The organism is Vibrio penaeicida (assembly GCF_030689305.1).
GTDB lineage: Bacteria > Pseudomonadota > Gammaproteobacteria > Enterobacterales > Vibrionaceae > Vibrio > Vibrio penaeicida_B.
The window spans coordinates 1-106939 of sequence record NZ_JAUYVM010000018.1; the positions used below are offsets into that span (position 1 = coordinate 1).

Below are 106939 nucleotides of genomic sequence, written 5' to 3' on the forward strand. Positions count from 1 at the left end.
AAAGCGTTCCCGTGTCAGCGAGGGGCATTATAGAGATCGACATCACATTGGCAAGCCCTTTTTGACGTTTTTTTCAATTTCTAAGTTGTTTGCGTGTTTTTTATTCAAAAGGTGGTATTTTCACTATTCTTCTTTCACTTTTTACCCTTTAATCGCCCTAAATTAAGGAGAAATCATGAGCTCAATTCGAAGTTATAAAGGTATTTGCCCTGAAATTGGTGAAGGTGTCTATATAGATAGCAGCTCTATCTTAGTGGGTGACATTAAAATAGGTAAAGATTCTAGCGTTTGGCCACTTGTTGCAGCCAGAGGTGATGTTAATCATATTCATATTGGCGAGCGTACCAATATTCAAGACGGTTCCGTTTTGCACGTTACTCATAAAAATGCGGAAAACCCTGAAGGCTACCCGCTTATCATTGGTAATGAAGTGACTATCGGTCATAAGGTCATGCTTCATGGGTGTACGGTAGGCGATCGTGTATTAGTAGGTATGGGTGCCATCGTCTTAGACGGAGCGCACATAAAAGATGAAGTTATGATTGGTGCGGGCAGTTTGGTCCCTCCCAATAAAGTATTGGAGAGTGGTTATCTCTATGTAGGGAGCCCAGTAAAACAGGCTCGCCCATTAAGTGACAAAGAAATCGCTTTTTTACGCAAGTCCGCAGATAACTACGTCAATACTAAAAATGAGTACAGAACTATAGTAGAGCCAGTTACTTTCGAATAACAACTTGCCCGTTGTCGTCGAAATCTTCCTCTTCTATCAAAGATTCAGCAAGCTCTTCCATATCAAAACGGTATTGTGAGAATAAAGAGAGAGCTTGCTGCTCTTCCTCTATTTTCTCTCCGCTCACTTGTTCAATGGCAGCCACTAAAGCAAGACATTCGATCAACATGCCTGATTGCTGTGCTGGGAAACGTACCGCGTTATGTTCTTCATCCCAAGTTTGGATATCAGGAAAGAGTATTGATTGATTCATGTCAGGCTACCCTTCCAAGTTTTTTCTGAGTTCTCGAAGAACTTGCTTTGCGCCAGGCCTTAACCCTCTCCATACAAGGAAGCTTTCTGCTGCCTGCCCGACCAACATACCTAGACCATCGTAAGCATTTACAACTTGGTTATCTTTAGCCCACTGATTAAATGCTGTAAGACCCTGCCCATACATCATGTCATAGCTAACGGTTGTTGAAGTGAATATCGAAGAGCTAATCGTGGGTAGGTCACCACTCAAACTAGCAGATGTGGAATTGATCACCACATCAAAGGAAGTATTGATGTCTTCCATAGGAACAGCACGAATATCACCAAATTCGTTAAACATCTCCTCAAGCTTTTTCGCTTTAGCAAATGTACGGTTGGTAACCACTATGCTTTTTGGGGATTGGTCCAAAAGTGGTTTTATCACGCCGCGTGCTGCGCCACCTGCACCAATAACCAAAATACGGGCACCTTCTAACGGTACTTGGTATTGCAATAAATCTTGAACTAAACCTTCGCCATCGGTGTTATCACCAATGATTTCTCCATCATCGAGTTTTTTTAGTGTATTCACCGCCCCCGCCAATTGCGCTCTTTCGGTCAGGCGATCAGCAAATTGAAAGGCGTCTTCTTTAAATGGCACAGTCACATTACAGCCTTTCCCACCTTGCGAGAAAAACTCTGTTGCCGATTCTACGAAACCACCTATGGGCGCTTGGCGCGTTACATAGGATAAAGACTGATTGGTTTGTCGAGCAAAGAGGGTGTGTATAAAAGGGGATTTACTGTGTCCGATAGGGTTACCAAACACGACGTACTGATCGATAGGTTGCGCCATTTCCTTGCCTGCAAAATTAAATAGGGTCGTTTGTACAGACCCTATCATCATACCCAAATTGCCTCAAGCGACTGGATTCTGAGCGTTATAGCTGGAAATCACCATTCTCTAGGTTTTAGGTAATTTTGGTACAGGTCATCTTCCGGTGTCCCAGGCTCAACCTGATAGTCGTATTCCCATCGTGCTAAAGGAGGCATCGACATTAAGATTGATTCAGTACGCCCACCACTTTGTAGCCCAAATAAAGTGCCTCTGTCGTAGACTAAGTTGAATTCGACGTAGCGACCACGGCGGTATAACTGAAATTGGCGCTCTTTTTCACCATATTCAGTCTCTTTTCTTCGATCAATGATTGGTACAAGCGCATCGGTATAGCCTTTCCCAACAGCTTGAATGTATTCAAAGCTTTTCTCGAAACCCCATTCATTGAGGTCATCAAAAAATAAACCACCGACACCACGAGTTTCATTACGATGCGGAAGGAAGAAATATTCATCGCACCACTTTTTATGCTCTGAATACACATTATCACCAAACGGTGCGCAGACTTCTTTTGCCGTATTGTGCCAATACAAGCAATCTTCTTCGAAAGGATAAAACGGGGTTAAATCGAAACCACCACCAAACCACCAGATGGGATCATGCCCTTCTTTTTCGGCAATAAAGAAACGCACATTGGCATGAGAAGTGGGTACATAAGGGTTGTGCGGGTGCATCACTAACGACACGCCCATCGCCTCAAATTTTCGACCAGCAAGTTCAGGGCGATGAGCCGTAGCTGATGCGGGCATCTCTCGACCGGAAACGTGTGAAAAGTTCACTCCGCCTTGTTCAAAGACATTGCCGCCACTCATGACTCGAGTTCGACCTCCGCCGCCTAGGCGTTCCGTCGATTCACGATGCCAAATATCTTCTTCAAATACAGCCTTACCGTCCACCTCTTCAAGCTGCTGGCATATGCTGTCCTGAAGTTCTAACAAAAAGTACTTTACTGCATCTTTATCGATATCTGACATTGCTTATTCCTATATTCGCAGGTTATCCCTGTCTTAATATGGTAGACGTTAAAGCGTCGCGTATTTCACTCGGTTTATCGCGACCACCGGTTTCACCTTCTAAAATTGCGACCAAGTACTCACCTAGCTGCGCATGTACCTCCTGAAAAGTCATACACGGTGGCTCACCCGTAAGGTTGGCGCTGGTCGAGGTTAGCGGTTTACCAAACGACTCGCAAAGTTTTTGTACCAATGGATGATCAGTCACCCTTACCGCAATGGAATCAAATTGACCTGAAAGTAGGTTTGATAACCCAGGTTTTGCAGGCATTACCCAGGTAACTGGTCCAGGCCAAGTGTCGAACACCGCTTGGCGAGCTTCATCCGTTAATTGAGATTCATCGATGTATGGCTTGAGTTGCTCAAAATTGGCGGCGATGAGAATTAACCCTTTTTCTACTGGTCTTTTCTTAAGTTCAAGTAGCTTTTGAATAGCGTCTGCGTTATCAGGGTCACAGCCGACTCCAAATACACCTTCCGTTGGGTAAGCAATGACTTCCCCATCATGGAGCGCCTGAACTGTGTTTTCAAAATTGGTCAATTTGAACCCCTTATCTTTAACATTTGAGCAGTAGTGTACAAAGAGTTTACCCCTCAGCCCAAAAGTAATTTATCAGTAAACTGTATCAAACCTTAAAACGATTTCGCGCAAACGTTTTCCTTACCGAAAATTCTACGTATAATGCGCGCAAAATATCCGCTCACCCAATGAAAGCGCTGAAGGAGTTTTGAGATGCAAGTCGGTATTATTATGGGTTCTAAATCAGATTGGCCAACCATGAAACTAGCAGCAGAAATGCTGGATCGCTTTGGTGTGTCCTATGAAACGAAAGTGGTTTCTGCCCACCGTACGCCACAATTATTGGCAGACTACGCCAATAGCGCGAAAGACCGCGGCATCAAGGTAATCATTGCTGGCGCAGGTGGTGCCGCACACTTACCTGGTATGGCGGCGGCCTTTACAAGCTTGCCGGTTCTGGGCGTTCCTGTTCAATCTCGTGCATTAAAAGGCATGGACTCCCTACTTTCAATTGTACAAATGCCTAAAGGTATAGCCGTGGGCACTTTGGCTATTGGAGAAGCTGGTGCAGCCAATTCCGGTATTTTGGCCGCTCAGATCATTGGTACTCACAATGAAGAAGTAATGGCAAAAGTTGAAGCTTTCCGCCAAGAACAAACTGAGACGGTTTTAGCTAACCCGAACCCAGCAGAGGATTGATCCCCATGCACGTTCTTGTCTTAGGCGCAGGTCAACTGGCTCGAATGATGTCTTTGGCTGGTGCGCCATTGAACATTCATATTTCTGCCTTCGATGTAGGCACAGAAAACATTGTTCACCCACTCACCCAGCAAGTGATTGGAAATGGCTTGGCTACGGCTATTGAACAAGCGGATGTCATAACGGCCGAGTTCGAACACATTCCACACGATGTGCTTGATGAGTGTGAAAAAAGCGGTAAGTTTTTTCCGACTACCGACGCCATCAAAGCTGGCGGTGATCGTCGCATAGAGAAATCGCTACTCGATAATGCCAAGGTAAGAAATGCCAAGTACTTCGTGATCAATACACAAGAAGATTTTGAGAATGCCATCCAGCATGTTGGCATTCCGATGGTGCTGAAAAGCACTCTTGGTGGTTACGATGGAAAAGGGCAGTGGCGTTTAAAAGACAAAGTACAAGCCAATGCTATTTGGCAGGAAATGTCTGAGTGCATCGCTGAAACACCAAACCAAGCGATTGTGGCAGAAGAGTTTGTGCCGTTTCAGCGTGAAGTGTCTTTGGTTGGTGCTCGAAATGCAGCGGGTGAAATCGCCATCTACCCACTAGCAGAGAACGTTCATACTGATGGGGTTTTAACGCTATCGACAGCCATTGCAGATGAAACACTTCAGGCACAAGCCAATATCGCGTTTACGGCGGTAGCGGAGTCTTTGAACTATGTGGGTGTTTTGGCGCTCGAATTCTTTGATGTGAATGGCGAGTTACTGGTAAACGAAATCGCGCCTCGCGTCCATAATTCTGGTCATTGGACTCAACAAGGTGCTGAGACTTGCCAATTCGAGAACCACTTACGCGCTGTATGTGGGTTACCATTAGGCAGCACTGAGCTGGTGCGCCCAACCTCTATGGTAAATATCTTGGGTGAAGACCAAGTGCCAGAGAGCGTTTTGGCAATGCCAGAGTGCCATGTGCATTGGTATGGTAAGGAAAAGCGTGCAGGTCGTAAAATGGGTCACATCAATGTGTGTGCAAGCAACGATGAGGCGTTAAAAGCCGCTCTGGTTAAACTTGCAAATATTTTGGATGCAGATGCTTTTCCTGCATTAAAGGAAAGCGCCCAAGCGCTGTAAGGCGCACCTATCTGTAAAAAGCAGTTACCTATAAAAAGCAGCATTACCTGTAAAAACGGCACTCTAGTGAGTGCCGTTTTTTATTGGATTTGTTCTTTCTGACACTTCCGATTAGCGCACAATACTTTAACGCCAGATGCCAGTTTCTTCTCAATCAGTAGTGAGTAATCACACTCAGTGCACGAACCGATGATGGGTTTATGGTTCACCGCAAACTTGCATTTCGGGTAGCTATTGCAGGCATAAAAAGTTTTGCCATAGCGGGATTTTCTTTCAACCAAATGACCCGTTTTGCACTCAGGACAGGCAATCTCTTCTTCCTTTTTCTGCTCCTCTTTAGGGACATCCAAGGACTCAATATGATGGCAGTCTGGGTATGCACTGCAACCGATAAACATGCCATAACGACCTTGCCTCAGTACCAATTCATTAGCACACTCGGGACAAGGGACACCTAACTCTTTAACAATATGACCATCGTTTTGACCAATCGTACGAATGTAGTCACAAGATGGGTACTGATTGCACCCTAGGAAAGGACCATGTTTACCATGACGTAAAGACAATTCTCCACCGCATTGAGGGCACGGTTCTTTTTCCAGTGCGTGCTCATGGGCAGAGAATAATTGCGAATCAATTTTACCGCTCATTCACCCAAAACCATTAATGAAGAATACCACTCTCGGTAGTATACAAGAGCTCCTCCATTTGGGTGTAGGCGTTTTCATTCCCCGGCACATTAAACAGTACCATCAATACTATCCACTTTAGATCGTCCAGCTGAAAGTCACTGGTTTCCAAGCCCATAACTCGATCAATGATCATTTCACGAGTTTCGGCGGTCAACACTTCAACTTGCTCCAAAAACAGCAAGAATCCACGACATTCTATATCTAAACGTGTCATTTCAGTGCGCGTGTAAATACGTACCGACGTAGCTGCACTGGTTCTCATGGCGGATTGTGCATCGCTTTGTTGTAGCGCTGCCAAGTCCTCTAACCAATTCAGGGCTTTGTAAATTTCTTTTTGGTGGAATCCAGCTCTGAGAAGCTCATCTTCCAACTCATCTTGATCGACCATCAATTCCGCATCACTGTGGATATAGGTCTCGAACAAATACATCAGTATGTCCATCATAGTTAGCCCCTCCCCTTTCGAATATAGCCACCAGGTACTGCAACAACATACCCTGAAAGCTCAAGCTCCAGTAGTTGCATCATGACTTCATGCACAGGTATATGGGTCCGCTCTGCAAGAATATCAACGGGTGTTGCTTCTAACCCTACGTTAGCCATTAGTTCAGGAAATGGCAATTCTTCTTGCGAGGCTTCTTCACTAAATATAGATGTTTGTTGGGAAAACGACCAAGAAACTAAATTTTCTACTTCTTGGAGAATATCTTCGGACGATTGGACCAGGCAGGCACCAGACTTAATGAGTGCATTACCCCCTCTGGAATTGGGGTTGTGAATTGAGCCGGGCAGAGCAAAAACATCTCGACCTTGCTCTGCCGCGTATCGCGCCGTTATCAACGACCCACTGCGTTCGGCAGCTTCGACAACAAAAACGCCAACCGACAATCCACTAATAATACGATTGCGGCGCGGGAAGTGCTCTGGTCTGGGTTTTGTGTTGGGTCTAAATTCTGAAACGAGCGCGCCTTGCTCTATAATCCTTTGTGCTAGCTTTCTGTGCCGAGCTGGATAAATGCAGTCGAGTCCCGAGCCCAACACAGCAACAGTTTGACCGCCTCCCTCCAACGCACCATCGTGAGCGTGCCCATCCACACCCAGCGCCAAACCACTGGTGACCACTAACCCATTTGCGGATAAATCTTTGGCAAACGCCCTTGCTGTTTGTAGCCCTTCTATACTGGCGTTTCGACTGCCGACCATGGCTATCTGTGGGGCGCTCAAAGATCGAGTGTCCCCTTTAACAAACAATGTAGTTGGTGGAGAAGAGACTTCTTTGAGTAATGGCGGGTACGCACAATCGAGTAGAGTAACAATATGGTGGTTTGACGCCAGCTGCCACTCTAGACATTCATCGACCTCTGGATGTGAACTGGCTTTAAGGAATTGAATTTGTTTCGGCTTAAGCCCTATGGCTTGCCATCGCTCTTCACTGGACGAAAGTAAATTGACGGGAGAATCAATAGTGAGTAGTCGAGTCAGAGACTGACCACCCAATTGAGGCGTAAAACTCAATGTCAGCCAAGCTCTCAACTCATTTTCTGTCATTTAACTGTCTTCGTCCTTAGTTTCCAGTGCGTCATTTTGTGGCTCTTTCAATAATGGAGAAAGCCCCATGGTTTGGGTGTGAATCGGCGCTTTGCTTCGGGTAATTAATGCAATGCTGAAAGAGGCGTACGGACGAATAACGATCATTTCCCCGACAGAAACATCCGGAAGATTTTCGCTAAGCCACCCATCATCCACAATGTAGTTGCCTCGGCTTCCAGAGACACCTAACCCTTCTTCCCAAAGGTCAAACATGGTGCCTTGTTCCACTTTATCGTTAAGCCCACGATCAATAATGACGACCTGATTACGCCCAATAAACTTACTTCCTTCCAAAGACCCAAGAATAGACGCTGAGACATGTTTAGGCGCGGGTTCTGGATAAAATGTATTGGAGAATGACAACTCTTCATGATACTGATGCGGTAACGCAAAGTCATTGGATAGGATTTCTTGATTCTGGGATTCCACTCTCAAAGAACTCAGCTTTTCCTCTGATTTTACTAACGTTGCCGTCGCAACCATTTTCAGAGAAAAGACTTCTTCACCACTGTCACTGCGCTGATATTCGGCTACAGAACGGTAGATACCCCAATGTTTCTCTGTGGTTTTGCCATCAATGAACAATTGGTCATGCTGGCTCAAGAAACGTCTTCCATCTTGTGTCCCGATCACTCGCATTGCACTATCTAACGCCTCCTTAGTGACGAGCCGATCGGAATTGATGTATGGCAAAACCAGCCCTTCAGGCAAGGTTGGTACCGCATCTTTATCCAGAATTCGAGCTTTGGGAGAAAGCGTAAGAAGAGGTTTTCGGCTCAACATGGGTTGCCCATTTCGCCATACCAAAGTCAGCTTGTCGCCAGGGTAGATAAGGTGAGGATCATTGATGTCTGGGTTAATCTGCCAGAGTCGTGGCCAAAGCCATGGGCTGTCGAGGTAAAGCGCCGAAATATCCCATAGGGTATCCCCTTTTTTCACTTCGTACGTTTTCGGTGCGTTTTCTTTAACCGATAAAACATCACTTTTTGCAAGGACACTATGTGTGACAACACATGTTATTATAGCTAAAGAGGTACGACCTAACTTGGCTATTATTCCTTTCATAACCTCAATTTCCCTATCCAATATTGGCTAGGATGCTGTCATTTAGGTTATAAAATGTCTAGAATTGAGCCAGCTAGGTTTTAGCTGTTTCGGCACAGTTCAATATTTAGAGTGTATATGTCTGTATTACAAGTATTAACTTTCCCTGATGATCGCCTTCGCACAGTGGCTAAGCCCGTCGAAGCAGTGACACCAGAGATTCAAAAAATCGTCGACGATATGTTAGAAACCATGTACGACGAAGAAGGCATCGGCCTTGCTGCAACGCAAGTCGATATTCATCAGCGCATCGTTGTTATCGATGTTTCTGATACTCGCGATCAGCCAATGGTACTGATTAACCCTGAGATCACCGAAAAACGCGGTGAAGATGGCATCGAAGAAGGTTGTCTGTCTATCCCAGGTGCTCGTGCTTTGGTGCCTCGTGCGGCAGAAGTTTCTGTTACAGCGAAGAATCGCGAAGGTGAGGAATACTCATTTGAAGCCGATGAGCTTTTGGCCATTTGCGTTCAACATGAATTGGATCACCTCGAAGGCAAGTTGTTTGTTGATTACCTTTCGCCACTGAAGCGTAAGCGCATTCAGGACAAGATGTTGAAGCTTAAGCGTTTCAATGAGAAGCAAGCGAAAAACGCCTAATCCAAACCACCTTCATCCATAAAGGAACCTTACCTTGAGTCAGTCTTTAAGAATTGTCTTTGCAGGTACTCCGGACTTCGCCGCCCTTCACTTGGCGGCGTTATTGTCTTCGGAGCACGAAGTTATTGCGGTTTACACCAATCCAGACCGCCCAGCAGGCCGTGGTAAAAAACTTACCCCTACCCCAGTTAAAAGCTTGGCGCTGGAACACGATATTCCTGTTTACCAACCCGAAAACTTCAAATCTGATGAAGCGAAGCAAACGTTGGTGGATCTAAATACCGATATCATGATTGTTGTCGCGTATGGCATGTTACTACCACAAGCCATATTGGATACCCCTCGTTTAGGGTGCGTCAACGTTCATGGTTCGATTTTACCGCGCTGGCGTGGTGCTGCACCGATTCAACGTTCGGTATGGGCGGGGGATGCTGAAGCTGGCGTCACCATCATGCAGATGGACATTGGCTTGGATACGGGTGATATGTTGAAAATTGCTTCTCTTCCAATTGAGGCAACCGACACCAGTGCGTCGATGTACGACAAACTAGCCGTTCTTGGCCCGGAAGCACTTGTCGACTGCCTAGCGGATATTTCGAATGGCAACGCGCAACCCGTCAAGCAAGATGACGAGCAAGCCACTTACGCGAAGAAGCTCAGCAAAGAAGAAGCCCGTATCAATTGGAATGACGATGCCGCTCACTTAGAGCGCAGTGTTCGCGCCTTCAATCCATGGCCCATCAGCCATTTTGAAGCTGCAGATAACACCATCAAAGTTTGGCAGAGTCGCACAGAGAGCCAAACCACCGACAAAGCGGCTGGTACCATTCTTCAAGCGGACAAAACCGGTATCTACGTTGCGACAGGTGACGGAGTACTTGTACTCGAAAAGCTGCAGGTTCCGGGTAAAAAAGCGATGCCAGTTCAAGACATATTGAACTCAAGAGCATCTTGGTTTGAAGTGGGCACGCAGCTCGTTTAAATCAGAAACAACCTGATTTCAGGATAAATAGCCAATATCAATGATTGATTGAATTGCTATATTGACGAAGTGAAGACTCACTTCAATACGTACTTTTTGAGGGCAGAGATGCCCTCCTTTGCTTTAAGGTATTCATCATGAATGTTCGCGCTGAAGCTGCCAACGTTTTGTATCTCGTTGTCGATAAAGGGCAATCACTTTCTACCGCCCTTCCTGCCGCACAACAAAATATCCGCCCGCGAGACCACGCTCTATTGCAAGAAATTTGCTACGGCGCACTACGCTACCTCCCTCGCCTAGAAACCATTGCCAATCATTTAATGGATAAACCATTAAAGGGCAAGCAACGCGTGTTTCATCATCTTATTCTGGTGGGCATTTACCAACTGAGTTTTATGCGAATTCCTGCACACGCAGCGGTTGGGGAAACGGTTGAAGGCACCAAAACACTCAAAGGTCCTCGGCTTCGCGGTTTGATCAATGCGGTACTTCGTAACTACCAAAGAAACCAAGAAGAATTGGATCAAGTTGCCGTTAGCCACAACGCGGGCAAATATGGCCACCCAAGTTGGCTACTAAAATTGTTGCAAGCTGCTTACCCAGAGCAATGGGAAAGTATTGTTGAAGCAAACAACCAAAAAGCACCGATGTGGCTTCGCGTGAACCACCAGCATCACAGTCGCGACGAGTACCTTGAGTTACTCAAAAGTGCAAACATTGATAGCAGCGCACACAGTGAAGCACTAGACGCCATAAAATTGGATGCGCCGATCGATGTACATGCCTTGCCTGGTTTTGAAAAAGGTTGGGTATCGGTACAAGATGCCGCCGCTCAGCTGTCGCTGAATTACCTGACCCCTCAAGATGGCGAATTGATTTTGGATTGCTGCGCAGCTCCAGGTGGCAAAACAGCGCACATTCTTGAGCGCACCCAAAACAGCGACGTTGTTGCAATAGATTGCGACGAAAACCGCCTCAAGCGAGTTCATGAAAACCTGAAGCGCCTCAACCTTCAGGCGAAAGTTATTTGCGGTGATGCTAGGAATCCTCAAGAATGGTGGCAAGGTGAACAATTTGACCGCATTTTGCTTGATGCGCCATGTTCTGCGACAGGGGTTATCCGTCGTCATCCAGACATTAAATGGCTGCGCCGAGCCGATGACATCGAAGCCTTAGCCGAACTGCAAAGTGAGATTCTCGATGCGATGTGGCAACAGCTTAAACCGGGTGGCACGCTTGTCTACGCGACATGTTCGATCACCCCGCAGGAAAATCGCGATCAAGTGGTTAAATTTCTGAATCGCACATCGGATGCAACGTTAGATGGGTCAGACATCGAAAACCCGGGCAGACAAATTCTTCCGGGAGAAGACGACATGGACGGCTTCTATTACGCTGTATTGAGAAAGCAGGCGTAAGCAATAAAACAACCATACTCAATACGTGTCGCCAAAAGGCGCAACAGTAGTAAGCGGATAGATAAGCAGAATAGGTAGGCGATGAAAATCATCATACTCGGTGCCGGACAAGTAGGCGGCACCCTTGCAGAAAACTTAGTGGGTGAGAACAACGACATCACGGTAGTAGACCGGAATGGAGACCGACTGCGTGAATTGCAGGATAAGTATGACTTGCGGGTGGTCAATGGGTTTGCCAGCCACCCGGGCACCTTACGTGAAGCAGGTGCTCAAGATGCCGACATGCTGGTTGCGGTGACCAATACCGATGAAACCAATATGGCGGCATGTCAGGTTGCCTTTACGTTGTTCAATACCCCTAACCGAATTGCCCGTATTCGCTCGCCAGAGTATTTGACAGAAAAAGACGCATTGTTCCAATCTGGTGCGATTCCCGTCGACCACCTTATCGCACCAGAAGAATTGGTTACCAGCTATATCGAACGCTTGATCCAATACCCTGGAGCACTCCAAGTGGTCAGTTTCGCTGAGCGTAAAGTCAGCTTGGTTGCGGTTAAGGCCTACTATGGCGGTCCACTAGTTGGGAACGCGCTTTCTGCACTGCGTGATCACATGCCTCACATTGACACTCGTGTAGCAGCCATATTTCGTCAAGGCAGGCCCATTCGCCCGCAAGGTACCACCGTCATTGAAGCGGATGATGAAGTGTTCTTCGTCGCAGCGAGTAACCACATTCGCTCTATCATGAGTGAACTCCAACGTCTTGAGAAACCTTACCGCCGCATCATGATAGTCGGAGGAGGGAACATTGGGGCAAGCTTGGCAAAACGCTTGGAAAAAGAGTACAGCGTCAAACTGATTGAACGCGGTTATCAGCGAGCAGAAAGGCTGTCTGAACAGCTTGAAAATACGATTGTATTCTGTGGCGACGCGGCCGATCAGGAACTGCTCGCAGAAGAAAACATCGACCAAGTGGATGTCTTCATCGCTCTAACCAATGAAGACGAAACCAATATCATGTCCGCCATGCTGGCAAAACGTATGGGCGCAAAAAAGGTCATGGTGCTGATTCAACGCGGTGCTTACGTCGATTTGGTGCAAGGCGGTACCATTGACGTGGCGATATCACCACAGCAAGCCACAATTTCTGCACTCCTGACACACGTTCGACGCGCAGATATCGTCAACGTATCATCTTTACGCCGTGGGGCGGCTGAAGCCATCGAAGCCATTGCACATGGGGATGAAACCACGTCTAAAGTTGTTGGTCGTGCGGTAGGTGATATCAAACTTCCACCAGGTACCACTATTGGTGCCATTGTTCGCGGTGAAGAAGTGTTGATCGCTCACGACCGAACGGTGATTGAACAAGACGACCATGTGGTGATGTTCTTGGTCGATAAAAAATACGTGCCCGACGTGGAGCGCTTGTTCCAACCAAGCCCATTTTTCCTATAGAGTCAGTGTTGGCGCTCTGTGTTTGGGGCGTCGCTCAAACCGTGGTAATAAGTCGATATGGTCCATCTACGCCCGATCTTATTTGTCATTGGACTGGTGCTCTCTAAGCTAGCCCTATTTATGTACGCCCCTACTGCCGTTGCCTTTTTCACTGGCACACCTGGGCTTATCGAATTTGGTCAGTCCGTACTGATTTTGCACGGCGTGGCATTCGTTTGTTTAACCATTGGGCGAACCGCAGAATTCCGTCTTGGGGTTCGAGACCTCTTTTTGATAACGTCACTTGTTTGGACTATCGCCAGCGCATTCGCCGCCCTGCCCTTCGTATTCATTAACCACATCAGCTTTACCGACGCGTATTTTGAAACCATGTCGGGGATTACCACCACGGGTTCAACGGTCCTCAGCGGACTCGATGATATGGCACCGAGTATTCTCCTTTGGCGCTCTATCTTGCAATGGTTAGGAGGAATCGGTTTCATTGTAATGGGGGTAGCTATCTTACCCATGCTGAATGTTGGCGGCATGCGGTTGTTCCAAACCGAAAGCTCTGACTGGTCCGACAAAAGTGCACCGCGAACAAAAATTGTCGCGATTCATATCGTGTACGTGTACCTCACATTGACGGCGCTGTGCGTGATTGGCTATTTGCTCACGGGAATGTCAGGCTTTGATGCGATAAATCATGCATTCACCACCCTCTCTACTGGTGGTTACTCCACATCAGATAGCTCCATGAACCACTTTTCCAACGGAGCACATTGGGTGGGCATTCTTTTTATGTTTCTTGGCGGGCTTCCCTTCTTGCTGTTTGTTACTGCACTGAAAAAGCGCGAACTCAATTCCTTCTGGCAAGATGCGCAAGTAAGAGGGTTCGCCTACTTGGTCGTGTTTACCTCTTTGGTTGTCGCTGGTTGGTTATGGCTCCATCAGCACTACCAGTTGTCCGACGCCATTCGTGTTTCCCTGTTTAATATCATCTCGGTAACAACCACGACAGGATTTGGTTTGGAAGACTTTACAGCTTGGGGCGCATTACCTGCCGTTATTTTTGCATTCATGATGATGGCAGGGGCTTGCTCTGGATCCACATCAGGCGGTATTAAAGTCTTTCGATTCCAAATAGCGCTTACCCTGCTGCACAAGCAAATGATGCGCTTAATTCACCCGTCAGGTGTTTTTGTCCAAAAGTACAACCATCGCCCCGTCAACGACGACATCGTTCGCTCGTTGGTCGCATTTGGGCTGATGTTCTTTATCACCATTATCGTGATTGCCGCGGCGTTAGGGGCTATGGGGTTAGACCCAGTCACCGCCATATCAGGAGCGGTCACCGCAGTGGCGAATGTTGGTCCGGGCATGGGCCATGTTATCGGTCCGACGGGGAATTTTGCCCCGCTTCCTGATGCTGCGAAATGGTTACTGAGTATTGGTATGTTAATGGGTAGGCTGGAAATACTGACACTACTGGTGCTGTTCTTCCCTGCTTTTTGGAAGCGTTAAGATTTAAAGTTAACCCTATTCAGTCTGACCATAACGTACTTGCCGACCCAATCAGATTGGGTCAACAAAGAAATAGATCGCAAAGAAATGGCACGCGGCCCCACCCAGAACAAACCCGTGCCAGATGGCGTGGTTAAAGGGAATACGTTTACTCACGTAAAAAATAACCCCCAAGGAATACACCACTCCACCAATAGCGAGTAAAACCAAACCACCCACATCGAGCGTAATAGCTAGTTGGTAAATCACAACAAGTGACAGCCACCCCATGCCGAGATACGTATACAGCGACAGTTTTTTAAATCGGTACACGAAGGCTATTTTGGCAATGATGCCAATCAGTGCGATCGACCAAATAATGATCATCAAACCAATGGCCAATGGGGTTCGCAAGCTGACCAATAAGAAAGGTGTATAACTGCCCGCAATAAGCAGATAAATGGCGCAATGATCCAGCGTTTTTAACCAGCGTTTCGCTTTGCGATAAGGCACGGCGTGATAAACCGTCGAAGCCAGAAACAGCAGAATAAGGCTACCGCCGTATACGCTCATACTGGTGATGGTTAGCGTATCTGCATGATTATCTACCGCTTTGATCAGCAAGAACACTAACCCTACAATGCCACAAATCATACCTAGCGCATGTGTGATGCTATTGGCTATCTCTTCACTTACGCTGTACTCAGTTGTTGTAGGACGTGTCATACGCCCCTCCTTCAATTTAGAGCGAATACTCAACAGAAGAGAAGTATGACACACTCAGCGTACACTTGTAAGCTTAAATTTTAGCTAGACAGACCGATTAAGATCAACAGATCTGTTTAGAGTCAAATGACTATGTTTTCTGGACTGACTAGGTTTACTGGGCTGACTAAGTCGAACTTTCCAGAAACGCCAATACTTGCTGCCCTGCATCTTCACCGGACGTACTGGATGGAAGAACCAAATGACGTTTTAATTCGTTACCGCCAAGTAACCCAGCCAACATGCCACCGATGCCTTTCTTGCGGCGATCCACTTCAAACCACAGCTTTAATTCACCTTCGTCACGATACGCTACGATTTCCAGCTCTCGCCAGCGCCCATGGTAAGGTCCCGTGGTCGGAACAAATTCAAACTCTTGCACAAATGGAAGGTCAAACCCTTTGGCTTCTTCACACTCAACCTGACGAATGCGCAAACCCTGTTCTTCTAATGCCGTAAATATGCCATCCATTAATGGATCTGGGCGAACGGTCAATACATCTTTGTCTGTTGGATCAATTGCCATAGATATATCCAATCCGGTTTCCAACCACACTTTGGCATCACCGATGGTTACAGGAGTATTCCATGGAATAGGCAGCTCCACATCAAACGTGCGTTCTTCACCGGGTTCAATAGTAAAAGCATAAGGCAACTGCCATGAAGCCAATGCGTATTTCACGTTTTGCTTCTTGGTTTGCATCCCTTCTTGCACGTGGCTTTTGTCGTTGTCTGCGGGTACTTCACGTACGTATCGACAACAAAGCTTCAAATCGATGTTATCGATCTCTTGCGCAGAAGAACCACCATACACGTGGATTTTAATGCTGACATTCTGCCCCGGAATCAGCACTTCCTGCTGAAGAATAGAATCTACTTTGGCACTACCGATACCAAAGCTGGCTAAGGTTTTCTTTAAAAAAGACATGAACAACTCCTCTGGTTAGGTTCTTCCTTTGCTTTATACTCAAGTGACCTCAAGATGTAGGGTTCAGAGCTTCATATACTGTTTCAGTTCAAGGATAAGAATGCAGTGGAATGACGAGTCCTTTCCAAATTCTTTGACAAAGAAATGAGACAGTATATGAGCTCCCAAGGGCGAGTTTAACTGGCTTTCATCCTGCGTTACCGATTATCGATTTAGAACCACTAGATCTTCAAATCGGTGCCTTGTCTAAAAGCCAGTTAATTCTCGCTGAACCTAGCACCTTGATGTCACTTGAGTATATAAGGTGATGATTAGCAGAAGAAAGTTCCGACTATTTTCTATACATATCCTGTACGGCGGGTTTGTGCAACATTCATACGAGAGACTCACTAAAAAATGAGCAAAAAACCAGCATTTTGTTCGCACATATTTTGAATAAATGCTAATCTTTGAGCCGGATATGACTTCATATCTATACTCCTGATTTTCTATAGGATTGGCGCTCGCCAGAAGAGATTTTTCTCATAGTGAATCAGGCCATATGATTGGCAAAGGATGTGCCTGACTGTTAGGTAAACGAATGCGCCCAACACCTGTCAGGTTTTCGCACACACATCGTAGTGCGTCTCGACGTCGTTCAGGTTTCGCTTCAGCTCCAGTCTGCAGCAAACCAGCTCCACAGGTAAACTTAGTTGTTAAAACGGCTCTTGAGAGCCAGAAAGACAAGAAAGTAACCCAAGCGGCTTAATAAAAAGCGCGGTCTCAGACTGCGCTTTTTTATTTCAACAGATTTTGTTAACGTACAAAAAATATCACTATGAAATTTGTGGAGAAAGATATGAAATGTCATCGCATCAATGAGTTAATCGAACTCATGCATCCAGAATGGCAAAAAGAGTCAGACCTCAACTTAATGGCATTCATCCAAAAGTTATCTCAAGAAGCAGGATATGAAGGCAAACTTGAAGATTTGACCGATGATGTGCTGATCTACCATTTAAAAATGCGAAACAGTCAAAAAGAAGACATGATTCCAGGGTTGGCTAAAGATCAAGAAGACGATTTCAAGACAGCACTTCTAAAAGCTCGCGGCATTCTTTAATTCCAACCGTAATTCAATTCTCTTTCCTTAAAGCGGTGTTTCTGCCGCTTTTGTGTATGCCTATTTTTTTGCTCAACTGTTACTAAGAAAGTTATTAAACCTTGATACCCATAAAAAAATAAATGTTTTATAAACAGTATAATCCTTAGGCAATTCGAGCTGTGTCTTGCTCTTTGTGTGTGTAGTTAAACAGAGTGTCGTGCTCTCTTCACGTACGCAAACCTTCTTACGTTCGACTTCCTCGTGTGAGATCTGGCAAGACAACTAGAATAAAAAAAGCAATGTCGAAGAGTGAAGGCAAAAGAACCTTCACCTCAAAACGCCCAAGAAGGACACCTGTATGAGTCAGGACAAAATCGAAGTTAAAGATGTGACTCCGAAAACCTATAACCCTAAAACACATAAGGGTAAAGGAGACCGTTTTAACCCGAACAACCAAATCTATGTGCGAGAAAGTAAAGGAACCTACCAAAAACTCCGTCGATATGGTGGTTGGTTTTTATTGTTGGTATTTGGTCTAACACCTTGGATACCCTACGGCGATCGTCAGGCGATACTGCTGGATTTAGGGAATCAGCAATTTAATTTCTTCGGCACAACCTTGTTCCCACAAGATCTCACGCTCCTTGCCTTGCTGTTTATGATCGCCGCCTTTGGGCTGTTCTTCCTCACCACATTTTTAGGACGAGTTTGGTGTGGTTACCTTTGCCCTCAAACCGTTTGGACATTCATGTACATATGGTTTGAAGAGAAGTTAGAAGGCGCCGCCAATAAGCGGCGAAAGCAAGACAGTGGAAAAATGAACTCGAACCTTCTGCTTCGCAAAACCCTTAAGCACATAGCGTGGTGGTTTATTGCCCTCGTTACCGGCTTTACCTTTGTCGGGTATTTTGTGCCCGTCAAAGATTTGGTTATCGACTTTTTCACCTTTAACGCCAGCTTTTGGCCTGTGTTTTGGGTCGTATTTTTCGCTGCTTGTACCTATGGTAATGCAGGATGGATGCGTTCAATCATGTGTATACATATGTGCCCTTACTCTCGCTTCCAATCTGCCATGTTCGATAAAGATACCTACATAGTGGGTTACGACACCGAAAGAGGGGAAACACGTGGCGGTCGCTCTCGAAAAGCCGACCCGAAACAGCTGGGGTTGGGGGATTGCATTGATTGCGACTTGTGTGTTCAGGTTTGCCCGGCTGGTATCGATATCCGTGATGGCTTGCAATACGAATGCATAAATTGTGGTGCTTGTATTGACGCGTGCGACAAAACCATGGACCGCATGGGGTATGACAAAGGGCTCATCAGTTACACAACCGAACATCGCTTATCAGGCAAGCACACCAACATCATGCGACCGAAATTACTGGGCTATGGCGTAGTCATGCTACTCATGACGGGTCTTTTCCTATTCCAAGTGGTGAGTGTTGAGCCTATGGGGCTATCGGTCCTACGAGATAGAAACCAGCTGTTCAGAATGAATAATGAAGGGCTCGTAGAAAACACATACACCCTTAAAATCATCAACAAAACTCAAGAGCGGCAGGAATACCACCTCAACGTGAGCGGGATTAGTGATGTTACTTGGTATGGTGCTCAAACCGTGCAGGTTAGCCCGGGTGAAGTGCTTAACTTTCCTTTGAGCCTTGGTGCTGATCCTGACAAACTTCGCTCTCCCATCTCAAAGATTCAGTTTATACTCACCGACAGTGACCAATTTACTGTCGAAGTCGAAAGCCGATTTATTAAGAAGCTATAGACTTTTCTCAAGATGGAATAAGGCGCAGTAATGCGCCTTTTTTAATGTATGTCTGATAATGCCTTTAACTTTGAAGCTCTGACTCCCGACTTCATGTGGTACGCGCTGGAAAGCATTGGAGTCCGCGCTGAATCGGGGTTACTTGCCCTAAACAGCTATGAAAACCGAGTCTATCAATTCGCAGACGAAGACAAACGACGCTATGTGGTTAAGTTCTACAGACCATCGCGCTGGAGCAAGGCTCAAATCCAAGAAGAACATGATTTTGCTTTAGAATTACTGGAACAAGACATACCGCTTGCCCCTCCTTTGGTGATCAATGGCCAAACATTGCATGAGTATAATGGCTATCTATTCACGCTTTTTGATAGCGTAGGCGGGCGTCAATTCGAAGTCGATAACGACGAACAGTTGGAGTGGGTGGGCCGTTTTATGGGTCGAATTCACAAAGTTGCTCAAAGTAAGACATTTCAACATCGTCCTACTTTAGGCTTTGAAGAATACCTCTATCAACCTCGTGCACTATTGCAACAATCCGACCTGATACCCATGCATTTGGAAAAGAGTTTTTTCAAAGACTTAGACATGCTTATTGAGCGAATTGAGTCGCATTGGGTTTCTGGTGCAGCCATACAGCGGTTGCATGGAGACTGCCATCCAGGGAACATTCTTTGGCGAGATGGGCCGATGTTTGTCGACTTAGATGATGCGCGAAATGGTCCTGCCGTTCAGGACTTATGGATGCTACTCAATGGTGAACGCCACGATAAATTGGCTCAATTGGATATCATTCTTGAGGGTTATGAAGAATTCTGTAACTTTAATCACAATGAATTGAAACTAATTGAGCCATTGCGCGGTCTACGAATGGTACATTACATGGCTTGGTTAGCTAAGCGATGGCAAGATCCCGCCTTTCCCGTTGCATTCCCTTGGTTTAGCGACGCAAAGTACTGGGAAGGTCAAGTGCTTGCATTCAAGGAACAATTGGCGGCTTTAGAAGAAGCCCCGCTGACACTCACGCCTCAATGGTAAGTTGTGCTGTGTCCAACACGGTTTTACACGGAGAATAACTACATGAAAAAACTTTTTGCACTGATTGCAACTGTGCTTATCAGCGTTTCAGCCCATGCAGCAAAATTCAGTGAAGGTGAACACTACAAAGTACTGGATCTTCCTGCGTCTTCTTCCCCAACAGTAACAGAGTTTTTCTCGTTCTACTGTCCGCACTGTAATTCATTCGAACCCGTTGTTCAGCAACTTAAAAAGCAACTGCCAGACAACGCGAAACTGGTTAAAGTGCACGTTTCTTTCATGGGCGGTAACATGGGCGTGCCAATGAGTAAAGCCTATGCGGCAATGGTGGCACTGAAAGCAGAAGATAAAATGGTTCCGGTTATGTTCAATCGCATCCACAACCTGCAAAAGGCACCAAAGAACGAAGAAGAATTGCGTCAAATCTTCCTAGATGAAGGCATTGATGCCAAGGCATTCGATTCTGCTTACAAAGGTTTTGCTGTGGACTCTATGGTTCGTCGATTCGATAAGCAATTCCAAAACAGCGGTCTACGCGGTGTTCCAGCCATTGTTGTGAACAACAAATACCTCGTGCAAGCACCATCAATTAAATCAATGGATGAGTACTTCGAGCTGGTCAATTTCCTATTGAAGCTCAAGTAAATCACAATGAACAATCATTAAAAAAGGAGCCTTTGGCTCCTTTTTTTGTTCTTAATCCGTTTGTTAGAGTTCAGCCAACTAGCTTCAACCTATTTACCGTGATAAATATTCTTCAGCACTTCATCTTTATCTCGCCAAATATCCCCAAGCCATTGCTGGAACTGCCTCTTATAAGGCTTGTCGTTAAAGTAGTCGCCTTTCACCTCTTCTGTCATCGGTATCAAACGAATACGCACCTCAATTCGCTTCATTTTTCCCATTAGCATATCTTTAAACGGGGTATCTACATTGTCTGGGTACGCCAACGTAACATCAATTATATGATCAAATTGTTCGCCCATCGCCGCTAGGGTATAAGCAATCCCCCCCGATTTTGGGGATAATAAATGCTGATAAGGCGCGCTGGATTTTTTCTGTTTCTCAGAAGTATAACGCGTGCCTTCGACATAATTTACGACTGTGGTGGGCAGGTGTCTGAATTTTTCGCATGAGCGGCGCGTTGTTGCCAAGTCCTGTCCACGCTTTTCAGGGTGCCTAATTAAGTACTCCCTTGAATAACGACGCATAAATGGCATATCCAGCGCCCAACAAGCCATACCAACGAAAGGGACGTATAAAAGTTGCTGTTTTAGAAAAAATTTAGGCATGGGTATACGGTCTTTAAAAACAGAACAAAGAACAACGATATCTGTCCAACTGAGATGATTACTAATCATCAAGTACCAGCCCTCTTTTTTTAACCCTTCTCCCCCTTCAATGCGCCACTCTATTCGGTTAGAGATAACCAAAATGAGCCCATTAAGGGTGGCCCAAAGCCACATAAAAAAGTTGGCACCACGAGTAACATGCGTTTTTAGTTTTTGTCCCGGAACAAGAAACTTAACCAATGCGAGTAAGACGATTGGAATGGAGCACAAAGCAGAAGTCAGGATGACGAGTGTGACGTTGAGAATAAGAAGAAAATAACCAAACATAGCGTTATAAATATTGAAGATAAGCCCACGTTAAAAATGGTGCATTATTGTACTGCGCTGTCATCTTAATGTAATCCATTTATTTAATGGTCTGATTTGTCGAGTTTTTCGTATAACCACGTGGAATAGTGGATTAAGTACCACTTAATATGACATTCTGTACTCTCGCTCAAAATCAGTATTCGGATAAAGGGATTATCATGGAACGAAAATCGTTAAGTGTTTTACTGTCTGCTTTGGTTGCTTCCTATGGTGCTCAGGCAGAGCTCAGCGATAAGAATGGATTCAGTGGCGAAGTCGCTATCAACGTTGGCTATACCAGTCAAACATCAAATATGAATACCGAAGCCAGTGCTCAGCGTACAAAGGGGGAAACCCCAACTGTAAGTAATGTCTTAATTGCGCCGTTAGGGAATCTTCAATACACGTTCGGCTCAAATAAACAGCATCAGGTATTTTTTGGTACGTCTCGCGCCGATATTGCTATCGGTACTTTAGCGCTTGAGTTAGGCTACAAAAATGAGTTGTCTTCTGGCATGACTTGGAGCCTTGCGGCACTGCCGAGTGTCCTTCAATCCGAGGTATGGCAAGACCCTTATCAGCTCAATGGTAACCGTGCAGAAACCAAAGAATTTGGTACGGCTTATCGTCTTCAATTGGAAAAGACGCCGCTATTCGGTCTCAACTTTGATCTCGCCTATGGGCAAATTAATATTGAGAAAGAAACATCGGGATCAGAATTGGCGTCGGGTGCCGATAAACTGAATCGAAATGGCAAGGTACTGTATTCCAAGGTCAAAAAATTTGTGCCATTAAGCCGCACCACCTTTTTACTGCCTTCGCTCAAATACATCCAACGCGACGCCGATGGTTCTGCTATGCAAAACACTGGAATTGGTGCAGACTTAACTGTGATCATGGTGCGCGGTCAGCATCAATTCGTCACCACCATTTCTTATCTCAACCGCAGCTTTGACGACACAAACCCTGTCTTCGATAAAACCCGAGATGATAATCAACTCAAGCTGTTCTTAGCTTATGAATACGTGAACTTCATGGGTTGGGAAAACACGTCTTTGGTTGCTTTTGGTGGTTACGACTCCATCACTTCAAACATTGATTTCTACGACAGCAGTAACTGGATTGTTGCTACTGGCTTGAACTACAGTTTTTAAACAGCGTAAGCAACCCAATAACATATCGTCCATCAATGCCAGCTCTTCGCTGGCATTTTTTATACCGCTTGCGCGGTAAGCTGCTTCATAAGCCTATCCATGGCGCGATATCCCAAGGCTTCGGCAATATGAGGGCGCTCTATACTCCGGCTCCCCGACAAATCGGCAATGGTACGAGCCACTTTGATAATCCGGTGGTACGCTCGAATAGATAAACCAAGCTGGTGCAGCGCATTTTCAAGAAACTCTGCATCTTGTTTTTGCAATGGGCAATATTTATCGATTTCACGCGTCCCTAGCAATGCGTTTACTTTCCCATTGCGCGATTGCATCCTCTCACGCGCAAAATTCACTCTTTGTTTTACTACCTGAGTAGGTTCGCCACGATCACCACCTTCAGAAAGCGTACCTTTTGGCAGCGCAGGGATTTCTAAAGACATATCGAACCTATCGAGCAGTGGTCCAGATAGGCGACCTAAATACCGGAGTATAGCTTGCGGATTCACACGAGCTTGGTTTCCTTCGTAATACCCTGTCGGACTTGGATTAAGTGCCCCAACTAGCTGGAAGCGAGCAGGAAAACGCGTTTTACCAGCTGCACGCGAGATGATGATTTCTCCTGACTCTAGAGGTTCGCGTAATGAATCCAGCACCTTTCGTTCAAACTCTGGCATTTCATCAAGAAATAGGAGCCCATTATGCGCTAATGAGATCTCACCAGGTCTAGGAATCGAGCCTCCGCCAACCAGAGCCGCCATAGAACTCGAATGGTGAGGAGAACGAAAAGGTCGTTTTTTCCAGTTGTATTGATTGATTTCCTGCTGAGTAAGGGATGCAACCGACGCCGTTTCCATCGCTTCTTGTTCATCCATATCGGGCAACAAATCACGCAATCGAGACGCAAGCATGGTTTTTCCTGTTCCCGGAGGGCCAAGGAACAACAGGTTATGATTACCTGCAGCGGCTATCTCTAGCGCACGCTTACCTTGCTGCTGCCCAATAATGTCTTGCAAACAACGAGATGACTCTTGGGTAACCGTGAGTTCAGGAGTCTGGAATAAAGAAAGGGGTTTTTGACCACATAAATCGGCGCATACGTCCAGCAAGTTGGCTGCCGATTTATGTGTATTTGCCCCAACCAATGCGGCTTGATCGCCATTGGTGTCAGGTACGACTAAACAGCGGTTACTCTTATTAGCCGCTAGCGCTGCTGGTAACACGCCTTTAACTGCTCTCAATTCACCAGATAGAGCAAGTTCGCCAATAAACTCTATTTGCCCCAGCTTAGTGATGGCGATTTGTTCTGATGCTGCCAATATCCCGAGCGCAATAGGCAAATCAAAGCGACCACCTTCTTTTGGCAAATCCGCAGGGGCTAAGTTCACCGTTATACGCTTGGCTGGAAATTCGAAGCCAGAGTTGATAATGGCGCTGCGCACTCTATCACGCGACTCTTTCACCGTTGTTTCAGGCAAGCCCACCAAAGTAAAACCGGGCATACCATTGCTGATGTGCACTTCAACCGTCACCTCTGGAGCTTCCACTCCTACACACGCGCGGCTGTGAATAATTGCTAAAGCCATGTTGCATCCTTGCCTATTATTTACACACAATGATAGATTTATAACTATCTAATTTTTAAATAATTATTCACTTTATAGCTTTTTTCCGTACGCGATAAATGTGAAAAAAGTCTTACTTTTCCCTTGTCATGTAACCAAAGAGTGTGTTACCACTAGAAACGCAAACAATTTCACAACTTTTGAATAATTAGAATTAATGAATTTAACTACTCGCATTAACGCACTCGTTGCCCTGATTATCGTGGTCATTATTAGGACCGCGCGGGGGATTGTGGGTAGGAAGTAACCACAGAATAGCAAAAACCCCCGCGCTGAGAAGCTCGGGGGTTTTTTTATAACTTAAGACATGATTAACCGAATACAATTAGGTTAATACAGGAAGAAATGGGAGCACACGATGTGCAATGGCAATAAGGGGATGAAGCCGTTTCATCCCTCGCAAATCGCAGGAGAGCAACTATGACAGGTGCTGAATTAGTTGTTGCGGCTTTGCAGCAAGAAGGTATTAAGACAATATTTGGCTACCCTGGTGGGGCAATCATGCCAATATATGATGCATTGTATGATGGTGGTGTGGAGCACATCCTATGTCGCCATGAACAAGGCGCTGCGATGGCAGCCATTGGTATGGCTCGTTCAACTCAAGATGTCGCTGTCTGTATGGCAACATCAGGACCAGGCGCAACCAACCTAGTCACTGGACTCGCAGATGCATTTCTAGATTCCGTTCCATTGGTTGCCATCACAGGTCAGGTTGCCAGCTCTCACATCGGTACTGATGCCTTCCAAGAAATGGACGTCATTGGTATGTCTTTAGCATGTACTAAGCACAGCTACCTCGTTACTGACATCAACGATCTCGCTCCCACTCTTGCTGAAGCTTTTGAAGTGGCGAAAAGTGGTCGTCCGGGTCCAGTCATTGTCGACATAGCTAAAGATGTGCAGTTAGCTCAAGCACCAACAGAAATACTGCCTCATTTTGAACCACCAGCCATTCCAGTCGCCAGCAAAGAATCCATATCACAAGCTCAAGAATTGCTTTCACAAGCAACGCGCCCAGTGTTGTATGTGGGTGGCGGTGTTCAACTTGCCAATGCTACCGAATCGGTACGTGAGTTTTTAAGAATTAACCCAATGCCTTCTGTTAGTACACTGAAAGGTTTGGGTACCGTTGATCGCCATGACCCTCATTACCTAGGTATGCTAGGGATGCACGGTACGAAAGCGGCAAATTTAGTGGTTCAAGAATCTGACCTACTGATCGTTGTAGGTGCTCGCTTTGATGACCGTGTGACGGGAAAACTCGATACTTTTGCCCCGCACGCCAAAGTCATTCACATTGACATCGATGCCGCTGAGTTCAATAAGCTGAGAACGGCAAACGCCTCAATACGCTGTGACATCAACGTGATACTTCCTCAATTAGAGCTTTCGCAAGATATTTCCCCTTGGGTTCATCACAGCGAAAGCCTAAGAAGTGGCTTTAAGTGGCGTTACGACCATCCGGGTGACCCTATTTTTGCGCCGCTATTGCTGAAGCAACTGTCTGACATGATGCCGGATTCATCGATTGTTTCTACGGATGTCGGTCAGCACCAAATGTGGGCGGCACAGCACATTCAACCTCGTGAACCTCAGAACTTCATCAGTTCTGCTGGTCTAGGCACCATGGGCTTTGGTTTACCTGCGGCAATGGGCGCGGCGGTTGCACGTCCTAACGACCAATCTATCCTTATATCAGGAGATGGTTCGTTCATGATGAATGTACAGGAACTGGGGACACTAAAGCGCCGCCAGATTCCAGTTAAAATGGTTCTGCTCGACAACCAGCGTTTGGGCATGGTTCGTCAATGGCAGTCTTTGTTCTTTGACGGCAGGCACAGTGAAACCATTTTAGATGACAACCCAGATTTCATTATGCTGGCACAAGCGTTTGGTATTCCGGGTAAACAAATCACGCGTAAGGAAGAGGTTGAGCCTGCGCTGAAAGAAATGCTAGAGAGCAAAACGTCGTACCTGCTTCATGTATTGATTGATGAAGAGCAAAACGTGTGGCCATTAGTTCCACCAGGTGCTTCGAACAATGACATGCTGGAGAACACCTAATGCAACGCTATTTATTAGATATCAAAGCCGACGATAAACCAGTGTTGCTGGAACGTGTTCTTCGCGTTGTACGCCATCGTGGTTTCATTATTCGCCAAGTCGCCGCCACTCAAAACCATGAAAGTAAAGTGGCCAGTGTTGAGATCATCGTTGACAGTGATCGCCCCATTTCTATGTTGGTCAGCCAGATCGAAAAATTGTGGGACATTCGCTCTGTCGATGTCACTGAGATCGAAACGAACGAACTCCCCAATAATAACTTACAACAAAAAGTGTGTGCATAAGGAAGGAACGCGAACATGACAGCAAGAACAGCCGATTACATCTGGTTTAATGGTGAAATGGTTCCATGGGGTGAAGCGAACGTTCACGTTTTGACCCACGCTATGCACTACGGTACGTCAGTATTTGAAGGGGTACGTTGCTACAACACCCCGAAAGGTCCTATCGTATTCCGTCACTTAGAGCACGCTAAACGCTTAAAAGATTCTGCCAAAATCTATCGCTTCCCTATTCCATATACTGTCGAAGAAATCATGGAAGCCACCCGAGAGACATTACGTCAAAACAAATTGGACAACGCGTATATCCGCCCATTAGGTTTTGTTGGAAATGTCGGTTTAGGGGTATGTCCGCCTGAAGGGACAGAAATGGAAGTGATCATTGCAGCATTCCCTTGGGGTTCTTACTTAGGTGAAGAAGCGTTAGAAAGTGGCGTTGATGCGATGATTTCAAGCTGGAATCGTGCTGCACCAAACACAATTCCGACAGCGGCTAAAGCTGGGGGCAACTATTTATCTTCTCTCCTCGTTGGCGGAGAAGCTCGTCGCCACGGTTACGACGAAGGTATTGCTCTAAGCGTTGACGGGTATCTATCGGAAGGTGCTGGTGAAAATATCTTTGTCATTAAAGACGGTGTTCTAATAACTCCACCAGCCACTAGCGCCATTCTACCGGGTATCACTCGCGACTCTATCATGACTCTAGCCAGAGACCGAGGCTACGAAGTACGCGAAACCAATATTGCCCGTGAAGCCTTGTATCTAGCCGATGAAGTTTTCATGACAGGCACAGCAGCAGAAATCGTTCCTGTTGCAACCATTGATAAAATTGAAGTGGGCAACGGCAAACGCGGCCCTATCACAAAAGTACTGCAAGACGCCTATTTTGGCTTGTTTAATGGCACCACAGAGGACAAGTGGGGCTGGTTAGATTACGTGTATCCTCAAGATGCAGAATCAACACAAAGTGCACCAGCGAAGTAAGGAATAAAACAATGCCAATATACAGATCAGCAACAACAACACACGGTAGAAACATGGCTGGTGCTCGCGCTTTATGGCGTGCAACAGGCGTAAAAGAAGAAGATTTCGGTAAGCCAATTATTGCTGTAGTGAACTCATTCACACAGTTTGTACCTGGACACGTTCACCTAAAGGACATGGGTCAATTGGTGGCTGGAGAAATCGAAAAAGCGGGCGGTATCGCTAAGGAATTTAACACCATCGCCGTTGATGATGGTATCGCAATGGGTCACGGCGGCATGCTGTATTCACTGCCTTCTCGTGAATTGATCGCCGATTCTGTTGAGTACATGGTAAACGCGCACTGTGCGGATGCGATGGTATGTATCTCTAACTGTGACAAAATCACACCGGGAATGTTGATGGCGTCCATGCGTCTAAACATTCCAGTGATCTTCGTTTCCGGTGGACCAATGGAAGCAGGTAAAACCAAGCTTTCAGATCAGTTGATCAAACTCGACCTAGTTGATGCGATGATCCAAGGTGCCGATCCAACGGTATCCGATGAACAAAGCCAGCAAGTAGAGCGTTCTGCGTGTCCAACTTGCGGTTCATGTTCCGGTATGTTCACCGCGAACTCGATGAACTGTCTAACAGAAGCACTTGGTCTTTCTCAACCAGGTAATGGTTCCATGCTAGCCACTCACGCCGATCGTGAGGAACTGTTCATCAATGCAGGAAAGCGAGTTGTTGAGCTTACTCGTCGTTACTACGAAAAAGACGACGAGACGGCGCTTCCGAGAAACATCGCAAACCGCGCCGCGTTTGAAAATGCCATGGCACTGGATATTGCGATGGGTGGTTCAAGTAATACTGTATTGCACCTATTGGCTGCGGCTCAAGAAGGCGAAATTGATTTTGACATGAAAGACATCGATGAAATGTCTCGACGTGTCCCACACCTATGTAAAGTGGCACCATCCACGCCAAAATATCACATGGAAGATGTTCACCGTGCTGGTGGTGTGATGGCCATTCTTGGTGAACTCGATCGCGCAGGATTACTAAACAGCGATACTCGTACCGTTCTGGGTTTATCTATGCAAGAACAGCTTGCAGAATACGACATCATCCAAACAGACAATGAAGATGTTCTAAAATTCTTCCGCGCTGGACCTGCTGGTATTCGTACCACAAAAGCGTTTTCTCAAGATTGTCGTTGGGATCGCTTGGATGATGACCGTGAAAACGGCTGTATCCGAACTAAAGAAAATGCCTTTAGCCAAGAAGGTGGATTGGCGGTACTTTCAGGCAATATCGCTGAAGATGGCTGTATAGTCAAAACAGCGGGCGTTGACGAAGATAATCTGAAATTCCAAGGACCAGCTGTCGTATTTGAAAGCCAAGATACCGCAGTAGAAGGTATTTTGGGTGGAAAAGTAAAAGCAGGTGAAGTCGTGGTTATTCGTTATGAAGGACCAAAAGGCGGACCTGGTATGCAGGAAATGCTTTACCCAACTACCTACTTGAAGTCGATGGGCTTAGGCAAATCTTGTGCACTTCTAACGGATGGTCGCTTCTCTGGTGGTACGTCTGGTTTATCCATCGGTCACACATCACCAGAAGCAGCCAGTGGCGGCACCATTGGTTTGGTTCAAAATGGCGACATCATTACCATTGATATCCCAAGCCGCTCTATCACCCTAGACGTATCTGAAGACGAATTGGCTACGCGCCGTGCGAAACAAGATGAACTAGGTTGGAAACCGGCGAACCGCCAACGTGAAGTATCTTTCGCTCTTAAAGCTTACGGCAGCATGGCGACCAGTGCAGACAAAGGTGCAGTCCGTGACAAATCGATGTTAGAGGACTAGCCGATGACACTGACCACTCAAACCGGCGCAGAATATCTGCGCCAAATCTTGCGCGCTCCTGTTTATGAAGTGGCAATGGTGTCTCCCTTTCAAGAGATGCCTCGGCTCTCTGCGCGCATTGGTAATCAAATTCAAATAAAGCGAGAAGATCGCCAGCCTGTTCATTCATTTAAGCTACGCGGCGCTTACAACATGGTCGCGAGCCTAACTGATCAGCAAAAAGCATCGGGCGTCATTGCGGCTTCTGCCGGGAATCACGCTCAAGGCATGGCACTGTCAGGCTCCAAATTAGGCATTCAAACTACCATCGTTATGCCCAAAACCACACCAGACATCAAAGTCGATGCGGTTCGAGGGTTTGGTGGAAATGTGGTACTTCACGGCAATAACTTTGATGAAGCCAAAGCCGAAGCAGAAAGATTGTCTGCTGAACATGGTTATACCTTCGTGCCACCCTTTGATCACCCTATGGTGATTGCAGGTCAAGGCACGATTGGTATGGAGATGCTGCAGCAAAATGGCCACCTAGATTACATCTTTGTCCCTGTTGGCGGAGGCGGTTTAGCTGCTGGCGTAGCGGTATTGGTCAAACAATTGATGCCAGAAATCAAAGTCATCGCTGTCGAGCCTGAAGAATCGGCGTGCCTAAAAGCAGCATTGGATGCGGGTGAGCCTGTGGTTCTGGATCAGGTGAGTATGTTTGCGGATGGTGTTGCGGTGAAGCGTATCGGCGAGGAAACTTTCCGGCTTTGCCAACAATACATCGACGGTCACATCAGTGTTTCCAGTGACGAAATCTGTTCTGCCGTGAAAGACATTTTTGAAGATACTCGTGCTATCGCTGAACCCTCAGGTGCTTTGGCTCTGGCAGGGTTGAAAAAGTTTGCCGAACAAAATGAGTTGAAAGACAAACAACTGGGTACCGTGCTATCTGGCGCAAACACCAACTTTCATGGTTTGCGTTATGTCTCTGAGCGTTGCGAACTTGGTGAAAAGCGAGAGGGTTTACTCGCGGTGACAATACCTGAGCGCCAAGGTGCTTTCTTCGAGTTTTGTAACTTGATTGGCGGCAGAGCCGTGACCGAATTTAATTACCGTTACAACGACGATCAACTTGCCAATATCTTTGTCGGTTTGCGCTTACAAGATGGTCAGCAAGAGTTGGATAGCGTCATACAAGATTTACGCGACGGCGGATACCCTGTTGTCGATTTATCTGATGATGAAATGGCGAAATTGCACGTCCGCTATATGATTGGTGGCAAGCCGTCAAAACCATTGAAAGAGCGATTGTACAGTTTTGAGTTCCCAGAATATCCGGGCGCACTTGTGAAATTCTTAAGTACGCTAGGCACCCACTGGAACATCAGCCTATTCAATTACCGAAACCAAGGCGCGGATTACGGTCGCGTACTTTGTGGGTTTGAATTGGAGGAGTCGGATCTGACTCGTTTCTCTGCTCACCTTCGAGAATTGGGTTATCAGTGCAAGGATGAGTCGGATAATCCGTCGTATCAGTTCTTTTTATCGTAATTCAAACGGGGCTTTCGCCCCGTTTTTCTAGCCGCTTGCAATCCAGTCTTGGTGCAGTTTTTCTGAAGCACCTAGATAATTAATCATCCAGTCACGTAATCGGTGCTCTTCACCCTGACGCCAAACCATACAACAAGCACTCATTGGTCTGTGTTCTACCGACAGCAGTTCTCTTGAGTAAAGCTCCCCGCGCTCCAAGTACCCTTGTGCGATGTGTTTAGGCATATACCCTACCCCAACACCATTTTTTAAACACTCTATGGCGCTGAACCAATTAGGCAGTAATATGCGCCGTTGCTCTTTGTAATGCCAGTTGTGCCGCTTAGGTAGTGTTATGGACGTATCATCGAGACAAATCGCAGGGTATGGACTTACGGTATCTTCATTTAGGACGGGTTCTAAAACGCAAGGGTGCGCTGGCGACATAACGAAGACCCACTCTAAATCCCCCATAGAGCGAATACCAAAATCGCCTCCAACGGGCACCGCAGCCGTAGCACCAAGTACGATATCTGTCCGCTCTTGCGAAATCGCTTCCCAAGATCCGTTAAACACTTCCATGTTGATTTGTAATTCAGCAAAATCGAAAGTCTGGTAAAAGTCTTCAATCATCGGCTTTAATTTGTCGAGTTTGACCACGTTATCGAGGGTAACTTTCAATGTTTGATGCCACCCCAATGCCGCACGACGCGTTTGGGCTCGGACCTCTTCCATTTCTCGTAGCATCTGCCTTGCGTGCTGAATAAACGTTTCTCCTGCTGGGGTCAGTTCTACTTTTCTGGGCAATCGACGAAACAGCAGCACACCCAAATCTTGCTCGATTTGCCTGACGCCATAACTCACCGCAGATGGCACTTTATGTAGACGCGCTGCCGCCGCGGTAAAGCTGCCCATTCTTGCAACCGTATCCAACATTTCTAAAGATTGTTTTGAGAACATTTGCTTTCAAAATTTTTGATTGATAACCACAAAATATAGCGCTTATCGTTTCCTATATCCAAAAATAGAATGATTTCATCAAAGAAGCTGACCATTAGATCGCTTTTAAACCATCAAAAAATTTAAACGGAAAATTGATGAACATAACTAAATATCAACTCTTTTATCTTGCGTGCTTATCGATGCTCGGTTTTATTGCTACCGATATGTACCTACCCGCATTCAAGGCAATGGAGCAAGATCTAACAACAGGTCCCGAATCCATCGCTCTTTCTTTATCTATATTCCTAGGTGGCTTGGCTGTCGGTCAGCTAGTTTGGGGATTAGCCAGCGATAAATTTGGCCACAGGAAAACACTGGCTGTCGGGCTACTGATTTTTTCTGCCGCGTCGATGGGACTCGTTTTTACTAAAGAAATTTGGCAATTGCTATGCCTTAGATTTATTCAAGCGATTGGAGTTTGTGCGCCAGCGGTCATTTGGCAAGCCATAGTCATTAGTCAAAATTCAAAGAAAGTAAGCCAACAAATTTTTTCAACCATTATGCCCTTGGTCGCGCTATCACCGGCTTTAGCACCACAGCTTGGTGTCTTGCTACTGAATAACATAGGATGGCGCAGTATCTTTGTTGCACTAACGCTAATGGGTGTCGTATTAGCATTCATGACACTCGCACAAAAAGAGTCTAACGCCCCACATAAGTCCACCAGCGTAAAAGCCGACATTTCTGCTCTCATGCACTCTCGGGTTTACCTAGGTAATGTGATGATGTTTGCCACTGCTTCAGCGGCTTTTTTTGCCTACCTAACGGGCATGCCCGAAATAATGGCAAAACTTGGCTACGATGCGAAAGATATTGGCATGAGTTTCATCCCTCAAACCATCGCATTTATGTTGGGTGGGTATTTGGGGAAACGCTTTGTGGGTCTATATGGTGATGAGCGAGTGTTAAAACAGCTACTGGCTTTGTTCAGCGTATCCTCCATGCTGGTGTTTGCCGCAACACAATGGGCTCTGACGACCATCTACCCGCTACTGATTCCCTTTTGTTTTATCGCCGTAGCGAATGGCGCTCTTTACCCAATCGTTGTAAACCGAGCGTTATCAAGTGCGAAACAAAGCCCAGCAACCGCTGCGGGGTTACAAAATAGCTTACAAATTTGCATCAGTGGATTAGCCAGTGCCTTGGTTGCATGGCTTGCAAGCGATGCGTTAAAGGTTACGGGAATAGCCATCATCATTTGTTTGGTAGGACTTTGGTTAGGCTATTTTGTCTCGCATGAAAAAGCCGCTAGGCATTTCACACTGCCTGACAATTCGCGAGTTGCGAGAGAAGATTAAGGTAAAAAGAAAGGAGCATAGCGCTCCTTTCATTCCATTTTAATTATCGAGTTCGTCGATCAAAGGCTTTTCAGCCCCCATTTTTCAGCTGTTTGCTTAAAGAAGCCCTGAGTTTTCTTCAATTCTACCCAGTGATTCACGTAGTTGATCCATACTTGGTCATCTTGCGGTAGCAACATAGAAATAGGAGTTGGACGGCGAGGTTTTTCAACGGGCACTATCGCGAGCTGCTTAAACTTCTCAACCAGGGTCGCCGCTTCTACATTGGAAGTAACAGACACATCTGCACGGCGAGCCAGTAATTCTTGGAAATCACGAGCGGGTGCTTCGATGACGACATGCTTTGCATCAGGGAAGAAATCTTTCACCATCTTTTCCTGAACAGTGCCTAGTGTCGCAGCAACTCGGATATCCGATTGATTGAAATCGCTCCAATCAGAAAATTTAGCTAAATCTTTTTTCTGAACCACAGGGACAAAAGCTAGATAAAAGTACGGTTGACTGTACCCAGCCACTTTAGCACGCGACATATTAAGTGACGCACTGCCTGTAATATCGTATTTATTCGCGGTTACACCATTAACCAATGTTTTCCAATCGGTTGCGACGTATTCCACTTTCACGCCCAGATCTTTCGCCAGTTCTGTAGTGACATCGATATCAAAGCCTCTGTAACTGTTATCTGCTGGATTTTTCATCGTCATGGGATTCCAATCTCCAGTAGTACCCACACGAAGCACGCCTGCATCCAGTATTTCATGCAAGCGGCTAGCCGCCTGAGCTTGCGCCAATCCCAACAGCAATACACTAAAACCAATTAACCACTTTTTCATTTTAATTCCTTTTTAATGTTCGAAAAAACAACGTTTTCTCACGACAACACTGATAACATAGCAATATCTTTAAACAAATTTTAGCGTTTGGTTATAAATATTGTGCGTTTGTCTTCGCTTTTTGTTGCTTTGTCTGTATTCCTCCTATCAGGGTGCAGCGATTATCAATGGGGTTGGTACGTATTAGATCCCACGACCGAGCAAGGTCTTATCAATCTAAAATTCTTAATAGCCGGCTTTGAAGATACGATATACATCTCTTTAATCAGCATGCTGCTCGCGATGTTATTGGGTTTAATCGTAGCGTTGCCAGCTTTGAGTGAACGTAAATCGCTTCGAGCAGTGAATCGAATATACGTTGAAAGTATCCGTTCCATCCCTGTTTTAGTGTTGTTGCTCTGGGTTTATTACGGTTTGCCGACACTTATGGATGTCTCGCTCGACTATTTTGCAGCAGGAGTGATAGCACTGACTATCGCTGAAAGTGCCTTTATGGCAGAGGTATTTCGTGGTGGTATTCAAGCCATTGCGCGAGGTCAGCATGAAGCAGCAGAATCGCTGGGGCTAAATTACTGGCAGAAAATGAGACTGGTCATATTGCCACAAGCCTTAAGACAAATACTCCCTCCGTTGGGTAACCAATTTGTCTATATTTTGAAAATGTCGTCCTTGGTCAGTGTCATTGGTTTAAGTGACTTAACTCGGCGAGCTAACGAACTGGTCGTCAACGAATACTTACCATTAGAGATTTATACCTTTTTAGTACTTGAGTACTTAATACTCATCCTATTTGTTTCTCAATGTGTTAGATGGCTAGAAAAACGCATTGCCATTCCGAGCAACTAGCTCTTTTAGGGCTTAATACAGATACAAAAAAGGCTGACATCACCATCAGCCTTTTCATAAGATCTATTCGATTAAAACGCTATCACGCTTATTTGATTTTAACTGGTCGCTGCCAGTCAGCGATCTTGCGCTCTTTCGCGCGAGTGATGACTAACTCACCTTCATCGACATCTTTCGTTAATGTTGTTCCTGCACCAATCGTTGCACCATTCGCCACCGTTACAGGTGCGATGAGCTGACTGTCTGACCCAACAAATACGTCATCACCAATGATGGTTTTGAATTTATTTGCACCGTCATAGTTACAAGTAATCGCACCAGCACCAATATTGGTACGTTGACCAATTTCAGCATCACCCAAATACGTAAGGTGATTTGCTTTAGAACCTTCACCCAAGCGCGCATTTTTCACTTCAACAAAGTTGCCAACATGAGCGTCGTTACGAAGCTCTGCGCCAGGTCGTAAGCGAGTGAATGGTCCGACGGTACACTCTTCGCCCACAGTCGCACCTTCAATGACGCTGTAAGGGCGAACGATAGTGTTGTCATCGATCTCGCAGTCTTTCAGCACACAACCTGTACCGATGACCACATTGTCACCTAAGCTAACATTACCTTCGATAATCACGTTGGTATCAATCTCGACGTCCATTCCACACTGGAGCGCTCCACGAAGATCAAATCGCTCAGGGTCACGTAACATCACGCCTTGCTCAAGCAAAGTTTGCGCATTCATACGCTGGTATGCACGCTCAAGCTTGGCTAATTGAGCGCGATCATTCACACCCTCTACTTCAATAGGGTTCGCGGGATGAACCGCTTCTACAGCACGACCTTCACTATGTGCTGCTGCAATTACGTCCGTTAGGTAATACTCGCCTTGCGCATTTTCGTTCTTAAGATTCGCTAACCAGCGCTTCAGATCACCGCCCGTAGCCACCATAACGCCGGTATTGATTTCTTTGATCAGCTTTTGTTCTTCTGTCGCGTCCTTTTGCTCCACAATCGCCACAACCGGACCATTTTTACGAACAATACGCCCGTAGCCCATCGGGTTGTCTAGCACCACGGTTAACAAGGCAATACCACCGTGAGGCTGTGCTTCTAATAGGTTTTCAACCGTTTGAGAAGAAATAAGTGGAACGTCTCCGTACAACACCAGTATTTTCTCGTCATCGGCAAACTCAGATGACGCTTGATTGACCGCATGCCCTGTCCCTAGCTGCTCGGCTTGTAGCACCCAATTGACTGGCTCTTGCGACAACGACGCTTTCATTTGATCACCACCATGCCCATAAACAAGGTGAATATTTTGAGCACCCAGTCCATTACAGGTATCAATAACGTGTTTTGCCATAGGCTTGCCTGCAAGTGTATGAAGCACTTTAGGCTTATTAGAATACATGCGGGTGCCTTTACCCGCAGCGAGGATAACCGCGCTGAATTTCATAAATAGTGGTTCCTAAAAGACGTTGTCGTTTAAGTGATAGATTTTAGCTTGAATTACACGAAGAGTTAAAGATTCGGAGTGGTTTTCGTGCCAAATGATGACTTGGTTTAACAAAAATAGGACAACAGGCTGAAGGTAATGATGAGATAGGTTGAACTAATCAGAAATTAAAGCAAAAAAACAAAGGCGACCCTAAGGTCGCCTTAATCGCTGCGCTAATGATTAGCGTACTTTTTTGGTCAGTTCGATTACTCGAAGCTGAGCAATGGCTTTAGCCAGCTCACTGGCCGCTTGTGCAAAGTCCATGTCGCCATGCTGATTATGGATATTCTCCTCAGCCTTGCGCTTGGCTTCTTCTGCCTTAGCTGCGTCTAGATCTTCACCACGGATAGCTGTGTCAGCCAATACAGTCGCTGTACCAGGCTGAACTTCCATCATGCCACCAGAGATGTAAATCACCTCTTCGTGACCGTGTTGCTTCACAATACGCACCATTCCAGGCGTAATAGCGGTCAGCAGCGGTGTATGCCCAGGATAAATTCCTAGCTCACCTTCGCTACCGGTCACCTGAAATGTCTCAACAAGTCCTGAGAAAAGTCTTTTCTCTGCACTTACAACATCCAAGTGAAAGGTCATTGCTGCCATATCGCCTCCTAAATAGCCTTATAGCTTCTTCGCATTCTCGATAGCATCATCGATAGTACCGCAGTACATGAACGATTGCTCTGGAATGTCATCGTATTCACCAGATAGCAGACCTTTGAAACCACGTAGGGTTTCTTTCAGAGGTACGTATACACCTGGGTCGCCTGTAAATACTTCAGCTACGTGGTAAGGCTGAGTTAGGAAACGCTCAATCTTACGTGCACGAGATACGATTTGCTTATCTTGTTCAGAAAGCTCATCCATACCTAGGATAGCGATGATGTCTTTCAGCTCTTTATAGCGCTGAAGTGTCGACTGAACGCCACGAGCGATGTCGTAGTGCTCTTGACCAACAACCAATGGATCAAGCTGACGTGACGTCGAATCCAGTGGGTCGATCGCAGGGTATAGACCCATAGCTGCGATGTTACGGTTAAGTACAACCGTTGCATCCAAGTGAGCAAACGTTGTTGCTGGAGATGGGTCAGTCAAGTCATCCGCAGGTACGTATACCGCCTGAACAGAGGTGATAGAACCTGCTTTCGTTGACGTGATACGCTCCTGTAGAACACCCATTTCTTCTGCAAGTGTTGGCTGGTAACCTACCGCAGATGGCATACGACCTAGAAGTGCTGATACTTCAGTACCTGCTAGTGTATAACGGTAGATGTTATCAACGAACAACAGTACGTCACGACCTTCGTCACGGAAACGCTCTGCCATTGTTAGACCAGTCAGTGCAACACGCAGACGGTTACCTGGTGGCTCGTTCATCTGACCGTAAACCATTGCTACCTTAGATTCTTCAGGATTCTCAACGTTTACAACGCCCGCTTCCTGCATCTCGTGGTAGAAGTCGTTACCTTCACGAGTACGCTCACCTACACCAGCAAATACTGATAGACCAGAGTGTTGAAGTGCGATGTTGTTGATAAGTTCCATCATGTTAACGGTCTTACCTACACCTGCACCACCAAACAGACCGATTTTACCACCCTTAGCGAATGGACAAACCAAGTCGATTACTTTAACACCTGTCTCTAGTAGAGCAGTTTCGTTAGATTGCTCTTCGTAACTTGGTGCTTGGCGGTGAATTGCATAGTGCTCTTCTGCACCGATTTCACCACACTCATCAATCGCGTCACCTAGAACGTTCATGATACGACCAAGAGTCTTAGTACCTACTGGTACTGAGATTGGAGCGCCAGTGTTTTCCACTGTCAGTCCACGACGTAAACCATCAGAGCTACCCATAACGATTGCGCGAATTACGCCACCGCCTAGCTGCTGTTGAACTTCAAGAACGAGACGCTCTTTTGCTTCAACAACGTTCAGAGCATCATATACACTTGGTACTTCGCTCTGTGGGAACTCTACGTCGACTACCGCACCGATGATCTGTACGATCTTACCTGTAGCCATCGTTAATCCTCTAACTTATTAGTTTTACCTATGCTTAAACCGCGGCAGCACCACCAACGATTTCCGACAGTTCTTGTGTGATAGCCGCTTGACGCGCCTTGTTGTACACAAGCTCTAGGTCTTCAATCAGGTTGGTTGCGTTGTCAGTTGCAGCTTTCATTGCGATCATTCGAGCCGCTTGCTCACAAGCAAGGTTCTCGACCACGCCTTGGTACACTTGTGATTCAACGTAGCGAATCAGTAGAGTATCTAGAAGTGGTTTTGGCTCAGGCTCATAAATGTAGTCCCAAGCATGTTCGCGCTGCATCTCTTCGCTGTCCGATTTTGGCAGAGGCAGTAATTGATCGATCGTTGGTTCTTGTACCATAGTGTTTACAAAGTGGTTGTACACTACATACAGACGATCCAACTCGCCTTCATCATACTTCTTCAACATCACGCTTACTGAACCGATCAAGTCTTCAAGACTTGGGCTATCGCCCAGACCAGAAACTTGAGCTGCTACTTTTGCGCCACTGTTGTTAAAGAACGCTGTCGCTTTAGAACCAACAATAGCCAGTTCAACGTCTGCGCCTTTATCCGACCATTCTTTCATGTCTAATGTCGCTTTCTTGAACAAGTTAATGTTCAAACCACCACACAGACCACGGTCGGTAGAAACGATGATGTAACCAACACGTTTGGCTTCACGTTCCTCAAGATAAGGATGCTTATACTCAAGGCTACCGTTCGCCACATGACCGATCACTTTACGCATTGTTTCAGCATATGGACGAGAAGCTTGACGCGCGTCTTGTGAACGTCGCATCTTAGAAGCCGCTACCATTTCCATCGCTTTCGTAATTTTCTGCGTGCTTTTAACACTACCGATTTTATTACGTATCTCTTTTGCGCCGGCCATCGTATTACTCTCCGTTTATGGTAATAGGTGACCTTACGGCCACCGACCAATTACCAAGTCTGGGTTGCCTTGAAATCGTCAGCTAGCTTTTTAAGCTGCGCTTCGATGTCATTGTTGTAAGCACCCGTTGCATCGATCTCTTTTACAAGATCAGCGTATTGACTGCGAGCATACGACAGTAGAGCTGATTCAAAATCAGCAAGCTTATCAAGATCTATATCTTCAAGATAACCGCGCTCTGCCGCGAAGATAACTAGTGCTTGGTCAAATACAGACATAGGAGCGTATTGCTTCTGCTTCATCAGTTCTGTAACTTTTTGACCGTGATCTAGCTGCTTCTTAGTCGCTTCATCAAGGTCAGACGAGAACTGAGCAAACGCTGCAAGTTCACGATACTGTGCAAGAGCGGTACGAATACCACCAGACAGCTTCTTGATGATTTTAGTTTGCGCTGAACCACCTACACGAGATACTGAAATACCTGGGTCAACAGCTGGACGTACGCCCGCGTTGAACAGTTCAGTTTGTAGGAAGATCTGACCATCAGTAATCGAGATTACGTTCGTCGGTACGAAGGCAGATACGTCACCTGCTTGCGTTTCGATGATAGGTAGAGCAGTCAAAGAACCAGTCTTGCCTTTCACTTCACCGTTAGTGAATTTCTCTACGTACTCTTCGCTAACACGAGCTGCACGCTCTAGTAGACGTGAGTGAAGGTAGAAAACATCACCAGGGAACGCTTCACGACCAGGTGGACGCTTAAGCAATAGAGAGATTTGACGGTAAGCGACAGCTTGCTTAGATAGATCATCATAAACAATCAGTGCGTCTTCACCGCGATCGCGGAAGTATTCGCCCATCGCACAACCAGCGTATGGTGCTAGGTATTGTAGCGCCGCTGATTCAGAAGCAGATGCAACAACAACGATAGTGTTAGCTAGCGCGCCGTGCTCTTCCAATTTGCGAACTACGTTAGCGATAGTCGATGCTTTTTGACCGATAGCTACGTAGATAGAGAAAATACCTGAATCTTTCTGGTTAATGATCGAGTCAATCGCCATCGCTGTTTTACCAGTCTGGCGGTCGCCGATCACAAGTTCACGCTGACCACGACCGATTGGGATCATTGAGTCAACAGATTTGTAACCAGTTTGTACAGGTTGATCAACCGATTTACGATCGATTACACCTGGTGCGATAACTTCTACAGGAGAAGAAAGTTTCGCTTCAAGTGGACCTTTGCCATCAATTGGCTCACCAAGTGTGTTTACAACACGACCTAATAGTTCAGGACCAACTGGTACTTCAAGAATACGACCAGTACCAGTTACTTTCATGCCTTCCTTAAGGTCGGCATATGGGCCCATTACAACTGCACCAACCGAGTCACGCTCAAGGTTAAGTGCGAGTGCATAACGACCACCCGGTAATTCAATCATTTCACCTTGCATCACGTCCGCTAGGCCGTGAATGCGAATGATACCGTCGCTTACCGATACGATAGTACCTTCATTACGAGCTTCACTTACAACGTTGAAAGATTCAATACGCTGTTTGATCAGTTCGCTTATTTCCGTGGAATTAAGTTGCATGCTCCAATCCCCATCAAGACTGCAATGCATCGCTCAGGCGGTTCAAACGTCCACGCGCTGAGTTATCAATGACTAGGTCTCCGGCTCGAATTATAACCCCACCAAGTAGGGTCTCATCTATGCTGCAATTCAGCTTTACTTTGCGCTCTAGGCGTTTTTCAAGTTTGCTGCTGATTTCTGCTTGTTGTTCTTCAGAAAGGTCGGTTGCTGAAATAACATCAACTTCGATTTCTTTCTCATGCTCTCGTTTAAGAGCGAAGTAACCACTGCAGACTTCAGGAAGGGCCTTTAAGCGACCATTCTGAGCCAATACCTTAATTAGGTTTTGGCCGTTTTCATCAAACTGTTCGCCGCAAATCGCGATAAAAAGCTCAGAAAGCTTTTCAGCTGTCATTGACCCGTCTAGCAAGTCAGCAACATCATCATTTTTTGCGACTTCCGCTGCGAAAGTCAGCATCTGTCCCCATTGGTCCAGTGCATCTTTCTCAACAGCAAAGTCAAAAGCTGCTTTAGCATAGGGGCGTGCGATTGTAGTCAAATCAGACATATGCTGCCCCTTGCATTAAAGTTTTGCAGTAATGTTGTCAAGAATATCCTTGTGCGCTGCATCATCGATAGAGCGTTCTAGGATCTTCTCAGCACCAGCTACAGCCAGAGTAGCAACTTGTTTGCGCAGGTCATCGCGCGCGCGGTTGCGTTCTGCTTCAACTTCTGCTTCTGCTTGAGTCAAGATTTTATGGCGTTCAGCCAAAGCATCTTCACGAGCTTCATCCAGAATTTGAGACTTACGCTTGTTCGCTTGGTCGATGATCTCAGTTGCTGTGCGCTTCGCTTCTTTAAGTTGATCAGAAGCATTGGCTTGTGCTAGATCCAAGTCTTTAGCAGCACGTTCAGCTGCTTGTAGACCGTCAGCAATTTTCTTCTGACGTTCTTCGATCGCTTGCATAATTGGCGGCCATACATACTTCATGCAGAACCACACAAACAGTGCGAACGAGATTGCTTGACCTAGCAGAGTTGCGTTCATATTCACAACAGCTACCCCTCTTAATTAGACTTAGTGTTAATCAGTGACAAGCTAGTGCTTGCCGCTCAAAACCAATGATTAACCAGCTAATTGACCAACGAACGGGTTTGCGAAAGTGAATAGCAGCGCGATTACGATACCGATCATTGGAACCGCATCCAATAGACCAGCGATGATGAACATCTTAACTTGAAGCATTGGCGCCATTTCAGGTTGACGTGCTGCACCTTCAAGGAATTTACCACCCAGAATTGCGAAGCCAATTGCAGTACCAACTGCACATAGACCTACGATGATTGCTACTGCGATTGCTGAGAAGCTTAATACAGTTTCCATTACTATCTCCAATATATAGCGATTAACTAAAACTACTTAGAATAAAAAATTTTAATGATCATTGTCTTCGTGTGCCATGGACATGTAGACGATAGTCAACATCATGAACACGAATGCTTGAATCGTGATTACCAGAATATGGAAAATTGCCCACGGCAGTGAACCCATCCATTGAAGGAACCATGGTAGCATTGCTGCACAAAGAATGAATACAACCTCACCTGCAAACATGTTACCAAACAAACGCATACCAAGAGATAGAGGTTTCGCCAATAGCGATACCACTTCAATCAGTAGGTTAAATGGAATCATGCTCCAGTGATTAAATGGATGTAATGCCAATTCTTTAGCAAACCCACCTAGACCTTTCACTTTGATGCTGTAAAAAATCATCAAAGCAAATACGCCTATAGCCATCCCCATGGTGATGTTCGCATCAGCAGACGGTACTATCTTAAGGTAAGGAATACCTAGCCAATGCTCTGCTGGATATGGTAAGAAATCGATTGGAACTAAGTCCATCAAGTTCATTAAAAATACCCAACAAAAGATAGTCAGTGCGAGAGGGGCTATCAACGGGTTGCGTCCATGGAACGTATCTTTGACGTTTTCCGCGACAAATTCTACGATCATTTCAACAAAACATTGAAGCTTACCCGGCACACCTACTGTCGACTTCTTAGCTACTTTGTAAAATACTCCTAAGAATATCAAACCAGTGATCCAAGAAAACAACAGGCTATCGATGTGTATGTTCCAGAAACTCGTCTCTTCCGCCACTAACCCCAACTTGTAAGTTGAAAGGTGAGTAAGGTGGTGAGTGATGTAACCGGAAGCTGTTAGCGCTTCACCTGGCGCAGCCATAACTCATCCTATTTTTTGTTGTTAATGAATAGCGCTGGCGCAAAGATGTTAATCCCTAATACCAGCAAATAGGTTAGTTTCAGGGGAACGAGTTCCACCTGCATATACATGTAAGCAACAGAGAACAACACGACTGTAATGAGGATTTTCAGAGCTTCACCCGTGTAGAAGGAAGCGGCGACGAATTTAGCTGCTCGCGCTCCAACAAACAAGAATGCACACATTGCGAAAACGGCATTGGCAACAACAAAGATGCTACCACCTATCAGCGCTGATATTCCCCATTCAACATCTACAGCAATCGTTGTTCCTGCTGCGACAAACATAACCGCGCCAACCTGGATCAATAACAATTGCTTGGCAAGCTCTCGTCCTGGTCTAGCTAACGCCGCTATCATGTATTCGTACCTCTAAATAAACGCTCGCATCACTCTATACTGCGAGCGAAGAGAAATTGCCGAAAATTATACGGTGAGACGCTTTTAATGCAATTAAAACGCAGCAAAAACTTACATTTTTGTTTACAAACCGACAACTTTCGCTCAAAAAAACATTTTTTTATAATTGACCTAAATCAATTATCTCACTTAACCTTCCAATATTGCAACGAGTTGCTCCAATTTGTGAGGTTCATCAATACTTATGGTCAGTTTTGCCTTGCCATTCGAAGAACGAACAATTGACACTTGAGAGCCCAATTTTTCACTCAATCTTTCAGATAAAGCTTGCGTTTCAGGGTCATTTTTAGCTTTTTTGCTGTCAACTTGTGGTGAAAGGTGTTTTTTCACTAACTGCTCGGTTTGGCGAACATTAAGTTTCTTCGCAATAACCGTTTCAGCGATATCAAATTGGTCATCTTGTTCAACCGCGAGCAGAGCACGTGCGTGCCCCATTTCAAGCTTCCCCGTTTGGACTAGCCGTTTCACATCCCCATTTAACTGGTTCAGCCTTAATAGGTTAGAAACGGTAGTGCGAGATTTGCCGATAACCTCTGCGACCTGCTGGTGTGTGAGTTCAAATTCGTCTTGTAATCGCTCTAGAGCTTGAGCTTCTTCAATCGCATTCAAATCTTCACGTTGGATATTTTCAATCAGTGCCATGGCGACGGCTGCGCGATCTTGCACCTTTTTCACTAAGCAAGGCACTTGTTTCAAACCTGCTTGTTTAGCTGCTCGCCAGCGACGTTCACCTGCGATAATTTCGTATTGCTGCTCACCCACTTGTCTGACAACAATAGGTTGGATGATGCCTTGAGATTGGATAGATGCCGCCAGTTCGCTCAACGCTTCTGGTTCCATCTCTTTACGTGGCTGATATACGCCTGCCTGCAATTGTGCCACTGACAAGTCTTTCAATTCCCCTTCCGAGGACAAAGACTGACTGTGGTTGATTGTCTGTTGCTTTTCTCTCGCCATTGAGCTGGTCGCAAGCAACGCATCGAGGCCTTTTCCTAAGCCGCGTTTGGACATGACGCTTTCCTTCTAAATTGGATTATGCAGGCATTTCTTCACGACGAAGCATCTCACCAGCCAAAGCAAGGTAAGCTTTGGCTCCAGCGGAATATTTATCGTAATACATTGCAGGTTTACCATGGCTTGGGGCTTCTGCCAATCGAACATTTCTAGGGATGACGGTTCGATATACCTTGTCACCAAAATGCTTTTTCAGTTGATCCGATACTTCATTTGACAAACGATTGCGTGGGTCATACATCGTTCGGAGCAAACCTTCTATTTTCAAATCTTCGTTAACGACAGCCGCCAACTTGCTAATGGTATCCATCAATGCCGTTAAGCCTTCCAACGCAAAATACTCACATTGCATCGGTACTAAGACAGAATCAGAAGCAGCCATCGCATTGATTGTAAGAAGGTTTAATGAAGGTGGGCAATCGATAAAGATGAAATCATAGTTGTCACAGACCGTGGCCAACGCATTCTTCAAACGCATTTCACGAGCAAAAACTTCCATCAGTTTAATTTCAGCGGCGGTGACATCACCATTCGCAGCTATGAGATCAAAACCACCTGTCGTTTTGCTAACCACCACATCGTCAAAATGCGTATCTTCGACCAACAAATCATACGCAGAAGCATCAACGGAGTATTTGTCTACACCGCTCGCCATAGTCGCATTGCCTTGTGGATCAAGATCAATTACCAGTACTTTTCGTTTTGTCGCTGCCATAGAAGCAGCCAAATTGACACACGTTGTGGTTTTGCCCACACCACCTTTCTGGTTGGCAATTGAAATGATTCTTCCCACGGATGACCTCGCTATTATCCCTTGCGCGATAAGATTACAAGATGTCGCTCACCTTCAAGCTCTGGAACGTTCAAAGCTTTGATGTCGATCACAGAACACCAGTCCGGAAGCTGAGCAAGCTCTGATTCAGGTTTTACCCCTTTCAGTGCTAAAAATACGCCGGATTCTGGTTTTGGTAAATGTTGACACCACTCTACCATGTCTAAAACCGAAGCAAACGCACGACTTAGTACTCCATCGAAGCCAATTTCAGGCTGGAATTCTTCCACTCGACTTTGCACAGGAGTGACATTTTCGATTTTTAGCTCATGAAGAACCTGTTTTATAAACCTAATACGTTTACCTAGGCTATCAAGCAGTGTAAAAGATTTTTCAGGATTCATGATGGCCAATGGAATGCCCGGTAAACCCGGCCCAGTACCAACATCGATAAAACGCTCACCTTCAAGGTGAGTGCTCACGACGATACTATCCATGATGTGTTTCACGATCATTTCTAGTGGATCTCGAACTGAAGTCAAATTGTACGCTTTATTCCATTTGTCGAGCAGTGTGACATAACCAACCAACTGTGCTTTTTGCGTATCTGAAACGTCCAATGAGGTTTCTTCTAACAACGCATCCAGTTTGATTCTTAACGCTTCCACTAGGCTGCTCCTTTCTTCAATTGTCCACTTTTCTTTAAGTAAACCAGTAAGATCGAAATAGCGGCTGGAGTGATCCCTGAAATACGAGACGCGATCCCAATGGTCAATGGTTTAGCATCAGACAGTTTTGCGACCACTTCGTTAGAGAGACCTTTCACAGTTGAGTAATCAAAATCAGAGGGGATCTCAGTATTTTCATGACGAAGTGATTTTTCAATCTCGTCTTTCTGACGTTGAATATAGCCTTCGTATTTGACCTGAATTTCAACTTGTTCTGCGGCTTGAGAATCTTCTAACGCAGGAGAAAACGCATCCAATTGCGTTAATTGCTCGTAATTCAATTCAGGACGGCGAAGTAAATCTTCCCCGCTGGCTTCACGCGACATAGGTGTTTTTAGCAGAGCATTAAGAGCATCAATTCCTGCGGACTTAGGATTCATCCACGTATCTTTTAAACGTTGACGTTCACGCTCCATGTTATCCACTTTCTCGTTGAAACGCGCCCAACGAGCATCGCAAACCAACCCTAACTCTCGACCTTTTTCCGTTAATCGAAGATCGGCATTGTCTTCACGAAGTAACAGTCTATATTCCGCGCGAGATGTAAACATGCGATAAGGTTCTTTAGTGCCCATGGTGGAAAGATCGTCGATCAACACGCCAACATACGCCTGATCCCGACGAGGGTTCCAACCCTCTTTTCCTTGGGTTTGCAAGCTGGCATTCAATCCAGCCATTAACCCTTGAGCTGCCGCTTCTTCGTAGCCTGTTGTGCCGTTAATTTGTCCAGCAAAGAACAAGCCATTGATAAATTTAGTTTCGTAGTTCGGCTTTAAGTCTCGCGGGTCGAAGAAATCGTACTCAATGGCATAGCCAGGGCGAACAATATGCGCATTTTCAAACCCTTTCATTGAATGAACAATCTCGATCTGAACATCAAATGGTAAACTGGTTGAGATCCCATTTGGGTACAATTCATGAGTGGTTAACCCTTCGGGCTCAATAAAGATCTGGTGGCTGTTTTTGTCAGCAAACCGCATCACTTTATCTTCGATCGATGGACAGTATCGAGGACCGATCCCCTCAATAACACCAGCATACATTGGGCTGCGATCAAGGTTCTGTCGGATCACGTCATGCGTTTTCTCATTGGTATGGGTGATAAAGCACGGAATCTGTGTTGGATGCTGTGTTCGATTACCCATGAATGAAAATACGGGGGTTGGATCATCACCATGCTGAACATCAAGCTCACTAAAATCGACCGTGCGAGCATCAATACGAGGAGGTGTTCCCGTTTTTAAGCGATCTACACGGAAAGGCATTTCTCTCAAACGATCAGCCAATGCTATCGAAGGAGGATCGCCTGCACGACCTCCAGAGAAGTTTTCCATACCAATATGTATCTTGCCCCCTAAAAACGTTCCTACGGTCAATACAACAGCATCAGCTTTGAATTTCAGCCCCATTTGAGTCACTACGCCAGTGACTCGATCATTTTCAACAATAATGTCATCCACCGATTGTTGAAAGAGCGTTAGGTTGGGTTGGTTTTCAAGTGCGTGACGAACAAATGCTTTATACAGAGCACGATCCGCTTGCGCTCGAGTCGCCCGAACAGCCGGACCTTTTGACGCGTTTAGGGTACGAAATTGAATACCTGCATGATCAATGGCTTGTGCCATTAACCCACCCAAAGCATCCACTTCTTTGACCAGATGCCCTTTGCCTATTCCACCAATAGCGGGGTTGCAAGACATTTGTCCTAGGGTATCAATGTTGTGAGTGAGTAACAGGGTACGCTGACCCGTACGAGCTGATGCGAGTGCGGCTTCCGTTCCTGCATGTCCGCCACCAACAACAATGACGTCAAAAGTTTCGTGATAAAGCATGAACCGACCTCAGGTATTCAATGAGTTTAGAGAGCTTAGTAAAAAGGAGCGATATTCTACCCTCTTTAGGGCAAGGAGAGAAACGATTTTGGATCAAAGCGGAGGCTTTAATATATATAAGATCTTTATATAGATCTTTTATTAGATCTACTATTAAGGAAGCTCGATCTTGTGGATAAGTCAAAAATGATCAACAAGATCATACTTTTTTATACGATCGTTTCTTGTGATCTACCTTTGATCTGATCGAGGATTAGCTGGGATCAAAATCAATGGTTATACACAGGGGGATAAATAGTATGATCTTATTCTTTGGATAACTATAGGTTAATAACGGGATAGATCACCATTTATCCACAGGTGGTTTGTTTAAAAAAGCATCACTTGAAACAAGTAAAAGGTCTAAATGTTATTCACAGGCCGTGAATTTTTACGGAGAAGAAGAGAAAAAGGCGGGATTCCCGCCTTTTGACTAGAATTTTGTGATGTGTTCTTGCAGCCATTCTTCGGCTGCGTCTTCGGGGACAGGGGTTTCTAGAATGTTGATCGTAAGGCAATCCGTTATTGGAGTACCACCGATGTCTTCAAGAAGTACATAGGCATGTTTCCCTGCTGCACAGAAGGTATCGTAGCTAGAGTCTCCAATCGCAACCACCGCAAACTTAACCTCTGCCATCTTAGGTGGGGTATTTTGAAGGGCTTCAATGAACGGTTGAATGTTATCTGGGTATTCACCAGCACCGTGAGTGGATGTAATCAGAAGCCAAGTCCCGTTAGCGGGGATCTCTTCGAGCTTAGGTTCATTATAAATGGTCGTTTCGTGACCTTTCTCTCTAAGTAGATCGCTAAGGTGGTCACCAACATATTCAGCTCCACCGAGAGTACTGCCGGTCATAATGTGGATCATGGACGCATCCTTTTTCTTATGAGGCATTCTTTGCCCCCTATTGGTTATTTGAAATAAGCTAACGTGTAATTTCTGCTAATAAACAGAGGCATGGTATCGGATTCGGTTGTGGATAAACAGATGACATAATGTGTGGTTAAACGAAATTGTGCGGTGCCTAGGCCTTTTAAACCTAGGAGCCACGCCCGTTGTTACGTATTTATTGTTTTGTTCATTACATGTGTATGGATCCTATTGATAATAGGATCCGACTAGAAAGAAAAATTGATCGGGACCGTCAGAGAGAGTTTAAGACCTGAAACCGAACTGGGTGGTTTGATCAACGGCTGGGCTCGAAACACAAGATCGATGGCTTCTTGATCCAGTGACTGGGTTCCCGAGCTTCTTATTAGGATGACATCCAGCACGTTTCCTTCTCGATCCATTGTGAATCGGATCACTGGCATACCTTGTTTGCGTAACCGCTTGGCTTTCCTTGGATATTGCTTTTCTCTTTCTAAGTGAGCGTGAAGCAATTGTTGCCACTGAAGCTTCGCTGCTTTCTCATGTTGGCTGGTTTTGCCTTGTTTTGGGGCGGAAGCATTTGCTGCTTTTATTGGCGCTTCTATGCTTGGTGTTGACGCCATTTGTGATGGAGACGAAGTCTGTGGTTTCTCACTTTCTTCTTCTTTCTCTTTTTTTGGCATTGGTTTTGGTTGCTCAGCTTTTAGTGGCACTGGTTCTAAAGGCACTGTTTTGTCAGGCAGCGCTGATTTTTGTGTTTCTGGTATCTTCTTTGGGTCTTCGGTTTCTTTGTATTCTGGTAAATCCAAAGGAACAGGTGCTTTTTCTGCAATTAGAGGCGGTTTCGGTGCTACGGGTTTTGGAGTGCGTTGATTCGTTGTCGATTTTAAGGAGTGCTCCGATTGCTGGGTGCTAGCTTGCTGCGCGTCATTGTTTTGTTCTGCAGGGGCGGCGAGGGGCGCGACCAGAGATACTGAAATGGGGGATGCAGCCGGTGGCGGAGTGAAGTCAAAACTCGGTGTCCATAAATAGGCTGTAGCGGCACCAAGATGAAGTGCGATACTTGCTATCACGCCACATACTAACCAAGAAGAACCATGGCTGTTTGTCGTTTTGTCGCCGGCTAGCAGGTTCACGGGTCGTTCCGTTTCGGTTGCTCTAGCCCCACTAAAGCAATTTGCGTATAGCCTGCCGCTGCCAGTTTGTTCATTACCTTAAGAAGATCTTGATACACCAGCGCTTTGTCTGCTCTGAGATAAATCCTCTGCTCGTTGTCTGGCAGGCTTGTCTTTAAAGCCGTGGTTAGGTTCACTAAATCCACGGTATTACTTTCACCGATCACGATCGTTAAATCTTTTTGAATCGTCAGGTAGACAGGATCGTCCTTCATTGGGGTTGGGCTGGCAGAAGAATTGGGTATGTCTACGGGAACATTCACGGTTGCTAGCGGCGCGGCAACCATCACAATGATGAGAAGCACCAACATCACATCAACAAAAGGCGTGACATTAATTTCGTGGTTTTCTGCCATATCCTCGCCGGATTGACTGGTTTTAAATGCCATGACTTACACCGCCTCTTTGAGCGGTATTTTGGAGTCGGGTTGTTCAGTTTGTATTGTCCGGCGGTCAAGGTCGCGGCTAACTAATATCATGATGGCGACGGAAAGGTCAGCCAATTGATTCTTGTAGCATCCTATCTGCCGCACGAAGTGATTGTAAAATATGACCGCGGGAATGGCGGCAACTAAGCCGATCGCTGTCGCCATTAACGCTTCTGCAATACCCGGTGCAACCACGGCTAGTGTAGTACTTTGTGATTTAGCGATACCAATGAAGGCATTCATTATTCCCCAAACGGTTCCAAACAATCCAACAAAGGGGCCGACGGATCCAACCGTGGCGAGAATTCCTGTGCCTTTTGTCATGTTTGAACTCATTGAGACTCCAACTCGCTCTAGACGAAGTTGAACACGTTCTTTTATTCCGTCTTCGCTGGCCGATCCTTGAGCTGATAATTTCAGCTCATGCTGGGTTGCAGAAAGTAGTAATTGAGCCGGACCTTGTAAGTCTCCACATAATGTTTCTGCCTCAATTAGGTTATCGGATTGGGTTAGGGCATTAAGTTGGCGATGGGCTTTTTTGGATGCCAACGAAAGTTGCCACTGCTTTGCAAACAATACGCCCCAAGTTAATACAGAGGCGATGACTAAACTGATCATCACCGCTTTTACCACCCAATCAGCAGCATGATACATACCCATAGGTGAGAGATCGTGCGCATTGAGTGGGTTCGTCGGTGGGGTTAACTGAGTCTCTGATACTAGGGGGCTTGCCAGATCTTGAGCTGGCGCTTTTTCAGCAAAGGCGAGGGAAGGCATGAACAGAAAAAGGGTGATGATCATGCTCAGATAAAGTGATTTACTCATTCGATTGCTCTTAGTTGGGCGTTCTTGCGCGCTTTTATTGTCGAGTGTTTTTTCTTAATTCCTTATATGAATACCGAATGAGAGAGAGAAACCCGTAATAAAAACTGAATAAAAAACTGGATTTATATTTTTATTTATAATAATCAGTATCTTGTGCTTATGTTTTTTCTAAAATCTTTTTTCCAACTTGATACTATATTCGTTTTGGCTGTAGCTGTATATCGCATCCAATGTGCTGTCGACTTTTTGGTATTGCCAAGTAAATGTGGGGGTGAGACTCCAAAACTCTAATGGTTTTGCGGTAATCAGTAAGGTGTGGTTTTGCTCTTTATCTTCTCTTTTTCCGTTGAGAATTTTGTTGAACCCGTCGTGCCTTCGTTTTTTAACCGACGAAAACAGGCTGATGTCCCAGCCGTCAAAGAAGGTACGGTTTACACCCAGCCGTCCACCTAGGGATTGATAGGCAAAGAGTTCTATTTCACTTTGCTTCTTGTTCCAGTCGATACCGCCAAACACCAGCCACCTTTCGGGTAACTGATACCAATAAGTGCCAGAAGCGGTCCATAGCCAGTCGCTGTTGTGGTCAAGCTCCGGATCTTTGTAATCCTGATATTCGGCTTTCAATTCTACTTTTGCGGCGCTTTTATTGTTGATGCTGTAAAAGCCATCCAGTTTTAATCCAGGAGCGATGTAAAGTGTGCGATCGCCAGAGTTGTTGTACTCAGCTTGCGGACCGATAGAAAATTGAACTTTGGCGCTTTGATAGCTGTAGCTAAGACCCGTAATGAGGGTATGTTTGTTGTACCTTTTTTTACCGTCATTCAGCAACCCATACGCTAGTGTATTGAACTTTACTCCATGGTGACCTGACAGCGAGAACCGTTTGTTAAGGCTGGCGTCGTAATCCATCCCAAAGCCAGATTCTTTGTCTGGTGTCGTCTGACTTATCCAGCATTGCCCATTAGGCAGTGTCGCTAGGCAGACCGTGCTTTCGGATGAGCTGTTCAGATTGTCATTGTATGAAGGGCCAAAGCTAAAAGCCCCTTGCCAGCTGTCACGAACTTCGAGTGCTTCGCTGAACGTATCGATCGTTCTGATAACCCCCGATGCTCGTGGATTGTCTTGTGGAATACTGTGTTTGATTTCTTTGAACAGATCCAGAGAGTCTCGGTTTTTTTGATTTTCGAACTGCACCCGAGCCAGCTCTAGTTTGGCTGGCATGAATTCCGGAGCGAGGGTAAGAAGAGACTGATATTCCGCTTCTGATTCTGCAAGCTTTCCTTCCACTCTAAAAAATGCACCTTGAGCGTAGTGCACCAGTAAGGGATCGTATCCTTCCAACCCTTTATATCGGGTCAGAAATCCGTTTGCCTGTTCCCATTGCCTTGTTTTCACTGCGATATGCAGGGCAGGACCGAGGTCATCTAATGTGTCGCTCACTTCATAGGTGACGCCATCCACGGTTAACGATTGCTCTCTTTCCCGTTCTTCTTTCAACAGTTCCTGTTCCTTTTCTAGCGCAGAAAGGGCGTCCCGCTGCTGTAGACGCTGGTTTTTGTCTTGATCGGCTAATGTATGCGCACTAAATAGAAACGTGAGCGCTAAAGGAGAAAGAGTTAAAAGGGATTTAAGCAAGGGAATAACCAAATGGTAAAGAAAGAAAAACAGAAGCAGCGTAGGCTGCTTCTGTATGAGGGAGGTTCAACAATTAGTTTTTGCTGCCACCAAATGCTGTGTCTAGATCTTTGTTAGTGAAGGTCGCAATACCTGCCAGAGCAGATGCGTTTGCACCAAAGAAGTGACCTTGAGACGTACCGTTAGTAGACGCACCACCAGTTGTTGCTGTCGCTGTACCGTTAAATGCAGCAGTAGAAGCATTGATGTTTGCGTTTACGCTAACTGTCAGTGAGCTATTGCTCAAAGTACCAGTTAGAGTTTGTGCGCCAAAGTCTGCTGTGAATTGGTTATTTGTGCCAACCGCTGTTAACTTGTTGCCACCAGAAAACTTATTCACACCTGTCACAGTGTAAGTAGCGACACCGCTGGTTGGTACGGTAGTACCTGTGTTATCACCCACGTAGAATACCGCACGGTTCGCGTAACCTGAGTCGCGGCTGCCTTCGTACCACTCACCAAACCAAACGTCCTGATTTGCAACGCTGGCAAAGTTGTATTGAGAAGTTGTAGAGTGGCGGCTTCCGCGAGTATGTATACCTTCACGTGTTACACCAAACGGCCATGAAGAGCGCTTCGCCAGGTTTTTAAAATCAACACGTTCTTTACCTGTCGCACCGATACCCGCGTAACCACTTTCATGGATGATTACAGTGCCGAAGAACAGTGATGCATCGACCTGAGATTCGCCAACTTGACGGTGAGTGTTGTCGCTGATTGCGCCGTTAAAACCTGCATGAGCCATAGAGCTTAAGCCAAGTAGTGCAGCAGAAATAAGAGTCAGTTTTACTGGTTTCATGAATTATTCCTTTAAAGATTGAATTTATACTATTGAGAGAACCATTCAAGACATTGGTGCGCACGACAACACCGTGATGTGGTTCTTATATGTATTACCGGATGAACTTTAAATATCCGTAAAATAAAAACGTAAATGATGTTTTTTATTTTATTTTCACTTTTTAATTGCTAGTGAAAGTATATTTAGCGTCAAAGTGATAGGCATTGTGGTAGTCCGTAGCGCGCCCCATTATCCAGTTAAAGCTGAATATGGGCTGGCTTGTTTTTCCGCCAGTGGCAGGGGCGACCAAATTAAAAGATATGCTCTCACCTTTTTTTAAAGTGAATAATTGAGTTTGCTCTAATCCATCAAAATAAGGGGTGATAATATTGGCTCTGTCACTGGCAACCACGTCTCTTATGTATACATCGGCCTCTACGGCTTCAATACGGTAGCGATCAAGAACATAACTGGTCTGGCTATTCTGTGTTTCGCCTATGATTTGATCTGGGCTATGCGGCATATCTACCGGAGAAGAGCTGTTGCTGTGGTAGATTCGCAAGCCTGGTGAACTTGGTGCGAGAAACTCCAGCGCTTGCTCATTAGGAACGCTAAACAATTCACCATCGTCAACTACCAATTCGTAGAAGTAAATGCCCGGTACGTCACCAGTTACAGTTGGCGTGGCTGAACTAGGGTCGTCCAAGGTCGCGTTTGATCCATTTGGTGGGGTCATTGTCCAGTGGTAGTTTAATGGGTCTCCATCTGCGTCTGAGCTTGTTGTTCCATCAAGGGTGACTGAGTTACCTACAAAACTTATCCAGACGTCAGGATCTAGGTTGGCATAGGGTCTTGCGTTTGTATCTACATAGCGTATTTGAACTGTAGTCGTAACGGATGAATAGTGTGTCCCGTCGAATACGGTAAGTTTGACCAAATAATCCCCTTCTACATCTGTTTTGAAACTACCCCAACCGTACGTGGAATTAGTATTTTCAATGGTTGGGGAGCTATTTAGGGGTTTTTCTAAAATTTCCCATGTATAAAACAGCTCATCATTATCGGCGTCTTCATAGTTTGGTCTAATGGAGGCTCCGTGTTGCAAAGAACCTTCAATAGTTTCATTTAATATAATAACTGTTGGGCTGTTTTCCCCTTTAGTTGCAGCCGTGAGCTTAATGGTGTTAACCCGACTATTTTCAATGCCATCATTGACCGTCAGGTCTACGTAGAACTCTCCCGCTTCATGGGCAATGAACGACGGTTTAATTGAGTTTGATTGAAAGAGTTCGGCGTTACGATCCAACTTAGTGTATTGATCAGGTCTCACTTTCCATTCAAAGGTCAGCGGTTGAAGGTCTTTGTCGAAGCTTTTTTCCCCATTCAGTTGAGCGGGCTCGCCTACATAAACCAATTGATTGGTGCCCGCGATGGCAATAGGAGGGGTATTCGACTTGGTCGGTGCCAGATCGAGTGTCAGACTTTCATTACATCCGGCAAGAATGACGACTGTAAAGACTAAGCTCAGGAATTGGGTCAGCTTCATCATAGAATGAGTAATGTCATTATTAGTTAACAGAAAGAGGTGCACAAAATGTGCACCTAATTTAATTTATTCCGTGAAGGCATAATAAACGGAGAAGAGACTGGTTGAATTTCCAGAAAAATCGATAGCTATTTCTTTGATATCATTTAACGGAGTAGAAATATCCATATAAATATCAAGTTCTATTGATTCACCCATAGAAATTAATTGATTTTTATTTACCCCTTCAATTTTTATACCTGTGATTGGTGGCGGGAAAAACAGAGATGTGAAATCGTAAACGAAAATATCTGTCGCTGAAGGGGTAATGGTGATAGTGTCAACTTTTATATAACCTGTAGATTCACCATTTTTAGAAACTGCGATAGTCGGAACACCATTAATGGTTTGAATTCTCTCATCACTCATTGGCAAGTAGAAAGAATTCTCGTAGTTGTAATTGGTTCCCGTAGAATTTACAGCCTTGATGGGACCCGTTATTGATAAATCCGCTTCTACCGCAGTAATACCTACATATTCAATGGCACGTTGCTTATTGCCTTCGCTTACCGTGACAGAAAAGACATAATCACCAGTTACATCTGGAGTAAATTCAGCAATTTGCGCCGAATCTAGTGTGATTGTGCCTGAGCTTGCAATAGGTTTAGAAACAACCGCCCATTGGTATTGGAAATTTGTGCCATCTCTATCTGTGTTTGAGCTGGCATCCAGTTTTACCTTCTTATTTAACTCAAGCGTCGCAAAGTTCAGGTTATTGATTGGTTTTACGTTTTCTTGGGTAAAGGCGTTGGTTCTTTCTAAATAAATAGACGTCTCAGGCGTGTAAGGCACTACACTTTCATCAATCTTCACAGTAACTACACGCTTTACTGTCTCTTTTGAATCTGAAACCGCAATGCTTAACTCATACTCACCCGCAGCGTTGGCAGAGAATGAAGCATTTTCTGTCGTTTCATCGGTTAGCGTTACCGTTGCATTACTAGGCTTGTTTGCCACAGTCCACTGGTAAGTCAAATCGTTATTGTCTGGATCCACAGCGTTTGCAGACAGAGTAATGTTCGTATCGATTCCCGTCATTACTGACTCGGTTGGGAAGACATTTGGTGCTGCGTTCTCAGCGGCATCTGTCACTTGATAGTGTTTTTCTATCGTCGCTGCAGGATTCGTTGCGGTAAGCTGAATGGTGTAATCACCCGCTAGGTCTGGTTGGAACGACGTCACTAATGCATTGGCGTTTTTAATTGCACTGTTGCTACCTGCGGGCTTTTTGCTAATGACCCAAGTGAATGGTTGTGTGTTCGCAGTGTCAGCTAGTGTGGAGTTCAGTGCATTTTTCTGAGCTGTTTGAGCCGTACTTTTGGCGAAGATATCCAAACCATTTAAACGAACTGTGTCGTTCATCTTGGCGTTGATCTGTGGTTTTTTAGCTGGTGCAGGCGTAACGACAGGTGGTTTTACTGTGTTGTCGTTAGAGCTGTTTGAGCTAGAGCCACCACCGCACGCGACCAGTGCTGGTAGGCTTAAAGCCAGAAGCGTCCATGTATATTTGTTGTTCATGATTCGTCCTAAATGGTGCTGTCAGCCAATATGAAGCTGAAGAAATCTAAAAGGTCATCCTCTACACCGAGTAAAGAGTGAAAATCCGTAACGCTCTTGAAAATTTTTTGCGGAAAATTAGAACTTTCCTTTTAATTTGATGCTGAATGTACGCCCCGGTGCGGGGATGCCCGAAATCGAACCCAATTCCAGATAGTACAAATCCAACAGATTCGTACCGACCAGCTCAAGATCGACCGATTCATTGATTTGATATTTGGCAAAGGCATCAAAAGTTAATGAGTGAGTACGTTCGATCAAATCCTCGTGATGGCCGCCAGATAAGTAGTTGCCACGAACTCCCGTTTCTAAGGTCTGATTTAGAAAACGAGAACCGACCAAAAGGTTTGCGGAATACTCTGGGTTGGCGTAGCTGCCAAGGTAACTGATGTTAGAAAAGCCTCCACGAGTACAAAGATCGATGATTTCTTTGTTCTCATCTACAATGCCACTAATGAACTTCTGGGATGCAGAGTTATCGTCACACACTTCGTTGTGATAGTTGTAAGCTGCAGAAAATTCGCCAAAGTAAGTTTCATCGTCATAGGAAGCTTGCAATTCTAGCCCCTTAGTATTTTGAAATTCGAGGTTACCAAAGGCGCGTGTGCGTATGTCTCTGTCTATGATGTCGGTGATTGTCTGATCGAAATGCACCAGTTTAATATTGGCATTGTCAAAATAGTGAACGTAACCTAACTCCCACAATGTGGCGCGTTCAGGTTGCAAAGGTGATGACGTTAAATGACTTGCCGAGAAACCGCTGGTGCTTTCAAATAAACTTGGAAAACGGAGTGTTTCTGCATAACGAACATAAGCTCGTTTGTTGTCTGAAATAAGCCAAGTCGCGGTGAGTGAAGGCATCCATCCACTGCCGCTATTTGCGTATTTAGACTTATAGCGCTGAATGTCTGGCAGCCGTGTGAACTTACAACTGTTCTTAACGTAATTTGTTTGGCTCATGGCAATGACACAAGCGTTTCTTTTCATGCTTAACTTATTGTTACTGTCATTTCTCCATTCCTGCGTGTGAGTACGCAAGTAGTTTTTCTCATTCTCTACTTTGGCGATAGCCAATTTGATTTTTTGCTTAAGCAATGAATCGAAATTCGCCAAGCTGGCTTGTGCTGAGGAGAGTCTGGATTGATATTCTGCTATCTGAGAGGGGGCCGTGGCTGTAGCAATCAAACCAGTCATGGTGGTGATTTCTTTGTCTAGGGCGTCACGTGTAAAGGTAATCCGAATATCGTGCTCGGCGTTTGCGACTCTCTGAGCAATTTCTTCAGGTTCGTACACTTCACGAGTTTGGTAACTAAGGAGATAGCCTTCCGTTATGTACTCGCCCAGTTTGCGTTTATCGTTTTTGTTTTCGATGCGGTATTTCAGGTAATGATCTTCGGATTCATATTTTCCGTATCTCAGCCCAGCATTAAAAATTAAGCTGTCGCTGGCTCGCCATTCAACCTTGGCTGCGCCGTTAAACTCAGTTCTCTCCCCAGCTCGAACCGTTGCATTGTACTTATCGACCAGGTATTTCATGCCTTGCTTCGGCTCAACGGTATGGTGTTGGTAATGACCAGATACCGTCATATCCCAGTTGTCAGATAGCAGCATGGTGTTTTTGAAATTCGCGCCGATACGACGTTCTTTATTGTATGCCGTGGCGGTGTTGAAGATGATCCCGTTCCCTTCCGGCTCGGTCACCACTGTATTTGGAAATCCTCCGGCGGTATTGGTCACGGTATCTGACAGCGTAGTCCAGAGATCACTACTCAAGTTGAGGAAACGAGACTTGGGGTTTACCCGGTATTTGACACTGTAAGCTTGAAGTTTGGCGCTGCCCAATGGCCATTGAGCCATGCCATAATTGTTACGGTAGTCTGAGCGACTCGCCATAATTTCACCGTGCTTGCTTTCGGTGAAGCGGGCATTAAATTGCACTTTTTCAAAATCTGAAAACTTGTAGGTGGTTTTTAGAAGGTAGGAGTGCATTTCCGAAGAAGTATTAAACACTTCATGACCCGGCAGGTGGTTGAGCGCTGCATGTCTGGGTTGTAAGAACTCAATGCCAAGGGTATCTGGGTTGTAAGGCTGTTTATAGAAATCGGCTTTTTTAGTACCCGAATAATAATTGCCGCGTTTGCGATAAGCGATGGCACCTAACCACTCGAACTTATCATTAATTCCAGAAGCCGCAAATCGAAAGGCAACATCTTCTCCGCCAAATGGGTTATCACTTTTGCTGTCTCGGGTTTCAAAACGAAGTTCTGGATCGTTATACCAATCTATCCCACCTTGTTCGTTATAGATCGGAACGTCTTGCCAGTGTTTGCCAGTGTGCATTCTTGCTTGGTAAGGTGCGATTGAATTACTGCTCCCTTCTACGACGACTTCCATGCCAAAGGTTTCACCTTCTGCGATGATGTCCTGAGGCTGAAGTGTGGTGACTTCTACCGCTCCACCTACTGACGTATTTACGTCTGAATTGAGCTGTGCGCCCTTGTGAACTTGTAAGCCACTGATCAAGTTTGAGTCGATGTAGTTTCGGTTGGAAGCACCACGATATCCATTCCAAATTGTGATGCCTTGCTCTGTGCCATCAATCACGACGGGGACTCTTCCCTGACCTTGGACGCCTCGGATATTGGCGTCGATGCTGCTGCCACCGTTACGTGCCTCACCACTAAACGTATTGGCCATGCCAGTGAACAAGTCGGCACCACTGGCACCTTTGAAGCGCTCTATCTCTTCTTTGCTAATATAGGCGGTGGATGTGTCAGCGTCGTAAACATCCAATTCTCCAGTTTCATCCCGAGCAATTTCATCATCGAAATGGGTACGAACCTGAATAGCATCCAACGTCATGGCACTGTTGAGTGGCGTAAGAATAAAACTGCCATCTTCCTGAGGCTCCGCGACAAGCCCTGTGTTTTCTAACAATAAAGTCAACGCTTGCGCTGGGTCGAAATGACCTTGTATCCCTTGGCTGTATATATCTTCAGAAAGCGACGCATTCAGATAAAATTCGATATCTGCTTCCAAAGCGAATTGATTCAAAACCTGATCCAACCTGCCTGCAGGGATTTGAAAACTTTGTGCAGACCAAGCTATTGCTGGAACAAGAAGAGCGGTAAGACCCAGTTTGACACGTATTAATACGGCTTGACGTGTAAGCCTTGGCAGGAGCGACACCTTGCTATCCTTTTCGTTGATTTACTCACTGGTAATTACACCGAGTGAGACGTCAAAATCCGTAAACATTCCTCAACGGTTTTGTTTGGGGGTGATATTCACCCATAGTGGGGTGCGGTAGCGGATCTCTATAGGGAGGACTTGACTGACGTTATACAAGGTTTTATCTGTGTCTTTGGTAGAGAAAACACCAGTAAGTTTTAGGCGATGAAGGCTAGGGTCGACTTTGATCACTCCACGACGATATCGGGCAAGATCGTTAATGAAATCTGGCAGTGGTGTTGCTTGAGCTAGGATTTTTTGCTTTAGCCACAATGCGTCAGTCGCTCGATTGGCGTATTTTGTATCGGTGCGATTAGCATTAAATACAATGCTCTCACCAGAAAGAATGTGAGTAGACTCAAAGCTTTGCTCAGGATAAACCGCCACTTCTCCTTCGTACACACTGACTTGAGTTTGCTCCGCTTGCTGGTGGACAGTATAACGAGTGCCAATTGGAACGATTCTCCCTTGACCTGTTATCACTTTAAACGGGGTTAAGTGATGACCGCTGGTGATCATTATTTCCCCTTGAACGAGGTGCAAGATTCTTTCTGATTGATTGAAATCGACAAAAACACGAGTGGCGGTATTCATGATTAATTCTGTGCCATCAGAAAGTGATAGCGAGCGCACTTCGCCCGTTGCTGTAGCGTATTCTGCGCCAGTTGGTTGGGTATCTTGTGTAGACATCATCAGGGCTAACGTACTAACAGAGACACCTCCCCAAAGGAGAACTTGCCTACGAGTGGTTCCACGACGATTGCGACCGAGTACCTTTCCACTGAGCTGAGGATTTGGAACAGAGGCAAACTTTTTTTGCAGATTTTCCAATTGCTGCCAAGCAAATTCATTGTCTGGGTGAGCGGTACGCCAGGTGTTGAATGCTTTTTTATCTTGCTCTGTGACGTCATCTGCCCATAAGCGAGCCATCCATAGAGATGCTTGCTCTATGGATTCTCGAGAAATTCTATCCATCGACAAATCAGACCTCGAGCATTGCCATCATGCAGCCTTGCAAGGCTTTGGCGACGTACTTTTCAACTGAGGAGACCGATACATCCAACTCTTGGGCGATTTGTTTGTAGCTTTTGCCTTCAAGTTGGCGCATCAGCAAGGCTTGTCTCGCTTTGTGTGGAAGTTTATTCAATAGGGTGTCAATTTCGACCAGTGCTTCCACCACCAAAGTATGGGATTCGGGTGAGGAGGACACATCAGCCGGCTCACTTTCTAATAGCTCAAGATAAGCGGTTTCAATCCGACGTCTTCGATAGAGATCGATAACCAAACCCTTGGCAATGGTTGTCAGATAGCGGCGCGAATCTTTTTGTTCGGGAAGCTTGCCTTTGGTTAACAACCTTAGGTACGTGTCCTGAACCAAATCAGCAGTAACTTCAGGGCAACCAAGGCGTCGTTGAACGAATACCGAGAGCCAGCTGCGGTGCTCTTGATACATATTATCAATGCGTTGCATATTAGCTGGGTCAATTGCCACCATCGCTTGTTACTCCTATCGCCTAGATTTGGCTTACTTAAATGATAATGGTTATCATTTATATTAATAACAGGCAACGAAATATAGCAGAATTTGGCGGTAGATCTAGATCAATAAATACTGAGAAAAGAAATAAATTGTGTAAATGAGATATGTGGCAATGAAAAGTCGAATCTTTCTAATTGAAAACGAAAGGCTTCGTAACTTAACAACTTTTCGCACCACTATACGGTATTTTGAAGGGTATTTATCCTCATTTCGTCCAAATTAAATGAGGGTGGTTGAATATGGAAAGTACTATTTTCCGATACAAAATGAAGAAAAAATTCGACCGAGTAAGTCGTCAGAACTGAATTCACCTGTAATTTCATTGAGGTGTTGCTGAGAAATTCGAAGTTCTTCTGCCAGAATTTCGCCTGCCATGTAACCTTCGAGTTGCTGTTGACCTATATCCAAGTGCTCAGCCGCACGTTCCAGTGCATCCAAATGACGGCAACGCGCCATAAATCCGCCTTCTTGATTGCCAGAAAACCCCATGATTTCTTTCAGATGATTACGCAATGCATCCACACCTTCCCCTGTTTTTGCCGATAGGCGGATAAGTGTTGGTGTGTTGACGTGGCAGATCCCAAGATCTTCGCTGGTTTGATCAGCTTTGTTGCGGATCACTGTGATGCCGATTTTCTCAGGCAATCGATCCACAAAATCGGGCCAGATTTCACGTGGGTCGGTGGCATTGGTTGTTGTGCCATCCACCATAAATAAGACTCGGTCGGCTTGCTCTATTTCTTCCCAAGCGCGCTCAATACCGATTTTTTCTACTTCATCGGATGCTTCACGTAAACCCGCGGTATCAATAATATGCAGCGGCATACCATCAATATGAATGTGTTCACGCAGCACATCTCGCGTGGTGCCCGCTATATCGGTAACAATGGCAGACTCTTTGCCAGAAAGTGCATTAAGTAAGCTGGACTTCCCTGCATTTGGTCGACCAGCAATGACCACCTTCATGCCTTCTCGCATAATGGCACCTTGATTGGCTTCTTGGCGGACCGCGGCGAGATTATCGATGATGGTTTGCAGATCGGTGGCGACTTTGCCATCGGCAAGAAAGTCGATTTCTTCTTCTGGGAAATCAATGGCGGCTTCAACATAAATGCGCAAGTGAATTAAAGACTCCACCAGCGTATGAATGCGTTTGGAAAATTCACCTTGCAGAGATTGCAGGGCGGATTTCGCCGCCTCTTCTGAGCTTGCATCGATTAAGTCAGCAATAGCTTCTGCTTGAGTTAAATCCATTTTGTCGTTTAGGAATGCACGCTCCGAAAACTCGCCTGGGCGTGCAGGGCGCAAGCCGGAGATGCCCAAAATACGTTTTATCAACATATCCATGACAACAGGACCACCGTGCCCTTGAAGCTCTAACACATCCTCACCCGTGAATGAATGTGGGTTAGGGAAGTAAAGTGCTATGCCCTGATCCAGTTCCAAGCCGTCTTGGTTTTTGAACGGCAGGTATTCAGCATATCGAGGCTTCAATACTTTGCCTGTCACTTCTAAAGCAACTTGCGCTGCGAGTGGACCTGATACCCGAATTATACCTACACCGCCTCGTCCCGGAGCGGTGGCCTGAGCGACTATAGTGTCAGTTGTCATAGCATTTACCTGAAGGGGCATTTCGCCCATTACTGTGTTGAGTTCTTTGTGCGCAATTGTAATCAGCACTATTAAAAAAGGCGACCATTTGGTCGCCTTTCTTTCTATTATTTTGGCTGTCTTAGTCTTTATTTGGCTGTCTTAGTATGTAAGCCTTTCTTTTCCAGCGCTCGGTAAATCAGAGTTTGCTGAATTACTGTCACGACGTTGGAAACCAACCAGTATAGAACCAAACCGGACGGGAACCACAGGAAGAAGAACGTGAACATCAATGGCATGAAGTTCATGATTTTCTGCTGCATCGGATCCGTAATGGTTGATGGGCTCATTCTCTGGATTAGGAACATACTTGCACCCATCAGAACTGGAAGGATGTAGTACGGGTCTTGTGCAGACAAGTCAGTAATCCAACCAAAGAATGGCGAGTGACGAAGTTCTACCGATTCCATCAGCGCCCAGTATAGTGCGATGAAGATAGGCATCTGAAGAAGGATTGGTAAACAACCGCCTAACGGGTTTACTTTCTCTTTCTTGTACAGTTCCATCATTTCTTGGCTCATGCGTTGGCGGTCGTCACCAATACGCTCACGCATCGCTTGCAGCTTAGGCTGTAGCATGCGCATTTTAGCCATGGAAGTGTATTGCGCTTTGGTTAGCGGGTACATTGCACCACGAACAATAAACGTCAGAACCATGATAGCCACACCCCAGTTAACTACAATGCCTTGAATGGCAGAGAGCAACCAGTGAAGAGGCTTCGCGATGAACCATAGCCATCCGTAATCCACTACCAAATCTAGGTGTGGCGCTACAGCTGCCATGTCGTCTTGAAGTTTTGGACCAACCCAAAGTGTTGATTCAACTGAGCCCGTTGCACCATTAGCGATCGTGATGTCTGGAATACGAACACCGATGTCACCTTTGTTGCCGATAACACGCGTATACAGTCGAGTACCAGGCTGTTGCTCTGGGATCCACGCAGCTGCGAAGTAATGCTGGATCATAGCCGCCCAACCTTGACCTGTTGTTAGCTCAATGGCCAAGCTGCGGTCTTGCATGTCGTCGAAGCTGTATTTTTTGTAGTTAACGTCTTGTGATGAGTAAGCACCACCACGGTACGTTGGCATAGTAATGCTGCCGCCGTCGTCCATTAGGTCTTGGCGAAGGTGCGCGTACATACCGAAAGTTGCGTTGGTACCAGAGTTGTTCACAACATCGTATTTCACTTTAAGGTCGTAATGACCGCGCTTAAGTACAAACGTTTTCACGTACTGTAAGCCATTCGCTTCAAACGTCATTGGAATGCTCAGTTCATCTTCACCATCAGCCAGCTCGAAGCTGTTTGATGCCACATGATAAACAGGGCGGCTCTTGCTGCTTAAGTCGACACCCTGAGGACCTACAAGACCACTTTGAGCGATAAATGTTTGACCTTGGCTATTTTTCAGCAGTTCAAATGGGTCTGCTGAGTCGAATTCTTTTGCGTATTGATTTAAATCTGCTTCAACCACGTCACCACCGAATGTATCGATAGAGAGCGTCAAGACATCTGTTTTTACGGTTACGATTTGCGCTGAAGGCGCCGCTGCTTGAGGTGCAGGGTCGGCTAGTGGGTCCGCAAAGTCTGGGGCAGGAAGAGTACCGCTGTTTTGTGCCTGCTCAACCTGTTGTTGTGGCGCGGGATTCTTTTCTACTTGCCACTGTTGGTACAGCAAGAAAGAAACCAGTGCCAAAGCGAGCAGTAGGATATTACGTTGAGAATCCATCGTTATTTATCTCTGTCTTGTTTTTGGTGTGGTGGAACGGGGTCATATCCCCCATCGCTCAAAGGATGGCATTTTAATAGACGTTTGCCTGATAACCAACACCCTTTTACAAAACCGTGAGCTTTCAACGCTTCAATCGCATATTGAGAACAGGTTGGTGTAAAACGACAACGTGGTCCGATTAACGGACTAATCACCCACTGGTAGATTTTTATCAGACCAATGGCTAACCACGAGAGGGGCGAGAAAGGCGATGCCATAACTTATCGAAGAGCTTGAATATTTCCTCATTGCTTAAATCTTGAGCGCTTTTCTTCGCAATCACAACAAAATCTTTGTTTGGTAGCTGATGTTGTGACAGGCGGAAGCTTTCTCTAGCCAGACGTTTGAAACGATTACGACCGACGGCAGTTTTAATCTGCTTTTTAGGGACAGCTAAGCCTAAGCGAGGATGTGAAAGAGAATTCTTTCGGGCAATGATGGTGAAATGAGGTGAGCCTGCTCGATGAGCTTGCTGGAAGACATTTTGATAATGCTCGGGAGTTAACAAACGTAACTCCCGATTAAACGCGTACTTGCTCAAAATAATTAAATATTATTTTGAAAGGCGCGCACGGCCTTTTGCACGACGTGCATTAATTACTTTACGACCGTTCTTAGTTGCCATGCGAGCACGGAAACCGTGAGAACGCTTGCGCTTCAGAACTGAAGGTTGAAAAGTGCGTTTAGACATTGTTATTACCTTTACTGATCAGTAGTTTTTAGGTTTATGTTAAACCCGGCGTGGGACTTAACTTCACTCTGGCTCTTTATTAGAAAGTCTGAGCAAAATCCGACGCCTCTCAACAAAGAGGCGGAATTGTAATCACTGACTCATTAAGAGTCAATCATTGGTCTAACGAAAATTCCGGTCGACGAATTATACGGATTGTCAGTTAAATCTCAAGGATCCTTATTTGATCCCCACCTGGCGAAGAAATTTTTGCAGTTTTGGATCCTGTGGATTACCAAAAATATCTTGTGGAGAACCTTGCTCCACTATGTGTCCATCTGCCATGAAGATCACACGGTCGGCGACTTCTCTGGCAAATTGCATCTCGTGTGTCACGACAAGCATGGTCTGTTTTTTCGCGGCGAGCGATTTCATTAAGCTGAGCACTTCACCAACCCATTCAGGATCCAGTGCTGAGGTTGGCTCATCAAACAACAGGAGTTCTGGCTGAAATGCCATTGCGCGACCAATACCCACTCGTTGCTGCTGACCGCCTGAAAGCGCGGCAGGGTAGCTATCCCCTTTATCACCCAAGCCAATGTCGTCTAGAATCGCTTGAGCGCGCTCTAATGCCTGATCTTTCTTCCAACCACGGACGGTGATCAAGCCTTCAGCAATATTTTGCCGTGCTGTCATATGGGCAAAGAGTGCATAGCTTTGAAAAACAAAACCGGTTTTGCGACGCAGTGCCAGAACATCCGATTTGGTGTGCTTTTCTGCATCGACAGTGATGTCATCAATGGTGATCACACCTTTATTGGCTTGTTCTAGAAAGTTCACACAACGCAGTAGTGTGGATTTTCCTGTACCACTTGAGCCAATGATAACGATGATTTCGCCTTGCTGGATCTCGATATCAATGCCTTTCAATACTTCAGTATCGCCGAAGCTTTTATGAATATTGTCGAGTTTTATCATCGTACGTATGCCTTATTGAGCTTCGCTTCTGCCCAAATTTGAACACGGGTCAGAATTAAGACCACACCCCAGTAAATCAGTGCAACCGCTAAAAACGCTTCAAAGAATCGGAAACTGGACGACGCTTCCATTTGCGCTTTCGCCATGATTTCGGCGACACCTAACGTAAAGGCCAGCGACGTCGATTTGATCATATCGATGAAATAATTCATTAAAGACGGAAGAGCTACGCGGGTTGCCTGAGGCAAAATAATGCGTCTCATGGCTTGGCTGGTGGTCATGCCCACAGACAAACTGGCTTCCATTTGGCTTCTGTCGATGCCAATAATCGCTGCGCGAATGCTTTCCGCCATATAAGCGGCAAAATGCAGGGTTAAGCCGATAACTGCCGCACTAAACGCATCCAACCCCACCATAAACGGAAAGATCTGAGGCAGCCCGTAATACAGTAAGAAAAGTTGAACGAGCAGCGGTGTTCCTCGGAAAAAGCTGATGTATAACTGGCTAAGCTGATCCAGCACTGGCACTTTAAACACACGGATATTGGCGAGAATAACCGACAGTATCAAAGAAAACAGCAGTCCCCAGGTGGCCATAGACATGGTGGTACCGAGATACTTCAGCAGTATCGGCATCAATTCCATCATGTAGTTAAAGTCGAAACCCATATGATTACCTGTACTTAAAATTCGGATGTAGCAGAGACAAGAAAAGGCGGAACCATGTTTCCACCTTTATCCTTGTGTATTGTGCTTTTTGATTATTGAGTGATGTCGTCGCCGAACCACTTAGTCGAAATTTCTTTCAATGTGCCATCTTCACGCATCGATTTCAGTGCCGCATTCACTTCTTTTTGAAGCTTACGACCCGCTTCGTTATCAACGAATGGCCATGCATTTTGAATGGTTTCGAATGGCTGACCTGCAAGCTCAAGAGGAAGCCCCGTCTTCTTGATAAGCTCTAGTGCAGATAAACGGTCCATGATGAACGCGTCAGCGCGGCCAAGTGCAACATCGTGCTCGATGCCTGTGTCGTAGGTCTTGATGTTGATTTTGTTGTCTTTATCGTAATCGCGTAGCAGCTGCTCAAAGTTTGAGCCTAGGTTGACTGCAACCGTTTTACCCGCAAGATCAGCGATGCCTTTAATCTCATCGTTGCCTTTACGAATCGTAATTTGTGCACCGTCTACAACGTATGGGTCAGCAAAAAGGTATTTTGCTTTACGCACATCTGTCATGGTTATTTGGTTAGAAATGGTATCGATACGCCCCGTTTCTAAAAGACCAAACAAACCTGAGAAATTTGCTGTTACGTATTCAACGTTGTAATCATTACGTTTGCCGATTTCGTCCCAAAGATCGACTTCAAAACCTTGAAGCACATCTTTTTCCACAAACGTGAATGGGAAGTAGCGACCAGACATTCCAACTTTCACGTCTGTCGCAGCGTGAACAGTTTGTGCGAAAGAAGCAGTTAGAGCGAGAGCAGCAAGAGCGGACTTAATCCAGTATTTCATTCGTTATATCCTCATTATTATGGAGGGGAATATTACTGTTAATTGTAATATTAGTGAAAATAACGAGTTGTTATTACAAATAACCAACTATCTTAAAAGAAACGACTTGTTAACATTTGATCTTGGGGATAAACCGCTATTGATCCACAAATTGTGGGTGATCATGTGGGTAATATTGGGGAAAAGTGTGCGGATCACTCGAATTGAGGATGAAAAATTGTGAATAACTTCGATCTTATTCACTGGATCTGCGATCATTTACTAGCGATCTGGGCAACAGAGCGCTAGAATTACCAACCTTTTCCAAATAACGATTACAAGAGTGAGGGCAACGTGTCATCTTCGCTTTGGTTGCAGTGTCTGCAACAGCTACAAGAAGAGCTTCCAGCGACTGAATTTAGCATGTGGGTCAGACCGCTTCAGGCGGAGCTCAATGACAATACCCTGACTTTGTTCGCCCCTAACCGTTTTGTGCTTGATTGGGTACGCGATAAGTACTTCGACAATATCAATCGCCTGCTTCTGCAATTTTGTGGGAATGATATTCCTAGCCTTCGTTTTGAAGTCGGCAGTCGCCCAGTTTCTGCACCTGCACCTGCCGCTCGATCAAAAGCCGATGTCGCTGCAGAATCGTCTGCACCAGCGCAGCTTCACGCGCGCAGACCCGTGCACAAAACTTGGGAAAATGAAAATGAAGTGGTGGACATCAATCACCGCTCTAATGTCAATATTAAGCATAAATTCAATAACTTCGTTGAAGGTAAGTCGAACCAGTTAGGCTTGGCAGCAGCGCGTCAGGTGGCGGATAACCCTGGTGCAGCGTATAACCCACTGTTTCTTTATGGCGGCACGGGCTTAGGTAAAACTCACTTGCTCCATGCCGTGGGCAACGCCATTGTGGATAATAAGCCCAATGCGAAAGTGGTGTACATGCACTCTGAGCGTTTCGTTCAAGACATGGTAAAAGCGCTGCAAAACAATGCGATTGAAGAATTTAAGCGTTATTACCGCAGCGTTGATGCATTGTTAATCGATGACATTCAGTTTTTTGCTAACAAAGAGCGTTCTCAAGAAGAGTTTTTTCATACGTTCAACGCATTGTTAGAAGGCAATCAACAAATCATCCTGACTTCTGACCGTTATCCTAAAGAAATTAATGGGGTAGAGGATCGGTTGAAATCTCGCTTTGGCTGGGGTTTAACCGTTGCGATTGAGCCGCCGGAGTTAGAAACTCGCGTAGCGATCTTGATGAAGAAAGCGGAAGACCATCAAATTCACCTTGCCGATGAAGTCGCGTTTTTCATTGCAAAACGCTTGCGCTCTAATGTTCGTGAGCTGGAAGGTGCGCTAAATCGTGTTATTGCCAACGCGAACTTTACTGGTCGCCCCATCACTATCGATTTTGTTCGTGAAGCGTTGCGCGATTTATTAGCATTGCAAGAAAAACTGGTGACGATCGATAACATCCAGAAAACCGTCGCCGAATACTACAAGATTAAAGTAGCGGATTTGCTGTCTAAGCGCCGCTCACGCTCCGTTGCTCGTCCTCGTCAATTAGCAATGGCGCTTTCCAAAGAGCTCACCAACCATAGTTTGCCTGAAATTGGTGATGCCTTTGGTGGTCGTGACCATACCACGGTGCTGCACGCTTGCCGCAAGATAGAGCAGCTTCGTGAAGAGAGTCATGATATAAAAGAGGACTATTCGAACCTAATTAGAACCTTATCGTCATAAGGCAAAGAGATACCAATGAAATTTACCATCGAACGCAGCCACCTGATCAAACCGTTACAACAAGTTTCTGGCGCTCTGGGTGGACGCCCCACGTTACCTATTCTGGGTAATTTGTTTCTGAAAGTCGAAAACAACGTGCTTTCATTGACCGCGACCGACCTTGAAGTCGAGCTGGTGGCAAATGTGGCGTTGGAAGGCGATTTTGAAGCGGGCAGCACAACTGTTCCTTCTCGTAAATTTCTGGATATTTGTCGAGGATTACCAGACGACGCGATCATCACTGTAGTGATGGAAGCGGACCGTGTTCAATTGCGCTCTGGTCGAAGCCGTTTTTCTCTTTCGACTCTGCCTGCGAGTGACTTCCCAAACATTGAAGACTGGCAAAGCGAAGCAGACATTACGCTTTCTCAGCAAGACCTACGTAGCTTGATTGAAAAAACGCAGTTTTCAATGGCGAACCAAGATGTTCGTTACTATCTGAATGGTATGCTGTTTGAAATCGAAGGAACGACGCTTCGCTCTGTGGCAACAGACGGCCACCGTATGGCAGTTTCACAAACTCAGCTTGCATCAGAATTGCCGAATCAACAAATTATCTTGCCTCGCAAAGGTGTTCAAGAGCTCGTTAAGCTGCTGGATGCACCAGAAGCCGAGGTGACTTTGCAAATAGGCAATGCCAACTTACGTGCGGCTGTGAATAACTTTACTTTCACCTCTAAATTGGTGGATGGTCGATTCCCAGACTACCGTCGAGTCATGCCACAAAGCAGTAACAAAACATTAGAAGCGCCATGTGATGAGTTAAAACACGCGTTTTCTCGCGCAGCAATTCTATCGAACGAAAAGTTCCGTGGTGTACGCGTGAACTTCATTGGCAATGAAATGCGCATTACTGCCAACAACCCAGAACAAGAAGAAGCGGAAGAAGTGCTTGATGTTTCTTTTGATGGCGACGACTTGGAAATCGGGTTTAATGTCAGCTATGTTTTGGATGTATTGAATACCCTTCGCTGCGATAAAGTGCGAATCTCAATGTCTGATGCGAATGCCAGCGCACTGATTGAGAATGCCGATGATGACAGCGCCATGTATGTGGTGATGCCAATTCGCTTGTAGTGGATTGGGTTTATGCCACTCACCAGACTGATTGTTCAGACATTTCGTAATATTGAAGCCTGTGACGTTGAACTGTCACCAGGCTTTAATTTTCTTATTGGCCCTAATGGCAGTGGGAAAACTAGCATCATCGAAGCGATTTATTTGCTTGGGCATGGGCGTTCATTTAAAAGCTCTTTGACGGGAAGAGTTATCCAAAACGACTGTGATGAACTCTTCGTACATGGTCGTTTTTTGAACCAGGATCAATTTGAGCTGCCAATTGGCATTAATAAGCAGCGCGACGGCTCAACAGAGGTTAAAATAGGCGGTCAGTCTGGACAAAAATTAGCGCAGTTAGCTCAGGTTTTACCTTTGCAATTGATTCATCCAGAAGGGTTTGAATTACTGACAGACGGTCCAAAATTTCGTCGAGCATTTATCGACTGGGGTGTTTTCCATACCGAATCACATTTTTATGATGCATGGGGAAGATTCAAACGGCTTAATAAGCAACGAAATGCATTGCTGAAAACCGCCACCCATTATAAAGAGCTCAGTTATTGGGATCAGCAAATGGCAACGCTGGCTGAAAATATCAGTCAATGGCGACAAGAATACGTTGAAAACATGAAGAAAGTGGCGGAAGAAATCTGTCGCACATTTTTGCCAGAATTTGATATCCAATTGAAGTATTATCGAGGGTGGGACAAAGATACACCTTATCAGGATATCCTCGAAAACAACTTCGAACGTGATCAGTCACTTGGCTACACATTCAGTGGACCCAATAAAGCTGATTTGAAAATCAAAGTGAATGGAACGCCCGTTGAAGACGTTTTATCACGCGGTCAATTGAAACTCATGGTCTGTGCGCTGAGAGTCGCGCAAGGGCAGCATTTGACTCAAATGACAGGAAAGCAGTGTATCTACCTGATAGATGATTTTGCTTCTGAATTAGATAGCCAACGTCGACAGCGTCTTGCAGACTGCTTAAAAACGACGGGGGCACAAGTATTTGTAAGCTCTATTACTGAGAGCCAAGTCGTTGATATGCTCGACGATAATGGCAAAATGTTTCATGTGGAACATGGCAAAATAGAGCAAGGATAAAAAGAGAGTAACTCATGTCAGAAAATTACGATTCATCGAGTATTAAAGTACTGAAGGGTCTGGATGCGGTTCGTAAGCGTCCGGGTATGTACATCGGCGACACTGACGATGGCACCGGTTTACACCACATGGTTTTTGAGGTGGTGGATAACTCTATTGATGAAGCGTTAGCAGGTCACTGTAATGACATCATTGTGACTATTCATGAGGACAACTCAGTCTCGGTACGTGATGACGGCCGTGGTATCCCAACGGAAATGCACCCAGAAGAGAACGTATCAGCAGCCGAAGTTATCATGACGGTACTTCACGCTGGTGGTAAATTCGATGACAACTCATACAAAGTATCGGGTGGTCTACACGGGGTAGGTGTTTCGGTAGTAAATGCACTGTCTAAGCAGGTAACCCTAACCATCCATCGAGGTGGTGAAACCCACGCTCAAACTTACCATCATGGTGACCCTCAAGCGCCACTGACAGTGGTTGGTAAAACAGAGAATACGGGTACTGAAATCCGTTTTTGGCCAAGTGAAGAGACCTTCACGAATATTGAGTTCCATTACGATATTTTAGCAAAACGTCTACGTGAACTTTCGTTCCTAAACTCTGGTGTATCAATCAAACTGGTTGATGAGCGAGAAGAAGACAAAATGGATCACTTCATGTTTGAAGGTGGTATCCAAGCGTTTGTTGAGCACCTGAACACCAATAAAACACCGATTATTCAAAAAATATTCCACTTTGATTTTGAGCGTGAAGATGGCATTACGGTCGAAGTCGCCATGCAGTGGAATGATGGTTACCAAGAAAACATTTACTGTTTCACCAATAACATCCCTCAGCGTGATGGTGGTACTCACTTAGCCGGCTTCCGCGCTGCTCTAACGCGTACGCTAAATAGCTTCATGGACAAAGAAGGCTTTTCGAAGAAGGCGAAAACCTCGACTTCTGGAGATGATGCTCGTGAAGGTCTAACGGCTATCGTTTCAGTGAAAGTGCCCGATCCGAAGTTCTCAAGCCAAACCAAAGATAAACTGGTTTCCTCTGAGGTGAAGTCTGCGGTTGAATCTGCAATGGGTGAGAAACTGTCTGAGTTCCTTGTTGAGAACCCAGGTGAAGCGAAGATTGTATGTACCAAGATCATTGATGCAGCACGAGCTCGTGATGCGGCACGTAAAGCACGTGAAATGACTCGTCGTAAAGGTGCATTGGATTTAGCTGGTCTGCCCGGTAAATTGGCGGATTGTCAGGAAAAAGACCCTGCACTCTCAGAACTGTACATAGTGGAGGGTGACTCTGCAGGCGGTAGTGCCAAGCAGGGACGTAACCGTAAGAACCAAGCAATTTTGCCGCTTAAAGGTAAAATCCTTAACGTTGAAAAAGCACGCTTCGACAAAATGCTGTCTTCTCAAGAAGTGGCAACGCTTATTACTGCTCTCGGCTGTGGTATTGGTCGTGACGAATACAACCCAGATAAATTGCGTTACCACAACATCATCATCATGACCGATGCTGATGTCGATGGTTCTCACATCCGTACACTTCTGCTCACGTTTTTCTACCGTCAAATGCCAGAACTGATAGAGCGCGGCTATGTATACATTGCTCAGCCACCACTTTACAAAGTGAAGAAAGGCAAGCAAGAACAGTATATTAAAGATGAAGATGCGATGAGTCAGTATCAAGTTTCTTTGGCTCTAGATAATGCGTCACTTCACGTGAATGCAGAAGCACCAGCGCTAGCCGGTGAAGCATTAGAGAAACTGGTTCAACAGTATAATGCGGGCATCAAATTAGTGGATCGCATGAGCCGTCGCTACCCACATGCGTTGGTGCATGAATTTGTTTATGTGCCTCGTTTAAGTGCCGAACAATGCCACGCCACCGCGGTGGTAGAAGCTTGGGGTAAACGCCTCGTAGAGCAGCTTAACGAAAAAGAAGTAGGCGCAAGCCAATACAGTTTGGAAATCGAAAAACACGAAGAGTTAGGCATTAGCTTACCAAAGATCGTGGTTCGTACTCATGGTGTTACCCACGAGCATGTGCTCAGTGTCGATTTGTTTAATTCGAAAGAATACGGCAAGTTAGCGGAGCTTTCTGAAGCGCTAGATGGGCTTATCGAAGACGGTGCTTACATTAAGCGTGGCGAACGTACTCAACCAGTTGTGAGCTTCGTTGAAGCGCTTAATTGGTTAATCAAAGAGTCTCGTCGTGGTCTAAGTCTACAGCGATACAAAGGTCTAGGTGAGATGAACCCAGATCAGCTTTGGGAAACCACGATGGACCCAGAAACACGTCGCATGATGCAAGTGACCATCGAAGATGCAGTAGGTGCAGACCAGCTATTTACCACATTGATGGGTGATCAGGTTGAGCCGCGTCGTAACTTCATTGAAGAGAATGCGCTAAAAGTAGCCAACCTAGACGTTTAAATTATTTGGTGCTTAGCCCTTTCGCTTCATTTCTTCGTCAGAGGTACTCACATACGCTTGTATGCTCCGCGCCTCTTCCTTGAACTGAAGAGAAATTGCGTTGCCCCACGAAATTTAAATTAATAGATAAAAGACTGCCTTCTTGGGTGGTCTTTTTCTTTTTTAACGATATGAAAAGTAATGTTTTTAAAATTATTTTTGTTTTTTCTCTTGAAAGATTAGGCGACTATCCACATATCTAGTTTTGAGAGAACGCCGTAAGGGTCTCTTAAAACGCTTGTCCAGTTTGCGTCTCGCCAAGAGGGCTAAAGAGAGCAAACATATACGGAAAGCACACAATTTAACTTTTGTTAGCGACCATGTCCCCGTGCAACGACTGCCAGTGGAATGGTAAGACTGACTCCTTGGCACCAAATTAAAATTGCCAAGGCTATTGCTTATCATAAGGATAGTATTATGCGTAATGTAGATTTCACTCCCCTATACCGTAACGCCATTGGTTTTGACCGTTTGTTGAACCTAATGGAAGCCAACAATGCCAAGAACTCTTCTGGCGGTTACCCTCCATATAACATTGAGCAAAAAGATGAAAACAACTACCGTATTACTATGGCGGTAGCGGGTTTTTCTGATGAGCATTTAGACATCACTCAGAAAGAAAACATGCTGATTGTGCGTGGTGAGCGTCAAGCCGAAGAAGGGAAGAATTACGTTTACCAAGGCATTGCTGAGCGCGATTTTGAACGTAAATTCCAGTTAGCTGATTATGTAAAAGTGGTTGGTGCAACCATGGAAAATGGTTTACTGCACGTCGACTTAGAACGCGAAATCCCTGAAGCTATGAAGCCTCGCAAGATTGCCATCAATGGCAAAAATATCATCGAAAGCTAAGATATTGGTATTAGACTTTAAATAGTAAAACGCCCGCATCCGCGGGCGTTTCTAGTTTTAGATACAAACGATCGAATCGAAATATATTAAAATGTAGAATTGGATTAGTTTTTGCGTAGGAAAATTGGAAATATGCGCTCAATATTTCTACTAATCTAAGGAATTTGTCAATACTTAACAGTATAGGCTTTGAGCAGAATTTTCGTTAAGAATTCACTATTAGTATATGGTAAACTCCTGCTCTAACTTTGAACTAGTAGTCTCAATCTCAAAGTGTAAGGAAGGCAAGTGCACAATTCAATAATGAGTGAACAAAATACCCAGATGACAAACAACTATCAACAAAATGACGAGATTGACTTACGTGAGTTGTGTCAGTCTATATGGGCTGGGAAATGGGTTGTTTTAATATCAACTGCTTGCTTTGCTGTGATTGCATTAATGTATGCGTTGTTTGCACAAGAATGGTGGACTTCAAAAGCTAAAGTGGCACTTCCTCAGCTATATAACCTAGCTGAATACGAGAAGCAAGTCAGTCAATTTCAACCCATTTTTGATATTTACCAAGAAGATGGAACCGTTTTGGTGAGCGAGAAGCTAGACTCTTTGAGGGATCCAGAGATTTTATTTGCACAATTCATACAAGCATTTAATTCTTCAAACAATAAAAAGCTATTTTTTTCCTCAAATCCAGAGTTTGTTAATTACTTGAAACAATATGATGAAGTTAAAGATAAGGAGTACCTTGAGCGGTTTTACTTGCAGTGGTTTGAGAATATATCGGCCGTCAAAGAGAGTAAAAAAGATGATGAATATATTTATGATTTGAGCTTTACTGCCAAAACTCAGGAAAACAGTGCACTTAACTTGCGAGATTACGTTCAATTTATAAAGCGAAGAACTCACGAATCAGCTTTGAGAAACTTGCAATCTATAGTAGAGGCTAAACAAGACGAACTTAATTTGCAAAAAAGAATCTTGGTAGCTCAGGCGGAATCACGCCTAGAAATTGAAATAGAAAGTGCAGAATACGCATTAAGAATGGCTAGTGCTGCCAACGTGACTTCTCCTATTCAAACTAATAGTGATAAAGAGCGTTTTCATATCAACTTAGGTGTTAATGCTTTGAAAGAAAAAGTTGAGGTTCTACGTTCTATTAAAAATTTGGGTGTAATAGAGCCTAGACTTCAGCAGGTACAAGCTAAGCTTGACTTGTTAGGTAAGCTAAAAATAAGCAATGACATTCAGTTTGATAACTTTCGGCTGCTAGATGATATTACAAAACCCAACTCTCGAGATGAACCGAAACGAACTTTGATTGTGTTGCTTGGAATTATACTGGGGCTTTTCGTGGGTATAGGTATAATCTTAGTTAGAATGGCATTCAAGCAGCAGCCTTAAATATTAAAGCTCTTCCTCGCATTTTAAGCCAACAGAATTAACTGTTGGCTTATCATATTCAATGAAAGCTTAAATATCTGAATAAGCTCTTTGAATCTCTTCAGCAATCACCGCAATGCCTTTTTGCATGGCTTCGTCATCTTGCACGTAGTTCATGCGTAAACATTGATGAGCATGATCCCATTCGTCTTTCTGGCCTATAAAGAAATATTCACCCGGGACAATCAGAACGCCTCGGTCTTTCAGTCGTTGGTATAATTCCATTGTGGTAATCGGTAATTCATCAAACCACAACCATAAGAAGATAGCGCCTTCTGGTTTGTGAATACGAAAACGTGGGTCATCGATAGCATCTTGAAGAAGCTGGACGGCGCGCTGAGATTTCTGTTGATAGAAAGGTTTGATGGTGTTTTGGCTTAGGTTAAGTAAATCACCGGATTCAATCATGTGCTTGCCTAGCGCAGGACCTAAACTTCCCGGCGCCAAGCTAATTATGCCATTCATGTTGGCAAGCGCTTGAGTAACCTCTTCATTCGCAATCACAATGCCACAACGGAGCCCAGGCAATCCGAGCTTAGACATACTCATGCAAAGGATGGTGTTGTCGTTCCAAAATGGCGTCACGTCTTCAAAAATGATGTTTGGGAAAGGGGTGCCATAAGCGTTATCGATAATCAGTGGAATATTGTTGTCACGTGCTAGTTTATCCAGCTTGCGTACTTCTTCATCTGTTAACACGTTGCCTGTTGGATTTGTTGGTCTTGATGCGCAAATCGCTGCGATAGATTCATCCACTTTTAACTGTTCAAAATCCACATGATATTTGAACATGCGGTTATCCAACATTTCGATCTCGGGGTGATAAGACACGAAAATATCATCATCAATGCCCGCATCACCGTAACCGATGTACTCAGGTGCAAGAGGAAGTAATATCTTTTTGTGCGAGCCGTCGGCATGTTGACCAGCAAATAGGTTAAAAAGATAGAAAAAGCCACTTTGGCTGCCATTGGTTAGGCTAATGTTTTTTTCTGAAACGTCCCACCCATAAGTCTCTTTTAGCATAGAAGCTAATGCTGAAATGAAAGCATTTTTTCCTTGGGGACCGTCATAGTTAGCCATTGAGGCAACCAGTTCTCCACTTTCCAGCATGCTGGCACTGGCTTGATGAAAATATTCGAGCATCGCAGGAATGGCGGCTGGGTTACCACCTCCGAGCATGATGGCGCCTGGCGTGCGGAGGCCATCGTTTAAGTCATCCATTAGCTGGGTAATACCTGAATATCGATTAAATTTTTCACCAAATGTAGAGAACTGCATTACTTCTTTTCCTAAATATTTTTTATATTTTCTGTCATATGCCGTGTGTAGTGACTGAATCGCTGTTGCTTGCCATTCAGCGCTGATACTTATGTTGATAATTTGTTGTGCAAGACTGCTCAACATACATTATCGAAACAGGAAGTAAAAGAGGGGAAGAAGCTTTGTTTTTCAAGGAGGAAATGTAAGGCTAAATAGTACAGATATATTAGCGCTATAAGGTATCGATTCACGCACAATTAATCGTGATTTTTGAGGGATAATAAGTACGAAACAACTAATGAATATGTGTAATTCAAGGGTTTTATTTAATGGTTCTGCAAGAGTGTTGATGTGTACTGAAATATAATTTTCAACATACTTATCAACGATTTGGATTGTCATGAAACACAAGATTTTACTCTCATCACCTGCTGCACTAGCATTGTCTGCTTGTAACGTAACCAACTACCAAGCGGTCGAACCAACCGCAGCACCTCATGATATTATAGAAGCCCAAGTTAAGCTTAGTGGCATAGACAATATGAAGGTCACGGATGACGGTTATATTACGTATTTTGAATCCGTACCTCATGGCTATATGTGGGACACGCAGGTTATTAAACAGATGAGCCAAGAAGGAGCATGCGAAAATCTGTATGACTTCTTAGAGCTTGGCTTTGTGGTGAAAATTGGCTTTAAAGGTGAAGGCGGCAGAGAAGAGCATTTTGACAAAGCACGCTGTGATGCGGAAGAAACAAACTGATCTCCTCCTGTTAATTAACAAAAAAGGAAGCCGTCTATCTGGCTTCCTTTTTGACATTTAAACCTGAGTTATTTCTGCAGAAGAGAAATATCCGCAATTTGTAGGAATAGGTTGCGTAGGTTGTTCAGTAGCGTTAGACGGTTCTTCTTCAGAGCTTCGTCATCCACCATTACCATTACGTTGTCGAAGAACGCATCCACTGGCTCACGCAGATCAGCAAGTTTGCTGAGGGCTTCTTGGTAGTTGCCCGTCGCGAATGCTGGCTCTAGTGCTTCCGTCATCACTTCGACGTTTTCAGCCAGTGCTTTCTCGGCATCTTCCTGAAGCAATGCGAGATCGATATCTGAAGCAAGTTCCCCATCGAATTTCGCAAGGATGTTACCAACACGCTTGTTCGCTGCCGCTAGTGCTTCTGCTGCTTCCAGTTCACGGAAGTGAGAAACGGCTTTAACACGTTGGTCAAAGTCAGCTGGCTTCGTTGGACGACGTGCTAATACCGCTTGAATGATATCAATGCTGAATCCTGCGTCTTGGTACCATGCGCGGAAACGACCTAGCATGAAATCAATAACGTCAGCCTCTACGTTTTCATTAGTCAGCTTGTCGCCTAATAGCGCTTTCGCTTTACCGATCAGATCCGTTAGGTCTAGGTTGTAGCCATTTTCAACGATGATACGTAGCACACCCAGTGATGCACGGCGTAGAGCAAATGGATCAGAACCTTTTGGTGCTTGACCAATACCGAAGATACCAACGATCGTGTCTAGTTTGTCTGCCATTGCAACTGCAGAAGAAATACCAGTACTTGGTAGGTCGTCGCCAGCGAAACGAGGCATGTATTGCTCGTAAAGCGCTAATGCAACTTGCTCGTCTTCGCCATCGTGTGTGGCGTAGTGCATGCCCATTACACCTTGCGTATCCGTGAATTCGAATACCATCGATGTCATTAGGTCACACTTAGCCAGTAGACCTGCACGCTTAGACTTTTCAACGTCAGCATCGATTTGCTCAGCAATGTAGCCAGCAAGTTCTGTGATGCGGTCTGTTTTGTCTTTGATCGTACCCAGTTGCTTCTGGAAGATGGCTTGGTCTAGTTCAGGAAGACGGTCGATAAGCGGACGCTTGCGGTCTGTGTTGAAGAAGAATTCAGCATCGGCAAGACGTGGACGTACAACCTTTTCGTTACCTTCGATAACGTAGCGAGGCTCTTTAGACTCGATGTTCGATACGAAGATAAAGTTCGGCAGCAGTTTCTTGTTCTCGTCATAGACGGGGAAGTATTTTTGGTCACCTTTCATGGTGTAAACCAACGCTTCAGAAGGGACTTTTAGGAACTCTTCTTCAAACTTCGCTGTAAGAACAACTGGCCATTCAACCAGAGACGTTACTTCTTCAACAAGGTCATCTTCTAGGTCAGCAATACCGCCAACCGCTGCTGCTGCTTTTTTCGAGTCAGCTAGGATGATGGCTTTACGCGCTTCGTAATCTGCCATGACTTTACCGCGCTCCTCTAGGATCGCCGGGTATTGCTCTGCAGAATCGATAGTGAACTCTTGCTCACCCATGAAGCGGTGACCACGGATAGTGCGACCCGATGCTACGCCTAGGATCTCTCCTTCAATTAGGTCAGAGCCCATAAGCATAGTGAGTGTTTTAACTGGACGAATGAACTGAGTCGTTTTGTTGCCCCAGCGCATTGGTTTTGCGATAGGTAGGTTAGCTAGTGCTTTAGCTGCTAGCTCAACAACGATTTCAGATGTCGCTTGGCCTTTTACTTCTTGTTTGAACAGCAGCCATTCACCTTTATCTGTTTTAAGGCGATCAGCTTGTTCAACTGTGATGCCGTTACCACGAGCCCAACCTTGTGCAGCCTTGGTTGCGTTGCCTTCAGCATCGAATGCAACAGCAATTGCAGGGCCGCGTTTTTCAACGATTTTGTCTTCTTGCCCTTCAGCCAGTGCTGCCACTTTAAGCGCAAGACGGCGAGGCGCTGCGTACCATTTCACGTCTTCGTGCGCTAGGCTCGCACCTTTAAGCTCTGCTTCGAAGTTTGCTGCGAATGCTTCTGCTAGAGTACGAAGTTGCGTTGGTGGGAGCTCTTCCGTACCCAGTTCAATTAAAAATTCTTTAGCCATGATTATTTACCTTCCTTCTTACACATAGGGAAGCCAAGTGCTTCACGTGACGCGTAGTACGCCTGCGCAACAGATTTAGTCAGGTTGCGGATACGAAGGATGTAACGTTGGCGCTCTGTTACAGAGATAGCTTTACGCGCATCAAGAATGTTGAATGCGTGACCGGCTTTTAGAATGCGCTCGTATGCTGGAAGCGGAAGTGGCTTCTCAAGCTCAAGCAGTTCTTTACACTCTTTTTCACACTGATCGAAGAAACCGAATAGGAAATCGACGTCTGCGTGCTCAAAGTTGTAAGTTGATTGCTCAACCTCATTTTGGTGGAAGATGTCACCGTAAGTCACATTAGAGCCGTCTGGTGCTACGTTCCATACAAGGTCGTAAACAGAATCTACTTCTTGAATGTACATGGCTAAACGCTCGATACCGTAAGTGATTTCTCCAGTAACAGGCTTACACTCAAGACCGCCAACTTGCTGGAAGTAAGTAAACTGAGTGACTTCCATGCCGTTTAGCCATACTTCCCAACCCAAACCCCATGCGCCTAGCGTTGGGTTTTCCCAGTTATCTTCTACGAAGCGAATATCGTGAACCAGTGGATCGACACCAAGCACTTCAAGCGAGCCTAGGTACAACTCCTGAATGTTATCTGGAGAAGGTTTTAGCGCTACTTGGAATTGATAGTAGTGCTGCAGACGGTTCGGGTTTTCACCGTAGCGACCATCGGTCGGGCGACGTGAAGGTTGAACGTATGCCGTAGACATTGGCTCAGGGCCAATTGCACGTAGACATGTCATTGGGTGAGAGGTGCCGGCACCTACTTCCATATCCAAAGGTTGTACAATCGTACAGCCGTTTTGAGCCCAATAATCCTGCAGCGCGAGGATCATTCCCTGGAAGGTTTTGATATCGTAATTTTGCATAGTCAGGTTCGCGCGATTCTTATGTATGATTTATTGAAAATAACCATTGAGTATACCCAGTTCTTTGCTTGTCGAGTAGAGGAAATATCGCTTAAACCCTGCTCAAAATGGTCATTTCATACCAAACTCGTCAGAACTCTCGCAAAATTGACATTTTATGAGCAAACAGAACGATCTATGAAATGTGTAACTTGCCATTATTAGAAGCAAATTCTACAATCAGATTGTCTTTGGGGAGTAGCTTCCCCGTCCTTCTTGGAAGCGGGACGGGATTGTACGTCAACATAATTGATGAAAACATCATGGCGTATGAGACTCAACCACCTAAAAAATCATCACATTAGGTTGGGTTTAGCGAGACCATAGACAAGGTACACAAACCAGGGGTGGGGCGTGGATCTTGTCTTTGGTTTTATTCAGATGCCCTACCCCATTGAGCATGTCGTGAGCGTTCTAGCTATATCCATTGCCAGTGTTACGCTGGCAGAGATTGGGGACAAAACCCAATTACTCTCCCTTATACTTGCCAGCCGGTATCGAAAGCCGGTGCCTATCGTACTTGCTATCTTTTTGGCGACGTTATTGAACCATACCCTTGCCGCATGGCTTGGCGTTGTTGTGGCGGATCATTTGACTCAAGACGTTTTGCGCTGGGTCGTTGTATTCAGCTTTCTAGCGATGGCTATATGGGTACTGATCCCAGACAAAATGGATGAAAATGATGGGGATGCTTCATTCCGAGGTCCTTTCGTTGCCAGCTTTATTGCGTTTTTTATCGCGGAAATAGGCGATAAAACACAGGTAGCGACGTCTATTCTTGGGGCGCAATTTTCAGAACATCTTCTTATGGTGATTATCGGTACGACCGTTGGCATGATGCTCGCCAATGTGCCTGTTGTTATGATTGGCAAATTCAGTGGAGATAAATTACCTCTAGCTTTGATAAGAAAAGCCACATGTGTGCTCTTTGTTCTGCTGGCGATAGGCGCGCTTATTTTTGGCACCGAGTAATCCATCGTATTTGTGAAAACAGACACATATTTCGATTTTGCTAAATGGTATTTTGCCTATGAAGAGTGTGGAGCAAGAGGGTAAAACCATGTTAACGCGCTATATGGGTATGACGCCGCAAAGTCAAAGTTATCTGTTTACTTTTGGATTAGGATTGACGCTACTGGGGATGGTATTAACCGAGATGTGGCTGCCAATGGTGGTAGGTGCCATCATCATGACTGGGTTGGCCGTTGAATCTTGGATTCGGGTACAACATTTGATTCCTATTAGAAAAGAACTGCGAGAGCTGCATCATCAGATGGAACACATCCAGCATCAACTTCGTTCCAAAACAGAAGAATGAAATGTTAAATGAAGGGCAAACTTAGGTTCGCCCTTTTTTGTGCCTACGCTTTACTGCCCTTGTCTTTGTATCTTATTACTTTGGGTTTGATGGGAGCGGCGGCAGAGTGACTTAGTCCATTCCTTTTTTGATGAGATATTGGTAAGGCAAGGAATCAACCTGGCTTGCTATCAACTGGTGATCCATAAAACGACAAAAGCTCGGAATGTCGCGCGTTGTTGAAGGGTCATCTGCCTTCACAAGCAATACATCTCCATTTTCCATATTTCGAATGGTTTTTCTTACCATCATGACCGGTTCTGGGCAGCGAAGACCTTCAGCCTCCAGAATTTTGGTCGCAAGAGTCGGATCAAAAGTCATAGTTGTGCGTTCAATTTGGTTTTGGAGCGCAAATCATACTGATGTCGAAAAAATATTCAATAAAGTCTTGGCAAATACAAAAAATCCATGTAACTTAATTTTTAACAATTAAATAACATTTGAGCTAGGGGGGTTGATGCTAACTCAGTTAGACCGACTTACGATTTACAGCGTATTGTGCTTTATTACATTTTGCGCGCTGATACTTAGAAGCTCATCTGAAGTCTCTCTTTTACCACTAATTGGCTTATTTTCAACAATTTTTGGCATTTGGGTAGAAATGCATCGCTGGCAGAAACACAGCGAAAAACAGAATTAACACGACACTACTACACATTCCGACACTATCCCATTTTTCTTGGGCTTCCCCGCTGAAAGGCGGGATTTTTTTTACTTTTTATTTACAAATCTATCGATTTCTACGTCACTTCTACTTTGATCTCTACCGAATGTCTCTTGCCTTAATTTTGTTATTATGACGTTTTCACAAACGAGTCTGTGCTTTGGAATTAGAAGAGATCTATCGTCGAGATTTAAATTTGCTGGTGGCGTTGCGAATCATTATAGAAGAAGGCAGTGTGAGCCGAGCTGCGACTCGGTTGAACCTGAGTCAGTCAGCAATGAGTCGTGTGCTAGGGCGATTACGCCAATTGGTGGGCGATCCATTATTCGTCCGACAAGGTCAGCACTTAATTCCGACAGAAAAAGCGATTGCACTGAATCAAGCACTGGGTGAGCCACTTGAATCGTTACGTTCGTTATTAACGCCAGAACGATTTGACCCAACAACTTGCGATCAAACGTTCACGATAGCGACGACAGATTACGCCATGCAGACCATTTTTCCGTTTGCATTGCCTCGGATATATCAAGAAGCCCCCCAAGTAAAATTTGAATTCATTCCATTGATTGACGATCAACTTCCACAGCAGTTGACGCATCAAGGTGCAGATTTGGCAATTTGCCGTCCTACGGGCTCGGTAGAGCCATTGAACAGTGATCGGCTAGGGCGTGTTGGCGTATCCTGCTTAATTTCTAAGCAACACCCGATTGCCAATAGCGATATGCGACTGCATGATTACCTTGAATACCCACACGCTATGATCGCGATAAGCGATGGCGTGAAAGCGCTGCTCGATCAGGCACTGAGTAACCAGCCAGCTCGAAATATGGTGCTCCGTGCCTATCATTTAGAAGCGGCTTTAGCGATTGTGGACACCTTGCCGCTGATCATCACTGTCCCTGCAGATTTAGCCTATTTGGTCGCAGATCGTTACGACCTATTGGTGAAACCGCTTCCTTTTGAATTCACTCCCTTTGAGTACTCGATGATTTGGCATCCTAGAAGTGACCATTCTCCAGCTCAGGAATGGTTGAGAACGATGGTAAAAGAGGAGTGCAGTCGGTTAATTGCAAAGCGAGTAGAAGATCTAGGGTTAGATAATTAAGAAAACCCTGACTAGAAAGGAGCTTGGTTTAAATTATTTTTGTGGGTCAGACAGTGTCTGACCCATGATTTAATTTTGCCAATGAGCCTTTGGCATTGTTTGCTAACGGGAGAAAGTGTTAAGGCTTAATGACCACGCGACCCGTCACTTGACCATTCGTTATGTCTTCCGCGTATTTCGGCGCATCAATTAAAGGAATCTCTGTGCAGGCTTGTTCAAAGTAACTGGCTGGAAGCAGTTCAGTGAGCTTTTCCCATGCTGCTGTGCGCTTCTCGTAGGGGCAGTAAACGGAATCGACCCCTTGCAAACGGACGTTTCGCAGAATAAATGGCATAACCGTCGTTGGTAAATCGAATCCACCTGCCAAACCGCATGCAGCGACGGTACTGTTGTAATCCATCTGCGCCAACACTTTGGCTAATACTTTGCTACCAACAGTGTCAATGGCACCTGCCCAGATTTGTTTTTCGAGTGCGCGTGCGGGCTCTTCAAACTCACTGCGATCAATGACTCGGCTCGCCCCTAATTTTTCAAGTAAAGGACCGTTCTTTTCTACTCGACCGCTTACGGCTACTACGTTATAGCCCAGAGTGCTCAGTAGCGTGACAGTAACAGAACCAACGCCGCCACTTGCCCCTGTTACGAGAATTTCGCCATCTTCTGGTTTTACATCGCCATCTATAATGGCTTGTACACACAGCATGGCTGTTAATCCTGCGGTACCTACCATCATCGCTTGCTTGCTGCCAAGCCCTGAAGGTAACGGAACTAACCAATCTGCTTTGAGGCTAGCGCGTTGAGCCATACCACCCCAGTGGTTTTCCCCTACGCCCCAACCGGTTAGTACCACTTTGTCACCAGTTTGGTAGCGCTCGTCAGAAGACGTCACCACGGTTCCCGCTAAATCGATCCCTGGCACCATTGGAAACTGACGGATGATTTTCCCTTTGCCAGTAATGGCGAGTCCGTCTTTGTAATTCAGAGAAGTGTAATCCACATCGATAACCACATCACCTTCAGGCAAATGAGAATCGTCTAGTGATTCAATGGATGCGATGGTTTTTTTATCTTCTTGATTTAGAACGAGAGCTTGGAACATAGTCTTCTCCACAGTATGAGGGCTGCAAGCACATCACTCGTGTGCTTTAGTCAACGACACTAGTGTAGAACGATATGGCGTATGAAAAAAATGACACTTTAGCATTATAGGTATGCATATATTGCATAGCTCACAGTTTGAATACTTGATGGTCTTTAGCGAGAAAAAAAGAGGGTGAGAACACATCAGGGTTTTGCATTGCCCAAGTGTCTAGATCGTGGCTTATGTGTACCAAGCCCAACCTTTTGATAGACAGTTGTTGTTGGATTGATTGAACCAGCAAGATGTCGTTGTGATTGCGTGGTGGGGAATCTGGCATGGGGGGATGGTTGCAATCTATTAGCATGAGATCGATGGATTTACTTTCAAGGAATTCGCGTGTGCTTTTAGGAAGGCCAACCGTATCAGTTAGGTACGCAAGCCGTTTGTTTTCCCATTCAAAAACGTAGCCGAAGCAAGGTTTAGAATGCGTAAGAGGCACAGGCGTAATAGTGATGCCTTCCCAGTCAAAAGAAGTAAATGCTCTCAATGGTTGGAAACTCAACAGACCTGGGTGTTTGTAAAGGTCGTCGCAGCCAGCTTTGTCGGGGGGAGTAAAAACAGGTATCGATTTGCCTTTCCCCCAGCGCAGGTCAAATAGAGAGTGAACATGATCCATATGAAAGTGAGTCAGTAATATGGTATCAATCGCGCCTGAGGGAAACTGCTCAAGAAGTTGAGGGTAGTTGGCATCCAACAAGAGGTTTTTCCCATTGCGCTCAATGTATGCCGAGGTTTTACCTCGTCGGAATATTGGGTTTTCGATGGCCCTTTCACATGCAGCACAGTCACAACCATAGGTTGGAACATGCCCTGCATTTCCGGTTCCTAATAACGTCAGTTGCAAGCTTGTACCTCCGGATTTAATTGCAGAATAAATTGCTCCACACTCGATTCAAGTTTACCACTGTTGTCGATCACCATAGCATCGGATGGTTTGTTTCTTTGGTATTGCTTGGCTCGCTCAATACGAGCGACTATCTGTTCATGTGTCTCCCTTCCCCTTGCCATTAATCTCGACTGTAGACAATCAACATCCACTTGAATCCAAACTGGGGTTATTTGTTCTTTGAACAGCGCATGAGCTTGAGGGAAGTAAGCGCGCGATCCATTCAAAAGAACATGTTGTCCTTGGCTTAGCCACAGCTCGATTTCTTTTCCGATGCCATAACACAACCCGTTGGCTTCCCAATGCATGGAAAATAACCCTGAGGTGATGCGCTGGTGAAACTCTTCATGATTGAGTGCGATATGGTTTTCATTGCCACTGTCGGCGGGTCTCGTAATGTATCTATGCGCTAATTGAATAGAGACGCGGCTGTCTTGCCGAATCGCCTGCATCACGCTGTCTTTTCCGCTTCCAGATGCCCCCATCACATAAAAGAGTTTCGCCATATTATCTTCCCTCCACCCCAAAAAGTGCTTATCAAATTTAATACACACATTGCCCGAGTCGCCAAGCGCGCTTGACGTAGGCTTGCCCCTCGACTTGCTTAACCAAAATTAAATCGGCGAGTAAGCCCTCTTTGATTTCTCCGCGGTCGTGAAGCCCAAGCGCTTGCGCTGGGTTGGATGTCGCCAATTTGACTGCATTGGGTAAATCTAGTGTATTGTTTTCATCTTCAGCCAGTTTGAAAACGGCATCTAACAAGCTTAGGGGGAAATAATCAGAAGACAGCACATCCAACACGCCCATACTTGCGAGTTCATGCGCTGCGACATTACCTGAATGTGAGCCGCCTCTAACGACATTGGGTGCGCCCATTAATACATGCAAACCCAACTCGTGCGAGCGTTTTGCCGCTTCAACCGTGGTAGGGAATTCTGCCAGTACCAATCCAAGTTCATGAGACTCTTCAACATGGGCGACAGTCGCATCATCATGACTGGCAAGTGGAATACCACGTTGATGGCAAAGCTGTGAAATAGCTTTGCGATTGCGATCAGACCATTGCTGAGACAAGGTGCGTTGCTCTTGTTCGTAGGCTTGCATTTCCGCATCATTCAATCCGTATTTACCTTGATAATACTCGTAGTATTTTTCTAGGTTGATGAATTGGCGCTGACCGGGGGAGTGGTCCATTAGGGATACCATTTTAACTTGCGGTAAACCAAGGTAGCGCTCGACTAATCCATACGTAGAAGAATGGGGTAGTTCACAGCGAATATGCAGGAAATGCTGTGAGCGATTGACCCCGCGGCGTTCCGATTCAACCAGCGTGTCGATCATCTTGTCTAGGTAGTCTTGACGCGTACCGCCATCACGTACATCGCCCACCGCCACCGCATCCAGCACCGTGGTGATGCCCGAACCGATTAATTGCGCATCGTGCGCTGCCATGGCAGAAAATGGTGGCCAACTCACTTTTGGTCGAGGGGTGAAGTATTTTTCAAGATTGTCGGTATGCAGTTCAATCAAGCCAGGCAGGAGCCAATCGCCTTGCCCATCAATGCAATTCGGGTCGCTGTCTTTGCCTTCAGAAATCGACACTATGGTGTGATTGTCGATCTCTATGGTTCCATACAAAATGGAATCGGGCAGAACCATATTAATGTTGGTGATTTTCATTGCCGTCATCCTTCTATTGCAATGTTGAGTTTGGGGTGGGTACGGTACGAGTCGTTGCTGTCTTAACATCAAAATATTTGTCCGCTACTTTCTGGCGAACATAGTCGTCGTGAAATATTCCGACGATGGTTGCGCCTCGCGCTTTGGCTTCGAGAATCAGACTAATGACCACATCGCGATTTTTTTCATCCAAGGACGCAGTGGGCTCATCGAGCAGTAAAATGGGGGCATCGACAATAAAGCCACGCGCAATATTCACGCGTTGTTGCTCTCCGCCTGAAAACGTCGCGGGGGCGAGGTGCCAGAGCGTTTCGGGAACATTCAAGCGCTGCAACATGGCGGCGGCTTTTTCCTCAGCAACGGCTTTGGGGATATCTCGCTCAAGCAAAGGCTGCATAACAACCTCGAGCGCGGAGATACGTGGTATGACGCGTAAAAACTGACTGACCCAGCCAAGGGTGTTCTGACGCACTTGCAAAATTTTTCGTGGAGACGCCGACGCAATATCGACCCAATGGTTGTCGTTGTAGACCATAATCGAACCGCTATTGACCCTATAATTGGCGTATAGAGTGCGCAGCAGTGTCGATTTCCCAGAGCCAGACTCACCGTGAAGCACTAAGCATTCACCTTGGTTCACTTCGAAGCTAACGGTATCCATGACAGGGAGCGTAATGCCTTGCTGATTATGGAGAACGAAGCTCTTACTGATGTTTTCAATTCTTAACATGAGATCATCCTTGCAATACGGAAGACACCAACAGTTGGGTGTACGGATGTTGGGGATCGTCGAGCACTTGATCGGTAATCCCCGTTTCAACAATGCGGCTCTCTTTCATCACAATAAGGCGATCCGCCAGTAGGCGAGCAACCGCTAAATCGTGAGTGACAATGATGACCGATAGCCCGAGGTTGGTGACGAGGTTACGTATCAAATCAAGCAAGCGAGCTTGAACCGATACATCAAGCCCACCGGTTGGTTCGTCCATAAACACCAGTTTTGGGTGTGTTACTAAGTTGCGAGCGATTTGCAGGCGTTGCTGCATACCGCCGGAAAACGTTATGGGACAGTCGTCAATGCGATCGAGTGGAATTTCAACATCTTGCAGCCACTTCTCGGCTTGTGAGCGAATTTGACCGTAATGCCTATCGCCAATGGCCATTAATCGTTCTCCGATGTTGCCACCCGCAGAAACACGGGGTCTAAGCCCATCCATTGGGTGTTGATGCACCACGCCCCATTCAGTTCGAAGCAAGCGGCGACGCTCTCTATCCGGTTGTTCGTACAGTTCAATGGTTTGATTCCCATTGTTGTAATCCACCGTGCCACTGTTTGGGCGTTCCCGACCGGACAGCACTCGTAACAAGGTGCTTTTACCTGAGCCAGATTCACCGACAATGCCCAACACTTCGCCCGGATACAGCTCTAGGTTGATGTTTTGGCAACCTTTATTGGGGGAGTACAGTTTGGACAACTCTGATACTGAAAGCAGAGGCGATTCATTATGAGTGGAGTCGAGCGCTGGCGTTGGCGACACTTTTTCCGCAAGGTTTAACATGACAATTTCTCCAGCTGTTTGGCGCAATAATCCGTATCTGAACAGACGAACATCCGCCCCCCTTTGTCGTCGGTGACGACTTCATCCAAAAAGGTATGTGTTGATCCGCAGATGGCGCATGGCTCTTCCCAGCGTTGAACCTCGAATGGGTGATCATCAAAATCGAGGCTTTTCACATCGGTGAATGGGGGAATAGCGTAAATGCGCTTTTCTCTACCTGCCCCAAACAGTTGGAGGGCAGGCATGCGGTCCATTTTGGGGTTGTCGAATTTCGGTATTGGGGAAGGGTCCATAATGTAGCGTTGGTTCACCATCACAGGGTACGCATAAGAGGTCGAGATATGCCCATAACGTGCGATGTCTTCATATAACTTCACGTGCATGATCCCGTATTCACTCAAAGCGTGCATTTTTCGAGTTTCCGTTTCTCTTGGCTCAAGAAAGCGCAAGGGTTCGGGAATCGGCACTTGGTATACCAGAATTTGCCCGTCTGTCAGCGGTGTTTCTGGGATGCGATGACGTGTTTGAATGATGCTGGCCTGCTCGGTTTCTTCTGTCGTATCTGCATCGGCCACTTTTTCGAAAAATTGACGAATAGAGACCGCATTGGTGGTTTCGTCTGCACCTTGGTCAATCACCTTGAGCGTGTCTTGTTGCCCAATAATAGAGGCGGTGATTTGAATACCACCCGTTCCCCAGCCATAAGGCATTGGCATTTCCCTTCCGCCAAAAGGCACTTGGTATCCAGGAATCGCCACCGCTTTTAGAATCGCTCGGCGGATCATCCGCTTGGTTTGTTCATCTAAGAAGCCGTAGTTGTATCCCTGAATCGCTTGGTTTTCTTGCGTGTTGATGTGCTTACTTAAGCTGTTCATGGTCTGGCTCCTCTTTATGTACATGGCGTTGTTCGTGCTCTTTTTGAAGCTTGCGAATCAGTTCCAATTCCGACTGAAAATCGACGTAGTGGGGGAGTTTTAGGTGGGATACAAACCCTGCCGCTTCGACGTTATCACCGTGAGACAACACAAATTCCTGATCTTGCGCGGGCCCTTGAACGGGTTCATCCAATTCTTCCGCTTGGAGGGCTCTGTCAACTAATGCCATAGACATGGCTTTTCGCTCAGCCGCGCCAAAGGCAACACCATAACCACGGGTAAATTGAGGCTTGATGGTTTTAGAACCTGAGAAGCCGTTGATCATTTGGCATTCTGTGAGCTCGATATCCCCAATATCTATCTCAAACCCCAACTCTTCAGGGCAGAGAGAAACCGTGACGTTTCCAGTGCGAATTTCAGCCGCAAACGGGTGATTACGACCGTAGCCTCGCTGGGTGGAATACCCCATTGACAGAAGGAAACCTTCATCGCTGCGCATGAGCTGCTGTAGCCGAGCACTTCGCGTCGCAGGGTATGTTGGTGGATGCAACGTAATATCTTCTGCGGTATCACCCTCATCGACTTCCTTTGCTGCGAGCCCTTGGTTTTCCAATATCGTCATCACCTGAGGGCAGGCTTCCAATACCGTTGTATCACGTGTTGTATTGCCTTGCTGTTCAGGCTTTGTTGGAGCTCTTCCCTCCGCTAATAATGAGAAATCAAGCAGGCGATGGGTGTAGTCCAATGTGGGACCAAGTACCTGACCGCCGGGTAAGTCTTTAAAGGTCGCGGATATGCGGCGCTCTATCTCCATGGCACTGGTGTCTAACGGCTCACTAGTGGCAAAGCGAGAGAGGGTGGTTCGGTAAGCTCGTAGCAGAAAGATGGCTTCAATCATGTCACCACTGGCTTGCTTAAAGGCCAGTGCGGCGAGTTCTGTGTCGTAAATCCCGCCTTCTGTCATTACTCTATCTACCGCGCCGCTGAGCTGGCCTGCGATTTGGCTGGTATGGATTTCACTGCCAGTGCCGCGGCGTTTTTGGTCTTGGAGCTGGTGGGCTGCTTTAATGGCTTTTTCTCCGCCTTTTACTGCAACGTACATGATGAATCCTCCTTGTTAGCCAGCGCGATGAGCGTGGTACGTGGGAGAGCCATTAATTGGTTTTCGCACGTGAGCAAGACATCAATCCCTAAAGGTTGAGATTTGTTGATGACCATTATCTGGTTAAGTAGTGACTGATGAATGCCGTCAACATTGATCAATGCTTTACCGTCAATACCCGGACCGCTGAGTTCTAATCCAACCCCTTTCGATAGGCTATTAACTTGAATAATCAACGTGGTGCTGGTTTCGGGGTACTCTGCGTTCCCCCAGCAGAATTCGTTGATGTCGGCATTTTGGTCACCACCCAGAAGCGCAAAGCTCGCTTTGTCTTGGCGTGTGGCTAATGGCGTATTGGCGTGAAATTGTAGATTTTGTGTGAGTTCAGAATCGGTTTTAAATGCTTCACTTAACCAAACCGGTGTCGTGCTATCGGTCAGAGCCAGCAATATTTGAGTGGTGGCAGCATTGGTCTGCCCAAACGACAATTCAGAGGACATCGATTGCAGGGAGCTTGGCATCGACATGGCGTTCAGGATGAAGCGAAATACATTCTGCGCATCGTGAATCGGATCGTTAAAACCTTGTTTTACGAATTTCATTCGTCCTCTCCTCTCACCATAGTGAAAAATTCCACCTTGCTAGTGGCGACCTGTTCGCGTCTTGCTTGTGTTTGCTCTTGCATGGTGGCCATCAAAGGTTCTATCACTTGCTGCATTAGGGGGGCGCAATAGGTTGAGGTTTGCATGAGAGCATCGATCAATGCCGCAAGGAGTACATGATCTTTGTTGCGTCCTTTTATGTAGCTGTAGCCCATTTCACCTTCAGGCAATTTAATGACACTGCGCGTGACGGTCATATCACCAATATTGAATGGGTTACCTGTGCCGCCCATACGCGACTGGACCTGAATGAGCCCCGTTTCTGGTTGGCGTATCACCTGATAATGTGGAGACAAATTTAACGGCTCCCACAGGTTTTTTAGGTGCAAGAAGTCGGTCCGAGCGAGAACGGACATCCAGCCCTGTCGCTCTGACTTAGTTGTTGTGACCATGGTTAATGCTCCAATACGATTTCAATCATGTCCGAGCGGGTGTAGGAGCAAGAATATTCCATGACCTGGTTGGTCTGGCTTGCCACGTTTACCGTTCGGAAAATAATGAGCGGAATGTTCTCCGATAACTTCAGTTGTTTGCGTTCTTGCCGGTTAGGCATTCGTGAACGCAGCTTGGTGGACTGTCGGGTCAGATCTGTATCGAGTTGCTGGTGAATATACTGATGAAGGGAACCGCTCTCGAAATGTTGCAGTGGTCCCCACCATTCTGTGTTTGGCAAAAAATGTTCAATCAAACTGCATGGCAAACCGTCAATGACTCTGAGTGTGGTGAGCTTGATGACTTGTGCGTTCAGCTTGATGTTTAGAACCTTGGCTAGATGCTCACTAGCGGAAATCAACTGGCGGCTTAGCACCTCACACCTTGGCATATAGCCTTGCTTGGTGAGGTTGTGCGTAAAATGTGCGCCTTGATTGAGTGGATACGCATAAGGCTGACGTATGACCTGATTGCCTCTGCCTTGTTGTCTCTCTATCAACCCACAAAACACCAATTCATCTATGGCACGTCTTACGGTGTGACGATTAACGTCAAATCGGTCTGCCAGTCGAGATTCCGAGGGTAAAAATTCCCCAACTTTGAACTGGCTTTGTACTTCCTGTTCGAGTTGTTTGGCGATGTCCATATACAGTTGCATCACATTCTTCCATTCAATTGTCTAGACAAGTTCAGGCAAATTTTTTAAATGTAGGCTTTGCGAATATGTTGCGATGCAAAGTCTATTAAGCTGACGGTTACAATGATGACCAGCATGATGGCGGCGGTTTGTTGGAACTGAAAACCACGAATGGCTTCCCACAACAATACCCCTATACCACCAGCACCCACCATGCCCACCACGGTTGCGGAACGAACATTGGATTCAAATCGGTAAAGTGTGAAAGAAATCCAAAGTGGCAACACTTGGGGGATGACACCGTAAATCACCTCTTCCAATTTGTTGGCTCCGGTCGCGCGAACGCCTTCGACGGGGCCTAGGTCTATTGCTTCTACGGCTTCTGAAAACAGTTTCGCCAATACCCCAGTTGTGTGGATGAACAGTGCCAGTACGCCAGCAAAGGGTCCTAAGCCAACAGCCACCACAAACAGCATGGCAAACACCATTTCATTGATGGCACGTGCGGTATCCATTAGGCGGCGAGTAGGTTGATAGACCCACATTGGTACGATGTTGTCTGCGCACATAAGCCCCAGTGGTATTGACACAAGAACCGAAAGCACTGTGCCCCAAATGGCAATTTGAATCGTGATTAGGGTTTCTTCTACATAGAGTTCCCAATAAGTGAAATCAGGCGGGAAGAAATCACTCGCCAATTCCACCATGTTGTCGGAATCCGTCACCAGTTGAACGGGGTTCATTTCTGCACCTTGCCATGCCCAGGCAAGTATCACTGCGAACAGAATTAGCATCGCAAGCTGCTTAAGTTTTTGGCTCCAATGCAGGTTGCTTTGAAGGGTGTCCACAGAAAGGTTGGTGTTCATATCAATTCTCATATGATGGTTTCAATAGGGTGAGGGATCCCCACCCTAATCAGGCTAGAACGTGTTATTCCATTGCCTCAAGGGCTGCCATTTGGCGATTCAACGCGGCAAGTTCAGATTGAACGTTGCTGACCTTTGTGAGCTCAGACTCGTCAAGCTTCTTATCGGTAGAGAACTTATTCAGTTTCTTAAACAGTGCTAGCTGACGGATTGGGAGTAGCTGTAAGTCGGAAGAGGCTTTGAATGGTGCCCAATCAAGCTCTTTCAAAATGGCGACTTCTTTTGCATTTCCCGTTTTTCCATACGTCATGAAAAAGTCGTACACCGCTGTTTTTGTTTCTTCAGGTAGGTTCTTGCGCCATACGATAGGATCGGCTGGAATCAGCGGGGACTTCCAAATGATTTTGATGTTTTTGAATTTATCGGGGTTGTTGTTGGCGAAACGACGAAGGCTTTCTGTGTTGTTGGTGGCGACGTCTACTTGTTTGTTGGCAACGGCAAATAAGTTTACTTCGTGGCTCGAATTCAACGTGCGTTTGAATTCATTCGGCTGTACGTTGTTTTTCGCAAACACATAGTAAGACGGAACCAAGAAGCCCGATGTTGAATTTGGATCGCCGTTACCAAATGCTAGGTTTGAGCGGTCTTTCAACATGTCTTCAACGGAGTTGATAGGGTTGTCTTTGTGCGTAATCAGCAAGCTCCAATACCCCGGGTTGCCTTCGACATCGACTGTTTGAGCAAAAATCTCACCGCCTGCGCGGTCGACCGCTTCCATTGCCGACTTGTTGCCATACCAAGCGATATCTACTTTATCAAAACGCATGCCTTGGATGATGCCTGCGTAATCGGGTGCAAAATACGCTTTCACTTTCACGCCCAGCTTTTCGCTCATGTCATCCAAAAAAGGCGTCCATGACGTTTTTAGATTCTGTTGCGATTCGGTTGAAATAACGCCGAAGTTCAGCGTTTTTAATGGTGCTTCTTCTGCCCATGCTGGGGCGAGCGTTGCTGCTGCCATTGCAATGGCAACTGAGATCTTACGGATTGCACGTAACATTGTTCAGATTCCTTTTTACTGAATGTTGACTGTTGTTGGGTTGGTCTCTATCGAAGCTTCTGAGATTGGAGTGTTAGGAAAGTGTCCTTCCACAATAACGCCTGCTTCTTCCGTTTTTCCGCGATACAGAGCTTCAAGTTGGGTTGTTGTTAGCCCATTGCTGCTGCCCTGATAAAAGATGTGCCCATCACGCAGTGCGATGACATGCTCACAGTAATTTAAGGCATGCTCGACTTGGTGAAGCGTGACGATGACGGGGATGTTCTCTTGTTGGTTGATTTGTTGCAGAAGCTCCATCACGATGCGTGATGATTCGGGATCAAGCGACGCTATAGGTTCATCAGCAAAGATGATTTTAGCGTCTTGTATTAAGGCTCTTGCAATCGCAACCCGTTGTTGTTGACCCCCAGACAGTGTTGAAACGCGCTGGTGGGCAAAAGCTGCCATTCCTACTCTATCCAATGCTTCTAGCGCTTTCTTTTGCTGCGCTTGAGTAAATTGCCCGCTGAGGGAGCGCCACCAAGGTGTTTCACTCAGCGCACCAATCAAAACGTTGGTGAGAACCGATAAGCGGTTAACCAAGTTAAATTGCTGGAAGATAAAGCCAGCTTGGGAGCGCGTTGACCGAATTTGTTTGTGCACCTTGCCACCGAGCTGCACAGGCTGCCCCATAATTTGGATCTCGCCAGATGTACCATTGCTTTTGTCTCCGGCCATTAAGCCATTTAAGTGGCGCAGTAAGGTGGATTTTCCTGATCCAGACGGACCTAATAGCGCCGTCATACCACGGTGCGAGAGATCCAAGTTAATGTTATTTAAGGCGCGGTTTTCGCCAAAAGTTTTGTTTAAATCCGCGACGCTAACGATGCTGTCCATAGAGTGAACCTTCTGTTTTGTTCAGCTCTATCCTGCTCGGGTGAAATGACGGTTTTATTGCAGTGAAATGTCAGAAAAATGCAGCGAAATATTGGTAATTAGCTTAAAAGTCTGTTGTTAAAAGGCTTGATAAGAGATGTCTAGACAAGTGTGGGCAGTTGTCTAGATAGGTGTTTCATCAAAAGTTCATGAAGTAGTGTGAAAAGCTTGAGGTGAAGTGGGTTTTGAAAATGCCACCTCCAGCATAGGAGGTGGCAGTTACTTTATGGGGTAGGTGTGTAAGGGTCGTAGCCGCATTGCCCTTCGCTGGTGGCTTGGGTGTAGGTTATTGAGCGTAAGCCATTAAATTCTGATGCGTATTGATCCAAAGTGTCTTTCGTACTTTGGGTGAGAGGGTTGTCGTAAACAGACACACACCTCAACCCTTTATTTTTACTAATATCAAGACCGCTGATTGCGTTGTCACCCAGATGTAAGTACTGGAGTCGCTCAAGAGTACCAATATCCAAATTAGTAAGCTGATTACCTGCTACATACAGGTATCTCAAGTATGGATATTGTGTGACTGGCAAATCAGTTAACGTATTAAAGCTGACTCTCAGATCGCCCAGTACACTTTTTTCAGTTGGGAGTGTGAGTGAACTCAGTTGACCGGCACTAGTAGCGTGCAGTGAGCTTAGGCTTGAAGCGCTAGTCACATCCAGTGAGCTGAGCTGTGTTCTGTTTAGCTTCAAAGTAGACAGTTCCGGCATGGCGCTCAAATCAAAAGACGTTATTGGGTTATCGGATAAATCCAACGACTTCAATTTTGTGTGGTTATGTCCATTGAATGAGCTTAGGTTTTTTGAAGCTGCAGACAGTGAAGTCAGCTCGGTTAGGTGGCTAAAGTCTATGTTCGCATTACCCGAGTTGCTTATATAAAGCCCAGTAAGTGCATTATTTTGGCTTAAATCGGCCGAGACCAGTGGGTTATCAGACGCGTTTGCGAATGTAAGTGCCGTATTAGCTGACAAGTCTAGGTTGGTAATCTGATTTTGACCAATATTTAATGATGTCAGCTCAGGGCTGTTAGAAACATCTAAATGGGTTAGAGCGTTGCCCTGCAAATCTAAGGTTGAAAGTTTTGCTTGTTTACTGAGGTCTATCTGCGTCAGGTTACTCTTTGGTAGCTGTAGGTTTGTAAGCGATGTGATTCCATCTAAGTCAATGTGCTGAAGCCGACCATTAACTCGCACAGATGTGAGCGTATTGGTTTTTGGTAACGTAATGGCATTGATAGTTTTCGTACTTATATTAATAAGTTCTAACGAAAGGCTTCTGGACAGATCATGTGACGATATTGAAGTACCAAGTACATTCAACTCCTTTAGTCTTGTGAGAACAGTAACATCGAGTTGAGAAATTTCGGATGATAGTTTTAGCCTTAAGATTTCTATTGCATTGCTGTTTGTTATATCTATATTTTTTATGTAGTTACTGCGTTGCATTAAATCTAAATGTTTAAGCTTAGGGTTGTTGGATAAATCTACATTATCGAAATTATAACCAAGGCTTGTAGAACTTACGCGCGTTAGCTGTGGATTATCTGTAATTTTTATCGTTCCCTTACCGCGACCAAGAGTTACTGTGCTTAATGCTGGAAGGTTGGAAATAGTGACATCTCTGGTTGGGGGGGTAAACCGCTCGGAAAGTAAACTCAATGTATTTAATTTTGGGTGTGTTCCAATTATTAACTCTCCTGAACCCATATATCTTGGGTCAATGCGCAGAGATGCCAATTCTGTAAGCTTTTCAAATTCGGGTTCATAAGAACTTCGGCTGCACCCGTAATCCGTGACTTCATCTACGAATTTCCAGTTATTTTTAGTTGCCAAGGATTCCATACAACGTTGATTGATCCCACTTTTGAAGTCGAGTTTTTCTATTAAATTGTCAAAGTTCTGAACCGTAACATCGACAGTTTCAGTATCCGTAGCCCCTTCATTGTCTGTCGCCGTAACTTTAAACGTCAGCACTTCTTCACGATCTATCGTGGGAGACGTAAAACTTAAAACCTGTGAATCAGGGCTCGCAATGGCGACATTTGTCCCTGCAGTTTGCTCCCAGCGATAGGAAGTAATGGTACCGTCAACATCGTCTGCGGACGCAGTGATGGAGACAGGTAGGTTAATATCTATAGTGGCATTGCGTATGAAGCGGATGAATGGCTTTCGGTTAGGTTTTATGTGAACTAGAGTTTGTTTGCTTGTAGTTGCACCATCGTTATCCGTAACAGTTAAGCGGAATAAAAAGCTTGCTTTCTGGGTTACTGGTGGGGCAGTAAAGGAAGTTTGCGCGGTGTCGTTACTTTTAAGCACAACATTAGTACCTGACATTTGTTCCCATAGATATTTAACAATATGACCATCTCGATCTTTTGCATTTGCAGTAATATTTACGGTAGAACCAACGCGGGCTGTTTGAGATGTTAATAAAGAAATGGTTGGCACATAAGTTCGACCTTTAATAGTCACCGTAATTGTTTTGGTACTTGATGTACCTTGTTTATTTGTCGCTGTAAACCTGAATGCAAAATTTTGGTCTTTTGTGGAAAATGGTGCGACGAAAGATGCACCAGTTATATTGCGAGCTGATAAAGAAACGGGTTCCCCATCAATCTGTTCCCATTTGTATTTGTACGTTAGTAATTCTTCAATATCCTCCTCAGGGTAGGATATGTTGGCATGAAGATTAACGCTATCCCCACCATAACGTATTCCATCACCAACCAGTACAAATGATGGTGCTATTTTGGGTTCGGGTGTGGGGGATGAGTCATTGCTTGAGCCTCCACAAGCTGCTAATAACAATGGCGCCGAGATCAGTGTTGCGGTTTTAATATAGTTCATGGAACCTAGCCTTTGAATACTTTCGTATTTTCTTAAATACGGAACGATGACGTGCCCAGATTGTGAATGTGTGGGCGAGAGATGCGTTCCATGCCAACAGAAGAGATACCGAAAATTTTTATTTATGAGTGCCTGATAAAGCCAATTAGACAAAGGTATCTTTTGGGATAACGAAATTGCTTTACGTAATAGTTTGAATTTATAAAGCTATTCTCGTTTTTAGCCATACTAATGTTTAGGTAGCTTTGAGACTAGGTGCATAACTGAAAGGATAATGAATACGTGAAGTGCGTCTAATTTATTTTTTGGTAGATTAATTGTTTGTAAAATAAGAAAAAGGCCAGAAATCTGACCTTTAATATTGTAGGGAAGTGGCTTAAACGTCTACCCGTTCGAACACGGTTGCAATTCCCTGCCCTAAACCAATACACATGGTCGCTAAACCGTACTTGGCATTGTTAGCTTCCATTAAATTGATAAGGGTGGTGGAAATTCGCGATCCTGAACAGCCGAGAGGGTGACCAAGTGCGATAGCGCCTCCGTTAAGGTTCACTTTTTCGTCAACCACATCCAGTAACCCTAAATCTTTTGCACATGGCAAGGATTGCGCGGCAAAGGCTTCGTTTAGTTCTACTACATCCATGTCTTCGATAGAAAGACCAGCACGCTTAAGTGCTTTTTTGGTGGCAGGAACCGGTCCGTATCCCATGATGGAAGGATCACAGCCAGCCACTGCCATTGAACGTACACGAGCACGGATTTTCAGCCCAAGCTCTTTGGCTTTGTTTTCACTCATCACCAGCATGGCGGATGCACCATCTGATAAAGCTGACGATGTCCCCGCTGTCACCGTTCCGTTAGCAGGGTCGAATACAGGTCGAAGCTGAGATAACCCTTCCACGGTGGTTTCAGGGCGAATGACTTCGTCATAATCTAAGGTGATCAGCGAACCGTCAGGAGCGTGCCCTTCGGTGGGCAGAATTTCATTTTTGAATCTACCTTCTTGAGAGGCAGCGTACGCACGAGCGTGCGAGCGTGCTGCAAATTCATCTTGTTGTTCACGGCTGATACCATGGATTTTGCCTAGCATTTCCGCAGTCAAACCCATCATACCTGCAGCTTTCGCTACGTTCTTTGACAAGCCAGGGTGAAAATCTACGCCATGCGTCATGGGTACGTGACCCATATGCTCAACACCACCGATAAGGCAGATATCGGCATCGCCAACCATGATGGCACGAGAGGCATCATGAAGCGCCTGCATAGAAGAACCACACAATCGGTTGACAGTAACGGCACCGACTTCAATCGGTAACCCTGCTAGCAAAGCCGCATTTCTTGCGACATTGAAGCCTTGTTCTAGAGTTTGCTGCACACAGCCCCAGTATACGTCTTCGATTTCGGAAGGGTTAACCTGTGGGTTACGTTCCAAGATACCTTTCATCAAATGTGCGGATAGATCTTCTGCTCTTACATTGCGAAATGCGCCGCCTTTGGAGCGCCCCATCGGGGTTCTAAGGCAATCAACGATCACTACATTGTTCATTTTAAGATTCCTTTTCCAAAGAGGGTTATAACGTGCTTGCTTGTTGAGCGCCGTAAAAAGAGTCGCCTTTTTCTGCCATATCAACCAACATTTTTGGTGGTAGATACATGGCACCAAGCTCAGCATATTGCTGTGCCATCGCGACAAACTCGGCAATACCCACACTGTCTAGGTAGCGGAATACCCCACCACGGAAAGGAGGGAAACCTAAGCCGTAAACCAGAGCCATATCTGCTTCTTGAGGAGAGGCGATAATGCCTTCTTCTAAGCACAAGACAACTTCGTTGATCATCGGAATCATCATGCGTTGAATAATGGTTTGCTCGTCAAAATCTTGCGGTTCAGCGCAGACGGGCGCAATCACAGAAAGAATGTCATCACTGAAGGCTTTCTTTGGTCGGCCTTTCTTGTCCACGCTGTATTGATAGAACCCGCTGCCGTTTTTCTGGCCATAGCGATCAGATTCAAACAGCGCATCAATCACATCTTTGCCATCTTTACCCATACGCTCAGGGAAGCCTTGCGCCATAACGGCTTGTGCGTGATGGGCGGTATCGACACCGACAACATCTAGAAGGTAAGCCGGCCCCATTGGCCATCCAAACTTACGCTCCATTATTTTATCGACTTTGGTGAAGTCTGCCCCGTCACGCAGCAACATGCTGAAGCCGCCGAAATACGGGAATAAAACGCGATTCACAAAGAACCCTGGACAGTCGTTTACAACGATAGGGGACTTGCCCATTTTTGCCGCGTAAGCGACCACTCGGTTTATGGTTTCTTCTGATGTGTGCTCGCCTCGGATGATCTCGACCAACGGCATGCGATGAACTGGGTTGAAAAAGTGCATACCGCAGAAGTTTTCTGGGCGCTTGAGAGACTTCGCCAATAAATTAATTGGAATGGTAGACGTGTTAGATGTGATAACCGTATCTTCTCCAACGTGCTCTTCAACCTCACTAAGCACGGCGGCTTTTATTTTTGGATTTTCGACAACAGCTTCGACAATCACATCTGAGTTTTCAATACCTGCGTAATGCAAACTTGGGGTGATTGAAGCTAGAATTCCTGCCATTTTGAAGCCATCAATGCGACCACGAGACAAGCGCTTGTTCAACAGTTTGGATGCTTCGGTCATACCCAAATCTAATGACGGCTGAGCAATGTCTTTCATCATAACTGGAACGCCTTTAAGCGCGGACTGATATGCAATGCCTCCACCCATGATGCCCGCACCAAGTACAGCTGCACGTGCGGTGTCTTTCGATGCGGATTTCGCAGATTTCTTCGCTAGCCCTTTTATGTATTGATCGTTTAAGAACAGTCCTACCAAGGATTTGGCTTCTTCCGATTTTGCCAATTTAACAAAATACTTGCGCTCTACGTCCAATGCATCATTTCGAGCACTGTGAGCCGCTTCTTCAATGGCGGTCACCGCAGCCATTGGAGCAGGATAATGTGGGCCCGCTTTTTGGAAGACCAAGCCTTTTGCCATGGTAAAACTCATCATGGCTTCTGTTTTACTTAATGTAAGTGCGGAGATTTTCTGCTCTCGACGCGCTTTCCATTCGATCACACCGTCAGCGGCTTGCTCAACAGTCTGGATCGCCGATTGGCGAAGGCTTGCGGTATCAACGACTGCATCCAGCAGCCCAACCTTTAATGCTTCATCTGCTCGGCAAGCTTTCCCTTGCGTAATGATTTCCATGGCACTGTCTGCACCTATCACGCGTGGCAGGCGAACACATCCGCCAAATCCAGGCATGATACCCAACTTGGTTTCAGGTAACCCGATGCTGGTGGTTGCATCACCAATGCGAAAGTCAGTCGCGAGTACGCACTCACAACCGCCACCTAAAGCATGCCCTGTCATGGCAGAGAGTGTTGGAACGGGTAAATCTTCTAGTTTGCAGAAAATACTATTGGCAAACTGAACCCATTGGTCCAGTTCATCTTCAGGTTTTGCAAACAAACCGAGGAATTCGGTGATATCGGCACCTACGATAAAGGCATCTTTATCTGAGGTGAGAATAAGCCCTCTCAAGCCTGAATGATCTATAAGTGCATCCAGCGCCTGATCGAGCGATTCTAACGTAGCAAGGTCAAGCTTATTAACTGAGCCTGGAGAGCAAAAGCTAAGCTCGGCAATGCCGTTTTTTATTTCCTTTACTTGTAGAGTATTTGATTGGTAAATCATGTCTAACTCCGCGATATGCAATCCGAGATTGCTTGAGAGAGTGAATGTTATAGTTATGTTGTCATATTGTTCGACTTTGTAAGTGTGCGCTGAGTTGTGGTTAATTTCAATACATTTTCAAACGCGTGTTTGATTTTTATTAGGTTGATCCTGTTCAGTACACGACAGGCAGAAGGACGTGATACACTGCTCTCTCTTGTCAAACTGACCTATGTGCTATGAATTTACTCCCATTTTTAATTCCTGCAGAGCCGGTAATCTTCGAAGAAGAGATCAAAAAAAGCCTTTTCATTACTCAGTTGGCGCATACTCCGTCGATAGAGTCAGCCAAAGCATTTATAGAATCGGTAAAAGTTGAGCACGCGTCTGCAAGGCATAATTGTTGGGGTTTTGCTGCTGGGAGGCCAGAAGATTCTCTTTTGTATGGATTCAGCGATGACGGTGAACCATCAGGAACTGCAGGTAAGCCAATACTGGCTCAACTATCGGGGTCGGGTGTAGGGGAAATTAGCGCCGTGGTTACTCGATATTCAGGTGGAATTAAACTGGGAACCGGGGGATTAGTAAAAGCATATGGCGGTGGTGTGCAGCAAGCACTTAAGCTGCTTCAAACAATAGAGAAAAAAATAACCACAAACCTTAAGCTAAGGTTAGACTATTCGTTCATGCCTATTGCTCAATCTTTAATGGAAACATACCAAGCTCATCAGCTTGATGCTGATTACGGCGAATTCGTTGAAGTGATTTTAGAAATAGAAGTAAGCCAAATGGAAGGGTTTACTCAGGCAATCATAAATAAGAGTGGCGCTAAAGCAACGGTCACGCCATTAAAATAGAATTTAGGAATATTAAGAAGCGACGCTTCTGAAGCAAGCATGCAATTTCGTTCAATTATCCGCATCGTCGGTTTGTTACTCGCTCTGTTTAGCGTGTCTATGCTGGCGCCCGCTTTTGTCGCACTGATCTACCGAGATGGTGCTGGTGTGCCATTTGTCACCACATTTTTCGTACTGCTTATCGCTGGCGGTTTTTTTTGGTTTCCTAACCGCCATCATCGACATGAATTAAAAGCTCGTGATGGATTTTTGATTGTGGTTCTATTTTGGACCGTAATCGGCAGCGCAGGGGCTCTCCCCTTTTTAATTTCTGATACCCCAGATATATCCGTTACGGACGCGTTTTTTGAATCTTTCTCAGCCTTGACCACTACAGGTGCAACCGTCATCGTCGGGCTTGATGACTTGCCCAAAGCGATACTGTTTTATCGACAGCTTCTGCAATGGTTTGGTGGTATGGGGATCATTGTATTAGCGGTCGCCATTCTTCCGGTTTTAGGTATCGGGGGAATGCAGTTATACCGAGCAGAAATTCCAGGTCCTGTAAAAGACAGCAAGATGACCCCACGTATTGCCGAAACCGCTAAAGCGCTCTGGTACATCTACCTCAGCCTAACCATTGCATGTGCGAGTGCATTTTGGTTAGCGGGAATGAGTTTGTTTGATGCCATCAGCCACAGTTTCTCGACGATCGCCATTGGTGGGTTTTCAACACACGATGCCAGTATGGGGTACTTCGATAGTTCTGCCATTAATATGATTACGGTGGTGTTTCTTCTTATTTCTGCGTGCAACTATTCATTGCACTTTGCTGCTTTTGCTTCCGGCGGTGTTCACCCTAAATATTATTGGAAAGATCCTGAATTTCGAGCCTTCTTCTTTATACAAGGCATCTTATTCCTGATCTGCTTCTTGCTATTACTTAAGCATCACTCCTATACCTCGGTGTTTGATGCTTTTGATCAAGCTCTCTTTCAAACCGTTTCTATTTCGACGACTGCTGGCTTTACGACAACAGGCTTTTCGGAATGGCCTCTCTTTTTACCAGTGCTGTTGCTTTTCTCCTCCTTTATAGGGGGATGTGCAGGGTCAACGGGTGGTGGTATGAAAGTCATCCGTATTTTGTTGCTGACCTTGCAAGGGGCACGTGAACTAAAACGCTTGGTTCACCCAAGGGCTGTATACACCATCAAAGTCGGGGGCACAGCGTTGTCCCAGAGAGTGGTGGATGCGGTTTGGGGATTCTTCTCTGCATACGCTTTGGTTTTTGTGGTTTGCATGTTGGCATTGATTGCGACAGGTATGGATGAATTGAGTGCGTTTTCTGCTGTAGCCGCTACGCTCAATAATTTAGGCCCAGGTCTGGGCGATGTCGCATTGCATTTTGGTGATATTAACGATACCGCCAAATGGGTATTGGTTGTATCGATGCTATTTGGTCGTTTAGAAATATTCACACTACTTATTCTGCTGACCCCAACATTCTGGCGCAGCTAAATTCACTAATTAAGGAAGCTCGATGGAAAAAGTACTTCTACTTCACTCCAGCCGAGAAGGGCAAACCGTTAAAATTCTCCACTATATAGAAGAGAAGCTTGGAAACGTTGAGTGTGAAACAAAAGACGTACACTTAATCGATGCGCTGGATTTGTCTGGTTACGATAAGGTCATCATTGGTGCGTCAATTCGCTACGGTCACCTTAATAAGAAATTGTATCGGTTTATCGAAGCGCATCTAGATCAGCTGAATAAAGCCAATGCAGCGTTCTTCTGTGTGAACTTAACTGCAAGAAAAGAGGCCGAAGGTAAAGATACACCTGAAGGCAGCGCTTATATAAAGAAGTTTCTTATAAAATCGCCTTGGCAGCCGCAATTAATAGGTGTTTTTGCTGGCGCGCTGTATTACCCACGATACCGTTGGTTCGACAGAGTGATGATTCGTTTTATTATGTCGATGACAGGCGGGGAAAAGGATACAACGAAAGAAGTGGAATATACCAACTGGGAAAAGGTGTCTCTTTTTGTAGATTCAATTAAGAATTTGAATAAATAACCATCATAAATCATCTTATCTGAGTGCTTTTTGCCCGAACAGATAAAAAGTCTAAAAAAAATGAAAAAAGGGGTTGTCAAAGAGACTCCGATCTCTATAATGCCCCCTCGCTGACACGGGAACGCTTC

102 protein-coding genes and 1 riboswitch are annotated in these 106939 nt (G+C 45.6%); of the genes, 34 read left to right on the plus strand and 68 right to left on the minus strand.

Features of this window, described 5'->3' with window-relative positions; translation table 11 throughout:
- The first annotated feature begins 175 nt into the window (after positions 1 to 175).
- On the plus strand, positions 176 to 730 hold the full coding sequence (locus Q8W40_RS22410) for a gamma carbonic anhydrase family protein (RefSeq protein WP_305400378.1): 555 nt from the start codon (positions 176 to 178) through the stop codon (positions 728 to 730).
- On the opposite strand, the gene Q8W40_RS22415 is transcribed toward Q8W40_RS22410, so the two are convergent.
- From Q8W40_RS22415 to Q8W40_RS22430, 4 genes are all read right to left on the minus strand, one after another.
- Entirely contained in the window at positions 717 to 983 is a 267-nt protein-coding gene (locus tag Q8W40_RS22415; protein ID WP_305400381.1) for a DUF1488 domain-containing protein, read from the minus strand. The genes Q8W40_RS22410 and Q8W40_RS22415 overlap by 14 nt on opposite strands.
- Positions 984 to 989: 6 nt before the next feature.
- Positions 990 to 1820 (minus strand): shikimate dehydrogenase, encoded by an 831-nt coding sequence (gene aroE / locus Q8W40_RS22420; protein ID WP_305400493.1) that lies wholly within the window; start codon positions 1818 to 1820, stop codon positions 990 to 992.
- Positions 1821 to 1918: 98 nt separating this feature from the next.
- The gene (gene hemF / locus Q8W40_RS22425; protein ID WP_305400382.1) at positions 1919 to 2836 is read right to left on the minus strand and encodes an oxygen-dependent coproporphyrinogen oxidase; all 918 of its coding nucleotides are present in this window, start codon (positions 2834 to 2836) and stop codon (positions 1919 to 1921) included.
- A 22-nt stretch (positions 2837 to 2858) separates the two neighbouring features.
- On the minus strand, positions 2859 to 3416 hold the full coding sequence (locus tag Q8W40_RS22430) for an L-threonylcarbamoyladenylate synthase (RefSeq protein WP_305400384.1): 558 nt from the start codon (positions 3414 to 3416) through the stop codon (positions 2859 to 2861).
- A 192-nt stretch (positions 3417 to 3608) separates the two neighbouring features.
- Here Q8W40_RS22430 and purE point away from each other — a divergent pair, with 192 nt between their 5' ends.
- Both purE and Q8W40_RS22440 read left to right on the plus strand, forming a co-directional pair.
- The gene (gene purE, locus Q8W40_RS22435; RefSeq protein ID WP_101115240.1) at positions 3609 to 4094 is read left to right on the plus strand and encodes a 5-(carboxyamino)imidazole ribonucleotide mutase; all 486 of its coding nucleotides are present in this window, start codon (positions 3609 to 3611) and stop codon (positions 4092 to 4094) included.
- Between the two features lie 5 nt (positions 4095 to 4099).
- Entirely contained in the window at positions 4100 to 5227 is a 1128-nt protein-coding gene (locus Q8W40_RS22440; RefSeq protein WP_305400386.1) for a 5-(carboxyamino)imidazole ribonucleotide synthase, read from the plus strand.
- An 80-nt stretch (positions 5228 to 5307) separates the two neighbouring features.
- Here the strand turns inward: Q8W40_RS22440 and Q8W40_RS22445 are convergent, their stop codons facing one another.
- Genes Q8W40_RS22445 through Q8W40_RS22460 form a run of 4 tightly spaced genes read right to left on the minus strand, consistent with a single transcriptional unit; the run spans position 5308 to position 8574 of the window.
- Complete coding sequence (locus Q8W40_RS22445; RefSeq protein WP_305400387.1) at positions 5308 to 5877, minus strand: DNA topoisomerase family protein; 570 nt, start codon at positions 5875 to 5877, stop codon at positions 5308 to 5310.
- Positions 5878 to 5890: 13 nt separating this feature from the next.
- Positions 5891 to 6364, minus strand: coding sequence for a DUF494 family protein (locus Q8W40_RS22450; protein ID WP_101115243.1), 474 nt, complete (start codon positions 6362 to 6364; stop codon positions 5891 to 5893).
- 2 nt (positions 6365 to 6366) lie between these two features.
- Positions 6367 to 7467 (minus strand): DNA-processing protein DprA, encoded by a 1101-nt coding sequence (gene dprA / locus Q8W40_RS22455; RefSeq protein WP_305400390.1) that lies wholly within the window; start codon positions 7465 to 7467, stop codon positions 6367 to 6369.
- A complete protein-coding gene (locus Q8W40_RS22460) occupies positions 7468 to 8574 on the minus strand; it encodes a LysM peptidoglycan-binding domain-containing protein (protein ID WP_305400392.1) in 1107 nt (368 codons plus the stop codon).
- 117 nt (positions 8575 to 8691) lie between these two features.
- Between Q8W40_RS22460 and def the strand changes: the two genes are divergently transcribed.
- From def to Q8W40_RS22485, 5 genes are all read left to right on the plus strand, one after another.
- Positions 8692 to 9213 (plus strand): peptide deformylase, encoded by a 522-nt coding sequence (gene def / locus Q8W40_RS22465; RefSeq protein ID WP_101115246.1) that lies wholly within the window; start codon positions 8692 to 8694, stop codon positions 9211 to 9213.
- 34 nt (positions 9214 to 9247) lie between these two features.
- The gene (gene fmt, locus Q8W40_RS22470; RefSeq protein WP_305400394.1) at positions 9248 to 10195 is read left to right on the plus strand and encodes a methionyl-tRNA formyltransferase; all 948 of its coding nucleotides are present in this window, start codon (positions 9248 to 9250) and stop codon (positions 10193 to 10195) included.
- A 137-nt stretch (positions 10196 to 10332) separates the two neighbouring features.
- Positions 10333 to 11613 (plus strand): 16S rRNA (cytosine(967)-C(5))-methyltransferase RsmB, encoded by a 1281-nt coding sequence (rsmB, locus tag Q8W40_RS22475; protein ID WP_305400396.1) that lies wholly within the window; start codon positions 10333 to 10335, stop codon positions 11611 to 11613.
- Between the two features lie 81 nt (positions 11614 to 11694).
- Positions 11695 to 13071, plus strand: a complete 1377-nt coding sequence (gene trkA / locus Q8W40_RS22480; RefSeq protein ID WP_101115249.1) for a Trk system potassium transporter TrkA — start codon at positions 11695 to 11697, stop codon at positions 13069 to 13071.
- A gap of 57 nt (positions 13072 to 13128) precedes the next feature.
- Positions 13129 to 14574 (plus strand): TrkH family potassium uptake protein, encoded by a 1446-nt coding sequence (locus tag Q8W40_RS22485; protein WP_305400398.1) that lies wholly within the window; start codon positions 13129 to 13131, stop codon positions 14572 to 14574.
- Between the two features lie 51 nt (positions 14575 to 14625).
- On the opposite strand, the gene trhA is transcribed toward Q8W40_RS22485, so the two are convergent.
- A complete protein-coding gene (gene trhA, locus Q8W40_RS22490; RefSeq protein WP_305400400.1) occupies positions 14626 to 15279 on the minus strand; it encodes a PAQR family membrane homeostasis protein TrhA in 654 nt (217 codons plus the stop codon).
- 166 nt (positions 15280 to 15445) lie between these two features.
- Positions 15446 to 16246, minus strand: a complete 801-nt coding sequence (locus Q8W40_RS22495) for a sporulation protein (protein ID WP_305400401.1) — start codon at positions 16244 to 16246, stop codon at positions 15446 to 15448.
- An 838-nt stretch (positions 16247 to 17084) separates the two neighbouring features.
- On the opposite strand from Q8W40_RS22495, the gene Q8W40_RS22500 reads away from it, so the two are divergent.
- From Q8W40_RS22500 to Q8W40_RS22515, 4 genes are all read left to right on the plus strand, one after another.
- Positions 17085 to 17348, plus strand: coding sequence for a YihD family protein (locus tag Q8W40_RS22500; protein WP_101115253.1), 264 nt, complete (start codon positions 17085 to 17087; stop codon positions 17346 to 17348).
- 340 nt (positions 17349 to 17688) lie between these two features.
- Complete coding sequence (gene ccoG, locus Q8W40_RS22505; RefSeq protein ID WP_305400402.1) at positions 17689 to 19107, plus strand: cytochrome c oxidase accessory protein CcoG; 1419 nt, start codon at positions 17689 to 17691, stop codon at positions 19105 to 19107.
- Between the two features lie 48 nt (positions 19108 to 19155).
- Complete coding sequence (locus tag Q8W40_RS22510; RefSeq protein WP_305400403.1) at positions 19156 to 20142, plus strand: serine/threonine protein kinase; 987 nt, start codon at positions 19156 to 19158, stop codon at positions 20140 to 20142.
- Between the two features lie 42 nt (positions 20143 to 20184).
- Positions 20185 to 20787, plus strand: coding sequence for a thiol:disulfide interchange protein DsbA/DsbL (locus tag Q8W40_RS22515; RefSeq protein WP_101115256.1), 603 nt, complete (start codon positions 20185 to 20187; stop codon positions 20785 to 20787).
- 89 nt (positions 20788 to 20876) lie between these two features.
- On the opposite strand, the gene Q8W40_RS22520 is transcribed toward Q8W40_RS22515, so the two are convergent.
- Positions 20877 to 21761 carry an acyltransferase gene (locus Q8W40_RS22520; RefSeq protein ID WP_305400405.1) on the minus strand — a complete coding sequence of 295 codons (885 nt, stop codon included), beginning with the start codon at positions 21759 to 21761 and terminating at the stop codon, positions 20877 to 20879.
- Between the two features lie 200 nt (positions 21762 to 21961).
- Here Q8W40_RS22520 and Q8W40_RS22525 point away from each other — a divergent pair, with 200 nt between their 5' ends.
- On the plus strand, positions 21962 to 22936 hold the full coding sequence (locus Q8W40_RS22525; RefSeq protein ID WP_305400407.1) for a DUF2860 family protein: 975 nt from the start codon (positions 21962 to 21964) through the stop codon (positions 22934 to 22936).
- Positions 22937 to 22995: 59 nt separating this feature from the next.
- Here the strand turns inward: Q8W40_RS22525 and Q8W40_RS22530 are convergent, their stop codons facing one another.
- Positions 22996 to 24519 (minus strand): YifB family Mg chelatase-like AAA ATPase, encoded by a 1524-nt coding sequence (locus Q8W40_RS22530; RefSeq protein ID WP_305400408.1) that lies wholly within the window; start codon positions 24517 to 24519, stop codon positions 22996 to 22998.
- A gap of 459 nt (positions 24520 to 24978) precedes the next feature.
- On the opposite strand from Q8W40_RS22530, the gene ilvG reads away from it, so the two are divergent.
- The 5 genes from ilvG to ilvA are packed head-to-tail and all read left to right on the plus strand — an operon-like array spanning position 24979 to position 31276.
- Positions 24979 to 26625, plus strand: a complete 1647-nt coding sequence (gene ilvG / locus Q8W40_RS22535; RefSeq protein ID WP_305400409.1) for an acetolactate synthase 2 catalytic subunit — start codon at positions 24979 to 24981, stop codon at positions 26623 to 26625.
- On the plus strand, positions 26625 to 26909 hold the full coding sequence (gene ilvM, locus Q8W40_RS22540; RefSeq protein WP_104398593.1) for an acetolactate synthase 2 small subunit: 285 nt from the start codon (positions 26625 to 26627) through the stop codon (positions 26907 to 26909). Before ilvG ends, ilvM begins: the two co-directional genes overlap by 1 nt.
- Positions 26910 to 26924: 15 nt before the next feature.
- Positions 26925 to 27890: a branched-chain-amino-acid transaminase gene (gene ilvE, locus Q8W40_RS22545; RefSeq protein WP_305400410.1), complete on the plus strand. Its 966-nt coding sequence runs from the start codon at positions 26925 to 26927 to the stop codon at positions 27888 to 27890.
- A gap of 11 nt (positions 27891 to 27901) precedes the next feature.
- On the plus strand, positions 27902 to 29743 hold the full coding sequence (gene ilvD, locus Q8W40_RS22550) for a dihydroxy-acid dehydratase (RefSeq protein WP_305400411.1): 1842 nt from the start codon (positions 27902 to 27904) through the stop codon (positions 29741 to 29743).
- A 3-nt stretch (positions 29744 to 29746) separates the two neighbouring features.
- Positions 29747 to 31276 carry a threonine ammonia-lyase, biosynthetic gene (ilvA, locus tag Q8W40_RS22555; protein ID WP_305400413.1) on the plus strand — a complete coding sequence of 510 codons (1530 nt, stop codon included), beginning with the start codon at positions 29747 to 29749 and terminating at the stop codon, positions 31274 to 31276.
- A gap of 27 nt (positions 31277 to 31303) precedes the next feature.
- Here the strand turns inward: ilvA and punR are convergent, their stop codons facing one another.
- Positions 31304 to 32215, minus strand: a complete 912-nt coding sequence (gene punR / locus Q8W40_RS22560; RefSeq protein ID WP_305400415.1) for a DNA-binding transcriptional activator PunR — start codon at positions 32213 to 32215, stop codon at positions 31304 to 31306.
- A gap of 137 nt (positions 32216 to 32352) precedes the next feature.
- Between punR and punC the strand changes: the two genes are divergently transcribed.
- Positions 32353 to 33555: a purine nucleoside transporter PunC gene (gene punC / locus Q8W40_RS22565; protein ID WP_305400416.1), complete on the plus strand. Its 1203-nt coding sequence runs from the start codon at positions 32353 to 32355 to the stop codon at positions 33553 to 33555.
- A gap of 59 nt (positions 33556 to 33614) precedes the next feature.
- Here punC and Q8W40_RS22570 read toward each other — a convergent pair whose 3' ends face one another.
- Positions 33615 to 34388: a transporter substrate-binding domain-containing protein gene (locus Q8W40_RS22570; RefSeq protein WP_305400419.1), complete on the minus strand. Its 774-nt coding sequence runs from the start codon at positions 34386 to 34388 to the stop codon at positions 33615 to 33617.
- Positions 34389 to 34496: 108 nt separating this feature from the next.
- Between Q8W40_RS22570 and Q8W40_RS22575 the strand changes: the two genes are divergently transcribed.
- Positions 34497 to 35234, plus strand: a complete 738-nt coding sequence (locus Q8W40_RS22575) for an amino acid ABC transporter permease (protein WP_370693425.1) — start codon at positions 34497 to 34499, stop codon at positions 35232 to 35234.
- An 88-nt stretch (positions 35235 to 35322) separates the two neighbouring features.
- On the opposite strand, the gene glmU is transcribed toward Q8W40_RS22575, so the two are convergent.
- From glmU to Q8W40_RS22740, 33 genes are all read right to left on the minus strand, one after another.
- Positions 35323 to 36684, minus strand: a complete 1362-nt coding sequence (glmU, locus tag Q8W40_RS22580) for a bifunctional UDP-N-acetylglucosamine diphosphorylase/glucosamine-1-phosphate N-acetyltransferase GlmU (RefSeq protein WP_305400422.1) — start codon at positions 36682 to 36684, stop codon at positions 35323 to 35325.
- A gap of 222 nt (positions 36685 to 36906) precedes the next feature.
- Entirely contained in the window at positions 36907 to 37329 is a 423-nt protein-coding gene (locus Q8W40_RS22585) for a F0F1 ATP synthase subunit epsilon (protein WP_101114842.1), read from the minus strand.
- An 18-nt stretch (positions 37330 to 37347) separates the two neighbouring features.
- Complete coding sequence (atpD, locus tag Q8W40_RS22590) at positions 37348 to 38751, minus strand: F0F1 ATP synthase subunit beta (protein ID WP_101114844.1); 1404 nt, start codon at positions 38749 to 38751, stop codon at positions 37348 to 37350.
- Positions 38752 to 38785: 34 nt separating this feature from the next.
- Positions 38786 to 39652 (minus strand): F0F1 ATP synthase subunit gamma, encoded by an 867-nt coding sequence (atpG, locus tag Q8W40_RS22595; RefSeq protein ID WP_101114846.1) that lies wholly within the window; start codon positions 39650 to 39652, stop codon positions 38786 to 38788.
- A 50-nt stretch (positions 39653 to 39702) separates the two neighbouring features.
- Positions 39703 to 41244, minus strand: coding sequence for a F0F1 ATP synthase subunit alpha (gene atpA / locus Q8W40_RS22600; protein WP_305400425.1), 1542 nt, complete (start codon positions 41242 to 41244; stop codon positions 39703 to 39705).
- Between the two features lie 13 nt (positions 41245 to 41257).
- Positions 41258 to 41791 (minus strand): F0F1 ATP synthase subunit delta, encoded by a 534-nt coding sequence (gene atpH, locus Q8W40_RS22605; protein WP_305400426.1) that lies wholly within the window; start codon positions 41789 to 41791, stop codon positions 41258 to 41260.
- Positions 41792 to 41806: 15 nt separating this feature from the next.
- Positions 41807 to 42277 (minus strand): F0F1 ATP synthase subunit B, encoded by a 471-nt coding sequence (gene atpF, locus Q8W40_RS22610; RefSeq protein ID WP_101114852.1) that lies wholly within the window; start codon positions 42275 to 42277, stop codon positions 41807 to 41809.
- Positions 42278 to 42349: 72 nt separating this feature from the next.
- Positions 42350 to 42607 (minus strand): F0F1 ATP synthase subunit C, encoded by a 258-nt coding sequence (atpE, locus tag Q8W40_RS22615; protein ID WP_004411110.1) that lies wholly within the window; start codon positions 42605 to 42607, stop codon positions 42350 to 42352.
- Positions 42608 to 42658: 51 nt separating this feature from the next.
- Positions 42659 to 43471: a F0F1 ATP synthase subunit A gene (gene atpB, locus Q8W40_RS22620; RefSeq protein WP_101114853.1), complete on the minus strand. Its 813-nt coding sequence runs from the start codon at positions 43469 to 43471 to the stop codon at positions 42659 to 42661.
- A gap of 8 nt (positions 43472 to 43479) precedes the next feature.
- A complete protein-coding gene (locus Q8W40_RS22625) occupies positions 43480 to 43869 on the minus strand; it encodes a F0F1 ATP synthase subunit I (protein WP_101114855.1) in 390 nt (129 codons plus the stop codon).
- Positions 43870 to 44058: 189 nt separating this feature from the next.
- Complete coding sequence (locus tag Q8W40_RS22630) at positions 44059 to 44940, minus strand: ParB/RepB/Spo0J family partition protein (RefSeq protein WP_305400432.1); 882 nt, start codon at positions 44938 to 44940, stop codon at positions 44059 to 44061.
- Positions 44941 to 44962: 22 nt separating this feature from the next.
- Positions 44963 to 45736 carry a ParA family protein gene (locus tag Q8W40_RS22635; RefSeq protein ID WP_104398609.1) on the minus strand — a complete coding sequence of 258 codons (774 nt, stop codon included), beginning with the start codon at positions 45734 to 45736 and terminating at the stop codon, positions 44963 to 44965.
- A gap of 14 nt (positions 45737 to 45750) precedes the next feature.
- Complete coding sequence (rsmG, locus tag Q8W40_RS22640; RefSeq protein ID WP_305400434.1) at positions 45751 to 46383, minus strand: 16S rRNA (guanine(527)-N(7))-methyltransferase RsmG; 633 nt, start codon at positions 46381 to 46383, stop codon at positions 45751 to 45753.
- Positions 46383 to 48275 carry a tRNA uridine-5-carboxymethylaminomethyl(34) synthesis enzyme MnmG gene (mnmG, locus tag Q8W40_RS22645; RefSeq protein WP_305400435.1) on the minus strand — a complete coding sequence of 631 codons (1893 nt, stop codon included), beginning with the start codon at positions 48273 to 48275 and terminating at the stop codon, positions 46383 to 46385. Before mnmG ends, rsmG begins: the two co-directional genes overlap by 1 nt.
- Before the next feature lie 472 nt (positions 48276 to 48747).
- Positions 48748 to 49182, minus strand: coding sequence for an FMN-binding protein MioC (gene mioC / locus Q8W40_RS22650; protein ID WP_305400495.1), 435 nt, complete (start codon positions 49180 to 49182; stop codon positions 48748 to 48750).
- Between the two features lie 251 nt (positions 49183 to 49433).
- Positions 49434 to 50321, minus strand: coding sequence for an energy transducer TonB (locus tag Q8W40_RS22655; RefSeq protein WP_305400437.1), 888 nt, complete (start codon positions 50319 to 50321; stop codon positions 49434 to 49436).
- Positions 50318 to 50749, minus strand: a complete 432-nt coding sequence (locus tag Q8W40_RS22660) for a biopolymer transporter ExbD (RefSeq protein ID WP_305400438.1) — start codon at positions 50747 to 50749, stop codon at positions 50318 to 50320. Before Q8W40_RS22660 ends, Q8W40_RS22655 begins: the two co-directional genes overlap by 4 nt.
- A gap of 3 nt (positions 50750 to 50752) precedes the next feature.
- A complete protein-coding gene (exbB, locus tag Q8W40_RS22665; protein ID WP_370693424.1) occupies positions 50753 to 51613 on the minus strand; it encodes a tonB-system energizer ExbB in 861 nt (286 codons plus the stop codon).
- Positions 51614 to 51781: 168 nt separating this feature from the next.
- Complete coding sequence (locus tag Q8W40_RS22670) at positions 51782 to 53248, minus strand: surface lipoprotein assembly modifier (RefSeq protein ID WP_305400440.1); 1467 nt, start codon at positions 53246 to 53248, stop codon at positions 51782 to 51784.
- A gap of 73 nt (positions 53249 to 53321) precedes the next feature.
- Positions 53322 to 54086: a Slam-dependent surface lipoprotein gene (locus Q8W40_RS22675; RefSeq protein ID WP_305400441.1), complete on the minus strand. Its 765-nt coding sequence runs from the start codon at positions 54084 to 54086 to the stop codon at positions 53322 to 53324.
- Positions 54087 to 54249: 163 nt separating this feature from the next.
- Positions 54250 to 55617: a PKD domain-containing protein gene (locus Q8W40_RS22680; protein ID WP_305400442.1), complete on the minus strand. Its 1368-nt coding sequence runs from the start codon at positions 55615 to 55617 to the stop codon at positions 54250 to 54252.
- A gap of 63 nt (positions 55618 to 55680) precedes the next feature.
- Positions 55681 to 57171 (minus strand): PKD domain-containing protein, encoded by a 1491-nt coding sequence (locus Q8W40_RS22685; RefSeq protein WP_305400443.1) that lies wholly within the window; start codon positions 57169 to 57171, stop codon positions 55681 to 55683.
- Positions 57172 to 57288: 117 nt separating this feature from the next.
- Positions 57289 to 60399 (minus strand): TonB-dependent receptor, encoded by a 3111-nt coding sequence (locus tag Q8W40_RS22690; protein ID WP_305400445.1) that lies wholly within the window; start codon positions 60397 to 60399, stop codon positions 57289 to 57291.
- A 72-nt stretch (positions 60400 to 60471) separates the two neighbouring features.
- Entirely contained in the window at positions 60472 to 61416 is a 945-nt protein-coding gene (locus Q8W40_RS22695) for a FecR domain-containing protein (protein WP_305400446.1), read from the minus strand.
- Between the two features lie 7 nt (positions 61417 to 61423).
- On the minus strand, positions 61424 to 61936 hold the full coding sequence (locus tag Q8W40_RS22700) for a sigma-70 family RNA polymerase sigma factor (RefSeq protein WP_101114881.1): 513 nt from the start codon (positions 61934 to 61936) through the stop codon (positions 61424 to 61426).
- Positions 61937 to 62230: 294 nt separating this feature from the next.
- Complete coding sequence (mnmE, locus tag Q8W40_RS22705; protein ID WP_305400447.1) at positions 62231 to 63592, minus strand: tRNA uridine-5-carboxymethylaminomethyl(34) synthesis GTPase MnmE; 1362 nt, start codon at positions 63590 to 63592, stop codon at positions 62231 to 62233.
- Between the two features lie 128 nt (positions 63593 to 63720).
- Positions 63721 to 65358 (minus strand): membrane protein insertase YidC, encoded by a 1638-nt coding sequence (gene yidC, locus Q8W40_RS22710; protein ID WP_305400449.1) that lies wholly within the window; start codon positions 65356 to 65358, stop codon positions 63721 to 63723.
- A 2-nt stretch (positions 65359 to 65360) separates the two neighbouring features.
- The gene (yidD, locus tag Q8W40_RS22715; RefSeq protein WP_004400212.1) at positions 65361 to 65618 is read right to left on the minus strand and encodes a membrane protein insertion efficiency factor YidD; all 258 of its coding nucleotides are present in this window, start codon (positions 65616 to 65618) and stop codon (positions 65361 to 65363) included.
- Positions 65585 to 65908, minus strand: a complete 324-nt coding sequence (gene rnpA / locus Q8W40_RS22720) for a ribonuclease P protein component (RefSeq protein WP_305400452.1) — start codon at positions 65906 to 65908, stop codon at positions 65585 to 65587. Before rnpA ends, yidD begins: the two co-directional genes overlap by 34 nt.
- A gap of 45 nt (positions 65909 to 65953) precedes the next feature.
- A complete protein-coding gene (gene rpmH, locus Q8W40_RS22725; protein ID WP_101114886.1) occupies positions 65954 to 66091 on the minus strand; it encodes a 50S ribosomal protein L34 in 138 nt (45 codons plus the stop codon).
- 219 nt (positions 66092 to 66310) lie between these two features.
- Complete coding sequence (locus Q8W40_RS22730) at positions 66311 to 67048, minus strand: amino acid ABC transporter ATP-binding protein (RefSeq protein ID WP_305400454.1); 738 nt, start codon at positions 67046 to 67048, stop codon at positions 66311 to 66313.
- A complete protein-coding gene (locus Q8W40_RS22735; protein WP_126609538.1) occupies positions 67045 to 67716 on the minus strand; it encodes an amino acid ABC transporter permease in 672 nt (223 codons plus the stop codon). Before Q8W40_RS22735 ends, Q8W40_RS22730 begins: the two co-directional genes overlap by 4 nt.
- A gap of 92 nt (positions 67717 to 67808) precedes the next feature.
- Complete coding sequence (locus Q8W40_RS22740) at positions 67809 to 68564, minus strand: amino acid ABC transporter substrate-binding protein (protein ID WP_305400456.1); 756 nt, start codon at positions 68562 to 68564, stop codon at positions 67809 to 67811.
- A 333-nt stretch (positions 68565 to 68897) separates the two neighbouring features.
- On the opposite strand from Q8W40_RS22740, the gene dnaA reads away from it, so the two are divergent.
- The 6 genes from dnaA (at position 68898) to Q8W40_RS22770 (ending at position 77230) form a co-directional block, all read left to right on the plus strand.
- The gene (gene dnaA, locus Q8W40_RS22745) at positions 68898 to 70298 is read left to right on the plus strand and encodes a chromosomal replication initiator protein DnaA (protein ID WP_101114893.1); all 1401 of its coding nucleotides are present in this window, start codon (positions 68898 to 68900) and stop codon (positions 70296 to 70298) included.
- A 15-nt stretch (positions 70299 to 70313) separates the two neighbouring features.
- Complete coding sequence (dnaN, locus tag Q8W40_RS22750; RefSeq protein WP_305400457.1) at positions 70314 to 71414, plus strand: DNA polymerase III subunit beta; 1101 nt, start codon at positions 70314 to 70316, stop codon at positions 71412 to 71414.
- Positions 71415 to 71426: 12 nt separating this feature from the next.
- A complete protein-coding gene (gene recF, locus Q8W40_RS22755; protein WP_305400458.1) occupies positions 71427 to 72506 on the plus strand; it encodes a DNA replication/repair protein RecF in 1080 nt (359 codons plus the stop codon).
- A gap of 14 nt (positions 72507 to 72520) precedes the next feature.
- Complete coding sequence (gene gyrB, locus Q8W40_RS22760; protein ID WP_305400459.1) at positions 72521 to 74938, plus strand: DNA topoisomerase (ATP-hydrolyzing) subunit B; 2418 nt, start codon at positions 72521 to 72523, stop codon at positions 74936 to 74938.
- A gap of 456 nt (positions 74939 to 75394) precedes the next feature.
- Complete coding sequence (locus tag Q8W40_RS22765) at positions 75395 to 75829, plus strand: Hsp20 family protein (RefSeq protein WP_305400460.1); 435 nt, start codon at positions 75395 to 75397, stop codon at positions 75827 to 75829.
- A 288-nt stretch (positions 75830 to 76117) separates the two neighbouring features.
- Positions 76118 to 77230: an LPS O-antigen chain length determinant protein WzzB gene (locus Q8W40_RS22770; protein WP_305400461.1), complete on the plus strand. Its 1113-nt coding sequence runs from the start codon at positions 76118 to 76120 to the stop codon at positions 77228 to 77230.
- 69 nt (positions 77231 to 77299) lie between these two features.
- On the opposite strand, the gene Q8W40_RS22775 is transcribed toward Q8W40_RS22770, so the two are convergent.
- Positions 77300 to 78550 carry a valine--pyruvate transaminase gene (locus tag Q8W40_RS22775; RefSeq protein ID WP_305400463.1) on the minus strand — a complete coding sequence of 417 codons (1251 nt, stop codon included), beginning with the start codon at positions 78548 to 78550 and terminating at the stop codon, positions 77300 to 77302.
- Positions 78551 to 78932: 382 nt separating this feature from the next.
- On the opposite strand from Q8W40_RS22775, the gene Q8W40_RS22780 reads away from it, so the two are divergent.
- Positions 78933 to 79295, plus strand: coding sequence for a hypothetical protein (locus Q8W40_RS22780; protein ID WP_305400464.1), 363 nt, complete (start codon positions 78933 to 78935; stop codon positions 79293 to 79295).
- A gap of 68 nt (positions 79296 to 79363) precedes the next feature.
- Here the strand turns inward: Q8W40_RS22780 and glyS are convergent, their stop codons facing one another.
- Together glyS and glyQ are read right to left on the minus strand one after the other, a co-directional pair.
- Positions 79364 to 81430, minus strand: a complete 2067-nt coding sequence (glyS, locus tag Q8W40_RS22785) for a glycine--tRNA ligase subunit beta (protein WP_305400465.1) — start codon at positions 81428 to 81430, stop codon at positions 79364 to 79366.
- 2 nt (positions 81431 to 81432) lie between these two features.
- Entirely contained in the window at positions 81433 to 82350 is a 918-nt protein-coding gene (glyQ, locus tag Q8W40_RS22790; protein ID WP_104401108.1) for a glycine--tRNA ligase subunit alpha, read from the minus strand.
- Between the two features lie 220 nt (positions 82351 to 82570).
- A riboswitch (yybP-ykoY riboswitch) is annotated at positions 82571 to 82703 on the plus strand.
- Positions 82704 to 82794: 91 nt separating this feature from the next.
- Here glyQ and Q8W40_RS22795 point away from each other — a divergent pair.
- Complete coding sequence (locus Q8W40_RS22795) at positions 82795 to 83361, plus strand: TMEM165/GDT1 family protein (protein ID WP_305400498.1); 567 nt, start codon at positions 82795 to 82797, stop codon at positions 83359 to 83361.
- A gap of 88 nt (positions 83362 to 83449) precedes the next feature.
- The gene (locus tag Q8W40_RS22800; RefSeq protein WP_305400500.1) at positions 83450 to 83707 is read left to right on the plus strand and encodes a hypothetical protein; all 258 of its coding nucleotides are present in this window, start codon (positions 83450 to 83452) and stop codon (positions 83705 to 83707) included.
- A 111-nt stretch (positions 83708 to 83818) separates the two neighbouring features.
- Here the strand turns inward: Q8W40_RS22800 and tusA are convergent, their stop codons facing one another.
- Entirely contained in the window at positions 83819 to 84067 is a 249-nt protein-coding gene (gene tusA / locus Q8W40_RS22805) for a sulfurtransferase TusA (protein WP_305400466.1), read from the minus strand.
- A gap of 136 nt (positions 84068 to 84203) precedes the next feature.
- Between tusA and Q8W40_RS22810 the strand changes: the two genes are divergently transcribed.
- On the plus strand, positions 84204 to 84386 hold the full coding sequence (locus Q8W40_RS22810) for a hypothetical protein (protein ID WP_101115429.1): 183 nt from the start codon (positions 84204 to 84206) through the stop codon (positions 84384 to 84386).
- Between the two features lie 184 nt (positions 84387 to 84570).
- Entirely contained in the window at positions 84571 to 85515 is a 945-nt protein-coding gene (locus Q8W40_RS22815) for a LysR family transcriptional regulator (RefSeq protein ID WP_305400467.1), read from the plus strand.
- A gap of 118 nt (positions 85516 to 85633) precedes the next feature.
- On the opposite strand, the gene acuI is transcribed toward Q8W40_RS22815, so the two are convergent.
- From acuI to fadB, 17 genes are all read right to left on the minus strand, one after another.
- On the minus strand, positions 85634 to 86614 hold the full coding sequence (gene acuI / locus Q8W40_RS22820) for an acrylyl-CoA reductase (NADPH) (RefSeq protein WP_305400469.1): 981 nt from the start codon (positions 86612 to 86614) through the stop codon (positions 85634 to 85636).
- A 130-nt stretch (positions 86615 to 86744) separates the two neighbouring features.
- The gene (gene phnP, locus Q8W40_RS22825) at positions 86745 to 87500 is read right to left on the minus strand and encodes a phosphonate metabolism protein PhnP (protein WP_305400470.1); all 756 of its coding nucleotides are present in this window, start codon (positions 87498 to 87500) and stop codon (positions 86745 to 86747) included.
- Positions 87491 to 88048, minus strand: coding sequence for a ribose 1,5-bisphosphokinase (gene phnN / locus Q8W40_RS22830; protein ID WP_305400471.1), 558 nt, complete (start codon positions 88046 to 88048; stop codon positions 87491 to 87493). Before phnN ends, phnP begins: the two co-directional genes overlap by 10 nt.
- A gap of 37 nt (positions 88049 to 88085) precedes the next feature.
- The gene (gene phnM / locus Q8W40_RS22835) at positions 88086 to 89222 is read right to left on the minus strand and encodes an alpha-D-ribose 1-methylphosphonate 5-triphosphate diphosphatase (protein ID WP_305400472.1); all 1137 of its coding nucleotides are present in this window, start codon (positions 89220 to 89222) and stop codon (positions 88086 to 88088) included.
- Positions 89223 to 89235: 13 nt separating this feature from the next.
- Complete coding sequence (phnL, locus tag Q8W40_RS22840) at positions 89236 to 89952, minus strand: phosphonate C-P lyase system protein PhnL (protein WP_305400474.1); 717 nt, start codon at positions 89950 to 89952, stop codon at positions 89236 to 89238.
- Positions 89953 to 89956: 4 nt separating this feature from the next.
- Positions 89957 to 90781 carry a phosphonate C-P lyase system protein PhnK gene (gene phnK / locus Q8W40_RS22845; RefSeq protein WP_305400476.1) on the minus strand — a complete coding sequence of 275 codons (825 nt, stop codon included), beginning with the start codon at positions 90779 to 90781 and terminating at the stop codon, positions 89957 to 89959.
- Positions 90775 to 91656, minus strand: a complete 882-nt coding sequence (locus Q8W40_RS22850) for an alpha-D-ribose 1-methylphosphonate 5-phosphate C-P-lyase PhnJ (protein WP_305400477.1) — start codon at positions 91654 to 91656, stop codon at positions 90775 to 90777. The genes phnK and Q8W40_RS22850 overlap by 7 nt, the downstream gene beginning before the upstream one ends.
- Positions 91640 to 92758, minus strand: coding sequence for a carbon-phosphorus lyase complex subunit PhnI (locus Q8W40_RS22855; RefSeq protein WP_305400478.1), 1119 nt, complete (start codon positions 92756 to 92758; stop codon positions 91640 to 91642). The genes Q8W40_RS22850 and Q8W40_RS22855 overlap by 17 nt, the downstream gene beginning before the upstream one ends.
- On the minus strand, positions 92743 to 93360 hold the full coding sequence (gene phnH, locus Q8W40_RS22860; RefSeq protein ID WP_305400480.1) for a phosphonate C-P lyase system protein PhnH: 618 nt from the start codon (positions 93358 to 93360) through the stop codon (positions 92743 to 92745). Before phnH ends, Q8W40_RS22855 begins: the two co-directional genes overlap by 16 nt.
- Positions 93357 to 93812 carry a phosphonate C-P lyase system protein PhnG gene (gene phnG, locus Q8W40_RS22865; RefSeq protein ID WP_305400483.1) on the minus strand — a complete coding sequence of 152 codons (456 nt, stop codon included), beginning with the start codon at positions 93810 to 93812 and terminating at the stop codon, positions 93357 to 93359. Before phnG ends, phnH begins: the two co-directional genes overlap by 4 nt.
- 2 nt (positions 93813 to 93814) lie before the next feature.
- Entirely contained in the window at positions 93815 to 94510 is a 696-nt protein-coding gene (gene phnF / locus Q8W40_RS22870) for a phosphonate metabolism transcriptional regulator PhnF (protein ID WP_101115417.1), read from the minus strand.
- A 44-nt stretch (positions 94511 to 94554) separates the two neighbouring features.
- On the minus strand, positions 94555 to 95355 hold the full coding sequence (phnE, locus tag Q8W40_RS22875; protein ID WP_305400484.1) for a phosphonate ABC transporter, permease protein PhnE: 801 nt from the start codon (positions 95353 to 95355) through the stop codon (positions 94555 to 94557).
- A 64-nt stretch (positions 95356 to 95419) separates the two neighbouring features.
- Positions 95420 to 96415, minus strand: a complete 996-nt coding sequence (phnD, locus tag Q8W40_RS22880; RefSeq protein WP_305400485.1) for a phosphonate ABC transporter substrate-binding protein — start codon at positions 96413 to 96415, stop codon at positions 95420 to 95422.
- A gap of 15 nt (positions 96416 to 96430) precedes the next feature.
- Complete coding sequence (phnC, locus tag Q8W40_RS22885) at positions 96431 to 97291, minus strand: phosphonate ABC transporter ATP-binding protein (protein ID WP_305400486.1); 861 nt, start codon at positions 97289 to 97291, stop codon at positions 96431 to 96433.
- 263 nt (positions 97292 to 97554) lie between these two features.
- Positions 97555 to 100179 (minus strand): leucine-rich repeat domain-containing protein, encoded by a 2625-nt coding sequence (locus Q8W40_RS22890; protein WP_305400487.1) that lies wholly within the window; start codon positions 100177 to 100179, stop codon positions 97555 to 97557.
- A gap of 376 nt (positions 100180 to 100555) precedes the next feature.
- The gene (gene fadA / locus Q8W40_RS22895) at positions 100556 to 101725 is read right to left on the minus strand and encodes an acetyl-CoA C-acyltransferase FadA (RefSeq protein WP_305400489.1); all 1170 of its coding nucleotides are present in this window, start codon (positions 101723 to 101725) and stop codon (positions 100556 to 100558) included.
- 25 nt (positions 101726 to 101750) lie between these two features.
- Positions 101751 to 103922 (minus strand): fatty acid oxidation complex subunit alpha FadB, encoded by a 2172-nt coding sequence (gene fadB, locus Q8W40_RS22900; protein ID WP_305400490.1) that lies wholly within the window; start codon positions 103920 to 103922, stop codon positions 101751 to 101753.
- Positions 103923 to 104140: 218 nt separating this feature from the next.
- Between fadB and Q8W40_RS22905 the strand changes: the two genes are divergently transcribed.
- The 3 genes from Q8W40_RS22905 to hemG are packed head-to-tail and all read left to right on the plus strand — an operon-like array spanning position 104141 to position 106811.
- Positions 104141 to 104758, plus strand: a complete 618-nt coding sequence (locus Q8W40_RS22905) for a YigZ family protein (protein ID WP_101115410.1) — start codon at positions 104141 to 104143, stop codon at positions 104756 to 104758.
- A gap of 39 nt (positions 104759 to 104797) precedes the next feature.
- Positions 104798 to 106255, plus strand: a complete 1458-nt coding sequence (locus Q8W40_RS22910) for a TrkH family potassium uptake protein (RefSeq protein ID WP_104401126.1) — start codon at positions 104798 to 104800, stop codon at positions 106253 to 106255.
- 22 nt (positions 106256 to 106277) lie between these two features.
- On the plus strand, positions 106278 to 106811 hold the full coding sequence (gene hemG / locus Q8W40_RS22915) for a menaquinone-dependent protoporphyrinogen IX dehydrogenase (protein ID WP_305400491.1): 534 nt from the start codon (positions 106278 to 106280) through the stop codon (positions 106809 to 106811).
- The last annotated feature ends 128 nt before the right edge of the window (positions 106812 to 106939 follow it).

What these genes read in the sequence shown, in the direction of transcription:
- Q8W40_RS22410 (WP_305400378.1), top strand. Translation starts at nt 176, where the DNA reads ATGAGCTCAATTCGAAGTTATAAAGGTATTTGCCCTGAAATTGGTGAA.
- Q8W40_RS22415 (WP_305400381.1), bottom strand. Translation starts at nt 983, where the DNA reads ATGAATCAATCAATACTCTTTCCTGATATCCAAACTTGGGATGAAGAA.
- aroE (WP_305400493.1), bottom strand. Translation starts at nt 1,820, where the DNA reads ATGGCGCAACCTATCGATCAGTACGTCGTGTTTGGTAACCCTATCGGA.
- hemF (WP_305400382.1), bottom strand. Translation starts at nt 2,836, where the DNA reads ATGTCAGATATCGATAAAGATGCAGTAAAGTACTTTTTGTTAGAACTT.
- purE (WP_101115240.1), top strand. Translation starts at nt 3,609, where the DNA reads ATGCAAGTCGGTATTATTATGGGTTCTAAATCAGATTGGCCAACCATG.
- Q8W40_RS22440 (WP_305400386.1), top strand. Translation starts at nt 4,100, where the DNA reads ATGCACGTTCTTGTCTTAGGCGCAGGTCAACTGGCTCGAATGATGTCT.
- Q8W40_RS22445 (WP_305400387.1), bottom strand. Translation starts at nt 5,877, where the DNA reads ATGAGCGGTAAAATTGATTCGCAATTATTCTCTGCCCATGAGCACGCA.
- Q8W40_RS22450 (WP_101115243.1), bottom strand. Translation starts at nt 6,364, where the DNA reads ATGATGGACATACTGATGTATTTGTTCGAGACCTATATCCACAGTGAT.
- dprA (WP_305400390.1), bottom strand. Translation starts at nt 7,467, where the DNA reads ATGACAGAAAATGAGTTGAGAGCTTGGCTGACATTGAGTTTTACGCCT.
- Q8W40_RS22460 (WP_305400392.1), bottom strand. Translation starts at nt 8,574, where the DNA reads ATGAAAGGAATAATAGCCAAGTTAGGTCGTACCTCTTTAGCTATAATA.
- def (WP_101115246.1), top strand. Translation starts at nt 8,692, where the DNA reads ATGTCTGTATTACAAGTATTAACTTTCCCTGATGATCGCCTTCGCACA.
- rsmB (WP_305400396.1), top strand. Translation starts at nt 10,333, where the DNA reads ATGAATGTTCGCGCTGAAGCTGCCAACGTTTTGTATCTCGTTGTCGAT.
- trkA (WP_101115249.1), top strand. Translation starts at nt 11,695, where the DNA reads ATGAAAATCATCATACTCGGTGCCGGACAAGTAGGCGGCACCCTTGCA.
- Q8W40_RS22485 (WP_305400398.1), top strand. Translation starts at nt 13,129, where the DNA reads ATGGTCCATCTACGCCCGATCTTATTTGTCATTGGACTGGTGCTCTCT.
- trhA (WP_305400400.1), bottom strand. Translation starts at nt 15,279, where the DNA reads ATGACACGTCCTACAACAACTGAGTACAGCGTAAGTGAAGAGATAGCC.
- Q8W40_RS22495 (WP_305400401.1), bottom strand. Translation starts at nt 16,246, where the DNA reads ATGTCTTTTTTAAAGAAAACCTTAGCCAGCTTTGGTATCGGTAGTGCC.
- Q8W40_RS22500 (WP_101115253.1), top strand. Translation starts at nt 17,085, where the DNA reads ATGAAATGTCATCGCATCAATGAGTTAATCGAACTCATGCATCCAGAA.
- ccoG (WP_305400402.1), top strand. Translation starts at nt 17,689, where the DNA reads ATGAGTCAGGACAAAATCGAAGTTAAAGATGTGACTCCGAAAACCTAT.
- Q8W40_RS22510 (WP_305400403.1), top strand. Translation starts at nt 19,156, where the DNA reads ATGTCTGATAATGCCTTTAACTTTGAAGCTCTGACTCCCGACTTCATG.
- Q8W40_RS22515 (WP_101115256.1), top strand. Translation starts at nt 20,185, where the DNA reads ATGAAAAAACTTTTTGCACTGATTGCAACTGTGCTTATCAGCGTTTCA.
- Q8W40_RS22520 (WP_305400405.1), bottom strand. Translation starts at nt 21,761, where the DNA reads ATGTTTGGTTATTTTCTTCTTATTCTCAACGTCACACTCGTCATCCTG.
- Q8W40_RS22525 (WP_305400407.1), top strand. Translation starts at nt 21,962, where the DNA reads ATGGAACGAAAATCGTTAAGTGTTTTACTGTCTGCTTTGGTTGCTTCC.
- Q8W40_RS22530 (WP_305400408.1), bottom strand. Translation starts at nt 24,519, where the DNA reads ATGGCTTTAGCAATTATTCACAGCCGCGCGTGTGTAGGAGTGGAAGCT.
- ilvG (WP_305400409.1), top strand. Translation starts at nt 24,979, where the DNA reads ATGACAGGTGCTGAATTAGTTGTTGCGGCTTTGCAGCAAGAAGGTATT.
- ilvM (WP_104398593.1), top strand. Translation starts at nt 26,625, where the DNA reads ATGCAACGCTATTTATTAGATATCAAAGCCGACGATAAACCAGTGTTG.
- ilvE (WP_305400410.1), top strand. Translation starts at nt 26,925, where the DNA reads ATGACAGCAAGAACAGCCGATTACATCTGGTTTAATGGTGAAATGGTT.
- ilvD (WP_305400411.1), top strand. Translation starts at nt 27,902, where the DNA reads ATGCCAATATACAGATCAGCAACAACAACACACGGTAGAAACATGGCT.
- ilvA (WP_305400413.1), top strand. Translation starts at nt 29,747, where the DNA reads ATGACACTGACCACTCAAACCGGCGCAGAATATCTGCGCCAAATCTTG.
- punR (WP_305400415.1), bottom strand. Translation starts at nt 32,215, where the DNA reads ATGTTCTCAAAACAATCTTTAGAAATGTTGGATACGGTTGCAAGAATG.
- punC (WP_305400416.1), top strand. Translation starts at nt 32,353, where the DNA reads ATGAACATAACTAAATATCAACTCTTTTATCTTGCGTGCTTATCGATG.
- Q8W40_RS22570 (WP_305400419.1), bottom strand. Translation starts at nt 34,388, where the DNA reads ATGAAAAAGTGGTTAATTGGTTTTAGTGTATTGCTGTTGGGATTGGCG.
- glmU (WP_305400422.1), bottom strand. Translation starts at nt 36,684, where the DNA reads ATGAAATTCAGCGCGGTTATCCTCGCTGCGGGTAAAGGCACCCGCATG.
- Q8W40_RS22585 (WP_101114842.1), bottom strand. Translation starts at nt 37,329, where the DNA reads ATGGCAGCAATGACCTTTCACTTGGATGTTGTAAGTGCAGAGAAAAGA.
- atpD (WP_101114844.1), bottom strand. Translation starts at nt 38,751, where the DNA reads ATGGCTACAGGTAAGATCGTACAGATCATCGGTGCGGTAGTCGACGTA.
- atpG (WP_101114846.1), bottom strand. Translation starts at nt 39,652, where the DNA reads ATGGCCGGCGCAAAAGAGATACGTAATAAAATCGGTAGTGTTAAAAGC.
- atpA (WP_305400425.1), bottom strand. Translation starts at nt 41,244, where the DNA reads ATGCAACTTAATTCCACGGAAATAAGCGAACTGATCAAACAGCGTATT.
- atpH (WP_305400426.1), bottom strand. Translation starts at nt 41,791, where the DNA reads ATGTCTGATTTGACTACAATCGCACGCCCCTATGCTAAAGCAGCTTTT.
- atpE (WP_004411110.1), bottom strand. Translation starts at nt 42,607, where the DNA reads ATGGAAACTGTATTAAGCTTCTCAGCAATCGCAGTAGCAATCATCGTA.
- atpB (WP_101114853.1), bottom strand. Translation starts at nt 43,471, where the DNA reads ATGGCTGCGCCAGGTGAAGCGCTAACAGCTTCCGGTTACATCACTCAC.
- Q8W40_RS22625 (WP_101114855.1), bottom strand. Translation starts at nt 43,869, where the DNA reads ATGATAGCGGCGTTAGCTAGACCAGGACGAGAGCTTGCCAAGCAATTG.
- Q8W40_RS22630 (WP_305400432.1), bottom strand. Translation starts at nt 44,940, where the DNA reads ATGTCCAAACGCGGCTTAGGAAAAGGCCTCGATGCGTTGCTTGCGACC.
- mnmG (WP_305400435.1), bottom strand. Translation starts at nt 48,275, where the DNA reads ATGCTTTATCACGAAACTTTTGACGTCATTGTTGTTGGTGGCGGACAT.
- mioC (WP_305400495.1), bottom strand. Translation starts at nt 49,182, where the DNA reads ATGATCCACATTATGACCGGCAGTACTCTCGGTGGAGCTGAATATGTT.
- Q8W40_RS22660 (WP_305400438.1), bottom strand. Translation starts at nt 50,749, where the DNA reads ATGGCATTTAAAACCAGTCAATCCGGCGAGGATATGGCAGAAAACCAC.
- exbB (WP_370693424.1), bottom strand. Translation starts at nt 51,613, where the DNA reads ATGAGTAAATCACTTTATCTGAGCATGATCATCACCCTTTTTCTGTTC.
- Q8W40_RS22675 (WP_305400441.1), bottom strand. Translation starts at nt 54,086, where the DNA reads ATGAAACCAGTAAAACTGACTCTTATTTCTGCTGCACTACTTGGCTTA.
- Q8W40_RS22680 (WP_305400442.1), bottom strand. Translation starts at nt 55,617, where the DNA reads ATGATGAAGCTGACCCAATTCCTGAGCTTAGTCTTTACAGTCGTCATT.
- Q8W40_RS22685 (WP_305400443.1), bottom strand. Translation starts at nt 57,171, where the DNA reads ATGAACAACAAATATACATGGACGCTTCTGGCTTTAAGCCTACCAGCA.
- Q8W40_RS22695 (WP_305400446.1), bottom strand. Translation starts at nt 61,416, where the DNA reads ATGGATAGAATTTCTCGAGAATCCATAGAGCAAGCATCTCTATGGATG.
- Q8W40_RS22700 (WP_101114881.1), bottom strand. Translation starts at nt 61,936, where the DNA reads ATGGTGGCAATTGACCCAGCTAATATGCAACGCATTGATAATATGTAT.
- mnmE (WP_305400447.1), bottom strand. Translation starts at nt 63,592, where the DNA reads ATGACAACTGACACTATAGTCGCTCAGGCCACCGCTCCGGGACGAGGC.
- yidC (WP_305400449.1), bottom strand. Translation starts at nt 65,358, where the DNA reads ATGGATTCTCAACGTAATATCCTACTGCTCGCTTTGGCACTGGTTTCT.
- yidD (WP_004400212.1), bottom strand. Translation starts at nt 65,618, where the DNA reads ATGGCATCGCCTTTCTCGCCCCTCTCGTGGTTAGCCATTGGTCTGATA.
- rpmH (WP_101114886.1), bottom strand. Translation starts at nt 66,091, where the DNA reads ATGTCTAAACGCACTTTTCAACCTTCAGTTCTGAAGCGCAAGCGTTCT.
- Q8W40_RS22730 (WP_305400454.1), bottom strand. Translation starts at nt 67,048, where the DNA reads ATGATAAAACTCGACAATATTCATAAAAGCTTCGGCGATACTGAAGTA.
- Q8W40_RS22735 (WP_126609538.1), bottom strand. Translation starts at nt 67,716, where the DNA reads ATGGGTTTCGACTTTAACTACATGATGGAATTGATGCCGATACTGCTG.
- Q8W40_RS22740 (WP_305400456.1), bottom strand. Translation starts at nt 68,564, where the DNA reads ATGAAATACTGGATTAAGTCCGCTCTTGCTGCTCTCGCTCTAACTGCT.
- dnaN (WP_305400457.1), top strand. Translation starts at nt 70,314, where the DNA reads ATGAAATTTACCATCGAACGCAGCCACCTGATCAAACCGTTACAACAA.
- recF (WP_305400458.1), top strand. Translation starts at nt 71,427, where the DNA reads ATGCCACTCACCAGACTGATTGTTCAGACATTTCGTAATATTGAAGCC.
- gyrB (WP_305400459.1), top strand. Translation starts at nt 72,521, where the DNA reads ATGTCAGAAAATTACGATTCATCGAGTATTAAAGTACTGAAGGGTCTG.
- Q8W40_RS22765 (WP_305400460.1), top strand. Translation starts at nt 75,395, where the DNA reads ATGCGTAATGTAGATTTCACTCCCCTATACCGTAACGCCATTGGTTTT.
- Q8W40_RS22775 (WP_305400463.1), bottom strand. Translation starts at nt 78,550, where the DNA reads ATGCAGTTCTCTACATTTGGTGAAAAATTTAATCGATATTCAGGTATT.
- Q8W40_RS22780 (WP_305400464.1), top strand. Translation starts at nt 78,933, where the DNA reads ATGAAACACAAGATTTTACTCTCATCACCTGCTGCACTAGCATTGTCT.
- glyS (WP_305400465.1), bottom strand. Translation starts at nt 81,430, where the DNA reads ATGGCTAAAGAATTTTTAATTGAACTGGGTACGGAAGAGCTCCCACCA.
- glyQ (WP_104401108.1), bottom strand. Translation starts at nt 82,350, where the DNA reads ATGCAAAATTACGATATCAAAACCTTCCAGGGAATGATCCTCGCGCTG.
- Q8W40_RS22800 (WP_305400500.1), top strand. Translation starts at nt 83,450, where the DNA reads ATGTTAACGCGCTATATGGGTATGACGCCGCAAAGTCAAAGTTATCTG.
- tusA (WP_305400466.1), bottom strand. Translation starts at nt 84,067, where the DNA reads ATGACTTTTGATCCGACTCTTGCGACCAAAATTCTGGAGGCTGAAGGT.
- Q8W40_RS22810 (WP_101115429.1), top strand. Translation starts at nt 84,204, where the DNA reads ATGCTAACTCAGTTAGACCGACTTACGATTTACAGCGTATTGTGCTTT.
- acuI (WP_305400469.1), bottom strand. Translation starts at nt 86,614, where the DNA reads ATGTTCCAAGCTCTCGTTCTAAATCAAGAAGATAAAAAAACCATCGCA.
- phnN (WP_305400471.1), bottom strand. Translation starts at nt 88,048, where the DNA reads ATGGCGAAACTCTTTTATGTGATGGGGGCATCTGGAAGCGGAAAAGAC.
- phnM (WP_305400472.1), bottom strand. Translation starts at nt 89,222, where the DNA reads ATGAAAATCACCAACATTAATATGGTTCTGCCCGATTCCATTTTGTAT.
- phnL (WP_305400474.1), bottom strand. Translation starts at nt 89,952, where the DNA reads ATGTTAAGAATTGAAAACATCAGTAAGAGCTTCGTTCTCCATAATCAG.
- phnK (WP_305400476.1), bottom strand. Translation starts at nt 90,781, where the DNA reads ATGTTAAACCTTGCGGAAAAAGTGTCGCCAACGCCAGCGCTCGACTCC.
- Q8W40_RS22850 (WP_305400477.1), bottom strand. Translation starts at nt 91,656, where the DNA reads ATGAACAGCTTAAGTAAGCACATCAACACGCAAGAAAACCAAGCGATT.
- Q8W40_RS22855 (WP_305400478.1), bottom strand. Translation starts at nt 92,758, where the DNA reads ATGTACGTTGCAGTAAAAGGCGGAGAAAAAGCCATTAAAGCAGCCCAC.
- phnH (WP_305400480.1), bottom strand. Translation starts at nt 93,360, where the DNA reads ATGAAATTCGTAAAACAAGGTTTTAACGATCCGATTCACGATGCGCAG.
- phnG (WP_305400483.1), bottom strand. Translation starts at nt 93,812, where the DNA reads ATGGTCACAACAACTAAGTCAGAGCGACAGGGCTGGATGTCCGTTCTC.
- phnF (WP_101115417.1), bottom strand. Translation starts at nt 94,510, where the DNA reads ATGCAACTGTATATGGACATCGCCAAACAACTCGAACAGGAAGTACAA.
- phnE (WP_305400484.1), bottom strand. Translation starts at nt 95,355, where the DNA reads ATGAACACCAACCTTTCTGTGGACACCCTTCAAAGCAACCTGCATTGG.
- phnD (WP_305400485.1), bottom strand. Translation starts at nt 96,415, where the DNA reads ATGTTACGTGCAATCCGTAAGATCTCAGTTGCCATTGCAATGGCAGCA.
- phnC (WP_305400486.1), bottom strand. Translation starts at nt 97,291, where the DNA reads ATGGACAGCATCGTTAGCGTCGCGGATTTAAACAAAACTTTTGGCGAA.
- Q8W40_RS22890 (WP_305400487.1), bottom strand. Translation starts at nt 100,179, where the DNA reads ATGAACTATATTAAAACCGCAACACTGATCTCGGCGCCATTGTTATTA.
- fadA (WP_305400489.1), bottom strand. Translation starts at nt 101,725, where the DNA reads ATGAACAATGTAGTGATCGTTGATTGCCTTAGAACCCCGATGGGGCGC.
- fadB (WP_305400490.1), bottom strand. Translation starts at nt 103,922, where the DNA reads ATGATTTACCAATCAAATACTCTACAAGTAAAGGAAATAAAAAACGGC.
- Q8W40_RS22905 (WP_101115410.1), top strand. Translation starts at nt 104,141, where the DNA reads ATGAATTTACTCCCATTTTTAATTCCTGCAGAGCCGGTAATCTTCGAA.
- Q8W40_RS22910 (WP_104401126.1), top strand. Translation starts at nt 104,798, where the DNA reads ATGCAATTTCGTTCAATTATCCGCATCGTCGGTTTGTTACTCGCTCTG.
- hemG (WP_305400491.1), top strand. Translation starts at nt 106,278, where the DNA reads ATGGAAAAAGTACTTCTACTTCACTCCAGCCGAGAAGGGCAAACCGTT.